The sequence below is a fragment of the Hyalangium gracile genome, from assembly GCF_020103725.1.
Classification (GTDB): Bacteria; Myxococcota; Myxococcia; order Myxococcales; family Myxococcaceae; genus Hyalangium; species Hyalangium gracile.
Genome location: NZ_JAHXBG010000019.1, coordinates 115,344 through 222,826 on the forward strand (window position 1 = coordinate 115,344; position 107,483 = coordinate 222,826).

The window sequence follows — 107,483 nt, forward strand, 5'->3', positions numbered from 1 at the left end:
CGGAAACGCGCCCGAGCCACCACCGCCAGGTGGTACCACATGGGCCGGAAGGCCACTCCATCCAGCTTCAGCCGTTCCGCCATCAGCATGAGCATCTCCCCCGCTTCGCGTGACAACCCCAATCCTGGCACTTCCTGGCCCGGCAGTTGGGGGCGCAACGAGCTGAAGCGCGCGTGAGGGTGCCGTAAGGTGAGCCAGTTGACGAAGAGGTATTGCTCCTCTCCGATGCACCGACGCTCCAGGATGCAGTCCACCAGCAGGTGCTCGCGGCCGTCCGCCTGCCCCAGGAGCTGGATGCGATCGCCCGCGCCCGTGGTGCCCAGCTCCACCCGCAGCCGGCTGTAGCCCAGGCGCTCCAGGTGCGGCAGCAGCCCGTAGCGGTAGAGGGCGTACTCCAGCGACTGCGCGGTGTAGTAGCCCAGCACCCGGGGCTGGGGCGGGAGGGTGTGCCCCAGCGAGCCCTCCAGGTCCTCCAGGGTGATGGGCTCCCAATCCCAGTCGGACGAGGCCTCTCGGGACAGCAACCGCGAGATGCGCTGGAAGCGGGCGCTCAGCGGATCGAACCGCTCCTGGATGGGCCGGTGCCCGCGCCCGCCCAGCACCAGCATCGAGCCGGCGAACACCTTCCAGGAGTCCTCGTGGTAGCCGCCCCCGGGCAGCCACACGGCCGGCAGGCCTCGGAGCGCTCGCGCCACGAGGCGGTCCCGCCGCCGGGCTCCCTCCAGCGAGAGCCCCAGCCGCCCGAAGCGATCTCCGCGCAGCACGTCTCCGCCAGCGATGACGAAGGCCAGCTGCGCGCGGGGCATGCGATTCAGCAGCGCCTCCAGCATCGCGAGGTACTCCGCGTCGCCGGTCCCCTCCGGCAGCAGCACCTCGTCCACGCCGGGCAGGGCGCCCCAGCTGCTCCCGGAGATCGAGCCAATCCACACCTTGGCGTCCCCGGCGAAGCAGGCGGCGGTGCCGTCCGGCGGGTGGGCGTCCAGGTCCACCACCACCGTCTTGCCGTCGAAGCCATCCGCGCGCACGGCCGCGAGCGCCACGGCGATGTCATTGAGGGCGCAGAAGCCCCCGCCGTGGTCCGGCGCGGCGTGGTGGAAGCCACCGGCCAGGTTGGCCACCGGGCGTCCCTGGGCGAGCGCCATCCGGGTGGCCTCCAGCGTGCCGCCGCAGACGCGGCGTACCGAGTCCAGCAGGGTGTCCACGGGCACATCCGAGGGGTCCACTCCGAAGATGCGCGCGAGCGCCTCCGGCCGCCCGAGCGACTCCAGGTAGGCCACATGGTGCACGCGGGCGAGCTGCGCGTACGAGACGGGCAGCGGGCGGTGCACCTCCGTGGGGCGGACGATGCCGGTCTCCAGCAGGTACCAGGTGGTGAAGTCCACGCGGCGGGGCTCGATGCCGGTGGAGACCTCCAGGCCGCTGAACGGCAGCCGGTAGGACTCGTCGTAGAAGACGGGCACCCGAGCCCGGTCGGGGCGAAGCCGTGCGCTCCACTCCTCGAGCCAGCCTCTCATCGCCAGCGGAGCATGCCATCCCTCCCCTCGCGGAATCTACCCAACACGTCGCCTTCCCGCTCCGAGGGGCTCCTGCCCCTACTGCTCGCTCGCCGCCTCGGGCACATCCGGTCCGGTGCGGACCTCCTCCCGGAGCCCATGGCTGCGTCGCTTCGCCGCTCGCGCCACGAGCGTGGACAGGAGCGCCCAGGCCAGCCCCGCCATCCACCCCCCCAGCACGTCCGTGAGGTAGTGCACCCCCAGGAACACCCGCGTCAGCCCCACCAGGAAGGTCAGCGCCAGCGACACCCCCAGCACGTACACCTTGAGCCACTGGCGATCCGTGAGCTGCGTCAGCAGCGCGCCCAGCGTCAGGTACACGATGGCCGAGAGCATCGCGTGCCCGCTGGGGAAGCTCGGCGCATCCGCCTCAACCAGGTGCGGCACCACCGTGGGACGGGGCCGGGCGAAGAAGCCCTTGAGGACGGAGTTCAGCAACGCCCCGCTCACCGTGGCCCCCACCACCAGCAGCAGCGAGCGGAAGCGCCGCACCAGGACCAGGAAGCCACACACCGCCAGCGTGACGAGCGTCAGGACCGTTCCGCCCCCCAGCGCCGTCACGTCCCGCGCCGCGACCCGCAGCCACACGGGGCCAATGGGCGTAGCGGGGTCCTCGGCCTTGCGCAGCGCGCGCACCACGGCCTCGTCGAAGCCCTGCGTCTCCTTCTCCACGATCTCGTCGGCCAGGAGCACGAAGCCCAGGGCGCAGGCCACGAGCGCCAGCAGCAGCCCGAGCAGCCGGACGCCATCCCCACTGCTCACCTTGGAACGCCACTCGCGGAAGAGATGCCGCATCCGCTCTACCCTATGCACTCACGACGCTCGTGGGGCTCCAACCTCACCCCGTCGCCTGGAAGTGCACAGAACCGGACCTGCGTACTCCCTTGAACGGGCCCCCATTCTGTCCCGTTGTTCTCTCCGCCCAGGCTGCTATCACTGCGCCCTGGGAGGGACACACGTGGCCATCGCGACCATCGATCCGACGACGGGCAAGACGCTCCGCACCTTCACAGCTCACACCCCGGAGGAGCTCGAGGCGCGGCTGCGGCTCGCCGAGGAGACCTTCCGCACCTACCGCCACACCTCGCTGGCCGACCGGAAGCGCTGGCTGGCCCGCGCCGGCGAGCTGCTGGACTCCGAGGCCGACCACTTCGGCCGCATCATGACGCAGGAGATGGGCAAGCCCTTCGAGGCCGCCAAGGCCGAGTCCCAGAAGTGCGCCACGGCCTGCCGCTACTACGTCGAGCATGGCGAGGCGTACCTGCGCGACGAGCCCATCGACACCGGCGGGGACCGCAGCTACGTGCGCTACCAGCCGCTGGGGCCGGTGCTGGCCATCATGCCGTGGAACTTCCCCTTCTGGCAGGTCATCCGCTTCGCCGCTCCGGCGCTGATGGGCGGCAACGTGGGGCTGCTCAAGCACGCGCACAACGTGCCGCAGTGCGCCCTGGCGCTGGAGGAACTGTTCCTGCGCGCCGGCTTCCCCAAGGGCGCCTTCCAGACGCTGCTCATCGAAACGGCGGACATCCCGCGCGTCATCGACGATGGGCGCGTGAAGGCCGTCACCCTCACCGGCAGCGAGGGCGCCGGGCGCGCGGTGGGCAGCCAGGCCGGCCGGGCCCTGAAGAAGGTGGTGCTGGAGCTGGGCGGCAGCGATCCGTTCATCGTCATGCCCAGCGCGAAGCTGGAGCTGGCGGTGGAGACGGCGGTGAAGGCCCGGCTCATCAACAACGGCCAGTCCTGCATCGCCGCCAAGCGCTTCATCGTCCACGAGTCCATCTACCCCGAGTTCGAGCGCCGCTTCGTGGAGCGCATGCGCAGGGCGGTGGTGGGCGACCCGATGGACGCCAGGACGGAGGTGGGCCCGCTGGCCACCGAGGGCATCCGCCAGGGACTGCACGCGCAGGTGGAGAAGAGCGTCGCGGCGGGCACCAGGCTGCTGGTGGGCGGCAAGCTGCCCACGGGCGCCGGCCTCTACTACCCGCCCACGGTGCTGTCGGATCCCGCGCCGGGCTCTCCCGCCGCCACCGAGGAGATGTTCGGCCCGGTGGCCGTGCTCTACCGGGCCCGGGACGTGGACCACGCCATCGCGCTCGCCAACGACACGCCCTTCGGCCTGGGCGCGAGCGTGTGGACGCACGACGAGGCGGAGATCCGCCGCTTCATCGACGGCATCGAGACGGGGATGGTGTTCGTCAACGCGATGGTGGCCTCGGATCCGCGGCTGCCGTTCGGCGGCGTGAAGGCCTCCGGACACGGGCGCGAGCTGGCGCTGCACGGCCTGCGCGAGTTCCTCAACGCCAAGACGGTGCGCATCACCGCCGGCACCGGCGCTCCGCCCACCCAGGCCTCGGCTAACGAGTAGGCACCCGCGAGCCGGGGGCGCGGTGGACCTCCTCCAGCGCCTCCGTCACCGCGTCCATCTCCGCGCCGAGCTGCTCCACGCTCTGGCGCAGGCCCGCGCCCGCCACGTCCTCCGAGGCGGCATCCGCCGTGCGCACCCGCAGGAGCTGCGTGTAGAGGTTCTCCAGCGTGTAGTAGAGCCGCATGTACTCCGCCTCCAGGCGCGAGGCGGCCGTGGACAGCTCCGCGCGCTGGCGCTGCTGCTCCTCGAGCGCCTTGACCGCCGAGGCCAGGCGCTCCTTCACCACCGCGTCTCGCTCGGACTCCACCCGGGCCGTGAGCGCGGCGTGCTCGCTGGCCAGCCGCTGCTCCTCCTCGGGCGAGGAGAGGGCGCGCAGCTCCTGCTCCCGCCGCACCAGCTCGTGGCAGCTCTTGCGCAGGGCCTCCACCGTCTGCTCGGGCGAGCGGACCACCTCGCGCAGCACGCCTGGGCCCGCCTTCAGCTCCACCCGCAGCTTCTCGCACAGCGCATCCACCCGGGCGATCCGCGGCTCCGTCACGACAGCCGCGCGAGGGGGCTCCGGGAGCAGCTCCGCCTTGCGCTCCGGGAGCGGCTGGGGCGCCGGGGCTCCGCGAGCCCCCTTCAGATGGCGGGCCGCCTGCATTCCGAACACGAAGACGGCGATGAAGATGAGCCACCACATGCGCGGGTAGGCCAGGGCGAGCCCCAGCGTCACCAGCGCGGCGATCGCGAGGAACACCCCCATCACCGGGTTGCGAGAGGCCTCCTCACGCGCCCGGTGCTCGGCACGCTCCGCCTCCTTCTTCGCGCGCCGCGCCTCGCGCTTCGCCTGCTTGAGCCAGCGCTTCTCCCACTCGCGGCGCTCCTTGCGAGTAGGCAGGCGGCCCATCTGCCGCACCCAGGCCTCCATCTCCTGCGCGTGACGCTCCTGTCCCTCGGCCAGCGCCTCCTCGAGGCGGCGCAGGCGCTCCTCCTGCGAGGAAGCCGGAGAGAGGGGCGGCTTGGAAGAATCAGGGGGCACGCAGTGAGGCTAACCACTTCTCCTGGCGCTCGGGGAAGAAGGTTCCTCGCCTCCCCACCGGCAGGGCCTCCAGACGGGTACGGCTCGCGCAAGCCCTCGAACTTCCATGGTGATTGCTGGCAGCGAGCATGCCAGCTGATGGCAGAGAGGGAGCAGGCCCGGACGGGGGGAGGCGCTCGGAGCCGAAGTGCGTTAGGGAGGAGCCCTCTGCTCGCCGGGGTCGCCGCCCGAATGACCTACCCAGCCTCTTCCCGTCGCTTCCAGGTCTTCAGCTACGCCGTGCTCGTCTACACGCTGGCGGTGGTGCTGTGGGGCGCCTTCGTGCGTGCCACGGGCTCCGGCGCCGGGTGCGGAGACCACTGGCCGCAGTGCAACGGCGTCATCCTCCCGCGCGAGCCCACCGTCGCCACCCTCATCGAGTACACGCACCGGGTGACGAGCGGCCTGGCCACGCTGCTGGCCGTGGCGCTGTGCGTGTGGGGCCTGCGCGCGCACGCCAAGGGCCACCCGGTGCGGCGCGCGGCGGTGCTCCAGCTCGTCTTCATGCTGACCGAGGGCGCGGTGGGCGCGGGGCTGGTGCTGCTCCAGTACGTGGCGGACAACCCGTCCATCGCGCGGGCGTTCTGGATGGCGGTGCACCTCATCAACACCTTCCTGCTCATCGGCGCCCAGGCGCTGACGGCGTGGTTCGCCGGCGGGCGCGCGCGGCTGGTGCTGCGAGGCCAGGGGATGGCCGGAGCGCTGGTGGCCACCGGGCTGGCGGCGCTGATGCTGCTGGGCGTGACGGGCGCCATCGCGGCGCTCGGCGACACCCTCTTCCCCGCCAGGAGCCTGGCGGAGGGCTTCCAGCAGGACATGTCCGAGACGGCCCATGTGCTGCTGCGCCTGCGCGTGCTGCACCCGGTGCTCGCGGTGGGCCTGGGCGCGCTGGTGGTGGTGCTGGGCTCCCTGCTCTCCCGGCTGCGGCCCACGCCGGAGGTGAAGCGCGGGGCGACGGTGCTCGGCGTGCTCTACGCGGTGCAGCTCGCCGCCGGGCTCATCAACCTGGTGCTGCTGGCGCCGGTGTGGATGCAGCTCGTCCACCTGCTGCTGGCGGACCTGGTGTGGATCTCCCTGGTGCGGCTCAGCGCGGCGGGGCTCGCGGAGGACGCCCCCAGGGCCGAGCTTCGCCCCAGTCCGGCGCAGGCCCCTTCCGCCTCGGGCTCGGGCGCGGGGTGACAGCGCCACGCCCACCGCGCGCGGCTCACGCCTTGACGACGTAGACGCAGGACGAGTGGCCCTTCTTGCGGCACGGGTGGCTGTCGTCGTGGATGATGGAGCCCACCGCGTGCAGCCGCCTCAGCCCGCCGAACAGCATCCCCTTGTCGAAGGCGCACGGGTACGGGTTGTCGCTCTCCACCTCCACCGCGCCGTCCGGCCGCGTCTTCCACCGGTAGTGCCCGATGCCCTCCTTGATGCGGCCCGTCGTCGAGTCGAACATCGGCCGGCCGTTCTTGCGGTGGTGCAGGTGGTAGCCCGCGTCCATGCCCTCCATCATCGTCTTGATGTCCTTCACGCTCGGCAGCCACTCGACGTTCTTCATCACCGACACGCCGATCTGGTGCAGCACCGAGTCCCCCATGTGCTGACTGGCGCGCGCGAAGGCGCGCAGGAACGCGTCGAACGGGTACCAGGACTCTGGCTCCACGACGACCATCCCGTCCGGGCCCTTCTGGCCAATGCCCTCCGCCAGCAGGATCTGGCTGGCGATGGACTTGAACTGGCCGAACGCCTGCACCAGCCCCAGCACGTTGCGTCCAGACACCTCGATGCCCTTGAACTCGTGGAACGGAATCATGGCGCGGCTTATCCCCTCGGCAGCCAGGCTCACCCTTCCTCGTGCCCCGGTCTCCTCGACGTCGAAGCCCGCGGGCCGAGCGGCGCGATGATGGCACGGCTGCTCACTTCCCCACACCACCTGCCGGGTAAAGCCCCGAATGTCCCAGCTCGCGCCCCTGGCGTGTCTCACCCAAGGGCACATCCGGGGCCTTCCCGTTCAAAGATTTCTCATAAATGCGAACAGGTCGGAAAATGTGAATAGCGGGCAACGGTGGTGGTGGAATCTTCCGTTCCTCGGCGTTCCTGGTAGAAGGCGCCCGCCAAACCCGCCGTTACAGGGTGTTTGAAGTTGCCGCATCCTTACGTCGTACATTAGTATCTGAAATAGATGAGCCAATCCCAGACATGGGGGTTGATTCAGAGCCACCCGCACGCGGACACCCGGGGGCGAGTGATGGGCGGTAGGCCATCACAGCAGTCCGCACCCGAGTGGGGTGGGTAGTGCGCAGCGGGCATGCCCTTCTGCATCCTCGGGGGATGATGCAGAGGGGGCCCGCTGCGGTTTTTTGCGGCGAGGCCTCCTGACGGATGTGTCTCGAAGCCACCGCACGGCGTGACAGAGACGGCGCGGCTCGGGGGTTCAATGGTATCTGGCTCTCCCCCCATCTCGTGAACGCGGCCTCTCTCCCTCCCACCAAGCGCATCCCGTTGACCGCCCTCGCGGTGCTGGTCGTCGCGCTCCTGCTGGCGGCCGCCTGCACGGCGTTCTTCCTGGTGACCGCTCGGAGCCGGGACGCCACCCGCTTCGAGGGTCAGGTGCAGATGACCCAGGACCGGATCGCCGCCCAGCTGGATGCGGACATCACCCTGCTGCGCGGGGCGGCGGGCTTCTTCTCCGCCAGCGAGTCGGTCAACCCGCAGGAGTTCCGCATCTACGTCCAGCGGCTGGACGTGAAGCGGCATGATCCGGGCGTCCAGGGCCTGGGCTTCAGCCAGCGCATCCTGGCGCGCGAGAAGGAGGCCTGGGTCTCCCGGCTGAGGGCCGAGGGGCTGGCGGACTTCCACCTCTGGCCCGAGCAGGCCCGCGAGGAGTACCACGCCATCATCTACCTGGAGCCGCTGGACGAGCGGAACGAGGCGGCGCTGGGCTACGACATGTTCACCGAGCCCATCCGCCGCGAGGCCATGGAGCGGGCCTGGCGCACCGGCGAGCCGGCGCTGTCGGGCAAGGTCATCCTCAAGCAGGAGATCGACGTGCGGCAGCAGGCGGGCTTCCTGCTGTACGTGCCGGTGTACAGCAGCGGCCCGGTGCCCTCCTCCGAGGCGGAGCGCATGGAGAAGCTGGTGGGGTTCGTCTACAGCCCCTTCCGGGTGAAGGACCTGTTCGACGCGATGTTCCCGCCCGATCATCAGCCGCGCGTCTTCTTCCGCGTCTACGACGGCCCGGAGGCGCGAGCCGAGCAGCTGCTCTATGACTCGGCCGACGACGACACGGAGGGGCAGCGCGCGTCCCCGCGCTTCACCCATACCTGGCACATGGAACGCGCCGGGCGTGTGTGGACCCTCGTCTTCACCTCGCGGCCCTCGCTCGAGCGCTCCATGCTGACGCAGTGGGTGCCCGCCGTCGGGGTGCTGTGCCTGCTGCTCAGCCTGATGGTGTTCTCCGTGGCGTGGACGCAGGTCACCGCCCGGCAGCGCGCCGAGGCCAACGAGGAGGAGCGGGCCCGGCTGCTGGCGCGGCAGGTACAGGCGCGCCGCGAGGCGGAGGCGAGCCGCGAGGAGGCCCGGCGCAGCGCGGAGCAGCTGCAGACCATCACGGATGCGCTGCCGGCGCTCGTCGCCTACGTCGATGCGGAGGAGCGCTACCTCTTCGCCAACCAGGCCTATGAGACATGGTTCGGCCAGAAGCCCGCGGAGGTCGTCGGCAGGTCCGTGCGAGCGCTCATCGGAGAGCAGGCCTACGCGCGCTTCCGGGACCCCATCCAGCGGGCCCTGAAGGGAGAGCTCGTCCGCTACGAGGGCTCGCTGGCGCTGAAGAACGGCGGCACGGTGTACACCGCGTCCAGCTACATCCCGGATCGGGATGCCGAGGGCCGGGTGCGCGGGTTCGTGGTGCTCGCGCCTGACATCACCGAGCGCAAGCAGGCGGAGGAGGCCGCGCGCAGCGCCGTGCGGCTGCGTGACGAGTTCCTCTCCGTGGCCAGCCACGAGCTGAAGACGCCGCTGACGTCCCTGAGCCTCAAGCTCCAGACGCTCGCGCGCGACGCCGCGGCCCAGCCCGACTCGCCGTTCGTGCTGAAGGTGCGGGCGCACGTGGAGACGGGACGCCGGCAGGTCAAGCGACTGTCGGAGCTGATCGGCGACCTGCTGGACGTGTCGCGCATCAGCTCCGGAAAGATGAAGCTCCACTGGGAGCCCGTGGACTTCGCCGCCGTGGTGCGCGAAGTGGCCTCGCGGCTGGAGCCCGAGGCCACCCGGGCGGAGTCCCGGCTCACCGTGGAGGCGCCGGAGACGCTACCGGGGAGCACGGACCGGCTGCGGTTCGAGCAGGTGGTGGAGAACCTGCTCACCAACGCCATCAAGTACGGGGCCGGCCAGCCCATCCACGTCCGGCTGGAGGCGGGCTCCGAGCGGCTCATCCTCACCGTCCAGGACCGGGGCATCGGCATCGCGCTCGAGAACCAGGCCCGCATCTTCGAGCGCTTCGAGCGCGCCGTGTCCGAGCGGAACTACGGCGGCCTGGGGCTGGGGCTCTACATCACCCGGACCATCCTGGAGGCCCTGGGAGGCACCATCCGCGTGAAGAGCGAGCCCGGTCAGGGCGCCTGCTTCACGGTGGAGTTGCCTCGGGAGCCGCCAGCGCCATAGGCACGCTCGAGGATGTCGTCGCTGCGCAGGCCACTGGCCTTCGCGTCCTCCACGTCCAGCCCCTCGCCATGGCCCCGGCCCCGGCCCTCGAAGAGGATGTCCGGCCCGTCGAAGGAGGCCGTGCGCGGGCACGCCGGCAGCTTCAGCCCCGAGCGCAGCAGCTCGCACGGCAGGGACTCGGTGGTGTCGTAGGTGGCGCCCGCCTCCTGCTGCGCCCGGACGAAGAAGACGCGCCCCGCGTCGAAGCGCAGCGCCGCGAGCCCAGGCCCCAGCAGCGCCTCCACCCGCCCACGGGGGCGTGACTCGCGCCAGGGCTCCTGCCCGCCCTGCGAGAAGAGCAGCCACTGCTTCCAGCGCAGCGGCGGCAGCCCCAGCGCCTGCTCCTCCTCTGGCCGCACCCGCACCGTGCCGAGGAAGGCCTGGCAGTGCGTCGTGTCGCAGATGGGGCGGCCTGCGTGCCGGCTCGCGGCGTGCTGCTCGTTGTGCGCCACCACGCGCGCCAGCGCCACCCGCGCCTCACCCTTGAGCGACGCGTCCTCCGAGGCCACCACGCCCGCCGTGTACTGCAGCCGCGTGGTGCGGAAGATGAAGTCCGAGCCCCGCCGGGCGTTGCGCTCCCGCTCCGTGGTGGGCACGCCCAGGGGGGGCCGGTACGGCGGCGGCGCGGACCAGGTGAAGAGCCCCGCGTAGTCCCGCCCCTCCGCCGGAATCCCCGGCACGCGCACCCGCCATGGGCTGCCCAGGCAGAGCGCGGGGCCGCGCGCCACCATGTCCCGCATGCGGGAGAAGCCCTGGGGCACGGCTCGCGGCAGGCCGTCGTGGATCGAGAAGCCCACGCCCCGACATGCCGCCTCCACGTCCGCGGAGGAGGCCAGCCCCAGCACCTGCACGCGCGCGGCCTCCAGACCCGGGCGCTGACGCACGCGGGCCAGCACCCTGGGCACCTCGTCCGCGAAGCTGCGAGGCATCTTCCCCGGGCGCATCGCCACCGCGACGAGGTCCGCGTCCACCGCGACGATCCACCCGTACTGGGGCCGGCTCGCCGCGTCGCGCACGGTGCCCGTCTTGGTGGCCACGCCCTCGTACGCGGGCGAGGCGGGCAGGTCCGACAGCGTCCCTCGCGCGGCGTTGTCCTTCATCACCTCGATGAGCTCGGGGCGGGCCTCCGCCAGCGCCCGGTACGCCTGCGCCATACCCCACGGCGAGAGCGCCAGCGTCGAGCGCAGGCCGATGGCGTCCGCCATGTCCGCCGGCTTGCCCGTCAGCCCCACCGCGGTCAGCACCGCGCCCCAGGCGCCGAAGTCCGGCGCCGCGCCGCCCTTCGCCTCCCAGTCCATGAAGTAGCCGTTGCACGAGCGCAGCAGCGCCGTGCGCCCGTCCACCTGCCTGGGCAGCCCCGGGCCGCAGGCCCATTCCTGGATTCCCGAGCGCGGCATCAGCAGCGGGGGCGGGGCGCTGCCGGCGAGCACGAAGGGCTTCAGCGTGGAGCCGTAGGGCACCGCGCGCTGGACGTCCCCCTCTGAGAACAGCACCTCGCCCGAGTGACGGCTCAGCACCACCGTGGCGGGGGTGGCCGCCCGCACCGTCACATCCGCCAGCTCATCGATGGAGACGGGCACCGCCCACCGGGAGCCGTCCTGGCACTGGCGCAGCCGGCGAGAGAGCGCCTGGGGAAAGCCCCGGTCCTCGCCCAGGATGCGCGCCAGCGCTCGCCGGGCTCTGGGCGTGTCCACCGCCGGCGAGCGGGACAGCTCCGCGGCCGCCACGCTGAGCGACTGGTAGGGCGCGTCCCGCCACTCCGGCAGCTCGCCGCTCACCACCAGCGCGAAGGCCTCGTGGAAGAGCCGATCCTCCGAGGCCGCGGGACAGGCCCACCACAGGAGCTGGTGCGCCAGCTCGTGCCGCATGGCGAGGCGGAGCCGTTCATCCAGCACTCCCGGGGTGTTCTGCCGCAGCTCCACCAGCCCAGGCCGGCTCTGCGCGTTGCGCTCCGGCGGCAGCCCCATGCCTCGCTGCAGGCGGATGGGCGCCGGAGGTTGCGCGGGGAGCCCGCCGGCCTCGGTGGCGTACCGGGCCTCGAGCTCCTTCCAGGCGGCCTCGGCCTCGGCACGCAGGGCGACCTCGGGCGTGACATCGCCCTGCGTGAGGAACACCGGGGTGGCCGCCAGGAGCGCGGCCGTCACAGCGGCCCACCCCATGCGCTACCAGTCGCCCCGCGGCTTCTGCGAGGGCTTCACCGTCAGCACGTCCGACTTCGTCCGCCCACGAATGCTGGCCACGTACATGTCCTCGATGGAGGCAGGCGGCGCGTTGAACGTGCCCGCGAACTGGGCCCGCATCACGTAGCCCACCGTGCGGGGGCTGTCGCTCCACCAGGCCGGCTCCTCGAAGAAGAACGTGGCCCGCTCCGGGCTGAGCACGCGCCGCTTGAGGGCCTCGGGCGCCAGGTTCAGCGAGTGCGGCGCGCCCCGGTACTCCTTGTCCTCGATGAGCGGCACGAAGCCCGCCGGCACCGCGTCCTCCACCACGTAGTACGCCGAGCGCGCCTTGTTGTCGCCGCGCGCGTCCAGGGTGAGCTCCACGAACACCTCCTCGCCCTGGGCCACCTGCCCCCCGGCGGCCAGCTCCACCTTGCCCTCCGGGCGCAGCACGAAGTAGCGGCGCGAGATGCTCATGCCGTCGGCCCGCGGCTGCACGTCCGACAGCGGCGTGAGGGTGCTGGCGCGCAGCGTGGCCACGCCGTCGAAGGCGCCCACGCTCACCGAGCGCGTGCCCGGCTCGAGCGTGGCCACCAGGCCCATGCCGCGCGGCGCGAAGCTGACCGTGCCCTTGGCGCCCTTCACCTCCGGCGGCGGCAGCTTCTTGAAGGCCTTCGCGTCGCGCTCGATGAGCCACAGCGAGTGCAGCAGCGCCGTGCTCCTATCAAAGGTGGAGAGGTCCGGCTGGCTGAGCAGCTCCAGCAGCCGCCGGCGCGCCTTGTCCACGTCCAGCTTCCCGAAGGAGGCCGCGTGCGCCAGCAGCGCGGTGAGGCCCACGCGGCGCAGCGGGTAGTGGAAGAAGGCCTCGGACTCGGTCGCCGTGTTCAGGCTCGCCAGCTTGACGAAGCCCTCGTTGCTCGCCGTCACCAGCGAGTCCACGCGGGCCTGCAGCGCCGGCTCCTTCATCACCCCCGCCTTCTCCGCCGCCAGTACGGAGAGCGCCAGCGGGTACAGGTCTCCCGGCGTCGCCCGGTCGATGAGGGCGCGCACCCGGTCCGCCTTGCTCGCGCCGTACAGCCGCGAGAGCACGTAGGCGCGCGTCGCGTCGTACTCGAAGGGCAGGTTCTCCTGCGCCTCCAGCCAGCGCGCGGCCTCCGTCAGCCGCGTGTCGTTGGCGTCCACCAGGCCCGCCTCCGAGGCGTACGCCAGGCCGTCCAGGGCGATGAGCGTCATCGCCACGTCCGGCGTGCTGTAGCCGCCAAACCACGTGAAGCCGCCGCCCTTCACCGCCAGGGAGAGGATGCGCGCGGTGCCCTGCACGGAGCGGCTGCGCGCCTCGGCCAGCAGCGCCTGGCTCTCCGGGTCCAGCTTCTCCAGCGCGTCCGCCTTCTTCAGCGTCTGGTAGAGCGCCACGTTCGGCACGGTGGTGGAGACGAGCTGCTCCAGGCAGCCGTACGGGTAGGTGAGCAGCTCGCGCACGTTGCTGAGCGCCGCGTCCACCAGCGAGGGCTGGAGCACCAGCTCCACGTCCGCCACCGTGGCCGTGGTGGGCGCCTGCAACGACAGCTCGCCGCCGCCCCAGGCGGACACCTTCACCGGCTCCGCCAGGGCCGCCGGACGCACCGGCACCGAGCGCCGATCCCTCAGCGGATCCTTGCCGCCCGTCACGTCCACCGCCAGCTCGGCGGCGCCCGCGGTGGTGGCCTTGAGCTGCAGCGGGAGCACCTTCTCACCGCCCTCGCCCAGCTCCACCTTCTCCGCCGCCTGGTTGGCCTGGAGCGCGCCCGCCGAGGCCAGCTTCACCTCCAGCACCTGGCTGCCCTTGGAGGCCATGCCCGCCGACAGGCGCACCGAGGCGAGCGCCTCGTCCCCCGCGCGGAGGAACTGGGGCAGCGACGCGTACAGGTTGAGGCCGCCGCGCGTGGCGAACTCCGCGGTGCCCTCGCCGAAGCGGCCCGAGGTGTCCGCCGCCACCGCCGTCACCACCCAGAGCGTCTGGTTGGAGGGCAGCTTGAAGCGCACCGTGGCGCGCCCGTCCCGGTCCGTCACCACGTTCGGCTGCCAGAAGGCCGTGTCGCGCTCCTCGTCCTTCGCCTTGCGCGTGGGCGGCTTGATGGAGGCGAACGCGTGGTCCGGCAGCCCCGCCATCTTCCGTGCCAGCGCCTCGCCGTAGCCGTAGCCCTGGAACTCGGCGGAGTAGAAGTTGGACACGTTGTTGCGCGCCGGCGGGTAGAAGAAGTCGAGCACCTTCGGGCGGAACTCGGTCTGGATGGCGTAGACGGCCTTGTCCACCACGCCCACCGAGAGCTGCGACACCACGCCCTCGCCGTCCTTGTCCGTCACCCGCACGTCGATCACCTGCTCGGTGAGCGGGGTGGCCTCCGCGCGGCGGGGCTCCAGCTTCACCGTGAGGGTGCGCTCGGCCGGGACGATGCGGAAGGACACCGTGCGCTCCTCCCAGCGGCCGGAGGACGTGGGGTACGCCACGGACACGTACACCCCGCTGCCGAAGCGCTCCTCCACCTCGAAGGAGTGCACCAGCGTGCGGCCGCTCTGCTTCACCAGCTGCGTGCCGAACAGGCCCGCGCCGGTATAGGTGACCCACACCGGGCCCTCGTCCTTGCCGCTCGGGCCCCAGCCGTCGGGCAGCAGGCCCACCAGCCGCGCCGAGTCCCCCGGCGACAGCGTGCCGGACAGCGAGGCCAGCGTGAGGTTGGCCACGCGCGCCACCGGCTCGTCGTTGCCGCCAATCACCAGCATGGACTCCTCGCCCGTCCATGCCTTGCCGTTCTTGTCCTTCACCGTGAGGCGCGCCAGCACCGTGCCCACCTCGGAGGTGGGCACCTTCTCGCGGGCGATGCCGTCGGCGCCCGTGGTGACGGAGCGCTTGTCCAGGCTCTTCTCGGTGCCGTCCGCCTTGCGCAGCACGAACTCCACCTCGACCTGGGTGACGCCGTAGGGCTTGCCGGACAGCGTGGTGGCGCGCACGGCCAGCGTCGCCTCGCCACCCTTCTTCACCACCGCGTCCGAGAAGCTCCCCGCGCCGAACACCTCCACCTCCGACAGGAAGTAGGAGGCGCTCGCGTTGGCGAACGTCTGCTGATCATCCCGCGCGCGCACCGTGAGCGTGTAGCGGTAGGGCAGCCGCTCCTCGCCCGGCTTGAGCGCCGGCACGTTGATCTCGATGACGGCCTCGCCGTTCTCGTCGAACGCCGTCGCGCTCTCCCACGGGTCACCCTCGGCGCCGCGCTCGGCCACGGAGGAGTAGAGCCGCTCCGGCACGCTGAGCTTGCCCTCGGTGGTGGAGGCCGTGCCGTACGTCACCGCGCTGCCCGCCCCGCCCTTGCCCGCGTCATCCACCCACGCGGGCGCATCCAGCAGCGAGCGGTAGAGGAACACCTCGTACTTCGCGCCCTCGGGAGCGCCGCCCGCGTAGCGCCGCGCCTTCACCGTGGCCTTCAGCGCCTGGCCCGGGACGACGTTCTCCTGCTCGGGGTTGAGCTCCAGGTAGAAGGTGGGCTTCACGTAGTCCTGCACGCGCGCCTCGGCCTGGTGGGCCTGCTCGTCCACCGCGGCGTTGATGCGCAGCACGCCCGTGCCCAGGTCCTCCGGCACGTTCATCTCGCCGTGGAAGCTGCCGAACTCGTCCACCGCCACGCGCGTGGACACCTCGCGGCCCTCGGCCGACTCCAGCTTCACCACCACCTGCTTCTTCTTCGGGGTGAACAGGCGCGCCAGGAAGGTGTCCGGCTGGCGCAGCACGCCGCGGAACTTCACCTGGTCGCCCGGCTTGTAGATGGGCCTGTCGCTATAGATGAAGACGTCCGGCGCCACCGCCAGCGAGGAGTAGAAGTCCGTGTCCACCAGCGCCGTGTCCTTGCCCACCGTGGCCGTGGCCAGCAGGCGCGGCTCCGACACCGCCAGCGTCACTTCCCCCTTCTCGTCCGTCTTGCCCGTAGGGCCCTTGCCCGTGGGCAGGAACACCTGCACCTGCGCACCGGCGCGCGGCTGCTGGTCCCTCCCCGCCACGCGCACCAGCACCTGCCCATCCGTCTGCTTGAGCTGCACGGTGAGGTCCGAGACGACCAGCACCACCTGGCCCTCCACCTTGCCCTGCACCAGTTGCAGCACGTAGGTGCCCGCCGGCAGCGGCGCCAGCATCACCCGGCGCTCCTGGAAGCCTCCGCCACCGCCCCAGGTGTTGAAGCCCGGGACGCTGAAGTCCACTCCGCCACCGCCCAGGTCCAGGTTGAGCCACTGGCTGCGCGCCACGGTGAAGCCGGGCGGCACGCCGATGAGCTTGTCCGGGCCCTCCACCATCGTGTTCAGCGACGGCGGCGTGTCCTCGGGGCCGCGCGGCGGCAGCGCCGGGGAGACGGCGTCACGGAACTCCGTGCTGATGGAGTACAGCAGGAAGGTGCTGGGCAGCTTCACCGCGTTGAGGCCGCGGCTGAGCGCGCGCCCCGGGTTCTTCAGCACGGGCGGCGCCTCGTAGGCCCGGCGCAAGTCGCCCTGCGCCTGGATGAAGGCGTCCAGGCTGTCCGGCTTGAGCACCCGCAGCTCCACGGGGCCCTTGCTGTTGAACGCCACGTCCACCGCCACCGGCTCGTCGGTGCCGTAGGCGCGGGGCACGGTGATGTAGAGCGGCTTGGCCGCCGCCACGCCAGCCAGCGTCAGCGCGGCCAGCAGGGAAAAGCGCGTGGAGTACCTCATGAACCAAACCCTCCAGGAACCAGCGAATTGCCCTGCACCGTGCCGCGCAGGCCCACATACGGCAGCGTCTCGAGATCGCGCCGGGCCGCTTCAATCTCCGGCGGCGCCGAGCTCGGCACCGGGTTGTTCTTCCCGAGCTGCTGCTCGGACCAGTACCCGTCCGCCAGCAGCTGGCTGAGCAGGTGGCCCGTGTTCAGTCCAAGCGTCACCGAGCCCTGCGCCCGCAGGCCCTGCACCACCGGGCCCGCCGCGTTGAGCAGGTTGGGGCTCTGGCCCTCGCAGGCCTTCTGCAGCCGCTGCAGCACCGACGGGTCCGAGGCCAGCACCTGGTGCTTGCACAGCATGGCCTGCACCAGCGGGTTGCCGCCGTTGAACATCGTCTTCAGCGCGGGCGCGTCCTCCACCCGGCCCCAGAGGATGGCGAACTCGTGGCCCAGGGCGGCGTCGCCGCGCGGCGTCCACACCAGGGCAATCTGCCGCGTGCGCACCGGGCCCACGTCCCCGCCCTTCCAGTACGCGCCGACCTTCTCGCCCTCCAGCGCTTCGGGCAGCTTGAGCTGCAGCGCCAGCAGCACCGGCGTGTCCGACGGCACCAGCTTGAGCAGATCATCCGAGAGCGGCGCCGCATCCAGCCGCACCTTGTCCATCAGCGGGCCGGCGATGCCGCGCGCCACCAGCCGGTTGCCCTCGGCGGCGAACTGCAGTCGGGTGCCGTTGCCCACTCCCAGCGCGTGCGTGAGGAACACCAGCTCGCGCCCCAGCACCTCGCTGTTGAAGCCCAGCTCGACGTCCACGCCCGACGGCGCCTCCAGCTTCGTCAGCTCCGCGCACAGGCCGCGCAGCACCATCGACGGCTGCCGCGCCACCACCAGGCGATCCGCGGCGCGGCCGGCATACAGCGACTGCTCGGCCACCAGCCAGCGAGCGATCTCGAAGCCGCCCTCCGGAGTGGAGACGGAGCTGCCCTCCGGGCACTTGTCCGAGGTGAAGCCGCCGCGCGCGGCCACCTTGTCCATGGCCTCGTAGGCCGTCACGGCGCCGCTGCTCGGGCTGGGGACGATGAAGACGGGGGCGTTGGTGTCGCTGCCACCGACGAACCACAGCGCGCGGAACGGCGCGTCGAGGATCTGCCCGGCCACCACGTCGAACACCGCGCCCTTGAAGGAGGCCTTCAGGTCCTCGCCGGTGGAGCCGAAGAAGGCGGCCCAGGAGCTGGCGAAGCCCTGGCCGAGCGGCTTCTTGAGCTGCTCCTGGAGCCAGCGGTTCTCCATGAGCGCGCCGCGCACCTTCGCGGGCGAGTACACATCCACCCAGACGGCCGGGGTGCCCAGGGTGGAGACGCTCAGCGGCTTCGGAGCCGGCGGCGGGGGCATGCCCTCCACCGTCGCACCGGCGCTGGGGATGCCCGGCTCACTCGAGCCCGAGGCCTGCGACGAGTCGCCGGAGCCACCCGGGCCTCCGCTGCGGCGGCCGAGCACGAAGGCGCCCACCACCGCGCCGCTCACCAGCACGGTGACGAGCGCGACGAGGATCGCCTTGGAGGCGCCCTTGCCCGGCGGAGGCGAGGCCGGCGGCGGGGCCTCCGAGGGCGGCGGGCCCGGAGGGGTTTCGGATGAGCTCATTGCATCCACTCCTTGAAGCGGAAGAAGCCGAGGAAGGCGGTGTTCTGGGGCACGGGGCGCCACTCCAGCGGCGCCTCGGTGGCGAGCCGGTGCAGCACGCCCGTACGGACGGCGGCGCCCTTCTCACCCGGGTGGTAGACGACGCGCGCCGGCGCGTGCGCCTTGTCCTCCGGGCGCACCACCAGCATCAGATGGAAGATGGGGCCCGAGTCCTGCTCCTGGCGGAATGCCACCAGGTCTCCGGTGCGCAGCGTCTCGACGGTGGCCTCATCGCGGCCCAGCGGCACGAAGCTGCGCGTGAGCAGCGTCTCCGCGTCCGCGAAGTCCGAGGGCCGTCCCTGCACATCGAGCCAGAGGGGACGGCTGAGCCGCTCGGGGAAGAAGCGCTTGTGCGCGCCGCGGTAGGCGAAGCGCACCAGCCCCGCGCAGTCGCGCTGGTCCGGGTGCCAGGCGGGATCGAACTTCGTGAACTGCGCCAGCGCCACGTGGCCCAGCTCGCGCCGCAGCAGCACGTCCCGGGCCTCGCGAGGCTCGGACGCGGCGGGCATCTCCGGAGCGGCGGCGGCCGGAGGCGTGGAGGCGACGAGCGCCAGGGTGAGGGACAGGACGAGCATCGGCGGCCTGGGAGGCGTCAGTCCCCACCCTCGTAGCTCTCGCCCTCACCCTCGTAGCTCTCGCCCTCACCCTCGTAGCCGCCCCCCTCGTCGCCGGAGCCCGAGGCAACGGACTTCGCGGCGTCATCCAGGTTCTTGGGCCACGCGGCGCCCGTGGGCTTGGGGTCCGCCGTGGGCACGTACACCTCGGCCTGGTTGTCCCCGAGGATGTTGATCCACGCCAGCACGCGCGTGGTGCCCGGCGTGGCCAGGGGGATGCGCACCATGCGGCGCACCTCGCCGGGAGTGCCCTCGAAGAGCGCCACGTTGAGGGTGGCCACCGTGTGGGCCTTGTCGCCGCTGGGCCAGTAGTTGGTGGCGATGAGGTAGACGCCCTTGGGCGGCGCCCGGTGGATATAGAGGTAGGGGCCGTAGGCGGGCTGGTCGAAGTCGCCGCCCTGCTCGTTGAGGAAGAAGGTGCCGCCGCTGGGGCTGGACGTGTTCGCCCAGTACACGTGCGCCATCTTCGCGCCGTCGAGCTGCAGCCCGTCCGTGCCCGTGGTGACGCTGGCGTCGGTGGGCTCGTAGATGTGCAGGTCCGTGTACACGCCCTCGGTGTCGCTGGTGAGGATGGCCTTGAGCGGCACGGGCGGAATCTGCGCGTACGTCGTCACCTGCGAGCGCGCCGTGCCGGCCTGGTTGGTGGCCATCACCGTGACGATGTTCTTGCCGCTGGCGGCCGGGAACTTGCGGCTGAAGCGCCCACCGTAGGTGCGCATCAGGTACCGGTCTCCGTTGATGGAGACGACCACCGGATCAATGGTGGTGTCGCTGATCGTCCCCTCCACCAGCATCATCCGGTCCACCGTCCAGCCACCGGTGGGCGCGGTGAGGACGACTTTGGCCAGCTTCGTGCCCTTGCCGATGGGAACGCCCTGCTGGCGCGGGTTTTCTTTCGGCGTCTGGGTGAGGAGGAGGGCCAGGAGTACAGGCAGCATCAGGGGCTCATCCTGTCGGGGTGGGAGACCGTCGGAGACGTTGACGGGGCGACAGACTGCGGCAGCAAGGCTCCTCATTTCAAGCCACCTGCCAGCCATGACCGGGGTGCAAAGACGACATACTTGTGGCATGGGGGCCTCCAGACGTGGTTGGGAGGCCACGCGGTGCTCGGCCCGCCGCGTCTCCCGGGCCACGAGGCCCAGGGGGCTTCGCATCGGGAGGCCGGCTCGTCCATGATGAGCCCGTCTTGGCCGAGTCCCACCTGTCGCCAGCCCTCCCCGCTGCTTCCAGCACCCCTCATCTCAGCGGAGCGAGACGGGCCGTGCTCCTCTTCATGGTGCAGGGGCTGCCGCTGCTCGGGCTGGGCTACGGGGTGTGGCTCTTCTCACGCGAGGGCATCCGCCCGCTGGATGTGGGCCTGCTGGTGGGCATGTACCTGCTCACCATGACGGGCATCGAGCTGGGCTTCCACCGCTACTACGCCCACCGCACCTTCGAGACGACGCGGCCCATCCGCGCCCTGCTCCTCATTCTCGGCTCGATGGCCGGACAGGGCTCCACGCTGCTGTGGAGCGCCATCCACCGCTGGCACCATGCCCACACGGACGTGCCGGGAGACTTGCATTCGCCGACGCTCGGGCGCCACGGGTGGTGGCAGCGGGTGCGCGGCTTCTTCTGGTCCCAGTTCCTCTGGTACCTGGACACGCCGGCCGTGGCGAACTTCGGCCGCTTCCTGGAGCGCCACCGCGCCGCTCCGGACGCCGTGCTGGCCTCGGCGGAGGACAGCCAGGAGCACCGGCTCGTGCGCACCCTGCCGGACCTGCTGCGAGACGAGTGGCTGCTGCGGCTCAACCAGCGCTACGGCCTGTGGGTGCTGCTGGGCTTCGCGCTGCCCACCGTGGTGGGCGGGCTGGCCACCGGCTCGTGGGAGGGCGCGTGGCGCGGGCTCGTGTGGGGCGGCTTCGTCCGCTTCTCGCTCGTGCAGCAGGTCTCCTTCGCCATCAACTCGGTGACGCACACCCTGGGCACGCAGCCGCTGGCCTCGCGGGATGACAGCCGCAACAACGCGGTGATGGCGGTGCTGACGCTGGGCGCCGGGTGGCACAACAACCACCACACCTTCCCCGGCTCGGCCTTCACGGACTTGCGCTGGTGGCAGGTGGATGCCTCGGGCCTGATGATCCGCCTGCTGGAGCGGCTCGGGCTCGCGTGGGATGTGCGCCGGCCCTCCGCCGAGGCCATCGCCGCGCGCCAGCGCCCCTCCCGGAGCCCTCATGAGTGAACACCCGGGCGCACAGCGGCTCAGGCGTTGGCCACCTGCAGCGACTCGGCCTCGCCCAGCGGAATGCTGAAACAGAAGGTGGTGCCCTCGCCGGGCTGGCTCTCCAGCCAGATGCGCCCGCCGTGCGCCTCGACGATCTGCCAGCTCAGGTGCAGCCCCAGCCCCACCACGCCCGTGTAGCCCGTGGCCCCGGGCGGGAGCGGCTCGTAGAGCGGCTCGAAGACGTGAGGCTGGCGCTCGGGCGGGATGCCCGGCCCTTGATCCCTCACCGAGACCACGGCCTCCCTGTCATCGCTCTGGAGTTCCACCGAGATGGTGCCCCCGGGCGGCGAGTACCGGATGGCGTTCTCCAGCAGGTGCGCCACCACGTCGCCCATGCGCTGGCGATCCCCATCGACCATGACGGAGCCCACGCTGTCCACGTGGATGGGGTTCTCCGTGGTGCGGGAGATGCTCTTCACCTTCTCCTCCACCACGGCGCCCAGGTCGAACTGGCCGCGCTCTATCTTCGGCAGCCCTGGAGCCATCCACACCGCGGCGAACAGGTGCTCCACCAGCTGCGCCAGCCGCCGCGTGTTCCGGGCGATGGCCGTGAGCCCCTTCTGCTGGCGCACGGAGTTCACCTCCATGCGGGTGAGGATCTCCGCCCACGTCTGGATGGTGGTCACCGGCGTCCTCAGCTCGTGGGCCGCCGCGGACATGAACTCCTCGCGCAGCCGCAGCGCCTCGCGCACCTCCTGGAACAGGCGCGCCTTCTCGATGGCCATGGCGAAGAGCTGGCCCACCATCCGGTGGAACTCCAGATCCCGCTGGCCGAAGCAGCGCGGGCTGTCGGTGAAGCACGTCATCACCCCCACCAGGTGCCCTCGGGAGTGCAGCGGGATGGCGACCATGCCCCGGAACCCCTCCTCCAGCGCGATCTTCCGGCAGAGCGAGGGCACGTCCTCGCCCAGCACGCTCTCGATGACCTGGATCGTCTCGCGCCGGGCCGCCTGCGCGGTGATGAGCGGCGCGTCGAAGGGGACGATCTGAAGCGCGTCGCGCACGCGCGGCGTCAGGCCGTGCGAGGAGATCAACGAGAGCTGCGAGTGCTCGGGTTTCGCCAGCCACAGGCCGACGGCATCGGCGCCCAGCGCGTGGAGGCTCTGCTCGATGGCCACATGGGCGATCCGCTCCAGCTCCACCTCGCGCACCAGGGCCTGGCTCATGCGGGACATGGCCAGCTCGCGGTCGAGCAGCCGGGCGCGCTCCTGCTCCACCTGCTTGCGGTCGGTGATGTCGTGGACGACCGTCTCGCCCAGGATGATCTGCCCCGCGGAGTTCCGGACGGCGGCGCCATTGACGCTGACCAGCCGCTCCTTGCCGTCCAGGGTGCGCAGGCGCATCTCCACGTCGGTGAAGGTCTCCCCGTCCAGGGTGCGCTGGAAGGGCAGCTCCGCCAGCGTCATCAGCCGGCCATCGCCGTGCCGGAGGCAGTAGCGCTGGAGGTACTCGAACAGCGGCTGGCCCAGCTCGGAGCGGTCCTGGAACCCGAGCAGCTGGCGCCCCGCCGGGTTGGCGTCCACGAGCCTCCCGTCCGGGCTTGCCAGGAAGATGGCATCCGGCACGCTCGCGATGATGGCGTCGAGCTGGCTGGCATGCTGCTCGGCCTGGGCGCGCAGCATGTCCACCTCCTGCTGGCGCTGCGCCACCCGCGCCGCCATCTCGTTGAAGGCGGTGCCGAGCTCCTGCAGCTCATCCCCCGTGCGGATGGACACCCGCTGCGCCATGTCTCCCTGGCCCAGCGCCCGAGCCATCTTCTGGAGGCGACGCACGGGCCGGGCATAGAAGCGGGCGAGGATGGCCGACATGAGGGCGCTCAGCAGGAGGATGGCGGCGAAGACCGCCAGCTTGGCGCGGAGCCACGAATAGAGCGGTGCCAGCGCCACGTCCCGAGGAGCCATCACCCCCACGGCCCACGAGTGCCGGGGCGTCGGGACGAAGGCCCCCAGGAAGGAGCCCTCGCCGAGCGGGTGGGTGAACTCGTCCAGCTTCATCGGCGTCCCGGCCAGCGCGACGTAGAGGGGCGCGAAGGAGAAGAACGCATCGCTCTTCTCGTAGGCCAGGTGGGGATGTCCGGTGTGGAAGGCCAGCCGGCCCGAGGGGTCCACGAGGAGGATCTCCTGGCCGGACTGCAGACGAGCCCCCAGGTAGCGCTGCTCCAGCACGTCCGTCTGCATCACCACGTTGACGACGCCCATCGGCCGATTCTCGGGGCCGGGGATGGGCACGGAGATGATGATGGCCGTGCTCTTGGGACGGCGCAGCTCGAGGACCTGGGAGATGGCCGGCATGCCGGTGGCCATCACCTTCTGGAAATAGGGTCGATCACCGATGCGGAGCCGAGGCTCGGCGGGCGTCTCCGGCTCGCCCCAGCCGCGGTTGAGGCCCTGGGCGTCATAGACGCCGACGGCGTCATAGAGCGCGCTGTTGCGGGTCAGCGCCTGCAGGTGCGCATCCAGCCGAGTGGGGTCCAGGGTGTGCACCAGCGGATCATTCGCCACGGCCCGGCCGAACTCGATGGCGGACTCGAAGGACTCGGTGATCTGCACGGCGACGGCCTGCGCCGTCATGCCCTGAGCCTCGAGAATGGTCTCCTGGGTCCTTCGCAGGCCCGAGAAGAAGTCAGCGCTCAGCAGCGCCAGCACAGGCACGAGGACCGCGCCAAAGGCGAGCAGCAGCTTTGCGTGGAAATGCAATCGAGGCATGGGCATCCGGATCGAGCGATACCGTCTCAACACCATGCAGGTTCCCGCCCTTCAGCTTCCGCCCCCCCGTCAGCGCGGAGGGCAGGCAGCGAGGCGGGGCCAGCCCGGATGCCAGTCGAGCAGGGAGACAGCCCTACGACGACTTCACGAGGCCCTCACCGGGCCTCACCAGCACGGCGCGCGAGTACGCCACGCCGAACCCCAGCCGTGTCGCGTTGCGCTCCGTGGAGATGCCCGGCCCCGAGTTGATCATGGCCAGTCGGCTGCCCAGCTCCCGGCCACGCTCGAGCCGCGTGGCCATCAGCGCCTGCTGAATTCCTCGCCGGCGGAACGCGGGCTTCACGGACGCGCCGAACAGCAGGGTGACGTCGTTGCCCGACTCGCAGCCGGCTGCCCCCACCACCTCGCCGTTCACGCGCGCCACGTACAGGTCGTACCCCCTGGCCTTCGCGAAGCGCCTGCCGAAGTCCATGAGCCCTTCCGACAGCTCCATGCCCTCCGGAAAGAAGCCGCTGAAGGCCACGCGGATGTAGTCGTCCACGAGGGTGGGGTTCGTCGGGTCGACCTTCTCGATGCTCACCCCCACCGGCCAGCCCCACGGCAGCAACGAGCGGATCTCACCGGTGCGCTGGAGATCGCGGATGAGGACGTTCTCGAACTCCTGGAGCACGAACCCCCGCTTGCCCAGCCCCTCCATCAGGGCCCGCGGCACGAAGGGGCAGAGCTCCACCTTCGGCTCGGCGCCGCGCTCGGTGAAGAAGGTGATCATCCGGTCGAGCTCGGCGTCGGTGGGCACACCGTGAAACCCCAGCCCGCAGACCTTGTTCACCGGCGAGCCGGGTGTGTCGAAGACCATCCACCCGCCCGCGACGGGCACCACGTCGGTGGCCAGCCCCTCCAGCGAGGTCCCCTGCTTGCGCTCCACGAGGCGTGCGATCTCGGCGAAATCCAGGCCCTTCATCTCGACTCCTCGACGGGTGAGGACATGAAACAGGTCTCATCTCAGGCCGGGTCCGCGACGCGGCCCATGAAGAGCAACATCCCGGAGCGGATGTCGCGCAGGAAGAACAGGAAGGGATGATCGGCGCGGAAGTCCTTGGGCTTTCCAGGCCGCATGGCCGTCCGGGAAATCATGACGACGGCGGTGGCGGCGGCGGCCTCGGTGCCCTTCTCGTCCAGCTTGACGAAGGCCTTGTGGAACACCTTGCTGATGTGCAGGCGCTCCGCCGGGTTCTTCGGGTTGGCCATGCCCGTGAAGTCCGCCCGATCCGGATCGAAGGCGCGCGCCATGCCCATCTCGCCCAGCACCCTGCCCAGCTCCAGCGAGCCCCCGGGGTTGACCTCGAAGCGCGGCAGCACGACGTGGACGCGCTCGCGCGACAGGGCGTCGATCCAGTCCGCCACCTGGGCGCTCGTGAGCTTGCGCTCGATGGCCTCCAGCCCATCGACGGCGTCCGGGAGCACGAAGAGCATCGACAGCTCCCCTCCTTCATAGGGGAGCTCCAGCACCTTCACGCCGTCCACCTGGGCGAAGCGGTAGTCCCCCGTGCGGTGCATCAGGGGCACATCCCTCGGAGCCTGCGGCGCGACGAAGAACGGCTCGCGCTGGGTGAGCTCCTCCGAGAAGGGCTGGGCCCAGGCCGCCTTGAAGTAGATGGCGTTGACGAGCACCAGCCGCGTCACCTCGGGCACCAGGCTCCCGGGCGGCAGCAGCTCCGGGATGCGCCCCTCCGTCCTGTGGGCGGCCCAGTCGTTGATGAGCCGGCGCGTGGCCTCGATGTCGGCGCGGAAGTCCACCGGCTCCAGCGGAGCGCCGAAGGCTGTCCGGGTCCGCTCCAGGTAGGGCGGCTCGAACGCGAAGTCCTTCGCACCAAAGAGCCGGCTGGCCAGCCGCAGGAGCGCGGGCCCGGCGCTCGTGTTCCACGCCTGGAGCAGCCGCCCCGCGGAGCCCATCACGTCCTCGGCCGAGCCCTCGAAGTGGAGCACCTGCTTCATCTCGGCGGCCGTCTCTCCCCGGGCTCCGCCCCACGCCATCGTCAGCGCCAGGGTGAGGCTCGCGGGCGAGACGGCCAGGTTGCCCGCCGTCTCGCGGATGCGGCCCCACAGCTCGACCGCGAACGCGTTGCTGCTCGTCGCGAGCCGGGCCAGCGCCTCCGGCTCGGGGGGCTCGACAGGCACGACGGTGTCAGCGGGCTTCAGCGGTTCCATGGATGCTCCCGAGCAGTTCCGCCACGTTGCCCATCCGACTGCGCTCCTGTCACTCAATGACGGATTCTCGGTTTTAGCGAATCCAGCAAAATCCACCACTGTCAGATCAGCACTTAAAGTATGGCTCCTCTTTTGAGCAGGAGGACCCAGCGTGAACAAGCCGTTCGAGACACCCACCCGATTCCGTGCGCGCAGCGTGTGGCTGGCCGCATGTACGTCCACCCTCGTGGCGGCGATGACCGCGGGCTGTGGCGCGGTCGAGCTGGCCGAGCCCGAAGTCGCGCCCGCCGTCGAGCCCCTCCTCGAACCCGTCGCCCAGGAGGCCCTGAACCCCGAGCGCCGCGGCATCGGCGCCGAGCCTCTGCCCGAGCGGCAGGGCCCCTCCGCCCAGGCCGTCACCGTCGATGCGCGACGCTCGCTGGCCGTCACGGACCAGGCCATCCTGAGCCAGTTCACCTTCCAGGAGGTGATGGATCAGCTCGTCGCGCAGGCGGGCATTCCGGGCCTCACCCGGCTCCAGCTCTTCCAGCAGTGGTGGGACACCCAGCGCCCGGCGCCGGGCCTGGGGCTGGGGCCCCACTGCACGGACGCAGGCATCGCGAACATGAACGGCTTTCCCTACGCGTGCCCGCGCGCCGAGGGCAACCAGGCCACGGTGGATCCGTTCATCAACCCCACCGGCCCGAATTCCTACATGCCCATCGGCCTGTTCAACCGCTTCGACCTGGCGCCGACCAACGGGGCCAACTGCGGTGAGTACCGCATCCTCTTCGCCCGGCGGGGCGGAGTGACGGACGGTGCGCGCAACCTCATCATCTTCGAGGCGGTGCTGCCCAACCCCTCGCCGAGCCGGGGCCTCCACGGCTGCCGGCTCGTGGCCAACTTCTGGGCCAACCTCTCCGCCAACAACGACGTGAGCGCCCGCGCCGCGGCGCTGAAGAGCTTCTACTTCACCGGCCTGAGCGGCTTCATGCCCGTGGTGCACATCGACAACTACGGCAACCGCGCCAGCAACACCGGCCAGGTGCGCACCAACCAGTTCATGGAGTTCAACTGGCTGCTGCGCGAGTTCAAGGTGAAGAAGACGTGCGGCACGGCGTGCACCCTGCAGTTCATCCCCATCACGGTGAAGACCAACCCGGGGGGCAGCCTCTTCAGCCCCGGCTCCACCCACGCCCTGGCCGCCGAGTTCCAGGCCACGGCCTTCCCGGGCCAGGTCCCCGCGCTGGCCGTCAACAACGTGAACACCTTCAACATGACGCTGGCCGACAAGTTCAACGCCGGCGAGAGCGACTCGCAGGAGGGCCCCACGTCCGACGCCAACTACAGCGACTTCTTCGGCACCGGCCCCAGCACCCTGCGCACCAACATCCAGGCGAAGATCCCCACCTCGAGCGGCCTGACGCCGGACCACATCGTCGCCCGCGCCAAGGCGCTGTCGTGCGCGGGCTGCCACCAGCTCAGCAACGGCGCCGCGCTCGGCGGCGGCATCACCTGGCCGAACTCCCTGGGCTTCGTCCACGTGCGCGAGTCCTCTCCGGAGGCGAGCCCGGAAGGCGGCACCCGCTTCGTCGTCTCGCCCGCGCTCACCAGCACCTTCCTGCCCCACCGCAAGGCCGTGCTGGAGCACTTCGTGAACACCGCGTGCGGCGACGGCGTCTGCCAGAGCTGGGAGTCCGCCACGGTCAACAGCTGCGTCATCGACTGCGGCTGTCCGCCCAAGTACAACCGGTGCTGCGACACCTGCGTCCCGTCGACGGTGCAGTGCACCGATCAGGCCTGCCCGGACGTGGTGCTCGAGTAGGGCGTTCCTCCCGCTAGAGAGCCCCGCGCCAGGCCTGGGGCTGGGAGCCGGAGCAGCACCGGCTCCCCGCCTCCAGCGGCCTACGGCGCCTCGCCGCGAGCGATGACTTCGATCTCTCCCAGGCTCGCCACCTTCGCGCCGTAGAAGGTGCCCGTCACCGAGCCCAGCTCCACCCGCACCACGCGCGCGCGCACGTCCGAGAAGCTCACGTCCGTGCCACTCACGGCGAGGTTGCTCGCGGTGCCGGTGCCCACCAGCTGCGTGGCGCCCGCGTCCGAGTAGAGCTTCACGGTGGCGCTGCCCACCTGGATGGAGACGTTCGCCTCGCCGCCCTGGCGCGGGTTGTACAGCCGCACCTTGCGCACCGTCACCGGCACCGGGAAGGTGAGCTGCACCCACTGGTTCGCCTGCTGCTCCGCGGCGCTCCGCCAGTAGCGCCAGATCTCCCCCTTCGTCACGCGGCGGTCGATGACGCCCGTGTTGAAGGCGGGATCCAGCGTGGAGGAGACGGCGACGGTGGCGCCGGGAGCCAGGTTGCTCCACTTCGCCTCCTCGTCGGTGGGAGGCAGCGGAATCATCGTGTGGCCGGCATGGCAGCCCACGCACCGGGACACGGTGCCCGGCGGCGCGAAGTTCATCCCCGCCACATGGCTGGCGCCGTCCGGGTGGGGCCCGCCCGTCACCGGCACCTTGTATCCCTGCGAGGCCGGGCCGCGGAGCTGCTCGAACAGCGGCACGTTCGCGGGCGCGGTGTCATCCATCACGGAGCCATCCGGCGCCACGGGCTTCTCGCCCAGGAGGATGGGCCAGTCCAGGTGGGGGAAGGAGCCCGGGCTGGTGCGCTGGTGATCGATGTAGAAGCGGAGGCTCGCCGCCGAGCCCACCGGGGGCGCGCTCACCACGTCCCAGTCCACCGGGGCGTTGGCGTACACGTTGAGCGCCGCGAAGGTGAACCTGCCGTCCACGTCATACGGGCCCGCCGCCGTGGGAGGCAGCGGCGAGGGGGCCGGCGCGCTCGGGTTGTCGACGTACCGGTCCCTGAGCACCGGCGGCTTCGGCCGGGGCCCCAGCACCCGCGCGCGCACCTCGGCCGCGCCGGGCACGTCGTAGAGCAGCTTCGCGCCCTGGCCGTCCGCCTCCACCACGTACAGGGCGTAGTCCTGCTGCACGTTCGGGGCGATGGAGACCACCAGCCGCCCATCCGGCAGCACCTCCGGCTCGGCGGCGTATGTGCCCTTGAAGATGCCGTAGGAGGTGGGGTTGGTCGCGCTCACGTAGTCCAGCGTGAAGTCCGCCACGCCGAGGATGGGCTGGTAGGGCGTGGGGCCGCGCTCGTAGCGGCGGATGCCACCGAAGCCGCTCGCCTCCGTCATGTTGTACATGGGGAAGAAGTTGGCGAAGAAGACGCCCTGCGGGCTGAAGGCGCCGCCATAGACGTGGTTCTTCTCCTCCAGGCGGAAGCGCCCGTTCCACAGCTCGAGCCCCGTGCCGTCCGGGTTGATGGCCGCCGCCTGCCACGCGTTGCGGAACATGTCCGGGCCGCCCACGGGGTTGCTCCGGTCCGTCGTCAGCCCATCCTTCCGGTCATACCCTCCCTGCGGGTTCGCGAGGGTGCTCATGTCGTTGGTGGGGAAGCGGTGGTTGCGCCACCAGCGCGCGTAGACGACCTTGCCCGTGAGCGGATCCACCAGCGGCCGGTCCGCGCCGTTGCGCTCGGCGGTGATGCGGTGCAGCCGCGAGCCGTCCAGGTTCATCACGAACAGGTTGGTGGTGCGCACGCCGCTGTACTGCCCATACGAGGGCCAGCGCGTGGAGGAGAAGACGAGGCGCCCGTCCGGCAGGAAGGCGGGATCGAAGTCGTCATACCCCTGCAGCCCATTGGCCGCCGGGCCGAAGCGGCTGTAGTCCAGGCCCGGCTCCGGAGGGCTCACCAGCCGCAGGTTCGTCCCGTCCGCGTTGATGGCGTACAGGCGCCACGCCCCCAGGGACTTCGCCGGCGCCGTGTCGTGGGTGCCCGCGGGCAGGCCGGAGAAGACGATGGTGCTGCCGTCATACGAGACGGCCGGCCCGTTCACGTCCACCAGGTTCAGAGTCTGCGCCGAGGGCCGCTCGCCGTCGACGAGCACGCGCAGCTGGCCGCTGGACTCGCGGACGATGAGGCGGCCGGGCACCGAGGGCCGCACGCGGCTGTGCGCCCCCACGCCCGGCATCGCGTTGGGGACATCCCAGTAGATGCTGCCCTCGGGCATCACCTTGCGCGAGACGAAGACGAGCGCGGGCACGCCGCCATCCGTGGGTGGGCTCACCCCGCCATCTCCGGAGCCGCCATCCCCCGGGCCGTTGCTCCCTCCATCGTCCGCGGTGCCACCGTCCGGCTCATCTCCAGGAGGCTCGGAGCCGGAGCACGCGGCGACACACCCCAGCAGGCACAGCGCGACGACCAGACGACTTCGGGACATGGACATGCAGGCTCCTCACGCGATCACGGCTCGGCCCTCCCGAGGGCCCCGGGCTACTTCGTCCCCATCGAGCCCGCCGAGGGCGCCGGCTTGCTGGCCTTGGCCTTGGCCGGCTCCTGGGCGGGCGCGGCCTCCGGCTCGAACACCCGCAGCGTCCACATCGAGCCCGTGCTGTAGCCCGGCAGGTGGAGCGGGTTGAAGAGGCTGGCGCTGGTGGCGAAGCCGCCCGCGTAGGCCCGGGGGAACTCCGTCAGCTTCAGCTCGCAGCCGGCCAGCACCACGCCCGGGCGCGGCACCGCGTTGCTCACCGCCGTGCACTTACCCACCGCCTCGAAGTGCCCCTCGGGCAGCTCGAAGCTGGCGTAGATGTCGCCCTGCGAGCCCTCCGCGAAGGTGCGGTCCGTGATGCGCAGGCACGCCAGCGCGGCCCCCACGGGCTTCTTCCCGCTGGCCTTCACCTTCCCATCCGTCGGGCTCGTCTCGGGCACGGAGACGCTCCCCTGCATCTTCACGTTCGCCTGGAACGGCGCGTCATGGCACGCGTTCGGATCCGCCGCGGCCTTGGGGTCCTCCAGGGTCTGGAACTGGATCACCATCTCTCCGGCCAGCGCGGCACCGGGCAGGGCGAGCACGAGCGAGACGAGGCACACAGGAATGCGCGGCATGGATCAACTCCCGTTGAAGGGTGGAACCGCCATGATGACAGAGCCGTGTGACGGGCTCCGGGCCCCTACTCCCAGGAGATCTCGTACTCACTGTCGAGCAGCCCGAGCGGCCGTCCCTGGACGTGGACGCCGCGCGCTCCAGCCACCAGCAGCGTCCCCCGGAGGACGCCCTCGTGGTAGGCGGGGGGCATGAAGTCCCGCCGCATGAGCACGCGCCCGCGGCTGCCACCCACCCACATCACGCTGCGCTCGCCATAGCTCACCGCCGCCCGGTAGCTGGAGGGCAGCTGGCTGAGCAGCCGCTTCGGGTTGCCTTCGGCCAGCAGCAGCGCCGTCTTCCCCGCCATGGAGCCCAGGAAGTCGCGCGCGGCCTGCTCGCCCAGCCAGCGCAGCATCCGCTCGCACCCACCGAGCCGCGGCCCCACGTGCCCCGAGGCGCTCAGGCACAGCCGCAGGAAGCTGGCCACCGGGTAGGTGAAGAAGTCGACGTGCTTGCGCTCTCCGGTGGCCTGCCGACAGTGCCGCGCCACCTCCTCACCCATCAGCTGGCCCACGGCCCCCAGCACGCCGTTGAAGAACATCCCGCGCACCGCGTCCTCGGGCCTTGCGAGCACGAGGTGGCGCTCCAGCAGCCCCTCCGAGCCGAGATCCACCTCCACCACTTCCTGGGCCAGTCCAGTCATGGTGCCGCTCCTTCTCGAGAGGGAAGACTGCGATGGCACTGCCAGGGGACGACAGGCGGGCTACAGCCGCACGAGCTGGGCGCCGTAGTGCACGCTGGCGCCCACGGCCGCCACGAGCACCAGGTCCCCGCTGCCCAGCCGCACCTGGCCGGACTCCAGGTCCTCGGCCAGCAGGATGAGCATGCCGGCCGCCGAGGTGTTGCCGTAGCGGTGCACGTTCATCGCCACGCGCTCGGGCGGCAGGCCCACCGACTGCGTGAAGAACTCCATCAGCCGCCGGTTGGGCTGGTGGAAGTAGTAGCGCTTCACCTCGGAGCGCAGCTCCGGGTGGCGCTCCAGCACCCCGTCGATGCAGTGGCGCATGTAGACGGGGTAGCTCTCGGCCACCTTCTGCCCGTCCACCACGAAGGCCATGTCGCCCGGGCGAGCCCGGCCCTGGTGGGGCAGCTTCATGCCGCCACCGCCGCGGCGAATCACCAGCTGCTCGTGCGTGTTGCCGGACAGGGTGGAGAGGATGCCGGTGCCACTGTCGCCGTCCGCGCGCAGGATGACCGCGCCCGCGCCGTCGCCGAAGACGTACGCCGACAGGAACGCGTTGAGCGGCTTGCGCCCCGGCCCGGGGACGATTTCATCGGTGTAGACCTCTCGGTTCATATGAGGAGAGGTCAGCGTGGAGGCCACCACCGCCACGTTCTTGAAGCGGCCGCCCTCCATCATCTTCGCCGCCATGTCGATGATGTACGTCGTGCCGCCGCAGCCGTCGTCCACCACCAGCGCGAAGGTGTCCGTGCGGCAGCCCAGGCGCCGGTGCAGCTCCATCGCGTCGTGGTTGAAGTTCAGCTCGTCCGGCGAGCACGTGACGAGGAAGATGGCATCCAGCTCGCGCGGCTCCACGCCCGAGTTCTTCAGCGCCTTGCGCAGGGCGATCTCGCACATGTCCGTGTTGGAGGCCGGGTAGATGGGGAGATCATTCTCGGGCGGCGCAATCGCCGTGCCCCTCTCGTCGATCTCCCACAGGTAGCGCCGCTCCTGGATGCCCGTCTTCTCCAGGATGCGCTCGGCGGACCAGCCAGGAAACGCCTTGGCGATGCGCTCATTGGTGATGACTCGAGATGGAACGAAGGCACCGGCTCCTGCGAAGCGGACAGTAGGCATGAGCGTTTCTCGCGATGTTGGAGGAGCTTCCCTGCTGATGGTTTGGATGAGCAGGGCGCATGCCACGACCGCAAGTGGCCGGAAGAACGCTCGCGCTACGCGCGCTGGACCTTCATTCTTGAATTTCATTTTTGTCTCGTTTTGCTGCAATTGCTCTCAATTCCTCGATTTTTGAGCAAACCTTCAGCGGCGAAGCCCTCGGATTCACGTGTGAATCGATCTGCGTGAAACCCCTTAGATCCAGGAGCCTCCCATCGGGAAAATCTGAGGGTGTGGGTCAGACTCCTCACTCACCAAGTCACTGGAGACCCCCCGGGGTCAGAATGACCCTCAAAGAGCTGTCCAGCATGGTTGAAATGACCCACCTTCTGGTGTCCATCTCGACTCACCTGAGGCAGCAGAGACCTTTCAGGGTAGAAGAGCCCCCAAAGCTGGCGGTCGTGCCAGGGGAGGCCGTGGGTGTCCGAACAGGCCAGTGAGCGACGCGGGCTGCACGCCCAGCGCGAGCTTTGGAGGGACGGGCGCTGGCTCCGGTGGGTGCTGGCGGTGACGTTCGTGCGGCTGTGCGGGACGATGATGCCGTTTGCCCTGCTGCTGGCGGGCGAGACGGCGCTCGGCTCCTTCTCCGCTGGCGCCTGGATGACGAGCGCCTACTCCGCCGGAGCCGCCCTCGCCGCCCCCTTCCGGGGCCGGGACATGGACCGCCGCCGCCTGCCGGAAGCCATGCGGGTGCCCCTGCTCCTTCTGGCGACGTTGTGTGTCGCGGTCTCACTCGCCTGCGCGGCCCGCGCGCCGCTGCCGGTGCTGCTGGGCCTGTCTCTGCTGCTGGGCGTCATCCCCGCGGGCGTCGCTGGCGGATACCGTGCGCTGTTGCCCTCGCTTCTCCCACCCCGGATGCTGGAGCCCGCCTTCTCCATCGACGCGGTGCTCACCGAGGTGGCGTGGATCGGCGGTCCGCCGCTGGTGGGGTTGCTGGCGCTCGTCCACTCGAGCCTCACGCTGGGCCTCATCACCGTGTGCGCCCTGGTGGCCGTCCTGGCCAACCGGCGCCTGCCCTCGCGCGAGCCGCCGCCGGCCTCCGACGCTCCGGTGAGGGGCCTGTCCCTGGGGCCCTTCTTGAAGGGCCTGCCGCCGCTCGTGTTCGTGGGCGCCATCGTCACCGGGGTGAGCTGGGGCGCGGTGGACACGGCGCTGCCGGCGCGGCTGGTGCAGCTGGGCTCGCGCGCGGAGTTGTGGGGCGCGCTGGCGGCGCTGGTGTCCGTCACGAGCGCCATCGGCGGGCTGCTCTACACGAGCCTGGCGAAGCCGGCCTCGGCCGGAGAGGCGCTGGGACGGGCCCTGCTCTTCCTGGCGCTCTGGAGCGGGTTCCTGATGCCGCTGTGGTTCTCGCAGGGGCTGGCGAGCACCGCGGTGTGGCTGGGCGCCGCGGGCTTCTTCCTGGCGCCCCTGGTGGGGCTCATCACCTTCCTGCTGCAGCAGACGCTGCCGGCCACGCGCCAGGCCGAGGGCTTCGCGGTGTACGGCTCCTGCTGGTCGCTGGGCATCGGCGCGGGCAGCGCGCTGACGGCGGTGCTCCTGGAGCACTCCAGCGCCCGCATGGCGCTGCTGCTGTCCGGGGCGGTGCCGCTGGCGGCGGTGCTGGTGGGCGTGCTGCTGGTGCGCCCCCTCCTTCGCTCCGCCGCGAGCTCGCTGCCGCCGCTCAAGAGCGTGCCGGCTCCGGAGCCCCAGGGGGACGCCGGGGCAGGGTCACCGTGAACGTCGTCCCGTTCTCCAGGCTGGAGTCCACGCGGATGTGGCCTGCGTGGGCCTCGGTGATGTGCTTGACGATGAAGAGCCCCAGGCCGATGGAGTGGCTGCCCCGCGAGCCCGGGTCCTCGCCGCGCTTGAGCGGCTGGAAGAGCTGGCCGATCAGCTCCGGCGGGATGGGCGCTCCCATGTTGTGCACGGAGAGCACCACGCTGTCGCGCCAGCCATGCGTGCGCACCCGCACCGCGCAGTGCTCGTCCCCGTAGGTCAGCGCGTTGTTCACCAGGTTGGTGATGAGCTGGGCCAGCCGGTCCGCGTCCCACGCGCCCTGGCCGTCTGCGGTGCGCTCCACGACGAGCCGCCGGTGCGGATGGGCCAGCTGCACCTCCTCCACCACCAGCCGGGTGAGCTCGTGCAGATCCATCGGCCGGAATTCCACCGGGATGGAGCCGCTCAGCCGGGCCTGGGTGAAGTCCAGCAAGTCCCTGAGCATGCGGGTGGCGCGCTCGGCGCTGGTGACGATGCGCTGGACGGACTGGCGCTGCGACTCGTCCAGCCCGCCCTTCTTGAGCAGGAGCCGGGCCGCCATGGAGATGGCGTTGAGCGGGTTGCGCAAGTCGTGGCTGACGATGCCGATGAGGTGCTGCTCGAAGTCGGCCCGGCGCTGGGCCTCGTGCTCGGCCACCTTGCGCTCGGTGATGTCCTGGAAGGCGCCCACCATGCGCACGGCGTGGCCCTGCGCGTCCCGCACCACGTAGCCCCTGTCGTTGACGAACATGTACGAGCCGTCCCCGCGCCGGAACCGGTACTCCTCCATCCAGTGGTTGCCCCCGGTGTCGACGACGGCCTGGAGGCTGTTCACCACGCGCTCGCGATCCTCGGGGTGGATGTTGTCGGCCCACCAGTCCAGGGCCATCTCCACCTCCCCCGGCGCGCGGCCGGTGAGCCGGTGGACGTTGTCGCTCCAGTGCACCTGGTGGGTGGACAGATCCAGATCCCACACGGCGTCGCTGGTGGCCAGGATGGCCAGCCGGTAGCGCGTCTCGGACTGGCGCAGCTCCGCCTCGGCCCGCAGGCGCTCGGCAAGCTCGCGCGGCCCGTCCTGGCCGTCCCGCAGCGCCTGCTCGTGCTCCAGGGCATAGCACCGCAGCGCCTCGGCTCCCGCGTGGGACAGCACGTCCAGCAGCCGCCGCAGCGCGTCCGTGTCCAGCAGGCACGCGCCCTCACGGAGCACGTCGAGGATCACATCCCGCAGCACGGAGTACTCGCGCACCACCGCGGCGATGGCGAAGCCGCGGTGGAAGCACTCGCGGCCGTGCGACTGGGCGAGGGTGCCCACCGAGGCCGGCACCGTGGAGCCGGTGGCGACGGGCTCGCCCCGCAGGGCAGCCCCCAGCGCGTCGAGGAGCCGCGGCAGCGCCTCGAGCAGGCCGCCCTGGAGCGCGGGCGTGGACTGCAGGCGCACGCGCTCCTCCCACCGTTGGGCGATGGCCTGGCTCCGAGCCTGCAGGAAGTCCGCGAGGCCTTCGCTCGCCGGGTCGCACGGGCTCATGAGAGACAAGCTGCCTTCGGTGGAGTCCATGCCACCGTGGGTCCTCCGTCTTCACCGGATCGCCAGCCAATGTGCTCACGCCGAGGCGTGATGGCGAGAGCCCTCCTCAGGGGCCCGGCTGCTCGAACGGGCCACCTCTGAGTCCGAGGCGGGCGGACGTGGGAGCGCCTGCCGTCACACGCGCGGCGCCAGCTGGCTCCGCATCACCAGCAATTCACAGGCGACGTCGCGCGCCGCACGGTGCCGCGCGGAGGCTGCCTCCAGCCGCTGCCGTGCCTCGGCGCTGCCATCCAGGCCTCGACGAGCCTGCTGCAGCTCGAGCGTGGACACCATGAGCAGGGTTGCCAGTTCCAGCTGCTGGAGCTCCATCGTCCATCTCCTACGAGGCGTCCCGACCGTTGTACCAGCCACCTGCCTCCGGCCCCAATTCCTGGACACGGGGAAATCCGCAATACCTGACAGAACCGCCACTTCGAGGGTTGGCCCCCGGTGCCGAGCCATCTAAGGTGTGACGCACCACGGCAGTTCCGGGGGAGCAGGCCCGGAGCGCCGGTGCCACCGCGCCATGGGCCACATCCACATCATCCGCGACTTCCCCTCCCCGCAGGAGGGCTTCCAGCGCACCCTGCGCATCTACACGCCGGAGGGGTACGACGAGCACGGCTCGCGCCGCTATCCGGTCCTCTACATGCACGACGGGCAGAACGTGTTCGCGCACCCGGAGTCGGCGGTGTTCGACACGTGGTGCGCCAACCACGCGCTGGAGGCGCTGGTGCGCGAGGGCCGGCTGGAGCCGTGGCTCATCGTCGCGGTGGATGCGGGGCTGGGGCGCTTCCAGGAGTACTCGCCGTGGGACGAGCCGCGCAACCAGGTGCGGGGCCGCGGCCAGGCGTACGCGCGCTTCCTGGTGGAGGAGCTCAAGCCGTACGTGGATCGCGTCTACCGCACGCGCACGGAGCCGGAGTGGACGGGGGCGATGGGCTCGTCGCTGGGCGGGCTCATCTCGCTGTACCTCGGGTGGAAGCACCCGGAGGTGTTCGGGCGGATTGGGGGGCTGTCGCCCACGGTGATGTGGAGCTACAGCCGGCTCTTCGAGGAGTGGAAGGCGCACAGCCAGAAGTGGACGCGCATCTACCTGGACGCGGGCAGCACCGAGCACATCGACGCGGGCGGGGTGGCGCTCAACTACGGCGAGGCCACGCGCGAGTTCTACACGCACCTGAAGAAGCTGGGGTACCACGACCACGAGCTGCTGCTGGTGCTGGAGCCCGGCGGGCAGCACCACGAGAAGGACTGGCAGCGGCGGCTGCCGTTCGCGCTGCGCTGGCTGCTGAGCTGAGCGGCCGGCGCCCGGCTACGGATTGAGGGCCTGGACGAAGCGGATGTCGTCGCGCAGGCGGTCCATGTCCATGTGGCGGGTGAGGTAGAGCTCGGTGCCCATGGCGGCCTGGTATACGGAGGGCAGGTTCGAGCTGTGCTGCAGCAGCGTGGGGCCGAGCCTGCGCACCACCTCCTCGTGGGAGTGGCGGTAGGGGCGGCCGGCGCGCCGGGCGATGTGGCACACGTGGTACTTGGGCGTGTAGCGGAAGTCGCTCACGGGCTCGCCGGTGACGAGGCGTGCCCAGAGCCGGTACACGTCGATGTCGCAGGCGTAGTTGATCATGTCCGTCATGAAGCCGCCGGGCGGACGGAGGTTGGCCTCCAGCGCGACGAAGCTGTCATCCGGCAGGCGGAAGAACTCCAGGTGGAACCAGCGCTCGCGCAGGCCGAGCGCGGCCACGGCCTTGCGGCCCAGGGTGTCGAGCGCCTCGGGGATGTGCTTGAGGCTCCAGAAGGAGATGTCGCGCCTCTCCGTCACCACCTCCATGACGCCATCGCTGTACTGGTGGCTCAGGGTGAGGAGGATGCGGCCCTCGCGGTCCACCAGGCCGTCAAAGGTGACGATGGTGCCCTTGACGAAGGCCTGGGCGACGTAGGGGGTGATGGGCGGCTGGGGGATGGCCTGCTCCACCTCGGCGTCGCTGCTCACCTTGAAGGTGTGGGCGGCGCCCACGCCCACGTCGGGCTTGAGGACGAGCGGGTAGCCGACGCGCCGGGCGAAGGCCTTGACCTGGTCGGCGCTCTGGACGAGCTCGAGCTCGGGGTGGGGCACGCCGGCCTCGCGGAAGGCGGCGGCCATGCCGGACTTGCTGCGCAGGCGGTCGATGTCGTGGGGCTTGAGGCCGAAGACGTTGAAGTCCTCGCGCAGCCGGGCCTCCTGGCCCAGCCAGGACTCGTTGAGCGACTCGATGCGGGCGAGGCGGCCGTGGCGCCAGGTGAGGTAGCCGGTGGCGCGCAGCAGGGAGTCGTAGTCGTGGAGGCTGGGGGTGAAGAAGTACTCGCGGATGGAGTCCCTCAGCTCGTGGCGGAGCGTCTCGTAGGGGGCGTCGCCGACGGCCAGGACATTGACGCCCCGCTCTCTCAGCGCCGTGACGAAGTGGAAGTACTGCGGCGGAAAGTGGGGGGAGATGAAGACGAAGTTCATGGCTCCTCGGAGCGGGGGCTCCCGTGGGGAGGACCATAGCGCGGGATCGCTCGGTGCTCACTTCCTTGTCCGGAGGGTGTGCGATCAGGCCCACTCCCAGCGGGTTCCATCCTCTGGTGGACAGGGAAGGTGTGGGTGGGCGGACCCATCGGAGAAACCGATGCATCGCTGGGGCATCCAAGACGGATGATGAGCACACCTCTCTCCATCCTGGACGTCATTCCGGCTCCGGAAGGGGCTTCGAGCTCCCAGGCGCTGCGCCGCAGCCTGGAGCTGGCCCGCCTGGCGGATCGGCTGGGCTACACCCGCTACTGGTTCGCCGAGCACCACAACATGCCGGGCATCGCGAGCACGACCCCGGAGATCATGATCGCGCTGGTGGCGGAGGCCACCTCGCGCATCCGAGTGGGTTCCGGCGGGGTGATGCTGCCCAACCACGCGCCGCTCAAGGTGGCCGAGGCCTTCAAGATGCTGGAGGCGCTGTACCCGGGCCGCATCGACCTGGGCATCGGCCGGGCGCCGGGCACGGACCCGAGGGCGGCGCTGGCGCTGCGGCGCACGCGGGAGGCGCTGGAGGTGGACGACTTCCCGGAGAAGCTGGTGGAGCTGGTGGCGTTCGGGAAGGGGCAGTTCCCGGCGGGCCACCCGTTCGGCGCGGTGAAGGCGGTGCCGGACGACGTGCCGCTGCCGCCCATCGTGCTGCTGGGCTCGAGCGGGTTCAGCGCCCAGCTGTCGGCCCGGCTGGGGATGCCGTTCGGCTTCGCCGCGCATTTCAGCCCCGAGCCTCCCGACGGGCCGATGCTCGCCTACCGCGAGCAGTTCACGCCGGGGGTGCTGGAGAAGCCCCACGCCATCCTGACGGTGTCGGTGGTGTGCGCTCCGACGGACGCGGAGGCGGAGCGGCTGGCCTCCAGCGTGATTCTGTCCTTCGTGCGCGCGCGGACCAACCAGCGCGGCAAGCTGCCGAGCCCCGAGGAGGCGCTGGCCTACCCCTACACTCCCTTCGAGCGGGAGGTGGCGGAGTCGATCCGGGCGATGCAGATCATCGGCTCGCCGGCGACGGTGAAGCAGCGAATCACGGCGCTGGTGGAGCGGACGGCGGCGGACGAGGTGATGGTGATGACGAACACTTTCGGCCACATGGAGCGGCTGCGCTCGTACGAGCTGCTGGCGGAGGCGCTCCTGAGCTGAGCAGGATGGCCCCACTCTGGAGGGGAGAACCATGGAGAGGCGACGGATCGGCTCGCTGTCGGTGTCGGTGATTGGGCTGGGGTGCAACAACTTCGGGATGCGGCTGGACGCGCAGGCGACGGCGGCGGTGTTGGATGCGTCGCTCGAGGCGGGCATCAACTTCCTGGACACGGCGGACATCTACGGCGGGACGAAGAGCGAGGAGTTCATCGGCCGGTGGCTCGGCAAGCACCGCGAGCAGGTGGTGCTGGCGACGAAGTTCGGCTCGAAGGTGGATGAGCAGCGCAAGGGAGCGGCTCCGGCGTACATCCGGCGAGCGGTGGAGGACAGCCTGCGTCGGCTCGGGACGGACCGGATCGACCTGTACCAGCTGCACCGGCCGGATCCGGAGGTGCCCATCGCGGACACCCTGGGCGCGCTGGACGAGCTGGTTCGCGCGGGGAAGGTGCGGGAGCTCGGCTGCTCGAACTTCTCCCAGGAGCAGCTCCGCGAGGCGGAGGCGGCGGTGAAGCCGGGCGCGGCGCGCTTCATGAGCGTGCAGAACGAGTACAGCCTGCTGCACCGGGAGCCGGAGCGCGACGTGCTGCCCGAGTGCGAGCGCAAGGGCCTGGCGTTCCTGCCCTACTTTCCGCTGGCGAGCGGGCTGCTGACGGGCAAGTACCGCAAGGGCCGGCCGTTTCCGCCGGGCACGCGCATCACGGACGGCGGGCGCTTCTCGAGCTTCCTGAGCGAGGAGCGGCTGGCCAGGGTGGAGTCGCTCATCGCGTTCGCGGAGTTGCGCGGACACACGCTGCTGGAGCTCGCCTTCTCGTGGCTGCTCGCGAGGAAGAGCGTGGCCTCGGTGATTGCAGGCGCGACCTCGCCGGCCCAGGTGAAGTCCAACGCCGCCGCGGCGGGCTGGCAGCTCACGGCAGCGGAGCTGGCGGAGGTCGACCGCCTCCTGTCATAGGAGCGGCGCTCCTCTCAGCCTCCAGCCGAAGGGCACGAGCAGCGTGTCCACTCCAGCCAAGGCGGAATCCACCGTCGCCCAGAAGCCCGGCTTCTCCGAGACTCCCGGCACCTTCGACGGGCAGAAGCAGGGAGAGCGCAAGAAGACCTGAACCAACGGCCAGGCCCGTAGTGTCGTGGGCAGGAAGGGGCCGTCGCCTCAATCCCGAGGCGTCCACCTCAACGCTGGCGAGCACCCACTCCTGGCGCATCGCCAAGCCCAGTTCCGCAGCCTTCCGCCGCGTCCACTGCCAGAGCTGCCTGGCGCTCGCTGGGGACAGGCTGCATTGCCATGGCAGTTGGAGCTTCCGTGCACGGGGCAGGTGGACCTCCGCCGTCTGCTTCCGGGAGTGCCAACAAGGACGGAGGCGCCCAGGCAAGAAGCAGGGTGGGGGCGGAACAGAGCCTGCCTGGAGCACCTCCGGAGGAGGAGCGAAGAACAGGCGGGGCCGCAATGGATTCAGGGCCGCAGGAATCCTCCTGCCACTCGCCAGCGGAGAGCGGGGCGAGTGGGCCCTCGGGAGCGTTCCGGCTCGAAGTGGGACACGCGGTGGCCCCCCCTTCCTCGTGGACCGGGAGCCTCCCTGTCGGCTCGACTTGTTGCGAACTGGTATGACAAGCATACCAGTTGCTGGCGTTCTCGCCCGACACGGGCACCTCCCCGTGAGGAGGTGGGGGCTTGGGCACGGTATGTGCGTCGCGCACCGGGGCCAGCCGGTCGAGCAGCGGCTCATCGGCAGCCTTCAGCAGCGCCGGCAACTGTTGGCGAAGGGCCTGGGCGTCACGGTCGGCCAGAGCGTTGAACACGCACTGGGCCCACTGCTGGAGGGCCTCGGGCTGCAGCGCAGGGAGCAGAGCGGCTGCCAGCCCTCGGAAGGCCTTCTCCAACGACATCAGGAGCAACATGTGGCCGGGACGGTCCGCTCCTTGGGCCGCCAGCCTCAGCAAGTCGAACTCTCGCTCCACCCACCGGATGCGCTTCTCCTGCCAGCGCACCTCATCTCTCAGCGCGAAGCTGGCATTGAGCAGCTGCTCCACAGCGGGCTGGCTGGCGTGCTCGCAGCAGGCGGCCAGCAGTTCCACCGTCACCTCCCGCTTGAGGGCGAAGTACCCCTCGAGCAGCGGCCGGCGGTCCATGTCTTGGCGGCCCTCGGGCAGCAGCAGCTTCAGGCTCTCCAGCGACAGCGCTTCGCCCAGGGGCACCGTGCGGCTCTGTCGCCCGGGGTGTTGACGGATGAGTCCTCTGGCGGCCAGCCCCTGGAGGGCTCCTCGGATGGTGGTGCGCGACACCCCATAGCGCTGGGCCATCTGCCGCTCGGAAGGCAGCCGGCCCTTGGGCCACTGCCCCAGGGCAATCGTTTGCTCCAACTGCTCCGCCACTCTCGACACCAGCCCCTTGTGTTCCATCCTCGCCGCCCTCCTCGTTGCACGCCTCCTCCATCCAAGCAGAGGCATCTGACAACATCAGCAGCAACCCGAGTGAGCGGCGCGTCCATCGCCGGGAGCAGCAACGGTGAGGGGAAGGCGCAGTGATGCCTTTTTCCTACCCACACGTTTGGGTCTGACCGGCCTTCTCTGAAACAGGTTAACGGTCTCGCCTTCGCCGTCCTGGCTGCTGCCGCTATTTCCGAGGCCTGGCTCGTGTCATGCGGCGAACGGCCTCGCGCAGCTCCGACTCCTTGAGGCCGGCGTAGCCGAGGCGCACGGCGGGTAATGGCTGGCCGTCGAACGTGTACTGCCCGCCATGGGAGAACCACGCTCCCAGGGTGGAAGCGCTCCTGGCCCAGGCGGCGGCGTCCAGGCCCGGAGCGCAGCGAGCCCACAGCGTCATGCCTCCGGCGGGCACGGTGAAGTCGAGCGCGCCGGACAGCTCCTTGTGGAGCGCCTCGACGAGCGCGTCCCGGCGTGAGCGATAGACGCCGCGCATCTTGCGGACGTGGCGCTGGAGCTCACCCTCTTCGAGCAGCTCGGCCAGGGCGTACTCCGCGACCAGGTCTCCCTGCCGGTCCACGACGGCGCGGATGGAAGTCGCGCGCTGGATGAACGGGATGGGAGCGAAGAGGAAGCCGACGCGCAGCCCCGGGGCGAGCACCTTGGAGAGCGTGCCCACGTAGATGACGACGTTGTCCCGGTCGGCGCTGGCGAGAGGGAGGACGGGGCGGCCCTCGTAGTGAAACTCGTGGTCGTAGTCGTCCTCGATGAGGGCGCAGCCCGAGCTGCGAGCCCAGGCCAGCAGCGCGAGGCGGCGAGCGGGCGAGAGCGTGACGGTGGTAGGGTACTGATGGTGCGGAGTGAGGTAGACGGCCCGGAGCCCATGGCGGGCGGCCGCGGCCTCCAGCTTGTCCACACGGATGCCCTCCTCATCGACGGGGATGGGCACGAGCTGGGCCCCCACGGAACGCAGGGCCTCCCACGCGGGGCGATAGCCCAGGGCCTCCACGGCGACACGGTCTCCCGGACGCACGAGGGCCCGCGCGGCGAGGAAGAGCGCGCCCTGGCTGCCCCGGGTGACAAGCAGCGAGTCTGGAGTGGCCGCGAGCCCGCGCACGGATGCGAGCATCTGCGCGAGCGCGGCTCGCAGGCGCGGGTGCCCCTGAGGCCCGGCGTAGTCGAGGAGGCGCTGGCCTCCGAGCTTGAACGCACGACGCCACGCGCGAGCGAGCACCTCGACGGGAAGGAGCCGCACGTCCGGAGTGCCCCCCGAGAGCACAAGGGCTCCGCGAGGAAAGTCCACGGGCTCACGCGTCCGCAGGGGCGGCTCGAGCGCGAAGCCAACCGAGTCGAGCGTCCGGGAGCGCGGTGACGCGGCCGGAGGAGCCGGCTCCACGTCCGGGAGCGCCGAGGAGACGAAGGTGCCCCGCGCGGGGGCGGTGGAGATCCACCCCTGCGCCTCCAGCTCCTGGTAGGCGGCCAGGACGGTGTTGCGGTGGACACGCAGCGTGGTGGCGAGCGCGCGGCTGCCCGGGAGCGCGGCCCCGGGCTTCAGTCGGCCACGCCGGATGTCCTCGGAGAGCGCCCGAGCAATCTGGACGAACAGCGGCGTCGGAGACGCCTCATCCAGCGGAACGCTCAGCTCCCAGGTGCGCATGGGGACTCCGGAGCCCCGTCCCCTCTCCGGAAGAGTGGAGAGGGGCCCTCGCCAGCGGGCTCAGTTCTTCGTGAGCGGCCGGTAGCGGATGCGGTGCGGCTGCAGCGCCTCGGCGCCCAGGCGCTTCTTCTTGTCCGCCTCGTAGTCCTCGAAGTTGCCCTCGAAGAAGAACGCCTTGCTGTCTCCCTCGAACGCCAGGATGTGCGTGGCGATGCGGTCCAGGAACCAGCGGTCGTGGCTGATCACCACCGCGCACCCCGCGAAGCTCAGCAGCGCATCCTCCAGGCTCCGCAGCGTCTCCACGTCCAGGTCGTTCGTCGGCTCGTCCAGCAGCAGCAGGTTGCCGCCGCTCTTCAGCATCTTCGCCAGGTGCACCCGGTTGCGCTCGCCGCCCGACAGGTCCTTCACCCGCTTCTGCTGATCCTGCCCCTTGAACGCGAAGCCCGCCAGGTACGCGCGGCTCGGAATCTGCCCCGCCCGCCCCAGGTCGATGTGGTCCAGCCCGCCGCTCACCTCGTCGAACACCGTCTTGTCACCCGCCAGCGCGTCGCGGCTCTGGTCCACGTAGGCCAGCTTCACCGTCTCGCCCACCTTCAGCTCGCCCGCGTCCGGCTTCTCCACCCCGGTGATCATCCGGAACAGCGTCGTCTTGCCCGCGCCGTTCGGTCCAATCACGCCGACGATGCCACCCGGCGGCAGCTTGAAGTTCAGGTCGTCGATGAGCAGCCGATCCCCGAACGCCTTGCGCAGCCCCTTGGCCTCCACCACCAGCCCACCGAGCCTGGGCCCGGGCGGAATGGTGACTTCCCCCGTCGGCTCGCGCTTCTCCTGCGTCTGGTTGAGCAGATCCTCGTACGCGGAGATGCGCGCCTTGCTCTTGGCCTGACGCGCCTTGGGGCTGGCGCGCACCCACTCCAGCTCGCGCTTGAGCGTCTTCTGCCGGTGGCTCTCCGCCTTCTCCTCCAGCTCCAGCCGCTTCTGCTTCTGGTCCAGCCACGAGGAGTAGTTGCCCTTCCAGGGCACCCCCTCGCCCCGGTCCAGCTCCAGGATCCACTCGGCCACGTTGTCCAGGAAGTACCGGTCGTGCGTGATGCAGACGATGGTGCCCTTGTAGTCCTTCAGCGCCTGCTCCAGCCACGCCACGCTCTCGGCGTCCAGGTGGTTGGTGGGCTCGTCCAGCAGCAGCAGGTCCGGCTTCTCCAGCAGGATGCGGCACAGCGCCACGCGGCGCTTCTCACCGCCCGACAGCTTCGTCACGTCCGCGTCCCCCGGAGGCAGCCGCAGCGCGTCCATCGCCATCTCCAGCGTGCGGTCCAGCTCCCAGCCGTTCGCCGCGTCGATGGCGTCCTGCAGCTTGCCCTGCTCGGCCAGCAGCTTCTCCATCTCCGCGTCGCTCATGGGCTCGGCGAACTTCGCCGACACCTCGTTGAAGCGGTTGAGCAAGTCGCGCACGTTCTTCAGGCCCAGCTCCACGTTCCCCTTCACGTCCAGCGAGGCGTCGAGCTGGGGCTCCTGCGGCAGGAAGCCCACGCGCGCGCCCGGGTCCGGCTTGGCCACGCCGAAGAACTCCTTGTCCACCCCGGCCATGATGCGCAGCAGCGTCGACTTGCCCGAGCCGTTGGGGCCGATGACGCCGATCTTCGCTCCCGGGAAGAAGGACAGGTAGATGCCCTTGAGGATGTCCTTCCCACCCTTGACCTTGCGCAGGTCCTGCATGGTGAAGATGAAGTTCTGGGCCATCGGGTTCTCGTGCCTCCAAAGTGACGACGGACGTAGGACGTAGACGGTGGCGGATACTAAGGAGGGGCGCTGGGCGCAAGGAACTCTCCCACGCCCCCTCCTCTGCCGGGCGGAAACGGGCGCTCAGCGGCGCAGCCTGTCCCACAGGGACTCGGACGTCATGTACGCGAAGTCCGCGTCCCCGAAGCGCACCAGGTCCCCATCCTGCACGAAGAACTCCTTGTGCGGCTCCAGCATGTGGCCGTTGATCTGCGTCCCGTTCATCGAGCCCAGGTCCACCACCGTGCAGCTGTCCGACTGTCCATGCCACGACAGCCGCGCGTGCTCCTTGGAGACGGACGGATCGTTGATGACCAGGTCGCAGCTCGGCAGCCGCCCCACCATCAGCTCGTCGATGCTCCGCAGCGGCGGCAGGCTGGCCACCAGCAGCTCGTCGAAGCGCAGCATCACCGCCAGCTGCATCGCCTCCAGGCTGGGGCCCGTGGCCACCAGCGTGCTCTGCGCTCCCATCCGCATCGCCATCTGCTCCACCACCGGCCGTGGCGGCTTCTGAACGAGGACGAAGGGGCCAATCTGATTGCAGAAGAAGGCCTCCGTGAGTCGAGAGGCCAACGACCGCAGTTCCCGGACATTGAGCATGGGCGCGCAGTCTAGCGCCAGACTTCGTGGAGGTGCTAAAGCCCGGCCTCCTCCATGTCCGCCCCCGTCCTCGAGCTGCAGGGCCTCACCAAGAGCTATTCGAAGCTCACCGCGCTGTCCGACGTGAACCTCTCCATCCAGCCGGGGGAGATCTTCGCCCTGCTGGGCCCCAACGGCGCCGGGAAGACGACGCTCATCGGCTCGGTCTGCGGACTGGTGAAGAAGACGAGCGGCCGCATCCTCCTGTTCGGCAAGGACCTGGACCAGGACCCCGTCACCCCCCGCTATGACGTGGGCCTGGTCCCCCAGGAGATCAACTTCGACCCCTTCTTCTCGGTGGCCGAGTCCCTCTACATCCAGATGGGCTACTACGGCCGCCCCCGGGACGAGGCCCGCGTGAACGAGGTGCTCACCGCCCTCAACCTCCACGCCAAGAAGGACGCGCTCACCCGCGCCCTCTCCGGCGGCATGAAGCGCCGGCTGCTCATCGCCAAGGCCCTGGTGCACCGCCCCAAGCTCGTCTTCCTGGACGAGCCCACCGCCGGCGTGGACGTAGAGCTGCGCCGCGACCTGTGGACGTACGTGCGCAAGCTGGCCTCCGAGGGCACCACCATCGTCCTCACCACCCACTACCTCGAGGAGGCCGAGGAGCTGGCCGACCGCGTGGGCGTCATCAACGAGGGGCGCCTGCTGCTGGTGGAGGACAAGGCCTCCGTCATGCGCCGCTTCGGCGAGCGCCGCCTCGTCGTCACCTTCGAGCAGCCCCTGCCCGAGCTGCCCGAGGCCGCCCGCCGCTTCACCGCCACCCTCTCCGAGGACCGCCGCACCCTCACCTATATCGAGCGCGAGGGCACCCCGCCCTCCGGCGAGCTGCTGCGCGCCCTCTACGCCCAGGGCCTGCCCATCTCCGACGTGGAGACGCGGCGCTCCCGCCTCGAGGACGTCCTCATCGAAATCCTCCGCGGCCGCCCGCAGAAGGCCGCCTGAGCCCCCTCCCCCGCCCGCACCGATACCTATGAACACCCAAGGGATGAAGACGCTGTTCGCGAAGGAGGTCCGCCGCTTCATGCGCGTGCCGGGCCAGACCGTCCTCTCGCCGCTCATCAGCACCACGCTCTACTTCATCGTCTTCGGCTACTCCATCTCCAGCCGCATCCACGAGGTGGAGGGCACCCCGTACCTGCCCTTCATCGTCCCGGGCCTCATCTTCCTGGGCATCGCCAACAACGCCTTCCTCAACTCCAGCTCCTCGCTGTTCATCACCAAGATTCAGGGCACGGTGGTGGACCTGCTCGTGGCCCCGCTGGGCCCCGGCGAGCTGATGGCCGGCTTCATCGGCGGCGCCATGGTGCGCGGCCTGGTGGTGGGCGGCCTCACCTGGGCGGTGGCCGCCATCTTCACCGGCTTCAGCCTCCAGCACGCCCTGGTGGCCGCCTACTTCCTGCTCATTGCCTCCTACGTCTTCAGCGTGCTGGGCATGCTGGCCGCCGTCTGGGCCGAGAAGTTCGAGCAGATCAACTTCTTCCCCACCTTCGTGATGATGCCGCTCACCTTCCTGGGCGGCGTCTTCTACTCGGTGCGCGAGCTGCCCTCGCCCTGGAACCACATCAGCCTCTTCAACCCCATGGTCTACATGGTGGAGGGGCTGCGCTACGGCATGCTCGGACGCAGCATCTTCCCGCCCGTGCTCGGCGGCGGCATCCTCCTGGGGCTCGCCGTGGTGGCCACCATCGTGGCCTGGCTGGCCCTGCGCTCCGGCTACAAGCTGAAGGCCTGAGCTCCCATGCCTGTCCACCAGCCGTCATCCGACAATTCCGGACTGTCCGCTTCCTCGCTTGGAGGACAGACAGAAAGACGGGCTTTCACGGATTGCCAGAGAACGGAGTATCGTAAGCTGAGAAATGGCCGTCGCATTCGGTAAGTACGAGCTGCTTCGCAAGATTGCCTCCGGCGGCATGGGCCAGGTGTTCCTGGCGCGTGAGCGCGGGGCCGTCGAGCGACTGGTGGTGCTCAAGCTCATCTTGCCGCACCTGGCCGAGGACGAGGAGTTCCTCAGCATGTTCCTCGAGGAGGCGCGGCTGGTGGCCCGCCTCCAGCACCCCAACCTCGTCACCATCCTGGAGCTGGCCGAGGTGGAGGGGCGCCACTGTCTGGCCATGGAGTACGTGCAGGGGGACGATGTGCGCCGCCTGGACAAGCAGGCCCGGCTCAAGGGCCGGCTGCTGCCCCCGGGCCTGGTGCTGCGCATCATCTCCGAGGCGGCCTCCGGGCTGGACTACGCCCACAAGGCGCGTGACGCGCAGGGCCAGCCGCTGCGGCTGGTGCACCGGGACGTGTCCCCACAGAACATCCTCGTCGGCTTCGACGGGGCGGTGAAGATCATCGACTTCGGCGTGGCGAAGGCGGCCGGCAGCGGCCACCAGACGGCCACCGGCGTCCTCAAGGGCAAGTATCCTTATATGTCTCCGGAGCAGGCCTCCGGACAGGCCGTGGACGGGCGGAGCGATCAGTTCGCCCTGGGCGTGGTGCTGTGGGAGCTGCTCACCGGCCGGCGCCTCTTCAAGGGCGAGACGGACCTGATGACGCTGCGGCTGGTGAAGGACTGCCAGGTGCCGCCGCCCTCGCAGCTCAACACCAGGCTGCCGGCCGGGCTGGACGAGGTGGTGCTGCGCGCGCTCGCGCCCACCCCCGAGAAGCGCTACCCGGACTGCGGCGCCCTGCGGCTGGCGCTGGAGGACTACATCATCCAGGTGCGCATGGCGGCCAGCACCGCGCACCTGTCCGCCTACCTGCGCGAGCTGTACGCCGAGCGCATCGCCGCGGAGTCGGACCCCTCGAAGCTGGACGCGCTGTCCGAGGACGCGGACCTGGACTCGAAGGAGAAGTCCAACCCCTCCTCGCGCAGCCGCTCCGGGCTGCCGGGCCACAACCCCTCCACGCCCTCGCGCGCCTCGCTGCCGCCCCGGACGCGCTCGCGGCAGTCGGTGGAGGCCCTCGTGGGCCCCGCGCATATGCCGCGACATGAGCCCACGCGGGGCACGGAGTCGCTCGGCAGGCCCACGCCTCCGCGCCGCTTCCCCGTGGTGCCGGTGGCGGTGGGAGGCGCCGCGGCGCTGGTGATCGCCGGAGCCGCCCTCGTCTTCCTGCGCCAGAAGCCCGAGCAGCCCCCGCAGCCGCCGACGGTGACGGTGAAGCCGGTGGAGCCGCGGCCCACGCAGCCCGCCGAGACGAAGCCGCCCGAGCCGCGCAAGGTGGAGCTGGTGCTCAACTCCCAGCCCTCGGGCGCCGCCGTGCAGCTGGATGGGCAGCCGCTCGGGGTGACGCCGGTGAAGCTGCCGCTCACGGCGGATGCGCCCCCCGTGTCGGTGACGCTGTCGCTGGAGGGCTACTCGCCCGCCACGCGGCAGGTGTCCGCCGCCAACGCGCCCACCCTGCTGGTGGAGCTGGAGCGGCGCGCCCTGGGCACCTCCACGAAGCCGCCCGTCAAGAAGCCGCCGCAGAACGGCTCCTCGTCGCTCGGCATCAAGAAGGGCCGCTAGCCCCGCCTCACACGCGCGGCGGAGACTGGGCCACCAGCCGCCGGATGAGCTCGGGCTCGAAGGGCTTGTCGATGCGCGGGTGCGAGAAGTTCTGCAGGAACGAGCGCGCCCGCGTGGTGAACCCGCCCCCCGTCATGAAGACGAGCCGCGGCAGGCACTCGGGGTGGCGCCGGGCCAGCTCGGCGTGCACGTCCATGCCCGTCAGGTCCGTCATCATCAAGTCACAGAAGATGCGGTCGAACTCCGTGTCGCGCTCCAGCAGCTCGAGCGCCTCGCGCCCGCTGTTGGACACCACCACCTCGTTGCCGCGGCCGATGATGCGGCGCATGACGGAGGCGATGCCCGGCTCGTCGTCGATGACGAGCACGCGCTTGCCCTGCACGGACGGCGTCTCCGGCGCGGCGGCCAGCGACGGCACCTGCACCTCGGACTCGGCCCCCCGCGTGGGCAGCACCACGCGGAACGTGCTGCCCTTGCCGGGCGTGCTGGCCACCGTCAGCTCCCCGCGCAGCGCCTTGATGATGCCGTGGCAGATGGACAGCCCCAGCCCGGTGCCCTCGCCCTGGGGCTTGGTGGTGAAGAAGGGCTCGAAGGCGCGCGCCCGCACCTCCGGCGACATGCCCACCCCGGTGTCCGTCACCTCCACCACCACCTGGTTCTCCCGCATGGAGGTGGTGAGGACGATGCGGTGGCGCGCCGAGTCCCCCTCGGGAATGGCCTGCGCCGCGTTGATGAGCAGGTTGAGGAACACCTGGCCCAGCTTGGCCTCGTTGGCCCACACCGGCTGCACCGTGCCGAAGCACTTCACCACCTGCGCGCGGTAGCGGATGTGGTTCATCGCCATGGAGAGGCTGAACTCCAGCGCCGCGTGCACGTCCACCGGGCGCAGGTGCACGTCGTCTCCCCGGGCGAACGTCTTCAGGTCCCGGACGATGCCGCGGATGCGCTCGGCGCCCTCGCGCGCCTCCTCCAGCGCCTCGGACGTCTCCCGCAGCGCCTCGCGCGCCTCCACCTGCGGCAGCGTGGAGATGGCCTCCAGCGCGAAGTGGATGTTGCCCATCACGAAGGACAGCGGGTTGTTGATCTCATGCCCCACCCCGGCCGCCAGCTGGCCGGCCACCGCCAGCTTCTCCGACTGGACGAGCTTCTCGCGCGCCGCCAAGAGCTCCCGCGCGCGCTGGCGCGCCAGCTCCTCCGCCTCCAGCCGCCCCGAGTGCTCGCGGTGCAGCAGCGCGTCCCGCTCCTGCTCCGCGCGCTTCCGCTCGGTGGCGTCCCGGAAGAAGATGGCGATGCCCGTGCCCGAGGGGTACGCGTGCATGTCCAGCCAGACGCCGGGCGAGTACTCCATCTCGAACGAGGTGGACTCGCGCTCGGCCATCACCCGGCGGAACTCGCGCTCGGTGACGGTGCCCACCAGCTCCGGGCAGGTGTCCCAGAGGCTGCGGCCGAAGAGCTTCTCGCGCGGCTTGCCCTTGAGCTGGAGCGCGATGCGGTTCACGTACGTATAGCGCCACTGCGCATCCACGGAGATGAAGCCCTCGGGCAGGTTCTCGAGGATCTCCACCATCCTGTCGCGCGTCTCGCGCAGCCCCGTCTCCGCGCGCCGGGCCGCGGTGATGTCTCTCAGGCGCACCAGCACGCCGTCCCGGAAGCGCGCCACGGTGGCCTGAAGCCAGCCGTCGAATCCCTCGCACGAGTGGGGGAACACCTGCTGGCACGACTGGCCCGTCTCCACCACCTGGTGGAAGGCCTCGAACTGCCCGGCCAGGCCGAGCTCCGGCGGCACCTCGTGCAGCCTGCGCTTCACCAGCCCGCCCACGCGCCAGCTCAGCACGCGCTCCGCGGCGGGGTTGGCGTAGATCCACTCGAAGTCGACGATGGAGCCCTCGTCATCGCGCACGGCGCGCAACGCCATGCTGCCTTCGGGGTGCGAGTGCTCCACCTCCACCAGCACTCTCAGAACCTCATCCGCCTCCCAGCTGTAAGCGCCTCGGAAGAACTTCGGGGGCTCGATGAATGCGGGCTTGGGCATGCCTGGGATCCTCCAACGCGCGACATCCGACCGTGCACGGAGCGCCAGAGCTTCAGCCGCCGCGCACCCGCAAGCGTACTTGCTTGCTCCTGGGGATCGAGACTCCATCCCCCCTCGACAACGGCCGCCTGTGAACAGACAAGCGACGGAAGCAGTTAACGATAACGCACGGTAATTTCAAGAATGCCACGCCACGCATTGCAGCCGGACACCGTGGCTGGATTTCGCGCACGCACAGCCACGGGGAATTCCTATCTCCGACGCCGCCTCAGCGGAATCCTGCAATGCGACCACCCATGCTGATGAAGCTGGGTGGCAGGAGACCTTGGGTGTCCCAAAGCCAGACAGCCAATCAGCTCGGGATTCGCACCACCACGGCGGACGGGCCCTCGAGCCGGATGACGCCATCGCGCAACGGGGGAAGCTCGACAGTGCCGCCAAAGCGGGGAGCCTCGCTCCACAGCAACACCTTGGCCTGCCGGCCCTCGGGCAGCGCGTACTCCAGCGAGCCCTTCACGTTGACGAAGACGAGCAGCCGCTGCTCCACCGTCCTGCGCTCGAGCACGAGCGCGTCCGGGCCCACCACGCGCGCGTCATGGTTGCCTCGGCGGCGCGACCGCAGCTCGGGCTCGCTGGCGCGCAGTCGCAGCAGTTCCTGGTAGAGCGCGCGTACGCCCGCGTGCGGTGGGCGCTCGGCCTCGCTCCAGTCCAGGCGCGAGCGCTCGAAGGTCGCCACCGCCTGCGGATCCGGCACCGTATCTCCCGCGAAGCGGGTGAAGCCGGCGAACTCCTTGCGCCGGCCCTCGGTGACGAGCCGCCCCAGCTCCTCGTTGTGGTCGGTGAAGTAGAGGAAGGGCGTGCTCGCGTTCCACTCCTGCCCCATGAAGAGCAGCGGCGTGTACGGCGACAAGAGCAGCAGCGTGCTCATCGCCCGGAAGGCCGCTGGCGACACGTCATGGCCCAGCCGCTCTCCGTGCGCGCGGTTGCCCACCTGGTCATGGTTCTGGATGCAGTGCACGAAGCCGCGCGGCGACAGCCCGCTGGCGGAGGTGCCTCGGGCGTGGCCCAGGTTCTTCGACTCCTGGCCCTCGTAGAACCAGCCCTGGCGCAGCGTGCGCGCGATGTCCTCCGCGCTGCCCGTGTAGTCCTGGTAGTAGCCCTCGCTGTCGCCCGCGAAGGCGCGGCGCAGCTGGTGGTGGAAGTCGTCCGCCCAGACGCCGTCCAGCCCCATGCCTCCGTCGGAGGCGGGGCGCACCAGCCGGGCCTCGTTGCGCTCGTCCTCGGCGATGATGAGCACCTGGCGGTCCAGCGCGGCGGCGCGCGCCCGGGCGACGAGCTCCTCCAGCAGGTGCGGCGAGCCGTCATCCACGATGGCATGCGCCGCGTCCAGCCGCAGGCCGTCCGCGTGGTAGTCGCGGATCCACATCTCCACGTTGGAGAGCACCATCTCCCGCACGGGCGCCGAGTGCTTGCCGTCGTAGTTCACCGCATCGCCCCACGGGGTGTGGTGCCTGTCGGTGAAGTAGTGCGGCGAGTAGCAGCGCAGGTAGTTCCCGTCCGGCCCGAAGTGGTTGTAGACGGCGTCGATGAGCACGGACAGCCCCTGCGCGTGCGCGGCGTCGATGAGCCGGCGCAGGCCGGTGGGGCCGCCATAGGCGTGCAGGGGCGCGAAGAGGTCCACGCCGTCATAGCCCCAGTTGCGCGTGCCCGGGAAGCTGGCCAGGGGCATGAGCTCCAGGGTGTTGATGCCCAGCTCGCGCAGGCCCTTCAGCTTGGGGATGAGCGCCTCGAAGGTGCCCTCGGGCGTGGCGGTGCCCACGTGCACCTCGTAGATGACGAGCGACTCGGGGTCCGGGCCCCGCCAGCCCAGGTCCGTCCACTCGAAGTCCGGCACCACCACCTCGGAGGGGCCGTGCACGCCCATGGGCTGCGAGCGGGACCAGGGGTCCGGGAAGGGCCCCTCTCCATCCACGCGCAGCTTGTAGCACACGCCCGCTCCGGCTCCCTCCAGCACGGCGCCGAAGCAGTCGCCCGGCTCGGGCGTCATGGGCAGCACCCGGCCCGGCTTGCCCTCGCCATCGTGCAGGACGACTTCGAGCCGTCGATGGCCCGGCGCCCAGACACGCCAGCGCACGCGATTGCCAGACTCCACCCAGGCGCCCAGTCGAGGCACCGCCACCCGAGATTCCGCCACTTGCTCCATATCCCTTCGATTTAATGCGCCCATGTCCTACCGAGGAGCACCTCGGACGAGAGTCCCAAGTGGATCCGCTCCCAGGTGTTCACTGCTGGCCCGCCGGACTGTCCGCTGCCTGCCTTCTATCCGCCCGCGGGGGCAACCCGGTGCAGGAGCCAGGGCAGCGTCACCCACCGCGGCAGGGGCAGCTCCCGGTGCCATATCCGGCAGGGAGCAGCCCGGGGACCGGGCGCCCGCCGCGCCCCCGCCCCTGGTGCCAGGGAGGCATGGAGGCTCCGCCGCGCGCACGGACCGTCCTTACGGTGTGCGGGAGACGCCGGAGGCGGCACGCCATGCATCACACTCGGGAAATCCCTCGCGAGGTCTGGTCCGACTACCTGACGCTGCTGAGCAGCATCACCCGCTCGCAGTGGGTGCGCATCGAGGCCATCAGCTCCGACATAGGCGAGCAGCCGCTGGCCCAGCGCCTGCCGCTCATCGACATCACCTTCGTGGAGAAGGGCAGCGACCAGGGCGCCATCGAGGTGACGGTGGGCCGGCCGGGCGAGGAGATCACCCACCGCATCTTCCAGCCGGGCCACATCTACGCCGACGAGAGCGAGAGCGGCGAGCTGGAGTGCCTGGACATCGAAGACGCCGAGCGCACCAAGACGCTCATCTTCTTCGAGCCGCTCCAGGCCATCGACGAGCTCTCCGGCTCCTCGTCGCACCTGTGAGCAGGCGGCGCCAGCGGGCGCGCCAGGAATGAAGAAGGCCGGAGCCGCCCTCCGTCGAGGAGCGCGACCCCGGCCCTGGGTTCCTCCGTCGGCCGCGGCTCACGCGGCGCGAGTGGGAGGGTGCGAGACTACGGGTACAGCGCGCGGGCGCCGGACTTGTCGAGGCTGGTCAGGACCAGGTCGCCCGTCTGGGTGCCGCGGCACTGCGGGTAGTGCATCACGGAGGCCGCGTCGTAGGTGGTCAGGCCGCGCCAGTTGGCATCCTCGTAGCAGCCGGTGCTGGACAGACGGGTGTGCTCGTGACGGAAGCCCAGGGTGTGGCCCAGCTCGTGGCGCAGCACGCCGGTGAGCGTCCACACGCCCAGGTTGCCGAAGGCGCTCGAGTCGATGAGCACGTTGCGGGCCGAGCGGCTGGAGTTCGGGAAGAACGCGCGCGCCGTGTAGCTCTGGCCGCTGACCTGGCGCACGTCGAAGACGACGGCGGTCTGGCTCGCGGTGCAGTTGGTGTCGTAGGTGCTGGAGTGCACGAAGTTGACGTTGGCGGTGGCCTCCCAGGCGGCTGCGGCGCTGCTCATCGCGCTCACCACGGTGTTGTAGCGCGTGCCGAAGCTCGTCTTGCTCACGCAGTAGGTGAGGTTGCGCGCCGCGGTGGAGCTCCACTTGATGTCACCGCCCACGTAGTAGACGGCCAGCCCGTCCGACTTCTTGCCCAGGTCGTTGGCGATGTTGTTGTCGTAGTAGGCCTGCAGCTCGCTCTCCTCCAGCGCGATGTCCTGGTCGAAGATGTACTTGCCGCCCTCGAAGTCCTCCTTCGTGAGCGAGGCCTTGAACTCCTCGAACGTCATCGGCTTCGATTCCTGGGGCAGCTCCTCGGGGCCACCGCAGGCCGCGCCGAAAAGGGTCACACCCGCCAGCATCGCAACGGTACGGAACTTGAGCATCAGTCTTCCTCTGGAGGACTTCGGGGGATTGAGCGCCGGCCGCCTGGGACACCCTCAGCCGCGTCCGGCGCGGCCCTCCATTGAGCAACTCTCAGGCCAAGAGCCTTGATTAATTAAAAATCAGGGGTTACCCGGCAGGGCCGGAGAAGCCCGGAGCATTGAGGCTCCAATGTTTTTGGCGGGAACTGTAAACCTCTTTGACAACCTCGCAGCCAAGTAGCTGGACTCTGGCTGAATCCGTCACAATCACGTCACCGTTGCGCAAAACGACAGGGGTGTCCTGGTTTCAATCACCCCCATTTGGACGCGGCGCGGCGTGCCTGGGCGCCCCATATTTCCCTTCCTCCACGCCAGCGGAGGAGAACGGCCCGGGAGGGGCAAGCGCCATGGAGGTGCTCGAGCTGCTCGGCAGGATGGGGCCGCACGTGGTGGCGGCGCTGACGGTGCTCGTCAGCGTGCTGGCCTCCGGGCACGCGGTGCTGCGCAAGCGGGACGTGCGCGCGGCGGTGAGCTGGGTAGGCCTCATCTGGCTGGTGCCGGTGCTGGGCGCGGTGCTGTACCTGCTGCTGGGCATCAACCGCATCCGCCGCCGGGCGCGCTCGCTGACGCTGCGGCAGGAGCACGGGCGCTTTCCTCCGGGCCCCCGCCCCACGCCGCTGACGGCCCAGGCGCTGGCGGAGGCGCTGCCCGCGGCGGCGCACCTGGCCTCGCTCACGCGGGTGGTGGACGCGGTGGTGCAGCGGCCGCTGTTGCCGGGCAACCGCGTCACCGTGCTCGAGTCCCGCACGGACGCCTACCCGTCCATGCTGGAGGCCATCGGCGCGGCGCGCGTCTCGCTCACGCTGTGCAGCTACATCTTCGACAATGACATGGCGGGCCGGCGCTTCGTGGAGGCGCTGGGCGAGGCGGTGCGGCGCGGGGTGCAGGTGCGGGTGCTGGTGGACGCGCTGGGCAGCCGCTACACGTGGCCTCCCATCACCGGGAAGCTGCGCCGCGCGGGCGTCCGGGCCGCGCGCTTCCTGCCCACGCTGATGCCCAAGCGGCTGCCCTTCATGAACCTGCGCAACCACCGGAAGCTCATGGTGGTGGATGGGCGGGTGGGCTTCACGGGGGGCATGAACATCCGCGCGCACTTCCTGCCGGGCGAGGACGGCGCGAGGGACTTGCACTTCCGGCTCGAGGGCCCGGTGGTGGGACAGCTCCAGGAGACGTTCGCGCAGGACTGGGCCTTCACCACGGGGGAGCGGCTGACGGGCGAGGCCTGGTTCCCGGCGCTGGAGCCGGCAGGCCCGGTGGTGGCGCGAGGCATCCCCGACGGGCCGGACGAGGACTTCGAGCACATCCGCTGGACGCTGCTGGGGGCGCTGGCCTCGGCGCGAGACACGGTGCGCATCATCACCCCGTACTTCCTGCCGGACCAGGGGCTCATCACCGCGCTCAACGTGGCGGCGCTGCGCGGGGTGAGGGTGGATCTGCTGCTGCCGGAGCGCGGCAACCTGCCCTTCGTGCAGTGGGCGAGCACGGCGCAGCTCTGGCAGGTGATGCGGCCCGGCTGTCGCGTCTTCCTCACGGCGCCGCCGTTCGACCACGCCAAGCTGATGGTGGTGGACGGGATGTGGTCGCTGCTCGGCTCGGCGAACTGGGATCCGCGCTCGCTGCGGCTCAACTTCGAGTTCGACGTGGAGTGCTACGACGCGGCGCTGGCCCAGCGGCTGGAAGAGGTGGTGGAGGAGCGCATCTCCCGAGGCCGCTTGCTGACGCTGGAGGAGGTGGAGCAGCGCTCGCTGCCCATCCGCCTGAGGGATGGGCTGGCGCGGCTGATGTCTCCCTACCTCTAGTGGTAATGATGAGGGGCCACCTTCAGTGGACGCGGCCGACGAGGGCCAGGAGCTGCGAGCCGTAGCGCTCGATGAGCTTGGGGCCCACGCCCTGGATGGCCATGAGCGCGTCATTGTCCTGGGGGCGCACGGCGGCGATGACACCGAGCACCCGGTCCGTGAGGATGCGGAAGGCGGGGACTCGGCGCCGCCGGGCCTCGGCGAGCCGCCAGGCCTTGAGCGCCTCCACCAGCGCGGGCGAGGGCTTCGGAGCCGGAGCGCCCCGTCCGCGCCGCACGCCGACGTCGGCCTCCTCGTCCCAGGGCTCGCCAGCGCCTGGCGCCTCCTCCCAGTCGGGAACCACCCTCAGCGAGCCCGGAGCCGCCGCGACGTTGGGCCGAGCCGAGGAGGCACGTGAGCCGCTCCACGAGCCGGCACCCGCCGCCGCACGGGCCGGGCGGGCCTCGGCGGCACGTCCACCCATGGGGCTCCGCTTCTCGGCGCGCCTCCCCTCCCCCTTCGAGCGGCGGAGGCGACGCTTCTTCGAGGCCTTGGCCTCGAGGGGCATCGGCAGCAGCACGAGATCGGGCTCGATGACACGCGTGCGCTGGCCATCGGGGGTGAGCGTGAGCCGCTGGAAGGTGATGCGCTGCCCCTCCTTGTCGAAGGAGTCCTCGCTCAGCCGGGCGAGCCCCGCGCGCACCAGGCCTCCCACGAGCCGCTCGAACTCGCGGCGCGGCAGGGACTCGCCGAAGAGCTCGCGGTGCAGGCGACCCGTGGCCTGGCCATCGCGCTCGTGCAGCGCGTCCAGGATGCGCCCCAGGGCGTTGAGCTCTCCCTCGCCCGGCTCGGCGAAGCGCAGGGTGACGCAGCCCTCGGGCGCGCACACGTCGCACAGCCCGCACGGCTTGCCCGAGTCCTGCACGTCACCGAAGTGCTCCACCAGGTGGCGCATGCGGCAGCCAGAGGACTCCGCGTACCGGCCCATCTGCTCCAGGTGGAGCATCTTGCGCTCGCGCTGCGCGGCATACGAAAGCCCCCAGCCCGGCTTGCTCCGGCGCACCATCTCGTCCGGAGTGACCTCCAGGCCGCCGTGGATCCACAGCTGCTCGAGCGCCTTGTCGAACACCTCCGGGTCCATGCGGATGCGCGCCTGCAGGGCCTCCTTGGGCTCCAGCTCGACGCGAGCTGCGCGGAAGAGCTGCTCGAGCACCGCGGGCTCCGGGTAGTCGCGCTGGTGGAAGAACTCGTGAGTGCGGCGGTCCACGTACGAGTGCAGGAGCACCGCGCGCGAGGGCTTGCCATCCCGTCCCGCGCGCCCCAGCTCCTGGTAGTAGCCCTCGAGGCTGGCCGGGAGCGCGGCGTGGAAGACGGTGCGCACGTCCGGCTTGTCGATGCCCATGCCGAACGCCGTGGTGGCGACGATGACCTCCAGCCGGCCCTCCAGGAACGCGGCCTGGACGCGGTCACGGTCGGCGGGCTGCATGCCCGCGTGGTACACGGCGGCGGGGAAGTCCGAGCCCAGCAGGTCCGCCAGCTGCTCGGCGTGCTTGCGCGTGGAGGCGTAGACGATGGCTGGGCGGCGCGAGGGCTCGGACAGCACCTCGCGGATCGCCTCGCCGCGCTGGCCGGGGTTCAGCTCGCGCATCTCGATGGCGATGTTGGTGCGGCGGAAGCCGTGGATGAAGGTGCGAGCCGCCCCGCCCCGTACGCCCTTCAGCCCGAGCTGCTGGACGATGTCGCGCTGCACGTCGGGCGTCGCGGTGGCGGTGAGGGCCACCACGGGCGCCGGGCGCAGCATCGGCAGGCGCGAGCCGAGCAGCCGGTAGTCCGGGCGGAAGTCATGGCCCCACTGCGAGATGCAGTGCGCCTCGTCGATGGCGATGAGCGCCGGCGTGCGCCGGGCCAGCAGCTCCACGAAGCCGGGCACGCCGAGCCGCTCGGGAGCGATGAAGAGGAAGTCCAGGTGTCCCTCGAGATAGTCCGCGCACACCTGGCGCGAGGTGGCCCGGTCCCGACCCGAGTGGATGCGCTCCGCCGCGAACCCGAGCGACTGGAGCCTCGTCACCTGGTCCTCCATCAGCGCGATGAGCGGGCTCACCACCAGCGTCGTGCCCGCCCGGGCCAGGCCCGGCAGCTGGTAGCACAGCGACTTGCCAGCCCCCGTGGGCATCACCAGCAGCAGGTCCTCTCCGGCGGTGGCCGCCCGGCACACGTCCTCCTGGTAGGGACGGAAGTCCTCGAAGCCAAAGGCCTCCTTCAAGAGCCTCCGAAGCTCTCCAGGCGGAGTGGGCGTTCGTGGCGCACGGCGAGCCGCAGGAACCGCCGACGCGCTCGCGGCGCCCACCCGCGGACGGGCGGCAGCCACGGCTGAGGTGGACTCCGCCCTGGGCTTCGCGGCGCGGGGCTCATGCTCAGCCCTCGCAGCCACGGCAGGGGCCTCCATGGGCATGGGCCTCGGACGAGACTCCCGCCGTTCCTCCTCCACGGGCGCCGAGGGAGCCCCCCCACGAGGAGCCGGAGGCGCTCGGGGCGGCACGCTCGCCGGTCCCTTGCCCACCACCTCGATGACGTATGCCTCGATGCTCCGCAGGAAGTCCGAGAGGTCCCCCCGCCCGCGCTCGATGCGCTGCAGCCACGCCTCCCACTGCCCCGTCATGGCCGGCGTCTTCACGTCCGGGTGCACGGTCTGGATGAGGCGGATGCCCTTCTCCGTGGCCTCCATCGACTTGCCGCGGCGCTGCAGATACTCGCGCTCCAGCAGCACCTCGATGATGGCGGCGCGCGTGGCGGGCGTCCCCAGCCCCGTCTCGCGCATCGCGTCCGCCAGCTCCTTCTCGTCCAGCGTCCGCCCCGCCGTCTCCATCGCCGTGAGCAGCGTGGCGTCCGTGAAGCGCGGCGGCGGCCGGGTGCGCTTCTTCACCGCCTCCACATCCTCCACGCGCTGGGGCTGCCCGCGCTGCAGCCCGGCAGGCAGATCCTGCGCGTCATCCTCCGGCTCCCGGCCCTCGCTCTCCTCCTTCTCCTTCTCGGCCTTGCTCGGACGCTCCTTCGGCGGCTTCGGCCCGCCCACGTCCAGCACCTTCCACCCGGGGCGCACCACCTGCGTGCCCGAGCTGTGGAAGCGATCCACCCGCTCCGGCCCTCCCCCCGCTCCGGGCGAGCTCACCGCGGTGATGACCGTGGTGACGGACCAGACGTGGTCCTCGTGCCAGGCCGCGAGCAGCCGGCGGCACACCAGCTCATAGATGCGCCGCTCGTCCGGCGACAGCCGCACCTCATCCGGAGACGTGGGCGTCGGCACGATGGCGTGGTGGTCCGTCACCTTCGCGTCATCCACGAAGCGCCGGCCCAGCGGCCGCTCGCCCGTGCCCGGTGCCAGCAGCGGCAGGTACGCCCCGCGAATCGCCCGCACCACGTCCGGCAGGGTGGCCGCCACCTCCGTCGACAGGTGCCGGCTGGAGGTGCGCGGGTAGCTCAGCAGCTTGTGCTTCTCGTACAGCGCCTGCGCCAGCTCCAGCGTCCGCTGCGCGCTGTACCCATAGAGCCGGTTCGCGTGCCGCTGCAGCTCCGTCAAGTCGTAGAGCAGCGGGGGCGCCATCTTCTTCGTCTCGGACGTGAGCGACTCGATGGCCGCCCGCCCCGTCCGCACGCGCGCCATCACCTCGCCCGCCTCCACCCCATCCGCGTGCAGGCGCCGGGCCTCGCGCGCGCCCTCGGCCAGCTTCGCCCCCGTCTTCGGGTCCACCTCGCGGAACCACGTGCCCCGGTACCGAGCCCCCGCCGGCACCTCCGCCGCCTGGGGCAGGAAGGTGGCCACCACCTCCAGGTAGTCCTCGGGGACGAAGTCGCGGATGGCCAGCTCGCGCTCCACCACCATGGCCAGCGTGGGCGTCTGCACCCGCCCCACCGACAGCATCTCCCCGCCCCCCAGCGTGTACAGGCGCGACAGGTTCATCCCCACCAGCCAGTCCGCCCGGCTGCGCCCGCGCGCCGCGTCCGCCAGCGCGTCGTACGCCGCCCCCTCCTTGAGCTGCCGGAAGCCCTCGCGGATGGCGCTCTCCGTCAGCGACGACACCCACAGCCGCTTCACCGGCTTGCGGCACCCGGCCGCCTCATAGATGTACCGGAAGATGAGCTCGCCCTCGCGGCCCGCGTCCGTGGCGCACACCACCGCGCTCACCTCGGGCGAGTTCATCACCTCGCGCACCACCGAGAACTGCGAGCGCGTGTTCTCGGACACCACCAGCGGCCACTCGCGAGGCAGCATCGGCAGCTGCTCACGGCTCCAGCGCTTCCACTCGGCCCGCATCTCGTGCGGCTGCGCCAGCCCCACCAGGTGCCCGATGGCCCACGTCACCACGTAGCCGTTGCCCCGGAACCAGCCCTCCCCGCGCTGCGAGGCCCCCAGCACCCGGGCAATGTCCCGAGCCACCGCCGGCTTCTCCGCCACCACCGCGAGCACGGACGCACGGCCCCGCTGAGCCGTCTCGCGGCCCACCTCTCGGGTCCTCTCTTCTTCGCGTCCTGCACCCATCGCATCCCACCTCATGCCTTCCCCTCCTACCTCATCCTCCCCACCCCGATGCGATCGGGCTCCCCGGACGAACCTCTTCCTTATCGTGCCCCACCGACATCGCGCCCCTCTCTGGGGTCCTACCCGTCACGGCTGCTCCCTGTGCCACCGGGGAGCCTACCTCGCACCTTCGGTGAAGTTTCCACCTCTCTGATTGCCCGCTTCCGCCCCCCCGGCGCCGGCGCCTGACAAGCGTGGCGTCCTCACGCAAGTGTTTGGCGCTGGGCTGGAAAACTCTCGTGGGCGTTTTGGCCATCATCCTGCTCGCTGCTTTCGCGGCCTGCGGGCACGCGGGAGCTGGGGGGAGCAATTCCATGCGCAGTCACCACGGCTCGATCATCGGAGAGACCAGCATGCAGTCGCTTTCGCAGCACCGTTCGCGGCGGGGGGAAGCAAGAGGGGGGATGTCTCGAACGGTCCTGCTCTCGGAGTCCGGCGCGAGCGCCACGACTCCCCAGCGATTGACCCGCTCGCCTCGAGCGGCTCGCCCTCTCGTCATCGTTCCGACCCGCTCGGCCTCGCCGCTGGACGCTCTCGCTCGCGAGAAGCGCCGCCAGCTCCGGGTGCTGGAGGCCGGGGTGGCCGTCTCTCTGCGCCTGGTGGTGGAGGGGAGGACTCGGCTCGCCTCGCTGCTGCCCGCCCGGGAGAGCGCTCCCGAGGCCGTGGCGCGCCGGGAAGTCCGCCGGGTCTTCACCCTCCACCGACCGCTCGCGCTCGCGGTGCTGGTGGAGCGCGGCTGAACCGCCACCGTCCAGGTGGCCCTTTCTGAAGTGGGAGGATGACGGGGAAGCCAAGGGCCCCGACATCCCAAGGGCGTGGAGAGTGTTCCGCATGCCGGGCGGGACACTTCGGTCGGGAGATCTGATGCGGAGCCGCTCGCCGGGAGGGGGGAGTGGCTCCGAATCCAGGTCGGCAGGGGGGATGCCTCGATGAGGGGCATCCCCCTTGTCTTTTTCAGGGGCTGGCCGGCGGGCTGCCCGCGCTCGAGCGCTGGTGCCACGCGGCGAGCACGGCGCTCTCCCGCTCGGGAGCCAGTCCCGAGCGCAGCTTCTGCTGGCGCTCGGGCGGCAGCGTCTTGAACCAGGCCAGGGTGTCTCGGGCGGTGTCCACCGTGGGGCGGCACTTCAGCCCGTGCGCCAGCGCCCGGGCGGTGCTCACCCGGCCCATGCCCTTGGAGTCGCCCGAGCGGGGAATCCAGATGGGCATGTCCGACCAGGGCATCACCTTCTGCTGCTCCACCAGCCAGTCGGCGTCCACCCAGGTGAAGCGGGCGTCGCCGCCGTTGGCCGTCCTGCACGCCTCCAGGAGCTCGCGCATCAAGAGGGTGCTGGCGGGGCCCGTGGCGTTGAAGGTGCCCACCGTGCGCTGCTCCACCAGGCCGAGGATGAAGGAGGCCAGGTCCCTCACGTCGATGAACTGCACGGGATCCGCCCCATCGCCGGGAGCAAGCACCTCGCCGCCCCGGGCCACGCGCACCGGCCAGTAGGTGAAGCGGTCCGTGGGGTCCCCCTCGCCGACGATGAGGCCGGGGCGGACGACGGTGGTGCGGCCGGGCATGGCGGCCTCGGCGGCCTTCTCGCTCAGGGCCTTGAGGGCGCCGTAGTGCTGGGAGACATCCTCCGTCTTCTCGTCCTCCACGGTGGCCACGGCCGCGCTCTCGTCGATGCCGTGGACGTCCATGTCCTTGTAGACGGAGATGGTGGAGACGAAGAGGTACCGCTCCACGTTGGGCGCGAGCAGCTCGGCGCTGGCCCGCACCACGCGAGGCACGTAGCCGGACGTGTCGATGACGACGTCCCACTGGCGGCCCTTCAGCGCCTCGAGGTTGCCGTCCCGGTCACCCTGGAGCTTCTCCACCTCCGGGAACAGGCCGGGCCGCGTCTTTCCGCGGTTGAAGAGGGTGAGGGTGTGGCCGCGAGGCTTCGCCGCCTCCACCAGCGCCGGCCCGAGGAAGCCCGTGCCTCCGAGGATGAGGATCTTCTTCTTCGAGACGGGCGCGGCCTGCGTGGAGCCGCCACCTTCCTTCGTGGATGCGCACCCCGTCGCCCAGAGCGAGCCGAGCGCGGCCGCTCCCTGCATCAAACCCCTGCGAGACAGCTTCATGTTTCCCCCTCCTGGGAAGATTCGAGCCCTCAGCGGGCCGGGGCATCGCTGGGGATGGTGCCCAGCGAGGCCACCTCGGCCTGGCGCTTCACGCGTGGGTGGCGAGCCAGGTAGAGGGAGATGGCCAGCCACAGCCCGGCCATGGGCATGGCGGTCAGCAGCACGCCCGCGGCCCCGAGCCCCAGCGCCGTCAGCCCGCCCTCCATCCAGCCTCCCACCACGTCCCCGCCCCGGTACACCACGGTGTCGATGAAGCTCTTGGCCTTGTACTTCTCCTCGCGGCTCACGGTGGTGAAGAGGATCTCCCGCGAGGGGCGCTCCAGCGCGTAGTGGGCGGCGCCACGCAGCGAGCGCACGGCGATGAACACCAGGATGACGGGCACCAGCGCCAGGCCCAGGAAGCCCAGGCCGGTGAGCACGGGCACCACGGCCATGGCCACCGCCAGCCCCAGCCGGGAGATGAGCCGCCCGGTGACGAAGGCCTGGAGCAGCAGCGTCAACACCTGCACCCACAGCTCGATGTTGGCGAACGCGGTGGTGCGCGCCGCGGCGCCGCTGGCCACCGTGTCCACCAGCTTCGCCTGGAGGATGTACAGGAACGAGGAGGTGACGGTGTAGAAGACCGTCTGCAGCCCCAGCGCGAGCAGGAAGGGCGAGGTGGCCAGCAGCTTGAGGCCCGACAGCACGCTGCCTCCCACCGGAGCGCCCACCGAGGGCGGAGACTGCACGTCATACGCCCAGCGCGACAGCTTGCGGACACATTGAGCGCTCACCTCCAGCAGCGCCGCGGTGATGAGGATGAGGTTCACCGGCCCCAGGGGCACGGCGAGCTGGCGCACCAGCAACAGCCCCAGGAGGATGCCCGCGGTGCCGCCCGCGGAGATGAAGCCGAAGAGCCTGCGGCCCTGCTCGCTGACGAACAGGTCCGCCATGAAGCTCCAGAAGACGGAGACGACGAAGAGGTTGTAGACGCTGAGCCAGACGTAGAAGGCACGCGCCACCCAGGCGCTGGCCAGGCCCAGCTTCAGCACCACGAAGAAGCCCACCAGGTTGAGCAGGAAGAAGCGATAGATGAAGGGGATGACGCGCTTGCGCGGCCAGCGCGCCACCAGCGCCGAGTAGAGCGGCACCGCCACCAGCATCACCACGAAGGTGGCCGTCCACAGCGTCTTGAGCCCCTTCACCCCGCCGGCCGTGCCCATCTCGTCACGCACCGGCTTGAGGATGAAGTAACCGCACATCAGCGTGAAGAAGTAGAGGAACGACCAGAGGACCGCGCCCAGCTCCTCCTCCTTCACGTCCACGAATCGCTTGAGCATGGGTGAAGGTCGCAGTCCTCGGGGCGGCTCGCGCCCCGGAGCCGCTTCCCCCGGAGCACGTCTGCCCCAACCCCCGCGCCGGGCGGCTATTCCCGGTGCACGCCTGCTCCTCGGGCGAGGGCGCTCAGGCCCCGCTCACCGCCGCGCGCAGCGTGGCCTCCACGCGAGGCATCGCCTCGCGGATGTCCGCCATGGAGACAGCGCCCACGGAGAGGCGGAACCAGCCGGTGTCGTCCTTCAGCCCGAAGGCCTGGAAGGGCACCACCGCGAAGCTGGCCTTCTCCAGCAGCAGCTTGCGGATGTCGTCGTTCGTCTTGAGCCCCGCCTTGCCCACCAGGTCGAACTGCACCGACAGGTAGATGGCGCCCTGGGGCGCGATGGCGCGCACCGGCAGCCCCGCCTCGCGCATCTTCTCGAAGCCCTGGTGGAGCGCCTCCAGCCGCTCCTGCACCCGGTGCTTCATCGTCTCCATGAAGGAGGCGGTGCCCTGCACGTCATCCAGCGAGCGCGCCACGGCGATCTGCTCGGCCTTGGGCGCCCACGCCCCCACGTGGCCGATGACGTCCCGCATGCGAGAGATGATGGCCGGCGGCCCGATGCCCCACCCCACCCGCACGCCCGTGGCCGCGAACGACTTGGAGATGCCGTCCACGAAGATGGTGTAGTGCGCCATCTCCGGCACCAGCTCCACCGGCGTGACGTGCTTCGTCCGCCCGAAGCTCAGCGTCCAGTAGATCTGATCGTACATGAGGATGAGCGGCGCCTGGCCGCGCTCCTTGCGCCCGCGATTCTCCGCGACGATGCGCTCGCAGATGGCCTTGAGCACCTCCGGGGAGATCATCGTCCCGGTGGGGTTGAGCGGGCTGCACAGGCACAACAGCCGCGCGCTCGACAGGTGCGGGGCCAGCTGCTCCACCGTGGGCATGAAGCCGTGGTCGGCGCTGGTGACGACCACCGTGTCCCTGGCCCCCATCATGTGCGTGTAGTGGTTGTTGTTCCACGAGGGCACCGGGTAGATGACGGTGTCGCCCTCGTCCAGCAGCGTGCGGTAGGTGCCGTAGATGATGGGCCGCGCGCCGCCCGCGATGACGATGCCCTCCAGCGGGTACTTCAGCCCCAGCACGCGCTCGTAGAAGCGCTGCACGCTCTGGCGCAAATCCAACACGCCGTCCGAGGGCGGGTAGTTCGTCTCGCCCGCCTGGAGCGCGGTGGCGATGCCCTGCCCCAGCGTGGTGGGGATGGGGAACTCCTTGGGGCTGAAGTCGCCCACGGTCAGGTTGCACACCTTGCGGCCCTGCGCCGTCAGCTCGCGGATCTCCGCGGCGATGCGCAGGATTTCACTGCCGACGAGGCCCTTGGCCATCGTGCCGACATAGGTGTCATCCCGCTTGGGGAGGAGGGTGGTGAGATCGATGGCCATGAGGTGCTCCGGTGGGCGCGCGTGCCGCTTTGGACGCGGGACCATATACGCCACGCGGCGCCCATGGGGCATCCATCGACACTACACCGGGTAGGACCGACCACTCTCCGTGCGGGCGGGCAACACGGCCTGCACCGGGCTGGCCGCCAGCGGGAAGGAGCGCGGCGCCGTCATGCCCAGCGCGTTCCACGTCTTCGGCCCCACCACACCGTCGGCTTCCAGACCCTTGGCGCGCTGGAAGGCGAGCACCGCGCGCTCCGTCTTCGGACCGAAGAGGCCGTCCCTGGCGCCGGGATCGAACCCGTGCGTGGCCAGCACCTTCTGCAGCACCACCACCGAGCCCTCGCACACCCCGCGCTTGAGGATGGGGCGCAGCCCCGAGCCGCGACGCATGTCCAGCGCCGCCCACGTGCGGGAACCCACGATGCCGTCCACCTCCAGGCCTCGGGCCCGCTGGAACGCCATCAGCGCCGCCTTCGTCTTCGCGCCGAAGATGCCGTCCACCGGACCCGGCTCGAACCCCGCGGCCTCGAGCTGGCGCTGGAGCTGCTCGACGTCCGGCCCACACACGCCCTGCTTGAGAGCGCTCGGTGACTCGGAGGCACAGGACGACCCGGGCAGAGGCGGCAGGGAGGGGGGCATCAACGACTCCAGGGGCTGGGTTCGATGACGGGGGAGCGCTTGATCCAGAAGCCACGCGCGCGACGCCAGCCCCCCCAAGGAGCGGGGCGGACTCATACCTCAAAGGTGGGTTGCTGTCAGTGAAATATCACCTCGCTGTCACGAGATGATCCGCCTCGGTGTCTCGGAATTCGAGGCGTCGCGAGAGACCCACCCGAGTGCGCCAGTACCCACGAATCATCCTTTGCCCGTGAAACGTTGCACTGCCCGACGGATCCATTGCAAATCCGGTGATTCTCGGAAATAAGAGTATTATCTGATAGGGTTTAATAAGCAGGCAGCCACACTCGGGCCAGAAGGGCCGAGCGCGCGGGCTGTCAGACGCGAAGCCCATCTTCAGAACTCGCTCGCTCGCTCGTTTCGAAGCGCCGTCATTACCGAGGCCCATAACCCATGAAGCACTCTTCTCGACTGTCCCTCGTTCTGCCTCTCCTGCTGGTCGCGGCCTCGGCCTCCGCCTCGGATGGCGCCACCCCCAGCCTCAACGTCAACGTGCTGGGCACTCGCTCCATCGTTGCGTGTGATGCGGTGAGCCGCGCTTGCGGCGTGGCGGTGATCTCCTTCCCCGTCACCTCCTCCACCGTGCCGCATGGCCAGCCGGGCATCGCGGTGGCGTCCCAGATGATGCCCTCCGTGGACGAGGCCCAGGCCATCATGGCGCGCGTGGGAGCGGGCGAGACGGCACAGCAGGCGCTCGACGCCGTGCTCGCCGCGGATCCGATGTCCGCGATGCGCCAGTTCGGCGTGGTGTCCCTGAGCCCGAACGGCACGGTGCACGTGGGGCAGTTCACCGGCGAGGCGAGCTGGACGCAGCGCTGCGCGGTGGCCGGCGCCACCTACGCGGTGCAGGCGGCGGGGCAGACGAACGCGGCGGTGTGCCAGGCCATGGCCCAGGGCTTCGAGAGCGCCACGGGCAGCTTCCCCCTGCGGCTGCTGGCGGCCCTGAAGGCGGGCGTGGGCGTGGGGCGCGACACGCGCGGCGAGCGCTCCGCCACCCTGCGCGTCTGGTCGGCGGTGTCCCCGCTGAGCGCCGTCACCCCGCTGCTGGCGGATGCCTCGGTGGCGGGCAAGCCCAACGCGCTCGCGCAGCTCGAGGAGGAGCTCTACCGCTACCTGGGGCAGCTGGCCCCGCCGGACCCCGCGGACGCGGTGACGCTCGATGACTCCACCATCAAGTGCCTGAAGCGGACGCTGCGGGAGCTGGGCTACTACCACGGGCCGATGGATGGCCGCTGGAACGACGACGCCGAGCAGGCCCTGGCGGCCTTCCAGCTCAACAACGTCTTCTTCCCCCGCGCCACGCAGGAGGCGAGCCGCGGCGTGCGGAGGCTCGACGGCGCGTTCGTGCAGTTCGTCCTGCGCGCCGAGCGCGGGACGCTCGTTCCCGCTCCGTAGGCCCCGCCGCGCACGTCACTCCGCGCTGGAACGCACGGTGCCTCCCATGAGAGAGGGGGGCGCCGGCCTGTCTCGGCGACGGGCCCCAGGAGAGTGACGGATGACGCTGGCGAAAGGCTTCGGACGTGGGTGGTGGTGCCTCGGGCTGGTGGGCTGCCTGGTCGCAGCGGGGTGCTCGAAGAAGGAGGAGCCCGCGGCCCAGACGGAGCCCGCGCCTCAGACGGCGCCCTCTCCTTCTCAGCCCGCGGCGCCCGCGCCCGCTCCGACTCCGAGTGGCACTCCGCCCACGGGCACCGCGGACGCTCCCCCGACGCCGCCGGCTCCTCCCACGCCACCGGACACCGCTGCTCCCACGCCGAGCACGGCTCCGGCCCAGGGCGCGGTGGCTCCCGAGGATCCGAAGAACCGAGAGTGGACCGCGGGCATCGTGAAGCTGGCGCGCCAGGGGTTCGCTCCGGTGACGCTGCGCTCGGTGCGCGCGGCGAAGAACGAGGGCTTCGACCGCGTGGTGTTCGAGTTCGACGGGGCGCAGCTGCCCGGCTACCACATCGAGTACGTGGACAAGCCCGTCATCAAGTGCGGCTCGGGAGATCCGACGGAGGTCGCCGGCCAGGCCTGGCTCCAGGTGAGCCTCACTCCGGCGCAGGCGCACGAGGGGGGCGAGGTGACGGTGGCCGAGCGCGAGCGCAAGGCGGCCCTGCCCGTCATCCAGGAGCTGGAGCTCACCTGCGACTTCGAGGCCGAGGTGACGTGGGTGCTCGGCAACGCGCGCCCCAACAAGTACCGGGTGATGGAGCTGCGCGAGCCGACCCGCCTCGTGGTGGACGTGCAGCAGTGAGCGCCCGGCTCACGGGCTCCGCAGCGCGTCGGCCACCTGCTCCAGGGCGGAGATGAGCTCGCGGTGGCGCGTGCGGGACGGCTCGCCTCCGGCTCGCAGCGCCAGCGCCAGGGCTCGGGGCAGGTTGAGCGCGGCATCCCGCGCCAGCTTCTCGCGGTACTCGCGGGGGTAGTCCGCTGGCACGCGCAGGGTCCAGTTCTCCTCGTTGACGCTGCCGGGCGCGTTGTAGATGTCGCGCAGCCCGAACAGGTCCGAGAAGAAGATCATCACGTTGCGCGCCTTGCAGGCGAAGAGGTCCGCGAACTTCGCCTGCACGAGCAGCCCTGGCTCCGCCGCGAGCCGCCGAGCGAAGTCCTCTCGGCCCTCGGGCTCCGGGTGGAGGCGCCACGCCAGGTACTCCGCCTGGGCGCGCGCCGTGCCCGTCTGCTGCCAGCGCTCGGCGACGCGCCACAGGGGCGGGGTGTCGTGGGTGCCCACCATCACCCAGTCCTCCGGCGCCGCGTTCTCGCTCCGGTAGACGTCGGCCGGGTTCTCCAGGTTGGCCTTCTGGGTGACGCGGAAGCGCCCCAGCCCGTACTGCGCCAGCACGCGCTGGAGCGGATAGGGCTGCGTGCTGAGCACCTCGGCGAGCAGGTCCGTCAGCACGCGCCCGTGGCGCCGCGAGGAGGCGACGATGGTGTCGAAGAGGACGCTGTACTGGCGCACCTGCTCCGAGGTGAGCGAGCGCACCCACCCGTCCGCGTAGCGCGGCGCCGAGCGGTCGATCTGCTCCCCGGTGGCGATGGCATACCGGGCCAGCTCGGGATGGTCCGGGAGGTCCGGCGAGTCGAAGAGGCGCGCTCCCGTCTGCACCGCGCGCAGAGAATCCGGTTCGCCCGAGCGGTAGACCCAGGGGCACACCAGCCCGTGCGGATGATCGATACGCAGGCCGTCGTACTCCCCGAGCATCTTGTCCATCCGCGCGTCCATGAAGCGCAGCACGGGGCCGGGGCGGCGCTCGGCGGCGAGGCCCTCGCGAGGCTCGAAGAGTCGGGCGGGGTCCAGCACCGGGTAGTTCCACGGCTGGCCCTCGGGGTTGGTGCGGCTGGGCGGCGCCCCCATCAGGTACGTGCGCAGGAAGAGGTCCTGCCACGCCCACGCGTCCTCCAGCGAGAAGCCGATCTGCAGGTCGCCATAGAGCTTGAGCCCCCAGCCCTCGGCGCGGGCCCGCAGCTCCCGGTGGGCGGCGTGCACAAGGAACTGCTGGAAGGCGTAGCGCGCGATCAGCTCCGCGTGCTTCGCGAGCAGGAAGCGCTGGCGGGCCTGGCTCGCCTCCGCCTCTCCGGGCCCCGGCGCGAACAGCCGCGCGTCGAGCGCCGCCTCTCCCTGTCCATTCCAGCGGCGCCAGTCGCGCTGTCCGTGCTCGAGGCAGAGGGCCTCGAAGAGGGCATCGCGCCGCAGCCAGTCCCGGTGCTCCTTCGTAAAGGACTCGAAGCGCAGGGAGAGGTCTCGAATGGCGGGCGGCGCATCCTGCCGGGCCCGCTCACGCTGGAAGGTGCTCCACACCTCCTCGAGCGCGGCCTGCTGGACCCGGAAGGCGTAGCGGTAGCGCTGTCCCGGCCCCGCTCCAGCGGGAGGACGCATGTCCACGAGGGCGGCAAAACGCCCCGGGCGCATCAGCTGGCCCCAGGGTTCCTCGGTCAGGGCACGGAGCGGAATGTTGAGGATGTTGCGGGAGAACAGCGTCGAGTCGTAGGGCGAGGCGTTGGACTCGGAGGTCTGCCCCTGCGGGCCGAGCTGGATGCCGGTGAAGCCCAGCATCCGGGCGAACTCGAGAAAGCGGGCGGCGCCTCGGGAGTAGGGAGAGCCGCGGCCGGTGTCCTCATCGGAGTTGCTGGGAAAGCTCGGGTCGTGGATGCCGAGGACCAGGTTGCGCACGTCCAGCGCCTGAAGCGCCTCGGCCACGAGCCCGCGCATCTTCTCCAGCAAGTCGTCCGACCCGATCCGTTCAGCCATGAGCTCCCCGAGAGACCCTCGCGGCGGGGACCATAGCCGATGCGGCCTGGCTCTCGTGTATCCGGGGGAACTCGAGCGACGCGCTCCTGCTCACGTTCCGAGGGGATGGACCCGAACCAGTCGCCCAGCCACCGCCTGACGACGCACCCACCCATTCAACCGGCCCAGGTTGTTGCCGATGAGGAGCCGGTCTCCCTGGGCCTCCTTCACCAGGTGCAGCAGCACGCCGCCCTTCCACCGAACCAGAACCACGTCTCCGGCCCGCACTTCCACGGGGTCCACCGGGCCGAGAGTGACGAGCTGCCTGTCTTCGATCTTTCCTCGCATCGAGCCTCCTCGAGGTCGGATCGTCACCTGTTCTCCTCTTGCCAATGCGCGCAGTGCCTCCGTCGCCCATCCCATCGTGCGTCTCCTTTTCCGAAAATTTGGAGCCGGGGACGGAGCCCTGTCGGAGGCCCTGACGCCTCGATTGCCAGGATGGCAATCGGGAGCATGCCGTGTGTGACAAGCCGTGCGGCTGCGGCACCCAGGACGTTCCGAAGGAGTGCTTGCGCCATGGAGGGAGCCTCCTGTGCCCAGGGAGCAGCCCAGCCATGGAGGCGCCCTGGGCGAGAACCGGTCCCCAACTGGTATGACAAGCAGACCAGTTCGGACCGGATTCGCCCGACAGGAGGGTGGTACCTCAGCTCCGGGCAGACCTCGGACGGCCGAGGTGTTCAGCGCTGGCACGCGACATGAACAGGGGTCAGCGTCGAGCATGACGACTCCTCTTCCGACTCTCGGGCGCGGCTGGGTGCACCACCTGGCTCGCCTCTTCCTCGCGGTGGCTGGCCAGACAAGGTCGCTATCCCACGACGCAGGAGGGCCTCTGCGCACTGCGCCAAGGCCAGCTGCTCGAAGCACTTCCCCGGGACCCATGGTCCACCGAGTACCACTACGCCCTCTGGCGAGGCCTGCCCGTGGTCTGGGGAATGGGCCGCAACGCCGATATCTCCAACCTGAGTTCCCTCCTCCCCGAGACGGACGAGGGCCTCCCCATTCCGATTCGCAGCGGGCCCCCAGGGGTCGGCTGTCGATGAAATCTGGAATCAGCCTCCGCAGACGGTGTCTGATGCACGCGGACTCGCTTTGCCGGAGGCGGCATGAACCGAAAGGTGCTCATCGTGATCGGAGCCGCGGTGCTCCTGCTCGTTACCTGGTGGGCCTGGCGCGACGCATCGAAGCCCTCGGGTGAGCCCTCCCCGGCTGTGACGTCCGCCTCGGGCCCGGGCGCATCATCGGGGCAGGACTCCTCCAGACGCTCCGCCTCCGGCGCTTCCACCGGTCTGGACCGGCAGGGAACAGGCTCGGGCGCTACCGCCCCGGAGGGCGCGACGCCCCCCGTCGCCGAGCCGATGCGCGCGGAGGAAGGAACCCTGCGCGTCGAGGTCGTCACGCCCTCCGGCCCGCGGACAGGAGCTCGTGTGTCGCTCTACCTGCGTGGCCCTCGCGAGCCCACCACCGGCCTGCCAGCGTGGCGCCTCGCTGGCTCAGGCGTGACTGATGAGGCGGGACTGCTCGTGCTCCCGGCTCGCGCGGGCCGCTATCTCGTCTCGGCGCGGGCCGAGGGCTTCGCCACCGCGCGGGCGGATGTCACCCGTCCACACGGTGAGAGCACCACCTCCGTCCGGCTCACGCTCGACGCTGGGGCCATCCTGGAAGGCTCCACCGTGGAGCGAGCGACTCGAAACCCGGTGCCCCTCGCGGAGCTCACGCTCATCCCGCGCCCCTCGCTCCTCGACGCCCGCGCCTCCGCTCCGCAGGAAGAGAGGCACTCCGCCGCCAGCGATGCACGCGGGAACTTCCGCTTCGAGGGGCTCGCCAAGGGCGAGTACCAGCTCGAGGCCCGCGCTCCGGGCCATGCCCCCAAGCGCCTGGCGCGCGTGCGTGTCCCGTCCTCGGGCGTCACGGTCGAGCTGGAAGGCTCGGCCTTCCTCGAGGGCTTCGTCGAGCTGCCCGATGGAAAGCCCGCCGCCCAGGCCCAGGTGAGCGCCTTCGGCACGGACGAGGCCGTGGTAAGCGACACGAGCGCGGGCGGTGCCTTCTCGCTCGATGTTCCTCCCGGGGCCTATCAGCTCACCGCTCGCCAGGGAGACAAGACGGGCTCCGCCCCGGGTCGCATCGTGGTCGGCGCCGGGATGACCGTCAGGGACATCCGCATCCGGCTGGGCTCCGCGACGTCCATCGCGGGTGTCGTGCGCCGGAAGGACACGGGAGCGCCCATCCCCGACGCGGCGATCTCCGTCAGCTCGAGCGGTGCCCCGGGAGACCTCGCTGGCGCCACCTCGGACGTGGCCGGGCACTTCGAGGTGGGAGGGCTCTCTTCAGCCTCGTACGACGTGACGGTCCGGGCTCGGGGCTTCAAGCCGCTGCGCCGCGGCGGCATCACCGTGCTGGAAGGTCAGCGCTTCGAGCTTGTCGCCGAGCTGGTCGCCAACGGCCGCATCGAAGGAACCGTCGTCGACAGCGCGAAGAAGCCCGTCAACGGAGTCCAGATCACTCCCCAGCGCAGGTGGGGCCCCCTGGAAGGAGCGACCTCCGTCGTGACGGACGCGGCGGGCAGCTTCGCGCTCGAGGACTTGCCCTCGGGAGACATCTACGTCGCGGCCCGTCCTCCCAACAGCGATGAGAACACCCGCGTCCCCGTCAAGGTCGAGCCCGGCCAGACGGCACGGGTCCAGATCCAGCTCTCCGACGAAGGAACCCTCGAGGGAACGGTCCGCCTGACCGGGGGCAAGGTTCCGACTCGGCCCGTCACGGTCTATGCCCGACGCGTCGAGGCGCAGCACCCCGATCGCATCGAGCTGCCCGCCACGGCCGAGGGAACGTTCTCCATGCGAGTGCGCGCCGGCCGCTACCAGCTCATGGCCTGGCTGGCGGACGCCCCCTTCATGAACGACCAGGAGAAGACCGTCACCCTGGAGGCCGGCAAGGTCCAGCGCGTCGAGCTCGAGGTGCGTGAAGCCAGGCGGCCCATCACCGTCACGGTCCTCGAGCCCAATGGAGCGCCCAGCGTGGGCGCCGTCGTCATGGGCAGCGAGGCAGGCAAGTCCAACATCCTCATCGAGGACCTGACCGATGAGTCCGGACGGGTGACGGTGGTCGCGGATCCGATCGGCTCGGACATGCTGCACCTCTGGGCGACGAACGGAGGCCGCAGCGGCGATCTACCCCGAGTCCCCGCGACGAGCGGCAGCGCGACGCTCCAGCTCACCCCCGGTGCGCGGCTGAGCGGCTCGGTCCGCTCGGCGGGAGGACGCGCCGTCAACGGCTTCCAGCTCGTGGTGGCGGCGGTGCGCACTGACGAGGACTACATCCCCCAGCAGTCGTTCGAGTTCACCGGCGATCGCTTCGTGGTCGAGGACATCGCGCCGGGCCGGGTGTCCATCACCGCCACGCTCTCGGACGGTCGCGCCGGCAAGGTCGAGGCCACCGCGCCTTCCGGCACCGCGACCCAGGTCGACATCGTCGTGGACGCCGGCGGGAGCGTCACGGGTCGCCTGCTGGATGCGAAGACGGGCGAGCCCATCAGCCAGGCCTTCGTCGAGCTCAACGGCCTCATGTCACCCACGACAGGGCCCGACGGGCGCTTCCGGATGAACGACATCGCGCCCGGCACCCACCGCCTCACCGCCTGGGAGCGGCAGCACGACATCGCCGAGAAGCAGGTGACGATCGCCTCCGGGAAGGAGGTGGACCTGGGAGACTGGCGCCTGGGCCCGCCTCGCGTGGAGCCCGGACGCCTGGGGCTCGGCTTCGGCATGAGCGGCGACGATGTCACCATCAGCTGGATCGCCACGGGCGCGGAGGTGGGGGACCTCCAGGTAGGCGACGTGGTGACGGCCATCGACAGCGCCACCGTGCTCACCCCGGGCGAGGCCCGCCAGCGCGAGCTGGGGGCTCCCGGCAGCCAGGCGACCCTGGCCATCCGCCGGGACGGGCAGGCCCGTACGCTCACGCTGATGCGCGCGAAGTAGCCTCACTCCTGCGGAGCCTGGGGCACCGGCCGCGGCTCTCCTCCCCCGCCGCCGGTGTGCACAGGCTTCCCCTTGCCTCCTCCGAACCAGCGCTTGAACTTCCCGAGGATCCAGCTCCGGGCATTCGAGAGGATTTCATACACCGTCGGAATCACCAGCAGCGTGAGCAGGGTGGAGGTGATGACGCCGCCAATCACCGCGCGGCCCAGCGGCGCACGGAAGTCACCGCCCTCGCCCCGCCCCAGCGCCACCGGAATCATGCCGGCGATCAGCGCGAGCGTCGTCATCATGATGGGCCGCAGGCGGATGCGGCCGGCCTCGATGAGCGCCTCCCGCAGCGGCACCCCGCGCCGCTCGTGAGACCACTTGGCGAAGTCGATGAGCAGGATGGCGTTCTTCGCCACGATGCCCATCAGCAGGATGACGCCGATGAGGCTCATGATGTTCAGCGTGTCCCCGGTGACGAGCAGCGCCAGCACCACGCCGATCAGCGATAGCGGCAGGGAAATGAGGATCGCCAGCGGATCCAGGAACGAGCCGAACTGCACCACCAGGATGAGGTACATCAGCAGCACGGCGATGATCAGCGCCGTGAAGACGCGGGTGAACACCTCCGCCTGGTCCGCGGCCTCGCCACCCGCCGAGAGCTGGTAGCCGGCCGGCAGCCGCACGTTCTGCACCTGGGCCTGGATGTCCCTCATCACCTCCGACAGCGAGCGCCCCTCCACGTTGGCCTGGATGTTGATGACCTTGTCCCGGTTGAGGTGGTTGATCTGCGCCGGCCCCAGCGTCTGGCGTATCTCCGCCACCTGCCCCAGCGGCACCACCACGGGAGTTCCTCCCGGCCCTCCCGGGATGACCAGCGGGAGCTGCGCCAGATCGCTCGGGTTGGAGCGGGCCTCCGGCATCAGCCGCACCATCACGTCACGCGTCTCGCCCGTGGGATCGATCCAGTCCCCCGAGTCCAACCCCGCGAAGGCCGGCCGCAGGGCCTGCGCCACCTGCCCCACCGTCACCCCGAGCTGCCCGGCGATCCCCCGCCGCAGCTCCACCTCCAGCTCCGGCTTCTGCCCGCGCGTGGACAGGCCCACGTCCACCGCGCCCGGCACCTGCTTCACCTCGCGCACCACCTGCTCGGCCAGCTGGTTGAGCATCCGGGTGTCCGTCCCGCGCAGCTCGAGCTGGATCTGCTTGAACGCCCCGCCAAAGCCGCTGGTGAACACGGACACCTGCGCGCCGCCCAGCCGCGCCAGCTCGCCACGCAGCACGTGGCCCAGTTCCTCCTGGCTCTGGTCGCGCTCCGTCTTCGGCGTGAGCTTCACGTACACCAGCGCCTGGTCCACGCCCGGCGAGCGCAGCGGCAGCGCCGTGCCGATGGTGGCGTACGTGTAAGCGACCTCCGGGTGCTCGCGCACCGCCCGGGACACCTCCTCCACCTTGCGCCGCGTGTACTCCAGGCTCGAGCTGGGGGGCGTCTCCACCAGGATCTCCATCTCGGCGCGGTCGCTCACCGGCACGAAGCCCGCGCCGCCCACCGTGCCCTGCAGCACCAGCGCGCCCACGAGCGAGCCCACCGCCAGCAGCACCATGGCCAGCCGGTGGTCCAGCGCCCAGGCGATGACGCGCTTGTAGTTGTCCGCCTGCCGGTCGAACCAGTGGTTGAAGCGCGAGAGCACCCGCGAGATGGGCCCCTTGCGCGCCCCCTTCTCCACCTGCGGATCCGCCCAGTACGCCGAGAGCATCGGGTCCAGCGAGAAGCTCACGAAGAGCGACACCAGCACCGCGCACGCGATGGTGAGCGCGAACGGCTTGAACCACTGCCCCGCCACTCCGTACATGAAGGCGATGGGCACGAACACCGCCACGATGGAGAAGGTGGTGGCCGCCACCGCCAGGCCAATCTCGCTCGTGCCCTCGCGCGAGGCCTCGTAGTGGTCCTTCCCCATCTCGATGTGCCGGACGATGTTCTCTCGCACCACGATGGCGTCATCGATGAGGATGCCGATGGCCAGCGACAGGCCCAGCAGCGACATGGTGTTGAGCGTGAAGCCGAACACCCACACGCTGATGAACGCCGCCAGCACGCTCACCGGCAGCGCCAGGCCCGTAATCACCGTCGAGCGCCACGAGTTCAGGAAGAGGAACACCACCAGCACCGTGAGGATGGCGCCCTCGAAGAGCGCCTCCTGCACGTTCGTCACCGCCTCGGACACCCGCGTGCCCGCGTCCACCACCATCTCCAGCCGGGCGCCCTCGGGCAGCCGCTCCTGCAGCGCCTTCACGCGCTCGCGCAGGGCGTCACTCACCTCCGTGGTGCTGTAGCCCTTGGCCTTCAGCACGTCGATGCCCACCGCCTGGCTGCCGTTGAAGAGCGCCATCGTGCGCGGCTCTTCCGTGCCGTCCCGCGCCGTGGCCACCTGTCCCAGCAGGATGGGCTGGCCGTTGCGCTGGGTGATGACGACGTTGGCGAAGTCCTCGGGTGACTCCAGCCGGCCCTTCAGCCGGATGGTCTGCTCGTCCAGCTGCCCGGTGATGCGGCCCACCGGCGCCGCCAGGTTCTGCGCCTGGAGCGCCTGCACCACGTCCGCCACGCCCAGCCCCGCCGCCTGGAGCGCCGCCGGCTTCAGCTCCACCGTCAGCTCGCGCTCGATGCTGCCCACCACCGTCGCCTGCGCCACGCCCGGCACCGCGCGCAGCTCGCTCACCACCATGGGGTCCGCGATGCGCGAGAGCGTCGTGGCCGGCAGCGTGTCCGACGTCAGCGTCAGCGAGACGATGGGGAAGTCCGCCGGATCGAACCGCGTGAGGATGGGCTCCTCCATCTCCTGCGGAAGGTCCGCGCGCTTGCTGGAGATGGCATCCCGGATGTCCTGCGAGGCCTCCTGGATGTCCTTCTCGAAGTCGAAGAACACGGTGAACTGGGCCAGCCCGTCCGTGGCGGACGAGGTCGTCTTGCTGCCGTCCAGCCCGCTGATGCTGAAGATGGCGTCCTCGATGGGCTCCACCACCTCGCGCTCCACCGTGTCCGGCGAGGCGCCCGGGTAGACGATGGTGACGCCGATGACGGGCTGCTCGACGTCCGGGAACTCGTCCGTCTGCAGGTTGACGAGCGCGACGAGCCCGAAGACGACCAGCGCCACCATGGTGGTGACGGTGACGATGGGGCGCTTGATGGCGAAATCGGAGATGAACACGGCGTCTCCTCGGAAGACTGCGTGAGGGGTTGGAGCAGCAGCCTCAGCGAGGCGAGGGAGAGGTGGGGCCTTGTCCCGCGGGCCGGGACGCCTGGCTCACCTCCACGCGGGTGCCCTCGACGAGCTCCCTCGCCGAGCCCAGCAGCACCACGTCCCCCGCCTGGACGCCGGAGCGCACCTCGACCTGCTGCGCCACCTCGTCGCGCAGCCCCAGCGTCACCGGGACGCGCTCCACCTTGCCGTCGCGCACGCGCAGCACCGAGGGCTGCACGCCGCGCAGCTCCACCGCCCCCACGGGCAGCGCCAGCGCCTCCTTGGACTCGGAGGCCACCCGCCCCTGCGCGAACAGCCCGACCAGCAGCGTCTGCTCCACGTTGGGGATGGTGACGTAGATGCGGACCTGCCCGGTGGCCGGGTCCACCGCCGGGTTGATGCGCTCAATCTCACCCGAGAACGTCTGCTCCGAGCGCCCGGGCAGGCGGAAGGTGACGGGCGTCCCCGTCTGGACGCGCCCCGCGTACTCGGCGGGGACCGACGCCTCCAGCTCCAGGCTCGTGGGGTCCACCACGGTGAGCAGCGGCGAGCCCGGCTGCACCACGTCCCCCGCGTTCGCCTGGCGCTCGCTCACCACGCCGTCGAAGGGAGCGATGATGCGCGTGCGGCCCACCTGCTCGCGCATCAGCGCCAGCCGGGACCGGGCCTCCGAGAGCTGCGCCTGGGCCTGGTGCCGCGCGAGCTGCGCCCGCTCGAAGTCCCGCTGGGTGATGACGCCCGCCTTGGCGAGCTTCTCGTTGCGCTCCTCCTCCGCGAGGGCCACCTGCAGCGCGTTCTCCGCGACGGTGGCCGCCGAGCGCGCCGCGAAGAGCTGATCCTGCAAGGCCACGTCATCCAGCCGCGCCAGCAGCTGCCCGCGCTTCACCGGCTGGCCCTGATCGATCTTCACCTCCAGTACGGGGCCCGCCACCTCGGCCCGCAGGGTGGCCGCCTGCCGTGCGCGCAGCGCGCCGGAGATGACCGGCCCGCTCCGCAGCTCCCGCGGCTCCACGCGCGCGACGTTCTCCGCGCCCAGCGTCACCGATGTGGCCTCGGGCTCCGGGGGGGCCGCCTCACCCCGTTGCCCGTTGCAGCCCACCAGACAGGCGGCGATCAGGACGCCCCACACGCCGCATGCCCGCCTGCTCGCTCCGAAGGTGTCTCTGTGCGTGTTCGGCACCTGTCGCATCGCCGATGTCCCCTGTCTCCGGCCTGTTCGCGGTCAGTAAAGACTCAGGCTTCAGATAGTGAGGTGCCAGCCATCCGCACACGGTGCGTCATGCGCTTGCCAGCACGTGGACGGATCGAGCGTGCACCGCGTCCGGCGGGAGACAGCCCTCCCTCCCTCGGGTCCCACGCGCCTCGCGGTCGGCAGCCTCCACTCCCAGCAGCCCGCGCAGGGGCGCTCCGCCACCTCCTGTCGCGAGAAAAGGGAGGGGCTCCCGAGCACACGCGCCGTGCGCAGGGGAGCCTCTTCACTTCAGCGCTGGAAGCCGCGCGCCAGGAGCTACGGCGTCTCGCTGATCAGCAGCGTGTTCGCGGAGAAGCTCGTGCCGCAGCTCGTCACCAGGCGGCCATCCGCGCACTGGATGGGAGCCGTGGCGCGCGTCTGCGAGGTGAAGCAGCTGGCGCCCTGCGCGTTCCACTCCGCCTCGGGGGTCCAGGACTCGGTGTCCGTCTGGACGTTGAGCGAGTCGTAGAGGTTCACCCACTTGCCATCCTGGGTGTACGAGGTGCCGTTGCCGCAGAAGTCCGCGCGGATCATCCGCGTGCACGTCTGGTGGTAGTCCTCCAGGCTCACCCCGTTCACCGACTGCCAGGGCTTGTAGCCGTAGTGCACGCACTTGGCGATCGCCGCGCCCTCGCAGGCGAAGGTGAAGGCCGTGGCGTCGTGAATCTTCGAGCCGCCGCCGCTCACGCCCTGGCGGTAGTCCCAGCGGTTCTCCAGCGCGATGGCGCCGGCCGGCGAGCCGTCCGCCCCGGTGCAGATGGGGTACCACTTCATGTCCGTCGGATCCTGGAACGAGACCTTGTAGCTCCACACGTCCTGCTGGGCGCCCGAGCCCGGAATCACGCTGTCGACGCGCAGCGTCACCGTGCCGCCGTTCTCCAGGTTCCCCACGAACTGCATCCCCTGGAAGTCCACGCCGGACAGCTCGTCGGTATCCAGCAGGCCGTGCAGGGTGGAGCCCTCCAGCCACACCTCATCCAGCGGACCCATGCCCGTGCGCTTCGCGCCCGCATAGCTCACCGACACCAACCGCTGGTTCAGCGTCGGGCCGTTGAGCTGGCTGCCGTTGAGCTGGCTGCCGTTGAGCTGCGAGCCATTGGCCACCACCAGCGCCGCTTCGGTGGTCCCCACGGAAGGCTCGAAGGCCGAGTCCTGATCCGAAGTCCCACACCCCACCACCAAGGCGCTCATGAGAGCCGCCACCGCCACATGCTTCGTACCCATGGAAACCTCCCGGCCTCACCACGGCGGGACGGTGTGCAGCGGTACTCATAGGGACAAGGCGTGCGGGCGATCTTGCCCGGACGCAGCGTCCAGTCATGGGCACTTGATGTGGCCGTTTGGACAACTCCGAGGGCCGATTCGTTCACCACTCGCCAGAATGCGAGCAGGGCCACCAAAGAATTTCAGGAATTCAATGTATTACTAGGGCAAATCTGCACAGACGCGCATCCCGAGGGTCTGATCGCGCAGGCTGGACTCGGGCAGCTCCCGGTTGGTGGAGTGCGCGGAGATGTCCCCGAAGTAGTAGCTGCCGCCGCGGGCGACGGGCTTGCCGGGCTCGGTGGCCGAGTAGGCCCACTCCCACACGTTGCCGGCCATGTCGTCCACGGCGAAGGGGCTGCGCGAGGCGGGGTGGCTGCCCACCTCGTCCGGGCCAAAGCCTCCCGGCTGCTTGCCATAGGTGACGTCGATGTTGGCGTCATCCGGGCCGAGCCGATCGCCGTGGGGGAACTCGCGCCCGTCAGCGCCTCGGGCGGCGTGCTCCCACTCCAGCTCGGTGCACAGCCGCGCGCCGGGCACGCGGCCCGAGTCCGCCAGCCACCGGGCGTAGGCCTTGGCGCTCTCGAAGGAGATGCCGGAGACGGGCATCTTCAGCCAGTCCTGCTCCTGGCGCCGGTCCCGGTTGGCGTAGCGGACCTTCTGCCCGGCCCGCGCCTCGTAGGCCACGGAGCTGGGCTGCAGGCGCAGGTGCCACACGCCGTTCTTCTGCTCCAGCCGCATCTGACCGTGGAACACGGGCCCCACCGCGGGGATGTGGGCCTCGCGCTCCTTCGGGGGCAGGGCCTCGAGGAAGGCAATCCAGTCGGCGAACGTCGTCTCGTGGCGGGAGATGAGCACGCCGGGCACTTCCACCTCGTGGATGGGCAGGGCGTTGAAGAAGCGGCGCACGCGATCATCCGCGGCGCTGCCGAAGAGCATCTTCCCGGGAGGCACGTAGGCAAAGCCCTCCGGCACCGTGCCCTGACGCAGCAGCGGCAGGGACACCCGGCGCTGCTCGCCGCGCGTCAGCCGCAGGGGCAGCACGGCCGGCTCGTGGTTGGGAGCGCTGGCCCGCAGCCAGTAGCTGCCCGGCGGCAGCGGGCCTTCCCGCCAGGAGCCCGTCACCTCCGACAGGGGCTCGCCCACCGAGGGCCGGCCCTCGCCGTCGTACGAGACGGGGCGCACCTCGAGCTGGGCGCCCGGCGCGCCGAGCTCCACGGTGAGGTGCGCGGGCTCGTTCCACTTCCGCATGTGGCTGCCGTCCTCGTCGTAGAGGCGCAGGCGCTGCAGCAGCGTCGGCAGCAGGGACAGCTCCCCTTCCTCCTCGGACAGGCGCGCCCGCTCATAGAGGTAGCTGGCCAGCAGCGTCCGCGCCTCGTGCCGGTCCGGGGCCAGCCACAGCGCGCGCTCGATGTACTCCGCCACCTGGTCGAAGCGGTGGTGCACCTGCGGGCGCTGGGCCTTGGCCCGAGCCCACGCCGCGTCTCCCTCCACCTTGCGGCCGGAGTCGTAGTGGCCAAAGGCGGTGGCGCGCTCGGCGCTCAGCGCCTCATGGTCCTGGCGCGCCATGCCGAACTCCGCGGTGGCCAGGGTGAGCTGCTCCTTCACCTCTTGATCCAGCTGCCAGCGCTCGCGCAGGCGCCCGCCGCCGTAGACGAGCGACAGCAGCACGAGGAAGCCCGCGGCCAGCGCCCGCCGCGCCCGGCGGCTGCGCACCACGGTGCGGCGCGAGGCCTCGAGGAAGTCCTGCTCGCGGCGCGTCAGCTCGCCCGGATCCAACACCGCCGTCTCGGCCAGCTGCCGGGTGCCCCAGAGCACGTCTCGCGTGTGGCCCAGGCGCTCCCAGTGCGCGGCGGCGGCCTCCAGGCGGGACTGCACCTCGCGGCGCTCGGCGGCCTCCACCAGCCAGCGGGCCAGCGTCTTCCAGCCGGTGACGAGCGCCTCGTGGGCCACTTCATAGGAGGTGCCCTCCTCCGCCTCGCGAGCCACCAGCAGGCGCGCGCGCACCAGCGCCTCCAGCGCGGCGCGGTAGCGAGGGTCGTCTCCCACCAGCTCCCGGTCCGTCTTGCGCGCGCGCGTGCCGTCCGCGGTGATGAGGCGCAGCAGCACTCCGCGCGCGGCCACGCGCTGATCCGGCAGCAGGCTGTCCACGGCGGCGTCCGCGTGCCGCGCGAGCGCGCCCGCCACTCCGCCCAGCCCGTCCAGCGCGGCCTGGGTAATCACCTCGGCGGCCTTGTCGCGCGCCTCCCACAGCTCGGCCAGGGCGAACTGGAGCAGCGGCAGTCCACCCTCGGTGGCGGCGGTGGCGGCCACCAGCGTGTCCACCAGCGCCTCGGACTCGAAGCGCACGCCCTTCACGCGCGCCGGGCCGACGATGGCCTCGCGCATCTCCTCCGGCGTCAGCGCGCGCAGCAGGTAGAGCGCACGCGGCACTTCCGCGCCCAGCCCCGCCACCGACGTCAGCCGGGTGAGGAAGTCGCTGCGGCCGGTGGCGAGCAGCCGCACGCCGGTGACGCCCTCGGCCAGCTCGCCCAGCGCGATGCCGGCCTGCGTGGCCTCCTCGGGGCTGGAGAGCGTCACCAATTCCTCGAGCTGATCCACGTAGAGGATGAGCCCGTCCTTGGCGCCGAGCTTCGCGCGCAGCCGCCGGGCCAGCCCCGCGGGCTCCGCGTGGAGGAACTCGGCCAGGGGCTCCTCCTCCATCTCCAGCACGGGCGCCAGCGCGGCGGCGAGCGCGGCCACCGGGCGGCGGCCAGGCACCAGGCGCACGCTCCGCCAGCGCCGCCCATCCTCGAGGGCGCCCTCGGTGATGAGGGGGATGACGCCGGCCAGACACAGCGAGGACTTGCCCACGCCCGAGTCGCCGGTGATGAGCAGGAAGGGCTCGCCCTTGAGGCGCTCCAGCACGGCGCGCTGCTCGCGGCGGCGGCCGAAGAAGAGGGCGCGGTGCTCGGCCTCGAAGGCCTGCAGGCCGCGGAACGGGTTGCCCTCGGGGATGGCACCCGCGGCGCCGTCATCCCGGCCGAGCTGCTCCAGCGCGTCCAGCATCGCCGCGGCGGAGGCGTAGCGCTCGGAGGGCTCGCGGCGCAGGCAGCGATCGATGACACCGGCGAGGCCCGCGTCGATTCCGGGCGCGGCCTCGGCCAGGGGACGGGCGTCCCGGGAGCGCACCGCGTCGGACAGCTCGCGCCAGGGCACGTCGCGGAAGGGGCCCTTGCCCGCGCACAGCTCGTAGAGGACGACGCCCAGCGAGTACACGTCACTGCGCGCCGTGAGCTCCTCGCCGGCCCAGGCCTCTGGCGACATGTAATAGGGCGTGCCCACCAGCGCGCCGCGCGGCAGCGAGGGCAGGAAGACGCCGTCCAGCGAGCGGGCGCCGAAGCCCGGGCTGGCCTCGGGATCCAGGTCCGCGGGCAGTTCGGGTGGGTGGGGGGCTCGGGGCGGGCGCTTGCCGTCCTCGGTGGAGGCCGTGGGGTCCAGCAGCTTGGCCAGGCCGAAGTCGAGCAGCTTCACCTCGCCGCTCTCGGTGAGCACGGCATTGCCGGGCTTGATGTCGCGGTGGAGCACGCCGCGGCGGTGGGCGGCGCTCAGGCCGCGCGCCAAGTCCTTGCCGATGGACAGGGCGCGCTCGGAGGGCACGGGCTTGGCGAGCCGGTCCAGGCTGACGCCGCGGATGAACTCGGAGATGAGGTACGGCTGATCCTCCAGCTGCCCCACGCGGTAGAGGGTGACGACGTTGGGGTGCTGGATGCGGGCGGCGGCGCGGGCCTCCACGAGGAAGCGGGCCAGGGCGTTCTGGCCCAGCGCGGGGATGAACTTCACCGCGACGGGGCGCTCGAGCAGGGTGTCGTGGGCCAGGTACACGCGCCCCGTGCGCCCGCGGCCGATGAGCCGGACGAGGCGGTACTCGTCGAACTCCTCGGGCGGAGTCCACGAATCGGGGGGCGTGAGGGAGGCGGGAGAGGCCACGATGGGTGCCTACGCGCCCGGACCTCGGCAATCAAGCCGCCCCGGGAGCCATTGCATGCAAGGAAGCTAGCGCTTGTCCTTCGGCTTGCTGGGCTTGAGCATGTTGCGGATCTTGTTCTCCAGGTCCTGTGGCAGACAGGGCTTGGCCACGAACTCGTCGGCGCCGGCCTCCTTGGCATGGTTCTCGCTGCCTGCGAGGACGTGGCCGCTGAGGGCCATCACGGGGATGTCGCGGGTGCGATTGTCGCCTTTGATGAGGCGGGTGGCCTCCCAGCCGTCCATGACGGGCAGGGACAGGTCCATGAGGATGATGTCGGGAGAGGCCTCCTGGGCCTTCTCGACGGCTTCCTGGCCATTGCGAGCTGTCTCGACCTGGAAGCCCGCGAACTCGAGGTATTCGGCGTACATCTCCCGGGCGTCGTCGAAGTCGTCTACGACGAGAACGCGCTTCTTGGAGGATGAGGGCTCAGCGCTTGCACCCTCATCGACAGGGGGAAGGGCTTTCGTGGCCGACTGGCTCATGGCGCGGGGGCTCTCCAGCGAACAGGGAAAAACGGGCGGGGATCATTCTATACACGGTCCGGCCCGAGTGCCCGGTCCCCCCCGGAGATTGGGAGTGCACCGCCGCGCTGTAGGTCTGTCCGGAAAACGACACCGCCCCCAAGGAGCCAGGCTCCCAGGGGGCGGCAGGGCTGGGTTCAGCCCGGGTTCGACGCGGCTTACGGGGCCGGAGGCGGGATGTTGCTCGTGGGGAGGATGTTCCCGGTCAGCTCCACCGTCTGAGGCACTCCCCAGATGCTCGCGTAACCGCTCGTCGCAGGCTCGGTGATGTTCGCGAACGTGACCTTCAGCGAAATCTGAGCCGACGCCGGGCTCAGGGGCTGGGTCCCCGTATAGGTGAAGCTGTACCGCGTGGTGTAACCCGAGCTGTAGATGGTGAAGACCGGCTTGTCCGCGGGCGTCTTGGTCTGGATCGGAGCCAGCGGCTCACTCGCGGTCAGCAGGAAGCCAGTCCCATCCTTGTTGCCCACCTCTCCACCGACGTCGCCAACAACCCCGCTGCTATTGATGTCAGCATCGAAGAGGACGTGGGCGCTCTCGCTCCCATAGCGGCCCATCGCCTGGTTGAAGACGACATACACCGTCTCGCCCGGATCCAACCGTCCGTTGACGTTCGCGGGGCTGCTCGGCGGCCTGTCCTGGAACCGGATGCTCTCGATGGAGATGTTCGGCGGGCTCGCCGCATCACCGCCAAAGAAGGGGACCGTCTTGGAGTACGAGCCGCCACCATTGGCCGAACCGTTGAGCGCGACCGCGCGGATATAGAGGTTGTACTCCTTGCCGACCTGGATTCCCTGCGTCGGCGTGAGGGTGAGGACCGTGTTCCCCTGGCTCAGCGTCTTGGTGACGCCCTGGGAGACCGAGCCGTACTCGTCCGTCAGGCCCACGATGACCGAGTTGGCCTGCACGGCCTGGTTGAAGACGATGTAGATGTTCTCACCCGGCCTGACCATGTTGAACAGCGGGTGGGCGAAGGAAGGAATGGGACTGGTCGTGCCCTTGAGAGAACCGACGTTGCTGTGGGTGACCGAGAGCGCTCCCGCGGTCGCGTACCCGTAGGGCAGGCTCTCCGTCTTGACGGTGCCGCCCGTGAGCAGCGTCTGGGCATCGTAATAGGTGTACAGACCGCCGGTCTCGAACACGCCGTCACCGTTGGCATCCAGCGGGGACACCGAGAGCCGGTACTCCCCATTGAGCCGCTGGGCCTCGATCGGCGTCGGCACCCGGTCGAAGGTCAGCACGCCCTGAGCATCCGCCACCGCCTCCACCACCACCTTGCTGGAGGTCTCCTCGGAGAGCCCGAAGAGGACCACACCCGCGGGATCCACCTCGAGGGTCGCCCGAGCGCCCTCGGCGGGACGACCCGTGGGGCCCACGAGGAGGACCTTCACCTGGCCATTGAGCTCGCTCAGCAGCACCGGGCCAAAGCTCGCGTTGCCGTTGTTGATGGGGACGTTGCCCGCCGAGTTCGGAATGATGGAGGAGGCGCGAAGCGACGCGAAGCCCTCCTTGGCGAAGGTCAGCAGCACCTGCGCACCCGCCGGCACGTCCGTGAACGCGAAGTTACCGCTGTCATCCGCGGTGACCGTCTTCGGGGCCGCGCTGCCGATGGTCAGCGTCACGGCGGCCCCCGGCAGAGGCTTCTGCTGGGTCGTCAGCACCTGGCCGGAGATCGTCCCCTTCGGAGTCGCGGGCACCACCACCGAGACGTTGTTGGGCTCCTGCACCCCGTCCGCGATGCCATCCCCGTTCGCGTCCTCCGGGTCACCGCAGCCGATCACCATGGCCGACACGAGGGCCATCACCAGCTTCTTCATCGTCCCCACCTTTAAAGTTTTTCTGAAGAGTCAGCGCCGCGACACTGGCGGCGGGGGCACACTCTCCGACTCAGGCCCGGGACGTCAAGGTGGTGACAGCCGGATCAACCCATCACGTCCCTGGGAGCAGCCCGGAAGGCCATGCCCTCCGCCCGCAGCCCCCGTCTTGATACGGTTTTCCCTTATGGACGTGAACGACCCATGCCTCGGCTGCGCCATCGTCCGGGGAGCCACGCGCCCCCCCGGCGGCATCATCGCCCGTGCTCCCGGGCTGGTGCTCCACGGCGTCGCCGCTCCCAGCCCCGTGCCGGGCTGGGTGGTCATCTCCAGCGAGCGCCACCTCCGCGCCCTCTATGAGCTGGACGAGGCCGAGTCCCGGGAGCTGGGCGCCTTCGCCGCCCGGGTGATGCGCGCCCAGCGCGAGGTGCTCGGCGCCGAGCACGCCTACGCCTTCGCCATCGGCGACGTGCTCCGCCACTTCCACCTCCACCTCGTGCCTCGCTTCCCGGACACGCCCCAGCGCCTGTGGGGCCGCGCCGTCTTCGATGCCCCCTCGGCCGAGCACCGCTCCCCCGAGGAGCTGGAGGCCGCGGCGAAGCGCCTCGCCGCCGCGCTGGCCACCGGGCCCTGAGCGCTCCCGAGCCTCCCCTGCCCGCCTGCCTGCCCTGGGCGGGGTGGATTTCCAGGGTCGCCCCGTGGACCTCGTCCCTCCGGGTAGGGAGAATGCCGGCGCTCCCATGTCCTCGCTTCGCCCTGTCCTGCTCGCCCTGTCCCTGCTGCTCGTGCCCTGGCTGGCGCGGGCCAACAACACCGCGGACGAGGCGGACGTCGCCTTCGAGCTCGGCAACGAGGCCTACTCGAAGGGCAACTACAACGAGGCGCTGCGCTCCTACTTCACCAGCTACCGCCTGGTCCCCAACCGCAACGTCCTCTTCAACATCGCCCGCTGCTACGAGGCGCAGAACCGCTTCAACGAGGCCTACCGCTACTACAACGACCTGCTCGCCGGAGAGCCCCTCCCGGACGACGACGCCGCCGAGGTCCGCCGCGCGCTGGAGCGGCTCCGCCCCAAGGTGGCCCTCGTGCGCGTGGCCACCACCCCCGAGGGCGCCGAGGTCTACATCGACCGCACGGACCTGGGCAGCCGCGGGCGCTCGCCGCAGACGCTCGCGCTGTCCCCCGGCCGCCACAAGGTGATGGTGAGGAAGGAGGGCTACCGCCCCGCCGAGGCCTCCGTCGTCGTCTCTCGCGGCCGCTCCGTCTCGCAGGAGTTCGAGCTGGCCCTCATCACCGGCACCGTGGAGCTCACCGGCACTCCCGCGGGCGCCGAGGTGCGCACCGCCCCCGACGGCGCCGCGCTCGCCCAGCTGCCCGGAAAGCTGGACCTGCCGCCCGGCCAGCACGTGCTGTACGTCCGCGCTCCCGGCCACGCCCCCGCTCAGCTCGTCGTGGAGGTGCCCGCAGATGGCGTGGTGAAGGTGCCCGTGGCGCTGGGGACCCAGGCACGGCCCACCGGACGCCTCGTCGTCACCGCCAACCGCGAGAACGCCACCGTGCGCGTGGACGGCAAGCCCGCCGGCTTCACCCCCACCGTCGTCACCCTGCCCGAGGGCGAGCACATCCTCGAGGTGGAGAGCCTCGAGGTGCGCCCCCTGCGCCAGGAGGTGCAGGTGGTGGCCGAGCAGGAGCTCAAGGTCCACGCCGAGCTGCGCTATGCGCCCCCGCCCGTGCGCGCCGCCTCCAAGGGGCTGACGTCCGTGGACGAGGCCCCCGCCTCCACCACCGTGCTCACCCAGGAGGAGCTGCGCTCCTTCGGCTGGCGCAACCTCGCCGAGGCCCTCGCCGGCGTGCGCGGCTTCTTCCTCTCCAACGACCGCACCTATACGTACGTGGGCGTGCGCGGCTTCTCCCCGCCCGGAGACTTGAACACCCGCATCCTCATCCTCTGGGACGGCCACGCGATGAACGACGTGTGGGCCGGCCAGGGCTACGCGGCGCATGACTTGTCGGTGGACCTGGAGGAGGTGGAGCGCATCGAGGTCGTCCGCGGCCCCGGCAGCGCGCTGTACGGCACCGGCGCCTTCTTCGCCGTCATCAACGTGGTGCCCCGCGAGTCGCTGGGCACCGAGCGCCACGTGGAGGTGACGGGCGCGGTGGGTGCGCTGGGGACGGTGGGCCTGCATGCCTCGGCCGGCTGGGAGGACGGGTTGGACCGCTCCGTGCTGGCGTCCGCCGCGCTGATGCGCGCCACCGGTGCCGAGACGACGCTGTTGGACCCCAGCACGCGCGTGGCGGGGCTGGACGGCGAGCGCGCCCTCAGCGGCTCGGTGTACGCGCGCTTCAACCACCTCACGCTCATGGGCCGCCTCAACAGCCGGGTGAAGGAGATCCCCACCGGCCCCTTCGGCAGCGTCATCGGCGCCAAGGGCACCCAGTCGCTGGACACGCGCGGCTTCCTCGAGGCGCGCTACGAGCGGCCCCTGAGCGACACCATCAACCTGTCCCTGCGAGGCTCCTTCGACATGAGCCGCTATCGCGGCGACCGCATGTACAACGACGAGGACGGCGACGGCCTCATCCGGGAGACCGAAGGGGGCCGCGCCGACTGGCTCTCCGCCGAGGCCCGCGTGCGGCTGGGCCTGTTCGACGGCAACCACCTCACCGTGGGCCTGGAGGGCCAGGGGCAGATCCGCGTGGAGCAGGAGACGTACGGCCCGGGCGGCGGCATACCGCTGCCCACCAAGACACGCACCCTGCTGTCCCTCTACCTGATGGACGAGTGGCGCCTGCACCCTCGGCTGAGCCTGTCCGCGGGCCTGCGCGTGGACAAGTACCTGGACCTGGACGCCCTGCCCATCACGCCGCGCGTGGCCCTCATCGGGCGCCCGTACACCCGGGGGCTCACCAAGCTGGTCGCCGGCCGGGCCTTCCGCGCCCCCAACGTCTACGAGCTCTTCTACGAGGACTTCCTGGTCACCCAGCGGCCCGCCGAGGAGCTGGGCCCGGAGACCATCACCACCTTCGAGCTGGAGCACTCGCACGACCTGACGGACGAGCTGCGCCTCACCGTGGCGGGCTACCACAACCGCATCTCCAACCTCGTGACGCTGGCGACCGACGAGCTGCCGGTGCCCCGGTGCGGCGACCCGGTGGGCACGGCCCAGTGCTTCATCTTCCAGAACAGCGGCACCGAGACGCTCGCGTGGGGCGCCGAGGCCGGCGTGCACTGGCAGCCCGGCCGCTTCCTGCTGGTGGACCTGAGCTACTCCTACGTCAGCCTGCTGCACGTCCTGGACGAGGTGCAGCACGCCAAGCCCAACCACATCGTCTCCGGGCGGCTGCTGCTGCCGCTGGGTACCGGCGAGGTGCGGCTGGCCGCGCAGGCCACCTACCAGAGCGCCCGCAACAGCGGCGCGGACGCCCCGGAGGTCGGCGAGGCGGTGCTGCTGGGCGTGGGCCTGTCCGGCGAGTTCTCCCGCTTCCGCTACTTCGCGGGCGTGCAGAACCTGCTGGACGAGCAGTACCAGCTGCCCGTGAACTCGGAGACGTCCGCGATGCCCGTCCCCCAGTACGGCCGCACCTTCACCCTCCAGCTCACGGGGACCTACTGAATGGGGACCCTGACGGAGGCTCGGGAGGCGGCACGCCAGGTGACCGATGCCCTGGTGCGCGTGGCGTACCGTGGCGCCTACTCGCTGGCCATGGCGTACTGGTTCGTGCGCCGCCCCTCCGCCGAAGGCGTCCTCGTCGGCGTGTGGCACGGCCGGCGCGTGCTGCTCCTGCAGAACTCCTACAAGCGCTTCTTCAGCATGCCGGGAGGAGGCGCCCACCCCGGCGAGTCCCACGTCCAGACGGCCCTGCGCGAGCTGCGCGAGGAGGTGGGCCTCACCTGGAGCGCCTCGCAGCTGCGCCCCGCCTTCGATGTGGTGGACCTGGGCGAGTTCAAGCGCGACCACGTCTTCTTCATGGAGCGGGACGTGGACGCCGAGCCCGCGCTCACCATCGATCGCCGCGAGGTGGTGTGGGCCGGCTTCATCGACGTGGACTCCGCCCTCCAGCTCCCGCTGACTCCCACGGTGCGCGCCTACCTCACCGATGCCGCGCGGCGTCGCGCCAGCCCCACCTCCCAGGACTGCTGATGGACGACACCGAGCTGCTCTTCATCCAACCCGGGCACACCCTCTACCCGGAGGAGCTGGAGCTGCGCTACCGCGTGCTGCGCGAGCCGCTGGGCTTTCCCCGCTCCGCCGTCACCTTCCCCTTCGAGGCCCAGAGCCTCCACCTCGTCCTGCGCCAGGGCGCCACGGTGCTCGGCTGCGTCCTGTTCAATCCCGAGGACGCCCACGGGGGCCGCCTCTTCCAGATGGCCGTCAGCCCCCCGCTCCAGGGCCGGGGGCTGGGTGCGCGCCTCGTCATCGCCCTGGAGGAGGAGCTGCGGCGGCGCGGCTTCACGCACGTGCACCTCCATGCCCGGGCCAACGTCGTCCCCTTCTACGAGCGCCTGGGCTACGAGGTGTACGGCGAGCCCTTCACGGAAGTGAACATTCCCCATCGCCACATGCGCAAGTCGCTCGCCTCATCTATCCTCCCGGGGCGGAGGAGCCAGGAGGCATGACGGGGACCGCAGAGCGAAAGCTGGCCGCACGCACGCAGGACTTCCTCGAGCTGCACCAGCGCATCCGTTGCATCGAGGACCAGCAGGCCCATGACGCCCTGCTCGAGGAGCTCCAGCACCCGTCGCGGCCGTACATCGTCTCGTTCGTCAACGCGCACGCGGCCAACCTGGGGTGGAACACCCCCGGCATGGTGCAGAGCCTGCTGCGCTCGGACCTGCTGCTGCGCGACGGCATCGGCGTGAAGCTGGGGCTGAAGGCCTTCGGCCGGCCGCACGGCCTGAACATGAACGGCACGGACTTCATCCCCCGGATTGCCCGTGCCTACAAAGGTCGTCGCGCCGCCCTGTTCGGCACGCAGTCGCCCTGGCTCGACACGGCGCGGCAGAGACTGGAGGCCGACGGCCTGGTGGTGGTGGCCTGCCATGACGGCTTCTCCCCACCCGAGACGTACCTGGAGCTGGCCGCCGAGACGAAGCCGGAGCTCATCCTCCTCGCCATGGGCATGCCCAAGCAGGAGGACATCGCTGTCCGGCTGCGTGAGCGGCTGTCCCACCCCTGCCTCATCGTCAACGGGGGCGCCATCCTCGACTTCCTGGGAGGCAAGGTCACCCGCGCCCCCGAGCTGATGCGAAACACGGGCCTGGAGTGGATGTATCGCCTGTACTTGGAGCCCAAACGCCTTGCCCGACGCTATTTGTTGGGTATCCCCGTCTTCTTCTCCCACGTGGCCGTGACGCGCCTGGTCGGTCGCCAGGTATCCGAGAGTGGTGAGCAGTCCCGGTGACCCCCCCCTTGTGGCGCGCGGTAAAGTGCGCGTTCCTTGCCCCAGATGGATACCGCCCGCGCCCATGAGGAGTTCCTGCGCACCCGAATCTTCCCCGGGCTCGATGGGCTGCGCTGCCTGAGCATCGTCCTGGTGGTGGCCTACCACGTCTCGGGCATGCACTCGGGCTTCCTGGGACGAGGCTACCTGGGCGTCTCGCTCTTCTTCGCCATCAGCGGCTTCCTCATCACCTCGCTGCTGTTGCGCGAGCGGGACACGCACGGCTTCATCTCGCTGGGCCGCTTCTACGGCCGGCGCTCGCTGCGCATCTTCCCGCTCTACTACGCGATGCTCGGCACGTACGTGGTGCTCACGTTCGTGCTCGAGAAGGGCGTGGAGCGGGATGAGTTCTTCGGCAACCTGCCGGCGTTCCTCACGTACACGTCCAACTGGTTCGTCCCGCTGGTGCCGGACAAGCGCATCATCTTCTACTTCGCCTGGTCGCTGGCCACCGAGGAGCAGTTCTACCTGCTGTGGCCCGGCATCATGCGCCTGGCCCACCGCTGGGGCGCGGTGCTCTTCATGGCGGGCCTGCTCGTCATCTCCCTGTGGGCGCCGTGGGCCGTGGAGACGGGGCGGCTGGATGACTCGCTGCTCTCGGTGCGCATCATGGCCAGCTTCGCGCCGCCCATCTGCATGGGGTGCCTGGCGGCCTATGCCGCCCACTCGCCCCAGGGCTTCGCGTGGATGTACCGCGTGCTCGGCCCCTCGTGGGCCCCGCCGCTGCTGTGCGCCCTCGTGCTGCTCGCGGTGGGCACCGATGGCACGCCCTACTGGCTCTCCTCGGTGCTGATGACGGCGCTGGTGGTCTCCGCCTGCCTGCGCACGGACCACCTGCTCATGCCCGTGCTCACGCTGGCGCCGGTGCGCTACCTGGGGATGATCAGCTACGGCATCTACCTGATGCACATGCTGGCCTTCAACGTGGTGCGCCGCGCGGTGCCGGGCCAGGGCTTCGCCGTCTGGTTCCCGCTGACGATGGCCCTGACGGTGGTGATGGCGGGGCTGAGCTACCGCTACTTCGAGAGCCGCTTCCTGCGCCTCAAGGAGCGTCTGGCCGCCGGCCCTTCGCCTGCGGAGGCTTCCCAGGTGCCTTCGACGGCTCCAGCGTCAAGTCCAGCACCGTGATGGAGTAGGGCGGCAGCTGCGTCTCCAGGATGCCCGCGCTCACCGCGGCGGCGGGCTGCTCGGAGAAGCCGCTCGTCTCGCCGATGTACGTCATCACCCGCGCGCCCTTCAGCATGCCGCAGCCCTTGAGGTCCACCCGCGCGTTGCGCGCCGCGTCCGGCTCCAGGTTGAGCGCGATGGCCACCAGGCGCCGCCCATCGTCGCTGCGCGAGGCGAACAGCGAGGTGCCCTCCTGCGCGCTGGAGGGCAGGTAGATGTTCTGGAAGCCGCCGCCCTGCCCGTCGAAGTTGCGGTAGGCCCGGAACGCCCACCACGCGGGGCTGCGCGTCGGCGGGTAGGTGAAGTAGAAGGCCGCGGTGACGCCGCCCTCGGCGAAGCGGCCCAGCGCCTCGGCCTGCGCCAGCCCGCCGCTCATGTGCCGCGCGGCGCCGAAGTTGTACTCGCCGATGGCGATGCCCCGCCCCGGGTAGTTCTCCTCCACCATCTTCTTGAGCCGGGGGATGAGCCGCACCGGCTCGCCGATCCACGACTCGTCCTTGTAGTTCGCGTCCCACAGCGCGCGCGTGGAGCGGATGCGCAGCGCGTTCGTCTCCGGGTCCGTCTTCTCGCCCTTGTCCGGGGAGACGCCGTCCGCCTGCGGGTAGAAGTGCACGTCCAGCACGTCGAGGATGCGCACCCCCGTCTTCTTCTCGTGCTCGCGCAGCTTGCGCAGGTACCAGGGCAGGAGCGGCACGTTGCCGTGGGCCTTGCGGTCCGCGTCCGGCGAGGCGCCCTTCGCCACGTCCGCCGCCGAGCGGAAGTACCCCGTCCAGCCCCACTCCGTCGGCCCGGCGATGACGGCCTCCGGGTCGGCCTGCCGCACCGCCGCGCCATAGGAGAGCGTGCGCTCCAGCAGCTCGTCGTAGGTGGTGGGCTCCGGGTGCACGTCCCGGTGCGTGGAGTTCCACAGCATGGGCTCGTTGTCGAGCAGGTACATGTGCACGCTGCGCCCGCGCTTCATGTCCTTGTTGCGGATGGTGCGCACCCACTCGGCCACGTACTCGGGCGGCGCGGGGAGGCTCGTCTGCGTGGGCGGCGGCGGCGCCAGCTCGCGGCCCGTGGGCGTGCGGCCGTTGCCCGCCTCCTTCACGTCCGGATCCATCTTCTCCTGCAGGCCGAACTTCGTGGACGGGAAGCTCACCGAGCTCGTGTCCTTGGCCACCCAGCCAATCAACGGCACGGTGAGCGCGGACTCGAGCCCGTGGGCGCGGTTGGCCATGAGGAAGTCGTCATAGGTGAACTGCGCGTTGTCCCCCGGCGAGGTGTTGCGGAAGAACCAGTCGTTGGCCGTGTTCCACGCGTTCAGCTTCCAGTTGTAGCGGGTGGTGGGGTTGCCACCCCAGCGGCGCACCGTGGCGCCCAGCTCCCACTGGTCCGTGCCCTTGTGCTCCTTCAGCGCGTCGAAGGCGATGCCGTAGATTCGCGGGCTGATGAAGTGGCCGGGCGCCGTGCAGTCCACGGCCAGGCTCGCCGGCTTGGGCGGCCCCACCGGCGCGCGCACCATGCCCGCCGCGGGCGCGCCCACCACCGCCGCGTCCGAGCCCGTGAAGCCGAGCGACTCCAGCTGCACCCACTCGGTGCCCACGCGCTTGTGCGCGCGCATGATGACGCGGTCGAACGGCTGCCCCCTCGGGTTGAGCTCCGCCCAGGGCACCAGCACCTGCACCCAGTCCTCCTGGCGGTTCACCCGGTGCTTGCCCTCGATACGCACCCGCGGGAACACCGTCTTGTCCCCGGAGTCCAGCCGCACCTCCAGGAACTCGCCATACTCGGACGGCGCCTTGTAGCGGAACGCCAGCCCCGCGAAGCGGCCCTCCAGCGGCTGCAGCCGGCGCAGCGACCAGCCGCCCAGGTCCGCCATCATCACCTTCGCGGGCCCCTCGCCCTCCACCTCGCGCTCGGTCCAGCCGCTGGCCTCCCAGCCCGCCTTGAGGCCGCCCTGCCACGCCGTCTCCACCAGCGCCAGGGAGACCGCGCCCGTCTCGGACTCCACCAGCTGCGCCCCGGGCGCCGTCAGCCCGAGCCTGTCCACCTCCACCCAGTCCGAGCCCACCTTCTTGTGCGCCCGGAGGACGATGCGATCGAACGTCCTCATGTCCGGGTTCAGCTCGGCCATGGGGATGAGCAGCTGCACCCAGTCGCCGTCCTGCCCGACGACGTGCTTGGAGGCCACCCGCACGCGCGGGAACGCCGTCTTGCCCTCGGAGTCCAGCCGGACTTCCAGGAACTCGCCGAAGCCGGAGGGCGCCTTGTAGCGCAGCGCCAGCCCGCCGAACGTGCCGCGCACGGGCGTGGTGTGCTTGAGCATCCACCCGCCCAGCTCCGCCATCACCACCTTCGCCGGCCCGGTGCCCTTCACCTCGCGCTCGGACCAGCCGGCGTCCTCCCAGCCCGGCTTGAGGCCGTCGTCGTAGACGACCTGCGACAGGTCCACCGTGAGGCTCGCCCTGGGCGTGGAGGGCTTGGAGGGGCCCGGCGGCGCGGCGCGCGCTCCACCGTTCTGGCTCTCACACGCGACCAGCATGGCGCAGGTGGCCAGCAAGGCCACCCGTGGCCCTCGGCCCGCCCTGCTGCTTCCGGTCAGGCCCTGTCCTCGGCGCCCTCCGGTCCCGTGTCTCATGGCTCTCCGCTCGAGTCCTTCTCCGCGCTCCGCCGGGGCTCCGCACCGCCCCGCGAGGACGCCTGCCGGTAACGCGCGATGCGCCGGGCCACTTCCCGCCACGAGCCCGCCTCCGCCCTCGCCCCGCGCAGGTACTCCATGGTGTAGGCCACCGAGGTGCTCTTGAAGGCCACCTGCTCGAGCCCCAGCCTGTCGGCCAGCTTCGCCGCGCCCATCAGCGCGTCCGTCACCGGCCGGGTCGGCCCGGGCAGCGCCACCGCCGTGGCCAGCAGCGGCCGCGCCAGCGCGTTCATCTCGAAGAGCATCCGCCACGGATCCACCTGCGGCACGTCCGAGTGCCTGTCGGACAGCCGCGAGTCCATGATGCCGTAGCGGTGCGCCCGCGCCAGCCACTTCTCGAAGCTGGTGTGGTCCGAGCCGTGCAGCACGTACGAGTCGTTGCAGAAGCGCACCTGGCAGCCCGCCTTCTCCAGCCGGATGCCCAGCTCGATGTCCTCGGACTGCTTCAGGCTCGAGTCGAACCCGCCCACCGCCACGTAGTCCTCGCGGCGGAACGAGACGTTGCCCGTGTAGAGGTTCCACCCGTGGGCGCCCTGCTCGTGGAGCCGGCGCGCCAGCCGCTCGTGCAGGTACGCGTACCAGCGCTCGAAGAGCGGCATCTCCTCGAGGGCCGGATCCGGATCGATGCGCCCCAGCACCACGTTGCGAGAGCCCGGCGGGTGCTGCTCCAGGTGCCGCTGGATGAAGTCCTCCGGCACCTGCATGTCGTCATCGGTGATGATGACCACGTCGCCACGCGCGGCCAGCACGCCCCGGTGCCGCGCCGCCGCCGCGCCCGCGTTCTTCTGCGTCTCCACGCGCAGCGTGTACGGGAGCTGTTTCGCCAGCGCCTCCAGGGGCCCCTGCGCCGGCTCCTTGGAGCCGTCATCCACGACGACGACTTCGTAGTCGCTGGGGGGCAGCGTCTGGCGCGCGAGCTGTTGGAGCAGCCGCGGGAGCAGAGCCAGCCGGTTGTACGTGGCCATCACCACGCTCACCCGAGGCCGCTGTGCTTCGCTCCGCGGCGGGGCATTGGAGCCCGCCGAGGGGGAGTCGCTCACTTCTTGCTCCCCACCCGTTGCTGCAGCGTCACGCTGCCCAGGAAGCGCGCCTTGCCGATCAGCTCCAGCGTGTGGCGAGCCGCGGAGAACTGCGTGGAGCCCAGCGGCACGCACAGCAGCGCGCGCTCGGTGGCCATCGCCACCTCGACGCCCACCGGGTTGGAGAGCACCGAGTCGATGCAGACGACCACCATGCCGCCCTGCTCGACGTGCGCCTTCATGTCACGCACCAGACGCGAGGCGGCCCCGGGAGGCAGCCCCTCGGCGTCGATGAGGCGGATGGCGCGCTCGCGATACTGGCTGCCCACCTCGACGATGGCGCGCGCGGCCATGAGGCCCGAGGCGCCCGGCTGCGCGGGCACCACCACCAGCGAGTTCCACTTCTCGCGCTGGGTGAGCAGCGTCCACAGGTGGAGCAGCTCGGTGGGAATCGGCTCCGCGGGAGCGGGGATGACTTCGTTGTGTACGGGCTCTTCCGGCGCGATGGGCACCGGCGTCGGCGTGCCGCGCACGACGGACCACGGACGCGGACGCCCTGCCCCCGGCTTGGCGGCGTTGGCGTCGCCTCCCCGGGGAGGCCCGCTGCCTCCGGAATTGTCAGTCGGCTCGTACATAGACGGATCCAGTCTACTCATTTTCGGGCTGCTGCCCAGGGGTGCTTCCAGGGCAGGATCATGCGAGTGAACAGACAGTCGCCGCCGTTCCGCTCGTGCTGAACGCGCTCCTTTGCGGCTCATGTGCGCTCACCTCCGTCTTGCACCGACGATTCCAGCAGAGGCGCACCCTGAGTGGGGGCAGGTGAACGCTGCGGGCCCCAGGCTCGGGTGACGGTCGCCAGCTTGCCTGCGATGGTGACGGCCAGGGCCATGAGGATCATCGCGTACCAGCTGGTGATGCCCATGTCTCCGAAGCACTGGTTGATGTAGGCGAAGACGATGGCGACGACGACGAGCGCCGCCGCGCGCCAGTGGGGATGGCGGGTGCGGTGGTAGGAGCGCACGGCGAAGTAGACGGTGAGCGCTACAAACAGCCACACCCCTGTAAAGCCCACCACCCCACCGAAGGCGAGCAGGCCCAGCACGGAGTTGTGCGGGTGGTAGAGGTAGTCCTCGAAGAGGTGCGAGATGTCCGCGAGTTTCATCACCTCTTCGAAGCCGTGCCCGTAGCCGGTGCCCAGCAGCGGGTTTCGCTGCCAGGTGGAAATGAGGTTGAAGTTCTCCACGTCGCGGTAGTCCATCACACCGGTGTCGTTGTGCTCGCCGACGATCATCGACTTGATCGTGTTCACAGGCGAGAAAATGCCCACCGGGTTGGCCCAGCCGATGACGATATAGGCGAGGATGAACGGCGACAGGGCGAGGCCCGCGCGCGTCACGTAGCGCTTCACGCGCGTCCACGGGCTGATCAGGAACATGGCGATCAGGGCCTGATCAAAGCTGGCGTACGCCAGGCGGCGATCGTTGTAGTTCATCCCCATGAGGATGACGCCGCAGACCAGCAGCATGCGCCGGAAGTTCTTCCAGGTGGGCTCCTCCGTCCATTGCGTCAAGGCGATGGCCAGCCCGGTGACGTAGATCATCGTGTCCGAGTGCGTGGTGGCGTACTCGGTGTAGAGCCCCCGGGGCCGGGCGATGAAGACGATGAAGAAGGCGCCCAGGAAGGCCTTGGTGAAGGCGGCGGCGATGACGATGCGCGCCAGCAGGCGGAAGTCCTCCGGCCCGCGGATGGACACGGTGAGGAGGAACACGAACATCGGCATCAGCAGCAGCTTCTGGAGCTGCCACTTCGCCGGGCGCGCGTCGCCCCCGCGCAGCACGCCCCAGACGTACATCCAGCTGATCGTCACCAGGATCAGCAGCAGCGCCATGACGAGCGGGCGGGGCAGCGGCGTCATCCGCTCGTCGATCTTCAGGCCCACCGCCTGCCGGTAGATGTAGAGGAAGATGAGCCCGAACACCGACAGGTCGATGAGCGTGAAGCCCAGGCCCGGCACGCCGGTGACGACGTTGAGGTTGATGAAGAGCAGCCGGCCGATGAAGGAGACGGGCGAGTTCCAGTGCCCCGAGTACGGCACCTCCACCGCGCAGTCCACGATGAGCAGCAGGGCCAGCAGCGTGAGGACGGGGTAGCGCACCGGCACCTTGGCCAGCACCCAGAGCAGGATGGCCCCCACCATGGGCAGCAGCGCCACGGCCGGGAAGAGGACGAGCAGCCCCAGCGTCGCCAGCATCACGCCGGCCAGCAGCGTGAGGAAGACAGGTGTGCGGGAGAGGAAGGCTTCCATCGTCTTTCCTCAGGGTGCCGAGCCCGGGCGCGCGCTCAGGGCTTGCGCGCCTCGCGGGTGGTCCGCACCCACTCCCCCTTCTTGTCTCGAGGGCCCGCCACCATCAGCCACACCTTCCACGCCACGTAGAAGGGCGCCCGCATCAGGTCCAGCAGCCCGCGCAGGCCCATGCCCGACACCCACCAGCCGCGCAGCACGTACAGGCCCAGGCTCACCACGCAGAACGCCCCCGCCCAGGCGCTGAGCGCCACCTGCCCCTGCCACACGGAGAGCCCCGCCGCGGCCGCCGCGACCGCGACGGCGCCCAGCACCACGTAGCTCAAGGGCGGCACCAGCAGGTCCATGGCCAGGTCGAGCAGCACGTCGTCGCGCTTGTCCAGGGCCTCGCCCAGCAGCGGCACGCCGAACTGCTTCGTCATCGCCCAGCGTCCGCCCTCCCAGCGGCGGCGCTGCGAGCGGGCGGCCTTCTCGGAGGACACCATCTCCCCCAGCACCTCGGCCTCCCACGCGTAGTGCACGCGGTAGCCGGCGCGGCCCAGGCGGATGCCATACTCCAGGTCCTCCACGATGGAGAACGCGTCGTGCGGCACCTCGCGGATGACGCGGTGGCTGAAGCACATGCCGTTGCCGCGCAGGCCGCACGAGACGCCCAGCCGCTCGCGGCCCAGCGAGCGCACCTTGTGGAACAGCGCCAGGGCGATGGCCATCAGCCGCGTGCGCCACGAGGCATGCGGGTTGAGCACGCCGTAGTGCGCCTGGATGGCCTGCGCGCCCGCCTCCAGCCGCAGCCCGAAGGAGTGCAAGAGGTGCGGCGACACGTGCGTGTCCGCGTCCACCACCACCACCGCGTCGGCGAAGCCCTCCTTCAAGCTGTGCTCGAAGGCGTACGCCAGCGCGAAGCCCTTGCCGCGCTTCTCCGTGTCGTGGCGCACCAGCACCGTGGCGCCCGCCTCGCGCGCCCGCTCCGCCGTGGCGTCCGAGCAGTTGTCCGCCACCACCAGGATGCGCCGCAGCGCCGCCGGGTAGTCCAGGGCGGACAGGTTCTTCACCGTGCCGGCGATGCCGCCCTCTTCATTGTGCGCCGGGACGATGATGTCGAACTTCAGGCGCGGCGGGACGCGGGCCGGCGCCGGCATGTCCGCCGACAGCACCGTCAAGAGCAACAAATAGCCGCACGCCAGCACCACCGGCACCGACAGCACCAGCAACAGGATATCCGCCCACATCACGGCATCACTCCAAGCCAGGAGGCCATGACGCTCACCCCGAGCCTCGGTCCAGCTCCGCCAGCACGGGCACGCCCAGCCCCCGCTCCACCTGCCAGCTCTCCAGCACCCGCCCGCTGAGCACGTCCTTCGCCAGCGCCGCGAACACGCCCAGCAGCATCCCGGCGAAGATGCCGCCCAGGGCGATGACCAGCGCGTTGGGCTTGATGGGCTTGCGCGGGAACTCGGCCGGCGTGAGCACCGTGAAGCGGTACTTGAAGGACTTGGAGGCGATGTCCAGCTCCAGCTTCGCCGAGTCGATGCGCTTGAGGATCTGCTGCTGCGCGCTCAGCCGGCTGCGCAGCCGGTCCAGCGCCACCGCCGCGCTCGGGTTCTCCGACACCGCCGGCAGCAGCCCCATCAGCACCCGCTCCAGGCCGTACGGGTCCGGCACCGGCTCGTCCGGGAACGGCATGGACTTGCCGCCCAGGTCGCCGTACTCGGCCAGCAGCTGCTTCTCGTCCTCCTGCAGCGCCTTCACCTGCTGCGAGCCCTGGCGCAGCGCCGCCACCTGCGTCTCCAGCTGCACCACCGTCGGGTGGTCCGGCGCGTACATCTCCCGCTTCTGCGCCAGCTCGTCCTGCATCTCCGTCAGGCGCTGGTTGTGCTGCACCTGCGCGTCCGCGATGGCGCGGCGCTTGGTGCGGATGGCGAAGCGCAGCTGCGCCAGCTCCTGGTCCGTGGAGCCGAAGCGCGGCAGCAGCCGGGGGTCTCCCACCGCGCGGCGGCGCTCCAGCATGATTTCCGAGAAGGTCTGCGCGAAGTCGTCGTAGGCCTCCTTCACCGCCACCCCCGCCTGCTGCTCGTGCTCCTGGAGGATGGCGATGGCGTCCTTGATGCTGCTGAGCTCCTCTTCCTTGCTCTTGTCCAGGAAGCTCTGCTGGGCGGCCTCCACCAGCTCGTAGGCCAGCTGCGGGTCTCCCCACTCCACGCCGATGGCCACCTTGCCGTCGTTGGTGTTCACGCTGATGCGCTTCTCCAGCGTGCCCACCATGCCGTCCATCCGCGCGTCCTCGTCCGGCGGCGCGGTGAGCATGCGCATCACCGAGTCCTTGAAGCGCAAGAGCGGCGGGCGCGTGGCCTCCCACCGGTCCAGCAGGTTCAGGTCCTTCACGAGCTTGACCAGGTTGTCCTGGCGCAGCACGGCCTCCGCGGCGGCCTTCGTCGGCCCGTCCACGTCGTTCACCGGCCGCATGGGGTTGGGCGGATCCGGGTTGAGGATGTTGGCGCGCTCGGGGTTCACCAGGCCGGGGATGATGGTGTTCGCCGTGCGACGCGGCAGCAGCTTGCTCTCCGCGTACCAGGTGCGCGGCAAGAGCTTGGCCACCGCGATGGCCAGCGTCGCCGTCACCAGGAAGGTGCCCAGCACCAGGAACTTGTGGCGGCGCACCGCGTGGCGCACGTAGCCCAGGTAGTCGCGGATCTGCTCCCAGTCGAAGATCCGCGCCTGCTCGCGCTCCGCCTCGGGCAGCTCATGAGGTGCGGACATCGCTCTTACCTCCCGAGGTGGCCTCGGCCGCCCTCGCCAGCAAACGCAGCACCTGCTGCACGAACTCTTCCTGGGTGAACGGCTTGGTCAGATACCCATCCGCTCCCACCTCTTCGGCCTGCGCGCGGTCCAGCAACGTCCCTCGCGCGCTGATCATCAACACCGGCAGCCCCGCCAGCTCCGGCTGCCCCCGGATGTATTCGCAGACGTCGTAGCCGGACACGTCCGGCAGCGTCAGGTCCAGGCACACCAGGTCCGGCCGGCTGTGCGCCAGCTGCTCGAGCGCGGAGCGCCCGTTGGAAGCCTCCTGGATGCGCGTGACGCCCAGGGCGTGCAGGAACTCGCTCACCATCTTTCGGAAAAGAGGCGAGTCCTCCACCACCAGGACCGTGCGTTGCGAGACATCCATGGATGCGTTCCGGGTCCTCTCCAAGTCAGTCGTCGAGTCGCGGCCAGATGACGAGCACGGCAAACGCGTAACAAAGGTTGAAGATGACCATCATCAGGATGGCCTTCTTGACGCCGCGGACCGGGTGACGCTCACGCGCCGCCAGGCTCGGCAGCAGAATCATCGCGTACAGCACGGACAGCAGCAGGAACTTCTTCATGGCCTGGTGGGATTAAAGCCTACCATTCTCCTGTCGGATCACCAATCCAACGCCCATGAACCACTTATAGATGGGGTCGTTCTCGATCAGAAATTCTCTCAACCTCAAGAGTCGTCCGGACGCCACCACGGCCGAAGAGCGAGTGAGCGGCCACTGGAATTTCAGGGAGACCCGTTCATCCCCATCTCGTTCGTGGACGCCGTCCGTCATCGCCTGTGCAACGGACAACTCCAGGTCGAGCTGGGCCTTGCGGCGCCCCTTCCACTGGAGGGCGAAGCTGCCCTCCACGCGCGGGAAGAAGGCGGTGCTGTAGGCATTCACGAAGGAGGTGTAGCGCACCGCCAGCCTGGCCTTCACCGGCCAGTGGTAGCCCACGGGGACGGGCGTCTGGAGCGAGGCCTCGCCGATGGGCATGAGGATGCTCTCGTCCGGCAGCGGGTCCGGGAACACCTTCTGCGGGCGGCTCTCCCCCACCGCGGCGCCCAACTGCAGCCGGCCGTTGATCAGCGGGGTGAACTGGTACTGCGCCAGCGGTGTCGCCTGGACCACGGACAGGTGCCCATCCGTGGAGAAGCTCACATCCCGCGCGTAGACTTCCCCGCCGAGGACCAGGCGACGCGTCACCGAGTGGAAGGCCTGCGCGCGAAGCTCCGGGCTCACCTGCGCGGGCGTCACGCGGTCGGAGGTCGGGCGAGGGACGGTGGGCGGATCCAACAGACCGTTGTAGACGAGGCCGCCCGCGACACCGATGTACGTGCGGCGCAGGCCGGTGAAGTCGAAGCCCACCATGCTCTCCGAGTACGCGTACTTGCTGGCGTCCAGGTAGCGGGGGTCTCCCTCGGTGTTGTTCGCCGGGACGCGGAAGTCCTCGAACGGGAAGTAGCCATAGGTCAGCGACTCCATGGCCCACAGCTTCAGGCCGCGGGTGGCCTGGAACTCGCCGCGCAGGAAGAGGAAGGTGAGCACCTCCGTCGTGGGCTGGGTGACGGTGCGGCGGATGAGCAGCTGCGGCTCGAGGATGGCCTTCAGCTCCATGCGCGGCGTGTAGAGGATGACCTGGCCTCGGGGCGTGAGCACCACGTCCTCGATGACGCGCCGGTCCTCGCGCTCGGTGAGGTTGGGCGTGCGCAGGAAGGTCTCCGCGCGGAACTCGGACGAGTAGCGGAGCGCCGGCGTGCTCGCCAGCACCATGCTCGTCACCAGCGCGGGGAGCATCGCCATGGGCTACTCCACCACCACCACGTCCCCGGTCCTCAGGACGAACGCGGCCCCCTTGCCCTCGGTGCGGCTGACGGCCTCGTAGTCGAAGCGGATGCGCATGGGCGTGGGGTTGTCCGGCTGGCGCCGCAGCACGTAGATGCCGTCCAGCTGCGCGTAGTCCGTGAAGCCGCCCGCCTGGGCCAGCGCCTGCAGCACGCCGGAGCCGGGCTCCAGCTCCTTCATGCCCGGGCCCTTCACCTCGCCCAGCACGGCCACCTGGACCTTCTTGGGCTCCGTCACCCGCACGGTGACGGTGGGGTTGCTCACCAGCGGCTTGAGCAGCTCCTCGATGCGGCGGGCGAGCACTGGCGGCGTGAGCCCCGCGGCGTCCACGTCGTTCACCAGCGGCAGCGTGATGCGCCCGTCCTCGCGGACCAGCGCGTTCTCCGTCGTCAGCTCGTTCTGGTTCCACACCTTGATGAAGAGCCGGTCCCCCTTGCGGATGATGTAGCCCTCGTCCTGCAGCGAGGGCGGATCCCGGTAGTCATCCACCCAGACGAAGCGGCCCGGGGCGTAGCAGGCGGCCAGCGCCAGCAGCACGGCCGGCAGGGCTCGGCGGAGGAGTCGGAAGGGAGAGGAGTTCACACGACGCATCATGAGTTCAGCTCCAGCTCACGCGGCGGAGGCCTGGACGGGCGCGCGCCGCCGGCGCACCACGCGCAGCAGGCCTTGCAGCTCTTCCAGGCGCACCGCGCCGGTCACGAACACGAGGACGATGTAGAGGCTGGCGCCCACCACCAGCCGCAGCGGACCCAGGCCCGCGAGCGCCAGGTGCACGGCCGTCACCACGGCGCAGATGACGAGTGTCTTCACGAGCCGCGTGACGCTCTGCCTGTCGAAGGCGCGCCGGCCCACGGCGCTCACCAGCAAGGTGACAGCCACCGTCTCGCAGACGAGCAGCCCCAGCGCGGAGGCGCACGCGCCGCCCACCGGGCCGAACCACGCCAGGAAGGGGCGCGCCAGCGTCAGGTTGATGAGCGAGTTGAGCACCATGGACACCACCGAGGTGCGCGTCACCCACCAGCCCTTGCCCAGCGCCGTCAGCACCGCGGCGCACACCATGGCCACGTAGGTGAGCGCGAGGATGGGCGCCTGCAGCCGCAGCACCGCCGCAGCCGGCGCGAACCGGTCGCCGTACACCAGGTGGATCCACACGTCGGCGCCCAGCGCCATGGCCAGCGCGAGCGGAATGGAGAAGGCGGACACCGCCTCCAGCGTGCGGCGGGCCAGGCGGAACAGCTCGTCCTGGGACTGGGCGGCGGCGCGCGCCAGCAGCGGCATCAGCACCCAGGTGAGCACCGGCGCCGCCATCAGCGTCATGCCCGCCAGGTTCCACCCGGCGCCGTACCAGCCCACCTCCGTGGTGTTCGTCAGGAAGCCCAGCAGGAAGATGCCCATGGGGCCGTTGGCCGCCAGCGCCGCCTCGTTGAGGAAGAAGGGCAGCGCGCCCTTCATCGCCTCGCGAGTGCCCTTCGCGTCCAGCCGGAGCTCCAGCCCCGTGTGCCGGCGCGAGAGCCGGAAGAGCACCACCGCCCGCACCACCTCCGAGGCCAGGATGGGCACGCCCAGCCACGGCAGCGGCAGCCCCAGCGCGAGCACCAGCAGCTGGCCGCCGCCCCACACGCACTTGGTGGCGATGTTGGCCACCGAGAGCCCGTCCACCTTCTCGCGCGCGTGCAGCACCGCCGCCAGCGTCCCGTTGCACCGGAAGAAGAGCTGGTACACGCCCAGCAGCAGCACCAGGAGCCGCAGGGGGTCCGGCTTGCCCTCCACGTGCATCAGCCCCTGCATCACCCCCAGCAGCGCCACCGCCATCAGCACCTGCAGCAGCAGCGTGCCGCCGAAGAACTCGCTGGCGTGCTGGGGCCGCAGGGCCACCTCCTTGCGGATGTAGACCTCCAGCCCCAGGCCGGCGAGCACGAAGAAGACGGCGGTGAAGCCCTCCGAGGCCCAGTTGAACTGACCGAAGGCCTCCGGCCCCAGCACGCGCGGCAGCAGCAGGCGCACCGCCAGCGCGATGCCGTACGTCACCATCAGCGAGCCGCCCAGCTTCACGGCGTTTCGCATGGACGTCGTCACGTCCAGCGCCGCGGGCTGCGGAGCCGGGGGAGACGCCGCGGCGCTCGGATCTGGGGTCTGCGTGGACATGGGCTCGACGGCGATGGGGATCCAGGCCAGTGAACGACAGCCCTCCACCCGCGTCAATTCGCGGGCAGCCTCCCCGCCTCCGAACCGAGCCGCCGGGCTGGCGCCCCCCCTACCCAGGAGGGCGGGCCGGCTGGACTCCTCAGCTGGCGCCGTTGCCGGTGATGACCACGGGCACCGTCTTCAGGATGAGCCCCAGGTCCGTCAGCAGGGTCCAGTTGTCGATGTACTGC

Annotated in this window: 74 protein-coding genes (1 of these 74 only partly in view); 24 read left to right on the forward strand and 50 right to left on the reverse strand. The window is 70.5% G+C overall.

The window, feature by feature from the left end:
* Both KY572_RS32295 and KY572_RS32300 read right to left on the reverse strand, forming a co-directional pair.
* Window positions 1–1,514: the 5' portion of a histone deacetylase family protein gene (locus KY572_RS32295; RefSeq protein ID WP_224247493.1), read on the reverse strand. The gene continues 229 nt to the left of window position 1, outside the view; the window shows 1,514 of its 1,743 coding nt (coding positions 1–1,514); the start codon lies at window positions 1,512–1,514; its stop codon lies off the left edge, out of view.
* Window positions 1,515–1,592: 78 nt separating this feature from the next.
* Entirely contained in the window at window positions 1,593–2,348 is a 756-nt protein-coding gene (locus KY572_RS32300; protein WP_224247494.1) for a phosphatase PAP2 family protein, read from the reverse strand.
* 163 nt (window positions 2,349–2,511) lie between these two features.
* Between KY572_RS32300 and KY572_RS32305 the strand changes: the two genes are divergently transcribed.
* On the forward strand, window positions 2,512–3,918 hold the full coding sequence (locus KY572_RS32305; protein ID WP_224247495.1) for an NAD-dependent succinate-semialdehyde dehydrogenase: 1,407 nt from the start codon (window positions 2,512–2,514) through the stop codon (window positions 3,916–3,918).
* Here the strand turns inward: KY572_RS32305 and KY572_RS32310 are convergent.
* On the reverse strand, window positions 3,908–4,939 hold the full coding sequence (locus tag KY572_RS32310; protein WP_224247496.1) for an AAA family ATPase: 1,032 nt from the start codon (window positions 4,937–4,939) through the stop codon (window positions 3,908–3,910). The two genes, KY572_RS32305 and KY572_RS32310, sit on opposite strands and share 11 nt — an antisense overlap.
* A gap of 231 nt (window positions 4,940–5,170) precedes the next feature.
* Here KY572_RS32310 and KY572_RS32315 point away from each other — a divergent pair, with 231 nt between their 5' ends.
* Entirely contained in the window at window positions 5,171–6,157 is a 987-nt protein-coding gene (locus tag KY572_RS32315; protein WP_224247497.1) for a COX15/CtaA family protein, read from the forward strand.
* Between the two features lie 25 nt (window positions 6,158–6,182).
* Here KY572_RS32315 and KY572_RS32320 read toward each other — a convergent pair whose 3' ends face one another.
* Window positions 6,183–6,776 (reverse strand): hypothetical protein, encoded by a 594-nt coding sequence (locus KY572_RS32320; protein ID WP_224247498.1) that lies wholly within the window; start codon window positions 6,774–6,776, stop codon window positions 6,183–6,185.
* 650 nt (window positions 6,777–7,426) lie between these two features.
* On the opposite strand from KY572_RS32320, the gene KY572_RS32325 reads away from it, so the two are divergent.
* On the forward strand, window positions 7,427–9,625 hold the full coding sequence (locus KY572_RS32325) for a CHASE domain-containing protein (protein WP_224247499.1): 2,199 nt from the start codon (window positions 7,427–7,429) through the stop codon (window positions 9,623–9,625).
* Here KY572_RS32325 and KY572_RS32330 read toward each other — a convergent pair.
* Genes KY572_RS32330 through KY572_RS32350 form a run of 5 tightly spaced genes read right to left on the reverse strand, consistent with a single transcriptional unit; the run spans window position 9,574 to window position 19,749 of the window.
* Entirely contained in the window at window positions 9,574–11,823 is a 2,250-nt protein-coding gene (locus KY572_RS32330; protein WP_224247500.1) for a SpoIID/LytB domain-containing protein, read from the reverse strand. The genes KY572_RS32325 and KY572_RS32330 overlap by 52 nt on opposite strands.
* A 3-nt stretch (window positions 11,824–11,826) precedes the next feature.
* The gene (locus KY572_RS32335; protein WP_224247501.1) at window positions 11,827–16,536 is read right to left on the reverse strand and encodes an alpha-2-macroglobulin family protein; all 4,710 of its coding nucleotides are present in this window, start codon (window positions 16,534–16,536) and stop codon (window positions 11,827–11,829) included.
* On the reverse strand, window positions 16,533–18,158 hold the full coding sequence (locus tag KY572_RS32340) for a hypothetical protein (protein WP_224247502.1): 1,626 nt from the start codon (window positions 18,156–18,158) through the stop codon (window positions 16,533–16,535). Before KY572_RS32340 ends, KY572_RS32335 begins: the two co-directional genes overlap by 4 nt.
* The gene (locus KY572_RS32345; protein WP_224247503.1) at window positions 18,155–18,772 is read right to left on the reverse strand and encodes a DUF1175 family protein; all 618 of its coding nucleotides are present in this window, start codon (window positions 18,770–18,772) and stop codon (window positions 18,155–18,157) included. Before KY572_RS32345 ends, KY572_RS32340 begins: the two co-directional genes overlap by 4 nt.
* Window positions 18,773–18,789: 17 nt before the next feature.
* Window positions 18,790–19,749 (reverse strand): DUF2135 domain-containing protein, encoded by a 960-nt coding sequence (locus KY572_RS32350; protein WP_224247504.1) that lies wholly within the window; start codon window positions 19,747–19,749, stop codon window positions 18,790–18,792.
* A gap of 323 nt (window positions 19,750–20,072) precedes the next feature.
* On the opposite strand from KY572_RS32350, the gene KY572_RS32355 reads away from it, so the two are divergent.
* The gene (locus tag KY572_RS32355) at window positions 20,073–21,032 is read left to right on the forward strand and encodes an acyl-CoA desaturase (RefSeq protein WP_224247505.1); all 960 of its coding nucleotides are present in this window, start codon (window positions 20,073–20,075) and stop codon (window positions 21,030–21,032) included.
* Window positions 21,033–21,052: 20 nt separating this feature from the next.
* Here KY572_RS32355 and KY572_RS32360 read toward each other — a convergent pair whose 3' ends face one another.
* From KY572_RS32360 to KY572_RS32370, 3 genes are all read right to left on the reverse strand, one after another.
* Complete coding sequence (locus KY572_RS32360; RefSeq protein WP_224247506.1) at window positions 21,053–23,779, reverse strand: ATP-binding protein; 2,727 nt, start codon at window positions 23,777–23,779, stop codon at window positions 21,053–21,055.
* 133 nt (window positions 23,780–23,912) lie between these two features.
* Entirely contained in the window at window positions 23,913–24,740 is an 828-nt protein-coding gene (locus KY572_RS32365) for a GNAT family N-acetyltransferase (RefSeq protein ID WP_224247507.1), read from the reverse strand.
* A 41-nt stretch (window positions 24,741–24,781) separates the two neighbouring features.
* Window positions 24,782–25,987 carry a serpin family protein gene (locus KY572_RS32370; RefSeq protein ID WP_224247508.1) on the reverse strand — a complete coding sequence of 402 codons (1,206 nt, stop codon included), beginning with the start codon at window positions 25,985–25,987 and terminating at the stop codon, window positions 24,782–24,784.
* Between the two features lie 151 nt (window positions 25,988–26,138).
* On the opposite strand from KY572_RS32370, the gene KY572_RS32375 reads away from it, so the two are divergent.
* Window positions 26,139–27,791: a hypothetical protein gene (locus KY572_RS32375; protein ID WP_224247509.1), complete on the forward strand. Its 1,653-nt coding sequence runs from the start codon at window positions 26,139–26,141 to the stop codon at window positions 27,789–27,791.
* Between the two features lie 80 nt (window positions 27,792–27,871).
* Here the strand turns inward: KY572_RS32375 and KY572_RS32380 are convergent, their stop codons facing one another.
* The 4 genes from KY572_RS32380 to KY572_RS32395 all read right to left on the reverse strand — a co-directional run bounded on the left by KY572_RS32380 (window position 27,872) and on the right by KY572_RS32395 (window position 32,753).
* Window positions 27,872–30,250 (reverse strand): DUF7402 domain-containing protein, encoded by a 2,379-nt coding sequence (locus tag KY572_RS32380; RefSeq protein ID WP_224247510.1) that lies wholly within the window; start codon window positions 30,248–30,250, stop codon window positions 27,872–27,874.
* A 53-nt stretch (window positions 30,251–30,303) separates the two neighbouring features.
* Window positions 30,304–30,915 (reverse strand): hypothetical protein, encoded by a 612-nt coding sequence (locus KY572_RS32385; protein WP_224247511.1) that lies wholly within the window; start codon window positions 30,913–30,915, stop codon window positions 30,304–30,306.
* 65 nt (window positions 30,916–30,980) lie between these two features.
* A complete protein-coding gene (locus tag KY572_RS32390; protein ID WP_224247512.1) occupies window positions 30,981–31,598 on the reverse strand; it encodes a DUF2378 family protein in 618 nt (205 codons plus the stop codon).
* A 60-nt stretch (window positions 31,599–31,658) separates the two neighbouring features.
* Complete coding sequence (locus KY572_RS32395; RefSeq protein WP_224247513.1) at window positions 31,659–32,753, reverse strand: 3-oxoacyl-ACP synthase III family protein; 1,095 nt, start codon at window positions 32,751–32,753, stop codon at window positions 31,659–31,661.
* Between the two features lie 459 nt (window positions 32,754–33,212).
* On the opposite strand from KY572_RS32395, the gene KY572_RS32400 reads away from it, so the two are divergent.
* Window positions 33,213–34,508: an MFS transporter gene (locus KY572_RS32400; RefSeq protein WP_224247514.1), complete on the forward strand. Its 1,296-nt coding sequence runs from the start codon at window positions 33,213–33,215 to the stop codon at window positions 34,506–34,508.
* On the opposite strand, the gene KY572_RS32405 is transcribed toward KY572_RS32400, so the two are convergent.
* Window positions 34,453–36,081: a sensor histidine kinase gene (locus tag KY572_RS32405; RefSeq protein ID WP_224247515.1), complete on the reverse strand. Its 1,629-nt coding sequence runs from the start codon at window positions 36,079–36,081 to the stop codon at window positions 34,453–34,455. The two genes, KY572_RS32400 and KY572_RS32405, sit on opposite strands and share 56 nt — an antisense overlap.
* Window positions 36,082–36,225: 144 nt before the next feature.
* Window positions 36,226–36,420 carry a hypothetical protein gene (locus KY572_RS32410; RefSeq protein WP_224247516.1) on the reverse strand — a complete coding sequence of 65 codons (195 nt, stop codon included), beginning with the start codon at window positions 36,418–36,420 and terminating at the stop codon, window positions 36,226–36,228.
* 196 nt (window positions 36,421–36,616) lie between these two features.
* Between KY572_RS32410 and KY572_RS32415 the strand changes: the two genes are divergently transcribed.
* On the forward strand, window positions 36,617–37,390 hold the full coding sequence (locus KY572_RS32415) for an alpha/beta hydrolase (protein ID WP_224247517.1): 774 nt from the start codon (window positions 36,617–36,619) through the stop codon (window positions 37,388–37,390).
* A gap of 15 nt (window positions 37,391–37,405) precedes the next feature.
* Here KY572_RS32415 and KY572_RS32420 read toward each other — a convergent pair whose 3' ends face one another.
* Window positions 37,406–38,575, reverse strand: coding sequence for an ATP-grasp domain-containing protein (locus tag KY572_RS32420; RefSeq protein WP_224247518.1), 1,170 nt, complete (start codon window positions 38,573–38,575; stop codon window positions 37,406–37,408).
* A 186-nt stretch (window positions 38,576–38,761) separates the two neighbouring features.
* Here KY572_RS32420 and KY572_RS32425 point away from each other — a divergent pair, with 186 nt between their 5' ends.
* The gene (locus KY572_RS32425; RefSeq protein ID WP_224247519.1) at window positions 38,762–39,766 is read left to right on the forward strand and encodes an LLM class flavin-dependent oxidoreductase; all 1,005 of its coding nucleotides are present in this window, start codon (window positions 38,762–38,764) and stop codon (window positions 39,764–39,766) included.
* Between the two features lie 31 nt (window positions 39,767–39,797).
* Complete coding sequence (locus KY572_RS32430) at window positions 39,798–40,715, forward strand: aldo/keto reductase (protein ID WP_224247520.1); 918 nt, start codon at window positions 39,798–39,800, stop codon at window positions 40,713–40,715.
* 218 nt (window positions 40,716–40,933) lie between these two features.
* Here the strand turns inward: KY572_RS32430 and KY572_RS32435 are convergent, their stop codons facing one another.
* From KY572_RS32435 to KY572_RS32450, 4 genes are all read right to left on the reverse strand, one after another.
* The gene (locus KY572_RS32435; protein WP_224247521.1) at window positions 40,934–42,160 is read right to left on the reverse strand and encodes a FadR/GntR family transcriptional regulator; all 1,227 of its coding nucleotides are present in this window, start codon (window positions 42,158–42,160) and stop codon (window positions 40,934–40,936) included.
* A 214-nt stretch (window positions 42,161–42,374) separates the two neighbouring features.
* Window positions 42,375–43,841 (reverse strand): MocR-like pyridoxine biosynthesis transcription factor PdxR, encoded by a 1,467-nt coding sequence (pdxR, locus tag KY572_RS32440; protein ID WP_224247522.1) that lies wholly within the window; start codon window positions 43,839–43,841, stop codon window positions 42,375–42,377.
* A gap of 60 nt (window positions 43,842–43,901) precedes the next feature.
* Window positions 43,902–45,581, reverse strand: a complete 1,680-nt coding sequence (gene ettA, locus KY572_RS32445) for an energy-dependent translational throttle protein EttA (protein WP_224247523.1) — start codon at window positions 45,579–45,581, stop codon at window positions 43,902–43,904.
* Between the two features lie 123 nt (window positions 45,582–45,704).
* Window positions 45,705–46,193: an FHA domain-containing protein gene (locus tag KY572_RS32450; RefSeq protein WP_224247524.1), complete on the reverse strand. Its 489-nt coding sequence runs from the start codon at window positions 46,191–46,193 to the stop codon at window positions 45,705–45,707.
* Window positions 46,194–46,274: 81 nt separating this feature from the next.
* Here KY572_RS32450 and KY572_RS32455 point away from each other — a divergent pair, with 81 nt between their 5' ends.
* From KY572_RS32455 to KY572_RS32465, 3 genes are all read left to right on the forward strand, one after another.
* Window positions 46,275–47,207, forward strand: coding sequence for an ABC transporter ATP-binding protein (locus KY572_RS32455; protein ID WP_224247525.1), 933 nt, complete (start codon window positions 46,275–46,277; stop codon window positions 47,205–47,207).
* Between the two features lie 43 nt (window positions 47,208–47,250).
* Window positions 47,251–47,997 carry an ABC transporter permease gene (locus KY572_RS32460; RefSeq protein WP_263452178.1) on the forward strand — a complete coding sequence of 249 codons (747 nt, stop codon included), beginning with the start codon at window positions 47,251–47,253 and terminating at the stop codon, window positions 47,995–47,997.
* Between the two features lie 124 nt (window positions 47,998–48,121).
* Window positions 48,122–49,759 (forward strand): serine/threonine protein kinase, encoded by a 1,638-nt coding sequence (locus KY572_RS32465; RefSeq protein ID WP_224247527.1) that lies wholly within the window; start codon window positions 48,122–48,124, stop codon window positions 49,757–49,759.
* A gap of 7 nt (window positions 49,760–49,766) precedes the next feature.
* On the opposite strand, the gene KY572_RS32470 is transcribed toward KY572_RS32465, so the two are convergent.
* Both KY572_RS32470 and treZ read right to left on the reverse strand, forming a co-directional pair.
* Window positions 49,767–51,791, reverse strand: coding sequence for a hybrid sensor histidine kinase/response regulator (locus KY572_RS32470; RefSeq protein ID WP_224247528.1), 2,025 nt, complete (start codon window positions 51,789–51,791; stop codon window positions 49,767–49,769).
* 352 nt (window positions 51,792–52,143) lie between these two features.
* On the reverse strand, window positions 52,144–53,985 hold the full coding sequence (gene treZ / locus KY572_RS32475; protein ID WP_407660033.1) for a malto-oligosyltrehalose trehalohydrolase: 1,842 nt from the start codon (window positions 53,983–53,985) through the stop codon (window positions 52,144–52,146).
* A gap of 335 nt (window positions 53,986–54,320) precedes the next feature.
* Between treZ and KY572_RS32480 the strand changes: the two genes are divergently transcribed.
* Window positions 54,321–54,704, forward strand: coding sequence for a DUF5335 family protein (locus KY572_RS32480; protein WP_224247530.1), 384 nt, complete (start codon window positions 54,321–54,323; stop codon window positions 54,702–54,704).
* Between the two features lie 128 nt (window positions 54,705–54,832).
* Here KY572_RS32480 and KY572_RS32485 read toward each other — a convergent pair whose 3' ends face one another.
* Window positions 54,833–55,645 carry a M57 family metalloprotease gene (locus KY572_RS32485; RefSeq protein ID WP_224247531.1) on the reverse strand — a complete coding sequence of 271 codons (813 nt, stop codon included), beginning with the start codon at window positions 55,643–55,645 and terminating at the stop codon, window positions 54,833–54,835.
* 386 nt (window positions 55,646–56,031) lie between these two features.
* Here KY572_RS32485 and KY572_RS32490 point away from each other — a divergent pair, with 386 nt between their 5' ends.
* Entirely contained in the window at window positions 56,032–57,483 is a 1,452-nt protein-coding gene (locus tag KY572_RS32490) for a phospholipase D-like domain-containing protein (protein ID WP_224247532.1), read from the forward strand.
* 22 nt (window positions 57,484–57,505) lie between these two features.
* Here the strand turns inward: KY572_RS32490 and KY572_RS32495 are convergent, their stop codons facing one another.
* Window positions 57,506–61,999 (reverse strand): DNA topoisomerase 3, encoded by a 4,494-nt coding sequence (locus KY572_RS32495; protein WP_224247533.1) that lies wholly within the window; start codon window positions 61,997–61,999, stop codon window positions 57,506–57,508.
* Between the two features lie 443 nt (window positions 62,000–62,442).
* Here KY572_RS32495 and KY572_RS32500 point away from each other — a divergent pair, with 443 nt between their 5' ends.
* Complete coding sequence (locus tag KY572_RS32500) at window positions 62,443–62,778, forward strand: hypothetical protein (RefSeq protein ID WP_224247534.1); 336 nt, start codon at window positions 62,443–62,445, stop codon at window positions 62,776–62,778.
* Between the two features lie 214 nt (window positions 62,779–62,992).
* Here the strand turns inward: KY572_RS32500 and KY572_RS32505 are convergent, their stop codons facing one another.
* The 4 genes from KY572_RS32505 to KY572_RS32520 form a co-directional block, all read right to left on the reverse strand.
* Window positions 62,993–64,141 carry an SDR family oxidoreductase gene (locus KY572_RS32505; RefSeq protein WP_224247535.1) on the reverse strand — a complete coding sequence of 383 codons (1,149 nt, stop codon included), beginning with the start codon at window positions 64,139–64,141 and terminating at the stop codon, window positions 62,993–62,995.
* Between the two features lie 29 nt (window positions 64,142–64,170).
* Window positions 64,171–65,460 carry an NTP/NDP exchange transporter gene (locus KY572_RS32510; RefSeq protein WP_224247536.1) on the reverse strand — a complete coding sequence of 430 codons (1,290 nt, stop codon included), beginning with the start codon at window positions 65,458–65,460 and terminating at the stop codon, window positions 64,171–64,173.
* 124 nt (window positions 65,461–65,584) lie between these two features.
* On the reverse strand, window positions 65,585–66,880 hold the full coding sequence (locus tag KY572_RS32515) for a pyridoxal phosphate-dependent aminotransferase (protein WP_224247537.1): 1,296 nt from the start codon (window positions 66,878–66,880) through the stop codon (window positions 65,585–65,587).
* An 81-nt stretch (window positions 66,881–66,961) separates the two neighbouring features.
* Window positions 66,962–67,522: a peptidoglycan-binding domain-containing protein gene (locus KY572_RS32520; protein ID WP_224247538.1), complete on the reverse strand. Its 561-nt coding sequence runs from the start codon at window positions 67,520–67,522 to the stop codon at window positions 66,962–66,964.
* 432 nt (window positions 67,523–67,954) lie between these two features.
* Here KY572_RS32520 and KY572_RS32525 point away from each other — a divergent pair, with 432 nt between their 5' ends.
* Window positions 67,955–68,956 (forward strand): DUF1028 domain-containing protein, encoded by a 1,002-nt coding sequence (locus tag KY572_RS32525; RefSeq protein WP_224247539.1) that lies wholly within the window; start codon window positions 67,955–67,957, stop codon window positions 68,954–68,956.
* A gap of 100 nt (window positions 68,957–69,056) precedes the next feature.
* Window positions 69,057–69,794 (forward strand): AMIN-like domain-containing (lipo)protein, encoded by a 738-nt coding sequence (locus KY572_RS32530; RefSeq protein ID WP_224247540.1) that lies wholly within the window; start codon window positions 69,057–69,059, stop codon window positions 69,792–69,794.
* A gap of 9 nt (window positions 69,795–69,803) precedes the next feature.
* On the opposite strand, the gene KY572_RS32535 is transcribed toward KY572_RS32530, so the two are convergent.
* Window positions 69,804–71,789: a 4-alpha-glucanotransferase gene (locus KY572_RS32535; protein WP_224247541.1), complete on the reverse strand. Its 1,986-nt coding sequence runs from the start codon at window positions 71,787–71,789 to the stop codon at window positions 69,804–69,806.
* Window positions 71,790–71,879: 90 nt separating this feature from the next.
* Window positions 71,880–72,116 carry a hypothetical protein gene (locus KY572_RS32540; protein ID WP_224247542.1) on the reverse strand — a complete coding sequence of 79 codons (237 nt, stop codon included), beginning with the start codon at window positions 72,114–72,116 and terminating at the stop codon, window positions 71,880–71,882.
* 815 nt (window positions 72,117–72,931) lie between these two features.
* Between KY572_RS32540 and KY572_RS32545 the strand changes: the two genes are divergently transcribed.
* Window positions 72,932–75,805, forward strand: coding sequence for a carboxypeptidase regulatory-like domain-containing protein (locus KY572_RS32545; RefSeq protein ID WP_224247543.1), 2,874 nt, complete (start codon window positions 72,932–72,934; stop codon window positions 75,803–75,805).
* 2 nt (window positions 75,806–75,807) lie between these two features.
* On the opposite strand, the gene KY572_RS32550 is transcribed toward KY572_RS32545, so the two are convergent.
* The 6 genes from KY572_RS32550 to KY572_RS32575 all read right to left on the reverse strand — a co-directional run bounded on the left by KY572_RS32550 (window position 75,808) and on the right by KY572_RS32575 (window position 87,873).
* Window positions 75,808–78,999: an efflux RND transporter permease subunit gene (locus KY572_RS32550; protein WP_224247544.1), complete on the reverse strand. Its 3,192-nt coding sequence runs from the start codon at window positions 78,997–78,999 to the stop codon at window positions 75,808–75,810.
* Between the two features lie 43 nt (window positions 79,000–79,042).
* Window positions 79,043–80,161: an efflux RND transporter periplasmic adaptor subunit gene (locus tag KY572_RS32555; protein ID WP_224247545.1), complete on the reverse strand. Its 1,119-nt coding sequence runs from the start codon at window positions 80,159–80,161 to the stop codon at window positions 79,043–79,045.
* 378 nt (window positions 80,162–80,539) lie between these two features.
* A complete protein-coding gene (locus tag KY572_RS32560; RefSeq protein WP_224247546.1) occupies window positions 80,540–81,487 on the reverse strand; it encodes an ADYC domain-containing protein in 948 nt (315 codons plus the stop codon).
* A 201-nt stretch (window positions 81,488–81,688) separates the two neighbouring features.
* Entirely contained in the window at window positions 81,689–85,495 is a 3,807-nt protein-coding gene (locus tag KY572_RS32565) for an nSTAND1 domain-containing NTPase (protein ID WP_224247547.1), read from the reverse strand.
* 66 nt (window positions 85,496–85,561) lie between these two features.
* Window positions 85,562–86,017 carry a response regulator gene (locus KY572_RS32570; RefSeq protein ID WP_224247548.1) on the reverse strand — a complete coding sequence of 152 codons (456 nt, stop codon included), beginning with the start codon at window positions 86,015–86,017 and terminating at the stop codon, window positions 85,562–85,564.
* 197 nt (window positions 86,018–86,214) lie between these two features.
* Window positions 86,215–87,873: a carboxypeptidase-like regulatory domain-containing protein gene (locus KY572_RS32575; RefSeq protein WP_224247549.1), complete on the reverse strand. Its 1,659-nt coding sequence runs from the start codon at window positions 87,871–87,873 to the stop codon at window positions 86,215–86,217.
* A 184-nt stretch (window positions 87,874–88,057) separates the two neighbouring features.
* Between KY572_RS32575 and KY572_RS32580 the strand changes: the two genes are divergently transcribed.
* From KY572_RS32580 to KY572_RS32605, 6 genes are all read left to right on the forward strand, one after another.
* A complete protein-coding gene (locus KY572_RS32580; RefSeq protein WP_224247550.1) occupies window positions 88,058–88,504 on the forward strand; it encodes an HIT family protein in 447 nt (148 codons plus the stop codon).
* Window positions 88,505–88,610: 106 nt separating this feature from the next.
* Window positions 88,611–91,484 (forward strand): TonB-dependent receptor domain-containing protein, encoded by a 2,874-nt coding sequence (locus KY572_RS32585; protein ID WP_224247551.1) that lies wholly within the window; start codon window positions 88,611–88,613, stop codon window positions 91,482–91,484.
* Window positions 91,485–92,012, forward strand: coding sequence for an NUDIX hydrolase (locus KY572_RS32590; protein WP_224247552.1), 528 nt, complete (start codon window positions 91,485–91,487; stop codon window positions 92,010–92,012). It abuts the gene before it with no gap.
* Window positions 92,012–92,488, forward strand: coding sequence for a GNAT family N-acetyltransferase (locus tag KY572_RS32595; RefSeq protein WP_224247553.1), 477 nt, complete (start codon window positions 92,012–92,014; stop codon window positions 92,486–92,488). Before KY572_RS32590 ends, KY572_RS32595 begins: the two co-directional genes overlap by 1 nt.
* Window positions 92,485–93,273 carry a WecB/TagA/CpsF family glycosyltransferase gene (locus KY572_RS32600; protein ID WP_224247554.1) on the forward strand — a complete coding sequence of 263 codons (789 nt, stop codon included), beginning with the start codon at window positions 92,485–92,487 and terminating at the stop codon, window positions 93,271–93,273. The genes KY572_RS32595 and KY572_RS32600 overlap by 4 nt, the downstream gene beginning before the upstream one ends.
* 45 nt (window positions 93,274–93,318) lie before the next feature.
* Window positions 93,319–94,440 (forward strand): acyltransferase family protein, encoded by a 1,122-nt coding sequence (locus tag KY572_RS32605; RefSeq protein WP_224247569.1) that lies wholly within the window; start codon window positions 93,319–93,321, stop codon window positions 94,438–94,440.
* On the opposite strand, the gene KY572_RS32610 is transcribed toward KY572_RS32605, so the two are convergent.
* The 11 genes from KY572_RS32610 to KY572_RS32660 form a co-directional block, all read right to left on the reverse strand.
* Window positions 94,355–97,027, reverse strand: a complete 2,673-nt coding sequence (locus KY572_RS32610; RefSeq protein WP_224247555.1) for a glycoside hydrolase family 44 protein — start codon at window positions 97,025–97,027, stop codon at window positions 94,355–94,357. The genes KY572_RS32605 and KY572_RS32610 overlap by 86 nt on opposite strands.
* Window positions 97,028–97,095: 68 nt before the next feature.
* Window positions 97,096–98,199, reverse strand: a complete 1,104-nt coding sequence (gene epsD, locus KY572_RS32615) for an exopolysaccharide biosynthesis glycosyltransferase EpsD (RefSeq protein ID WP_224247556.1) — start codon at window positions 98,197–98,199, stop codon at window positions 97,096–97,098.
* Window positions 98,196–98,813 carry a hypothetical protein gene (locus tag KY572_RS32620; protein WP_224247557.1) on the reverse strand — a complete coding sequence of 206 codons (618 nt, stop codon included), beginning with the start codon at window positions 98,811–98,813 and terminating at the stop codon, window positions 98,196–98,198. The genes epsD and KY572_RS32620 overlap by 4 nt, the downstream gene beginning before the upstream one ends.
* 119 nt (window positions 98,814–98,932) lie before the next feature.
* Window positions 98,933–100,483, reverse strand: a complete 1,551-nt coding sequence (gene wzy, locus KY572_RS32625) for an exopolysaccharide repeat unit polymerase (protein WP_224247558.1) — start codon at window positions 100,481–100,483, stop codon at window positions 98,933–98,935.
* Between the two features lie 35 nt (window positions 100,484–100,518).
* Window positions 100,519–101,709 carry an exopolysaccharide biosynthesis GT2 family glycosyltransferase EpsU gene (gene epsU, locus KY572_RS32630; RefSeq protein WP_224247570.1) on the reverse strand — a complete coding sequence of 397 codons (1,191 nt, stop codon included), beginning with the start codon at window positions 101,707–101,709 and terminating at the stop codon, window positions 100,519–100,521.
* A gap of 34 nt (window positions 101,710–101,743) precedes the next feature.
* Window positions 101,744–103,237: a GumC family protein gene (locus tag KY572_RS32635; RefSeq protein ID WP_224247559.1), complete on the reverse strand. Its 1,494-nt coding sequence runs from the start codon at window positions 103,235–103,237 to the stop codon at window positions 101,744–101,746.
* Entirely contained in the window at window positions 103,221–103,646 is a 426-nt protein-coding gene (locus KY572_RS32640; protein ID WP_224247560.1) for a response regulator, read from the reverse strand. The genes KY572_RS32635 and KY572_RS32640 overlap by 17 nt, the downstream gene beginning before the upstream one ends.
* Before the next feature lie 25 nt (window positions 103,647–103,671).
* Window positions 103,672–103,845 (reverse strand): hypothetical protein, encoded by a 174-nt coding sequence (locus tag KY572_RS32645; RefSeq protein ID WP_224247561.1) that lies wholly within the window; start codon window positions 103,843–103,845, stop codon window positions 103,672–103,674.
* Window positions 103,846–103,857: 12 nt separating this feature from the next.
* A complete protein-coding gene (locus KY572_RS32650; RefSeq protein ID WP_224247562.1) occupies window positions 103,858–105,066 on the reverse strand; it encodes a hypothetical protein in 1,209 nt (402 codons plus the stop codon).
* A gap of 3 nt (window positions 105,067–105,069) precedes the next feature.
* Window positions 105,070–105,702, reverse strand: a complete 633-nt coding sequence (locus KY572_RS32655) for a polysaccharide biosynthesis/export family protein (RefSeq protein WP_224247563.1) — start codon at window positions 105,700–105,702, stop codon at window positions 105,070–105,072.
* Window positions 105,703–105,717: 15 nt separating this feature from the next.
* Window positions 105,718–107,253, reverse strand: a complete 1,536-nt coding sequence (locus tag KY572_RS32660) for an oligosaccharide flippase family protein (protein ID WP_224247564.1) — start codon at window positions 107,251–107,253, stop codon at window positions 105,718–105,720.
* Window positions 107,254–107,483: the final 230 nt, after the last annotated feature.

Excerpts from the sequence above, each read along its gene's own strand:
- KY572_RS32645 (WP_224247561.1), bottom strand. The coding sequence starts at position 103,845 with ATGAAGAAGTTCCTGCTGCTGTCCGTGCTGTACGCGATGATTCTGCTG.
- KY572_RS32320 (WP_224247498.1), bottom strand. The coding sequence starts at position 6,776 with ATGATTCCGTTCCACGAGTTCAAGGGCATCGAGGTGTCTGGACGCAAC.
- KY572_RS32425 (WP_224247519.1), top strand. The coding sequence starts at position 38,762 with ATGATGAGCACACCTCTCTCCATCCTGGACGTCATTCCGGCTCCGGAA.
- KY572_RS32300 (WP_224247494.1), bottom strand. The coding sequence starts at position 2,348 with ATGCGGCATCTCTTCCGCGAGTGGCGTTCCAAGGTGAGCAGTGGGGAT.
- KY572_RS32660 (WP_224247564.1), bottom strand. The coding sequence starts at position 107,253 with ATGTCCACGCAGACCCCAGATCCGAGCGCCGCGGCGTCTCCCCCGGCT.
- KY572_RS32430 (WP_224247520.1), top strand. The coding sequence starts at position 39,798 with ATGGAGAGGCGACGGATCGGCTCGCTGTCGGTGTCGGTGATTGGGCTG.
- KY572_RS32635 (WP_224247559.1), bottom strand. The coding sequence starts at position 103,237 with ATGTCCGCACCTCATGAGCTGCCCGAGGCGGAGCGCGAGCAGGCGCGG.
- KY572_RS32340 (WP_224247502.1), bottom strand. The coding sequence starts at position 18,158 with ATGAGCTCATCCGAAACCCCTCCGGGCCCGCCGCCCTCGGAGGCCCCG.
- KY572_RS32530 (WP_224247540.1), top strand. The coding sequence starts at position 69,057 with ATGACGCTGGCGAAAGGCTTCGGACGTGGGTGGTGGTGCCTCGGGCTG.
- KY572_RS32485 (WP_224247531.1), bottom strand. The coding sequence starts at position 55,645 with ATGCTCAAGTTCCGTACCGTTGCGATGCTGGCGGGTGTGACCCTTTTC.
- KY572_RS32350 (WP_224247504.1), bottom strand. The coding sequence starts at position 19,749 with ATGCTGCCTGTACTCCTGGCCCTCCTCCTCACCCAGACGCCGAAAGAA.
- KY572_RS32410 (WP_224247516.1), bottom strand. The coding sequence starts at position 36,420 with ATGGAGCTCCAGCAGCTGGAACTGGCAACCCTGCTCATGGTGTCCACG.
- KY572_RS32640 (WP_224247560.1), bottom strand. The coding sequence starts at position 103,646 with ATGGATGTCTCGCAACGCACGGTCCTGGTGGTGGAGGACTCGCCTCTT.
- KY572_RS32570 (WP_224247548.1), bottom strand. The coding sequence starts at position 86,017 with ATGAGCCAGTCGGCCACGAAAGCCCTTCCCCCTGTCGATGAGGGTGCA.
- KY572_RS32420 (WP_224247518.1), bottom strand. The coding sequence starts at position 38,575 with ATGAACTTCGTCTTCATCTCCCCCCACTTTCCGCCGCAGTACTTCCAC.
- KY572_RS32515 (WP_224247537.1), bottom strand. The coding sequence starts at position 66,880 with ATGGCCATCGATCTCACCACCCTCCTCCCCAAGCGGGATGACACCTAT.
- KY572_RS32580 (WP_224247550.1), top strand. The coding sequence starts at position 88,058 with ATGGACGTGAACGACCCATGCCTCGGCTGCGCCATCGTCCGGGGAGCC.
- KY572_RS32655 (WP_224247563.1), bottom strand. The coding sequence starts at position 105,702 with ATGATGCGTCGTGTGAACTCCTCTCCCTTCCGACTCCTCCGCCGAGCC.
- KY572_RS32370 (WP_224247508.1), bottom strand. The coding sequence starts at position 25,987 with ATGGAACCGCTGAAGCCCGCTGACACCGTCGTGCCTGTCGAGCCCCCC.
- KY572_RS32495 (WP_224247533.1), bottom strand. The coding sequence starts at position 61,999 with ATGGGTGCAGGACGCGAAGAAGAGAGGACCCGAGAGGTGGGCCGCGAG.
- KY572_RS32455 (WP_224247525.1), top strand. The coding sequence starts at position 46,275 with ATGTCCGCCCCCGTCCTCGAGCTGCAGGGCCTCACCAAGAGCTATTCG.
- KY572_RS32460 (WP_263452178.1), top strand. The coding sequence starts at position 47,251 with ATGAAGACGCTGTTCGCGAAGGAGGTCCGCCGCTTCATGCGCGTGCCG.
- KY572_RS32470 (WP_224247528.1), bottom strand. The coding sequence starts at position 51,791 with ATGCCCAAGCCCGCATTCATCGAGCCCCCGAAGTTCTTCCGAGGCGCT.
- KY572_RS32395 (WP_224247513.1), bottom strand. The coding sequence starts at position 32,753 with ATGCCTACTGTCCGCTTCGCAGGAGCCGGTGCCTTCGTTCCATCTCGA.
- KY572_RS32385 (WP_224247511.1), bottom strand. The coding sequence starts at position 30,915 with ATGCCGCGCATTCCTGTGTGCCTCGTCTCGCTCGTGCTCGCCCTGCCC.
- KY572_RS32545 (WP_224247543.1), top strand. The coding sequence starts at position 72,932 with ATGAACCGAAAGGTGCTCATCGTGATCGGAGCCGCGGTGCTCCTGCTC.
- KY572_RS32520 (WP_224247538.1), bottom strand. The coding sequence starts at position 67,522 with ATGCCCCCCTCCCTGCCGCCTCTGCCCGGGTCGTCCTGTGCCTCCGAG.
- pdxR (WP_224247522.1), bottom strand. The coding sequence starts at position 43,841 with ATGCGCACCTGGGAGCTGAGCGTTCCGCTGGATGAGGCGTCTCCGACG.
- ettA (WP_224247523.1), bottom strand. The coding sequence starts at position 45,581 with ATGGCCCAGAACTTCATCTTCACCATGCAGGACCTGCGCAAGGTCAAG.
- KY572_RS32480 (WP_224247530.1), top strand. The coding sequence starts at position 54,321 with ATGCATCACACTCGGGAAATCCCTCGCGAGGTCTGGTCCGACTACCTG.
- wzy (WP_224247558.1), bottom strand. The coding sequence starts at position 100,483 with ATGGAAGCCTTCCTCTCCCGCACACCTGTCTTCCTCACGCTGCTGGCC.
- KY572_RS32575 (WP_224247549.1), bottom strand. The coding sequence starts at position 87,873 with ATGAAGAAGCTGGTGATGGCCCTCGTGTCGGCCATGGTGATCGGCTGC.
- KY572_RS32345 (WP_224247503.1), bottom strand. The coding sequence starts at position 18,772 with ATGCTCGTCCTGTCCCTCACCCTGGCGCTCGTCGCCTCCACGCCTCCG.
- KY572_RS32650 (WP_224247562.1), bottom strand. The coding sequence starts at position 105,066 with ATGGCGATGCTCCCCGCGCTGGTGACGAGCATGGTGCTGGCGAGCACG.
- KY572_RS32600 (WP_224247554.1), top strand. The coding sequence starts at position 92,485 with ATGACGGGGACCGCAGAGCGAAAGCTGGCCGCACGCACGCAGGACTTC.
- KY572_RS32315 (WP_224247497.1), top strand. The coding sequence starts at position 5,171 with ATGACCTACCCAGCCTCTTCCCGTCGCTTCCAGGTCTTCAGCTACGCC.
- KY572_RS32620 (WP_224247557.1), bottom strand. The coding sequence starts at position 98,813 with ATGTACGAGCCGACTGACAATTCCGGAGGCAGCGGGCCTCCCCGGGGA.
- KY572_RS32525 (WP_224247539.1), top strand. The coding sequence starts at position 67,955 with ATGAAGCACTCTTCTCGACTGTCCCTCGTTCTGCCTCTCCTGCTGGTC.
- KY572_RS32335 (WP_224247501.1), bottom strand. The coding sequence starts at position 16,536 with ATGAGGTACTCCACGCGCTTTTCCCTGCTGGCCGCGCTGACGCTGGCT.
- KY572_RS32605 (WP_224247569.1), top strand. The coding sequence starts at position 93,319 with ATGGATACCGCCCGCGCCCATGAGGAGTTCCTGCGCACCCGAATCTTC.
- KY572_RS32465 (WP_224247527.1), top strand. The coding sequence starts at position 48,122 with ATGGCCGTCGCATTCGGTAAGTACGAGCTGCTTCGCAAGATTGCCTCC.
- KY572_RS32560 (WP_224247546.1), bottom strand. The coding sequence starts at position 81,487 with ATGGGTACGAAGCATGTGGCGGTGGCGGCTCTCATGAGCGCCTTGGTG.
- KY572_RS32330 (WP_224247500.1), bottom strand. The coding sequence starts at position 11,823 with ATGGGGTGGGCCGCTGTGACGGCCGCGCTCCTGGCGGCCACCCCGGTG.
- KY572_RS32405 (WP_224247515.1), bottom strand. The coding sequence starts at position 36,081 with ATGGACTCCACCGAAGGCAGCTTGTCTCTCATGAGCCCGTGCGACCCG.
- epsU (WP_224247570.1), bottom strand. The coding sequence starts at position 101,709 with ATGTGGGCGGATATCCTGTTGCTGGTGCTGTCGGTGCCGGTGGTGCTG.
- KY572_RS32360 (WP_224247506.1), bottom strand. The coding sequence starts at position 23,779 with ATGCCTCGATTGCATTTCCACGCAAAGCTGCTGCTCGCCTTTGGCGCG.
- KY572_RS32590 (WP_224247552.1), top strand. The coding sequence starts at position 91,485 with ATGGGGACCCTGACGGAGGCTCGGGAGGCGGCACGCCAGGTGACCGAT.
- KY572_RS32585 (WP_224247551.1), top strand. The coding sequence starts at position 88,611 with ATGTCCTCGCTTCGCCCTGTCCTGCTCGCCCTGTCCCTGCTGCTCGTG.
- KY572_RS32540 (WP_224247542.1), bottom strand. The coding sequence starts at position 72,116 with ATGCGAGGAAAGATCGAAGACAGGCAGCTCGTCACTCTCGGCCCGGTG.
- KY572_RS32510 (WP_224247536.1), bottom strand. The coding sequence starts at position 65,460 with ATGCTCAAGCGATTCGTGGACGTGAAGGAGGAGGAGCTGGGCGCGGTC.
- KY572_RS32415 (WP_224247517.1), top strand. The coding sequence starts at position 36,617 with ATGGGCCACATCCACATCATCCGCGACTTCCCCTCCCCGCAGGAGGGC.
- KY572_RS32435 (WP_224247521.1), bottom strand. The coding sequence starts at position 42,160 with ATGGAACACAAGGGGCTGGTGTCGAGAGTGGCGGAGCAGTTGGAGCAA.
- KY572_RS32505 (WP_224247535.1), bottom strand. The coding sequence starts at position 64,141 with ATGAAGCTGTCTCGCAGGGGTTTGATGCAGGGAGCGGCCGCGCTCGGC.
- KY572_RS32500 (WP_224247534.1), top strand. The coding sequence starts at position 62,443 with ATGTCTCGAACGGTCCTGCTCTCGGAGTCCGGCGCGAGCGCCACGACT.
- KY572_RS32535 (WP_224247541.1), bottom strand. The coding sequence starts at position 71,789 with ATGGCTGAACGGATCGGGTCGGACGACTTGCTGGAGAAGATGCGCGGG.
- KY572_RS32365 (WP_224247507.1), bottom strand. The coding sequence starts at position 24,740 with ATGAAGGGCCTGGATTTCGCCGAGATCGCACGCCTCGTGGAGCGCAAG.
- KY572_RS32380 (WP_224247510.1), bottom strand. The coding sequence starts at position 30,250 with ATGTCCCGAAGTCGTCTGGTCGTCGCGCTGTGCCTGCTGGGGTGTGTC.
- KY572_RS32595 (WP_224247553.1), top strand. The coding sequence starts at position 92,012 with ATGGACGACACCGAGCTGCTCTTCATCCAACCCGGGCACACCCTCTAC.
- KY572_RS32490 (WP_224247532.1), top strand. The coding sequence starts at position 56,032 with ATGGAGGTGCTCGAGCTGCTCGGCAGGATGGGGCCGCACGTGGTGGCG.
- KY572_RS32390 (WP_224247512.1), bottom strand. The coding sequence starts at position 31,598 with ATGACTGGACTGGCCCAGGAAGTGGTGGAGGTGGATCTCGGCTCGGAG.